A 115343-nucleotide genomic window follows, 5' to 3' on the forward strand; every position below is an offset into this window, starting at 1 on the left:
AATTTCGGGAACAGAGATATCCTGATGGGAACCAGTGTTATTCAGAGTCAAGAATCAAGAGCCAAGAATCAAGATGTCACAAAAGGAATTTTACTCGGTGGCTATACCCAGGCAGAAGGAAAAATACAGACTGATGACGAAACCTTCTGGATGCTGTATCTGGATCAGGATGGAAATGAAAAATGGAGAAAACATGTGAAAGGCGAATCCAGAAAAAGGGAAGAAAGATTATCTGATATAAAGCTGAATAGAGACGGATCCATCATTCTTGCAGGAACCAGTGCAGAAGAATTGGGAAAAGAGAACTGGAAGATTATAAAGCTGGGAGATAAGCAGCTTGATCAGTTAATTGAAAAGCAGGATATAAAAATCTATCCAAACCCGGTTTCAGATTATGCTTATGTGGAAATAGGCTTTGATTTCAAGGAATCTGATATTATGCTGTATGATATGGGAGGAAGACAGCTTCAAAGCTTGAAGACCAAAAACAAAGTAACCAAGATCAATACGCAGAATTTAATTCAGGGGGCTTATCTGGTGACGATAAAAACGGATAATAATAAAACGGCAAGTGCTAAACTGATCAAGAAATAACACAATGAGAAAAAATTTAACCTTAGCTGGGATCATATTTTCAGCTTTATTGTATAGTCAAAGCAATAATCAGGACTATACTAAAAATACAAATGATGCAGGGAAACATATTCCTAAGATTTTACCAACAACACCTCAGTCATTTAAATTCAGCCAATACGGAAATATTCCAATCGGAATGTTTACGGAGCACCTAATATGAACATTCCCATTACAGAATTAAGTGTGGATGGAACGAGTATTCCTATTTCCTTAAACTATTCTTCCAACGGAATTAATATTGATGAAATGAATGGCGCTGTCGGTTTAGGATGGACTTTTATCTCCGGTGGAGTAATCACGAGAACCATAAGGGATAAACCTGATGAGGAAAGCAGCTACAATAGTGGTGACGTACCACTATTGGAAAGCCCGGCTACACAAATGACAGAATATCTCAAATTTTGTGAAATAGACGATTTTGATTCCCAGCCAGATTTATATACTGCCAATTTTGTGGGTAATAATGTGAAATTTCTGATCAATAAAAGCGGAAACATTTTTATGCTCGACCAAAAAGATTACAAAATAAAAAGGAATGATAGTGGAAACTTATTTTCAATTATTCTGGATAATGGAGTAAGATATAATTTTAATGCTGTAGAAAATGTGCTAAATAGAACCCTGAATGTCGGCGGGCATCAAATTCCTTCACAATATCCGCAGTCATGGTATCTTACCTCTGTAGTCTCAGCAAACGGCCAAACACTTACGTTAGAATATCAGGATGTAAGCTATACCAATACTTTGTCACAATCTCAAAGTATGACCTATACAACATCTGGACAACAGAAATATGGAGATGTAGGATCAGGCCCAAATGGTGGAAACTACTGTGATGTGGTAGATTTCATTTTACCATCAGATAATATCGGCCTTATTGCAGATTCCGAACAGGAAGTATCAGGCAAACAGATAAAAAAAATATATGATTCAAACAATAGCTCTATTGAATTTACCTATTCAAATCAAAACGGAGATTATTCAAAGCTGACGAATATAAAGAAATACAATAATGGCAGAGTTGTAGATGATTTAAGTTTAAATTATTTAACGACTGCTTCTTCAAGATTATTCTTAACTGAGATCCGCAATAATAAAAGCAATTCTTCTCATAAGTTTGCCTACTATAATCCCGAAGAGCTTCCGGCAAGGCTCAGCTTTTCCAGAGATATGTGGGGATATTATAACGGGATAAGTAATAGTACGCTTGTACCCCAAATATTTAGAAGTGATGACCCGCAAAGACCTGACTATGATGGGGCTAATCAGGCAGTCATTCCACAGGTTGGATATTATGGCTTATTAAAAACAGTTACCTATCCTACAGGAGGAAATACCCTATTAAACTATGAAAACCATATCAAGAAAGATAACGTATTTGTACCGGCACCAAGAGTCAATGTTGGAATTTCAACCCATACTTTAAATACCTACTCAACAACAAATGAAATTATCATAACTCCTCAAAAAACAGGGCCAGTAGAAATCAGGGTGGCCAATTATCTTTATCCGTATGGCGTATGCCAGGGAAGCCCTAATCTTGAAACAGAGAGACAAAAGGGTAGCATAGAAGTTTTTGATATGGCAGGAAACCTTATTGGAGACTCCGAATCATCTTTAGGGAACAGCAGTACGATTTTTGTAAATGTTCAAAAAAATCAATCTATCAAAGTTGTTTTAACAGCTATGTTTGCCTGCTGTGATGCATACGCACAGATCTATTATTACAATGAAGATGATCAATATGTTTTACAGGATGTTTTATTAGGCGGATACCGAATTAAATCAACTGTTGATACCCCAACCGATGGTCTTCCCATTACCAGAAAGTATAATTATATCAGAGACAACGGAGATCATTCTACCTATGTAACGCGAGAACCTTTATTTAAAGAAGAAAGAAGGGTAGGTTCTGTATGCTTAGGGGGTGGTACTTCGGGAACAATGCCTATATTTTCAAGCTACATCGCCATTACTTCCTCTAATATCGGAAGACTGTTTTCTTTTAATCCCAATATATTTTACGATACGGTTGAAGAAGTAATTGAAGGAAATGGAAAAATTGTTCATCATTTCAATTCTAATAAAGATTACTGGGGGAATCCAATTAAAGGGAACTCAATTATATCAGCTCCCTGGACTAATTCCGGGTGGGATAACGGAAAAGAAATTCTGACTGTTTATAAAGATAATGCCAATACCATTTTAAAAGAAATCGAATATAATTTTACAGAAGATACTTCGAGAACTTCCTATATGGGAGCAATTGACCGACGTAAAACATTTGAGCCTATTTTAAATGACGGGACATGGAATGGCTTTGAAAATCTGGATGCAGTATACTATAAGAATATAAGCCGTTTTACCTATTTAAAGAACCAGAAAACAACTGATTATCGTAACGGACAGCCTGTAAAAACCGAAACGGAATATTTCTATACAAATCCTTCACATTATCAGCTTAAGAAACAAAAAACAACTTTGCCGGATGGAATTATCAACGAAACAAGCTATGATTATGCCCTGGAAAAGAACAACCAGTTGATGATCGCTAAAAACATGGTGGGGATTCCCCTGGAAACATCCGTTACACAAACTCAGGGAACCACCACCACAATGCTTTCAAAAGAAGAAACCGTTTATCCGCTATCTCTTCCGAATGCCGACACTAGCAATCTGGTAGTTCCAGTATTGGAAAAATCTTACGATGTACTTGATAGCACATCCGCAACCGATCTTACCTATGAAAAATATGATAGTAAAGGCAACCTGTTACAGTACAGGACAAAAGATGGTGTTCCTGTGAGCATTATATGGGGATACAATCAGACACAGCCTATTGCAAAAGTAGAGGGCATAGCCTATAGTGCTATTGAAAACACAGTACCTTGGATGTCCGCTGCCTCAGATCTAGACGCAGCAGATCCTAACCAGGAATCCAATCTGCTTGATACTTATGAGAGATTCAGAACAATGCCGATACTGGCAGACAGGCTGGTAACTACTTTCACATATGATCCTTTAATTGGCGTGACCAGTATTACACCACCTTCCGGGATCAGGGAGATTTATGTTTATGATACTGCCAATAGGCTTAAGGAAGTTAAAATCAGGGAGAAAGACAGTGGCGGGAACTACGTCTATAGAATTGTGAAACAGTTTAGCTACAACTACAAACTATAAAAACACCACTTATGAAAAAACAATTCATTTTAAATATATTCTCTGTTCTCATCCTGCTCCTGACAGCAGTAGTCAAAGCACAGAGTTTAACAGAAAATTATGTACAAGCCAGGACCTGTTTAAACGGGGATTGCAGTAAGAAATCCGAAGCCATTACTTATTTTGATGGATTGGGAAGACCTAAACAGATCATTAGTGTAAAAGCTTCGCCTGCAGGAAATGACCTGGTTACTCCCGTTATTTATGATGTATATGGAAGACAGCCGAAAGATATTCTTCCGGTTCCGGCATCCACTTTAAATTCGGCATATCATTCGGGAATAACCAATGAAAATACGGCCAACAACTATTATGGTTCATCCAATGCCTTTGCTGAAAAGGAAATTGAGAAGTCTCCTCTGGATAGAGTAATTCAGCAGGGACAGGCCGGAGAAGCATGGAAACTGGCAGCCGGACACGTCAAAAAATATAAATATGAAGCCAATGCTGCAAACGAGGTCAAAAAGTTTGTGGTAACGACTTCCATTATTACCGCTAATAATGTTTCAGGTACCGGCTCTTCACTGAAAGTATCTTCTGAAAATTCAGGGTATTATCCAGCAGGTGTCCTGTATAAAAATACAGTGTCAGATGAAGATGGTACCCCTGTAGTTCAGTTCGAGAACGGTCAAGGACAGGTTGTTCTTGTAAGACGTACTGATGGAACTCAAAATATTGATACCTATTATGCTTACAACGAGTATAACCAGATAGCCTATGTAATTCCACCTAAAGCGGTACAGCAGATTGAGCAGGGAGGTAATATAGTAACTACGCTTATCCTTCAAGATTTATGTTATCAATACAATTATGACGGGCAAAACAGACAAGTTGAGAAAAAGCTGCCTGGAAAAGATTGGGAGTTTACAGTCTATGACAAACAGGACAGACCTGTTCTGACCCAGGACGGTATCTTAAGAACAACAACCAATCATTTTGGAAGCAGAGGCTGGATCTTTACCAAGTATGATGAATTTGGCAGAGTGGTTTATACAGGCTTTTTTTCCAATACAGCAACCAGACGGGCCATGCAGTATGCACTCAACAGCATGGCTGCCAATCCCTACAATAATGAAAAAAGAAGTGCAAGCCCATTTAACCTACAGGGAATCGATGTCTATTATAGCAAACAGGCATTTCCTACAGGAAGTATGACGCTTCTTTCGGTAAATTATTATGACACTTACCCGCCTGAAGCGCCGGCTGTACCACAAACCGTTCAGGGACAATACACATTGCCACAGGCATTGGGAGCTGGTAATGATGCTTCTACAAAAAGCCTGTTAACCGCTTCTTACTTAAAAAATATAGAAGATAACAACTGGACAAAAACCTATAATTATTACGATTCCAAAGCAAGGCTGGTAAGTACAAAAACTGTCAATCATCTTGGCGGTTATACCAACAAGGAGTTGAAACTTGATTTTACCGGACAGACAGGAGAAAGCTATATTTCCCACAAAAGAAGTGCTGCTGATACTGAAGTGAAAGTAAAAGAAAGATTTATCTATGATGATCAGAAAAGACTGGTAAAGCATTATCATCAGGTAGACACCAATGCTGAAGAATTACTGGCTGAAAATACTTACAATGAGATTGGCCAGCTTACCAATAAAAAGACTGGAAATACTTCTGGAACACCGCTACAGTCCATAGACTACGCTTACAATATCCGGGGCTGGGTAACGAAAGTTAATAATCCTGCGAATCTTGGAGAAAAACTGTTTGCCTACGAACTTAAATATGAAAACCCTGTTGATGGTTCTGCTGCTCCTGCAAAATACAACGGTAATATTTCGGAATTCGATTGGAGAACTGGTAACGGAAATTTCCTGAGACGATACGCTTATAAGTATGATAAATTAGAAAGGCTTTTGGATGCTTCCTATCGTGAGCCAAGTGCTACAGCCCCCGTTAATGATGGCTATACCGAAAAGCTTACCTATGACCTTAATGGAAATATCCAGACTTTGAAAAGATACCAGGCTTATGGTAATGTTCCACTGCTGATTGATGATCTGAAGTATCAGGTGTACGAAGGCAACAGGCTGAAAAAGGTAATTGATGAAAATACCAATCCATCAGGCTATCCTACAGGTGGAAATACGATCAATTATGATATGAATGGTAATATGACCGATCATTTGGATAAGGACATCACCGGTATTTCATATAATTTTCTAAATTTGCCTAAGGAGGTAAAGTTTACAGATACTAATACGAAACTGCAATTTTTGTACCGGGCTGATGGGGTTAAACTGAAGAAGAATTTTAGTTATCTTAACCCTAGAAGTGGTATAGTCCTTACAGAAACTACTGAGTACCTTGATGGCTTTCAGTATCTGGAAAAAGGAGGTCTTAACAGTCTGCAATTTTTTCCGACAGCCGAGGGATATTATGATTTTCAGAAAAAGCGTTACGTTTATAACTATGAAGATCATTTGGGTAATGTTAGGCTAGCCTATTACCAGAGTACCAGCGTTGATGCAGTTGTTATAGATAGAGAAACCAATTACTATCAGCTGGGAATGGAATATGAAGGTTTTCAAGGGGTAAATACTCAGTTAGCCAGTTATACTTATGGTTTCCAGGGACAGGAAAAGCAAACGGAAACAGGATGGAGCTCTTTTAAATGGAGAAACAGTATTCCGGAATTGGGTAGATTTTTTAATGTAGATCCTTTAAGTGAAAAATATGCTTATCAGTCGCATTATAATTTCTCGGAGAACAGAGTTGTTGATGGTAGAGAACTGGAAGGTTTGGAAGTTGTATTAACTAAAGATATTACTATAAATAAAGTAGCACATAATGGGACATATGCCGACAATCCTAATACCAAAACAATCCACGTTTTTGCTCATGGTAACCCAACAGAATTTTACAATGAAAATGTTTCAGCAAAAGAAAAAAAAGCGGGTTTAGGAACAATAAAGACAGGAGCTAGCCTGAATAATATTTTGAATGAATCCAGCGAATTATGGAAAAATTCAGAAAGTAAGGAAGATTTTACAATTGTATTGCATTCTTGTAGAACGGGAAGATATACACTTGATAATGATGGCAATGTTAAAGATCCTGTTGCTTCTGAAATATCTAAGTCTCAGGAAATGAAAGGAGTGACTATAATTGGACCAGACGAAAGAGACGGCTTTTCTTTAAATGGCAAAGAAATTGGCCCACAGGTAACTAAGTTTACAGATAATAATGGTGAATATTTGCCAAACACTCCAAGAGATCAACATGGAAAGCAGACAAAACAATTTGGATATTGGAATAGTTTTAAAAATGGAGAGCGGACAAATAAACAACCAGGTAATACAAAGCCTGCAGGGAGAGAAAAGGAAAAGGGAAATTTTTTTAAAAATTTATTTAATTAATTATAATATGAAAAGTTTAATAATATTGATGGTTTCTTTATTAATAGTTTCATGTAAAGAAAAAGTAAATACATTGGAACCTCCAATGAATCAAGACAATGTAACTACAATGAGTTCTATTTCAAATTATGACAGCATAGTTAATCTCGTCAAAACCAAAGGAGATACATTGGCCTATAGTGAACTTTTTTACTTTTTAAAAGACTCTAATAAAAGGGATAGAACAGACACATTAATGTATTATTCAAAAATAATGGCTGAGAAATTTAATAACGAAAGTGCGTATTTAGATTATTTTGAAGCTCTTTGTGAAAAATATGATATTAAAGTTGATTTTAGTAATTATTCTTCAATAGATATTTCATCAATGGATAAAACTTCGAAACAAAAGGCTGAAAACTGGCTGAATGATATGCTAGAAAAGAGAATTATATCTAAAGAACAATTTGATTCAATTAAAAAATAAGGTTATGAAATTTAGCGTATTGCTTCGATACGCTAATTTTTTATTTAAATAAGAACAGATGGAGTTCTTAAGAAATAACTAGAAATAAAATCAATCTATATCACCATTTGACCAAGACTAAATATGAAAAAAGTTATTTTATTTTTAATCGTTTCATTTTTTTGCCAATGTCAACAAAGACATAATTATACTTTAAGCAAAGAAAATGGAAAACCTAATTTGACAGAATTACAAAAAAAGATAGATATAAAAGGAAATTTTATCAATATCTTTTTTGAAAATAATTTTGATAATGAAAAAGTTTCTCTGCAATGTGATTCTAAGGAAGTGTTTAATAAGAGTATAACAACAGATCATACAATAAATTTAGCCGATTATTACTTACAAAAATCGAACTGTGAAAAGTTGATTGTTAACATTGAAAAGCAGAAAATTGTTCTGAAGAAAAAGGATATTGAAAATTATAAATATATTTATGTTAGTAAAAAGAATACCACTGTTGATCTGTTTTTATCGAACACTCCACGTACTTATTACTAATAAATAGTATAGTTGTATCTATTGAACTAATTTTTAAATAAGATACATTTCAAAAATGTTGATTTTCTTACTTATGAATAAGTAGTAATCTTCTAGAATAGAGTGGTCGTTTGATCACTCTATTGTTTTAATAGAAAATTAGAATGCTTATGCAAGTAGAAATTTACTTATGTGCCAGATGGAATCAAACTAAGAAAAGAAAGCACAAAAACAATGATAGGAGTTGCCGGAGCAACCTGGACAAAAGAAATTACCGATTATCTTGACGGGTTCCAGTATCTGAATATAACATCTTCAGGTGGCGGGGCATCCGAAGACCTATTCTCTATGGCTCCGATGGATACACAACGGGCATTAGAAGTGCAGGCATTTACAATTGGTCCTCCTGTTGATATTGATCCCACCCCAATAGATCCGATTGTTCAGAATCCTCATAATCCTGAGTTACAATTCTTTCCAACAGCAGAAGGGTTTTACGATTATCAGAGAAAAATGTATATTTACCAGTATAAAGATCATTTAGGAAATGTGAGGGTAAGCTATGGAAAGAATAATACCACAGGATCTCTTGAAATAACAGATGCTAACGACTATTATCCATTTGGAATGAATCACCTAAAGACAGGTAATGCATATTTTGGAGCAGGTAGTTATAAAAATTACAAGTACAATGGCAAGGAGTTGCAGGAAACAGGAATGTATGATTACGGTGCGAGAATGTATATGCCGGATATCGTACGTTGGGCTGTTGTGGATCCACTGGCGGAAAAATCTAGAAGATGGAGTACTTACAATTATGCTTACAACAATCCTGTTAGGTTTATTGATCCGGATGGAAGGCAGAATGAAGATATAATTAAAGTTAATGCACAGGGCTATGTTCAATCTATTACCCCTCAGGAAGGACCACACATTGTAGTCGATGAACAGGGAAATCAGTTAAATATGGGTGATTCTGCTGCTGATCAAGAACAGCTACAGGCACTTGTTGATTATGCCGGAACAATGACAGACTATGAAGTACAGGATGCAGAAGTCAGTTTATATATGCCATATCCAGCTCAAGATATGGCGGACAGTTTCAATAAATTAGGAATAGGAGGTATAAAAGATACCGCACAATACCTTCAGGCTTTTGGAGAGCAATCGTTTATGATGTTCCCTTGGATGACTTATATGGGATGGCTTGGACACGGAGCATTTGATTTTGCAGGAGATATGTCTGCTTTAGTTCAAAAAAGAGATAATGCATATAATCCTATACAGGGAGGTGGTGCAACACCACCAGACGGAGCAGGAGGCTTTATAAGATTTGAAGGATCTAATACATTATATAATGTCTATGATGCTGGAAACTTTATGACAGGAAAAGCATTCCAAATGATTGGTGCTCCTTTGGATGTTTTGAAAAATGGAGCAAACACAAGTAGTATTTTAACTGGAAAAGGAAAAGATACAGTAGCAGACCAAAGAGCAATAACTAATGGATATAATTATAACAGAGTAGGATGGAAAAAATAAGAGTATCAAAAATAGCTTTTATCCCATTATTAATATTTATTATAAATTTTGGAATTTACTTATTGATAGAAGTTTTTGGGATAGTTTATACATACAGTAGTACAGCTAAGAGAACATATATCTTTTTCTGTTTTCCGATGAATGTACTAGGGTTTATAGCATCTGTTTATCTTTTTATAAAATTCATTGTTGAAAAGAAAAATTTTTGGAATATTATATTTTGCTTGCCTTTGTTAGCATTTATATTCTATTTTTATTTTGTACCATTAATGAAAGATAACTAAATACCAAAGCCACTCAAACGAGTGGCTTTGGTATTTTATAAAATGCTTTGCAATTTAGTTTGTTTAAGGAATGCATCAAGGAGAGCGAAGACATGTTGTCTGTCGTTCTCTTTTAGCTTTTGTATATCTAAAATTTCAGAGACAATATTTTTATCCAATAAAATATACCCTCGCTGCCGCACGATTACATCGTGTGGTGAAGTTATAATAAACCATTGCTATTTAGCAGTGGTTTTATATTGATCCCACCCCAATAGATCCGATTGTTCAGAATCCTCATAATCCTGAATTGCAATTCTTTCCAACAGCAGAAGGGTTTTACGATTATCAGAGAAAAATGTATATTTACCAGTATAAAGATCATTTAGGAAATGTGAGGGTAAGCTATGGAAAGAATAATACCACAGGATCTCTTGAAATAACAGGTGCTAACGACTATTATCCTTTTGGCATGAATCATTTGAAGACTGGCAATGCATATTTTGGGGCTGGTAGTTATAAAAATTATAAGTACAACGGAAAGGAGCTACAAGAGACAGGAATGTATGATTATGGAGCTAGGTTTTATATGCCTGATGTAGCAAGGTGGGGAACACATGACCCTTTAAGCGATGCTACTTTTCAACCATATAGTTATGCAAACAATAATCCTATATCTTTTAATGACCCAACAGGAATGATAGCCCAACAACCTGAAATGCATGCAAGTATTGGAGTTACAAAAAATAAGAAAGGAGAATATGAAATTGTAAGTGCAAAAAATGATGGAGATTTTGGGATTTATTTGGTTGATGCAAATGGAAACTATGACATTAAGAAAAGTCAAAGAGTTGGAACTTTAAATAATTCTTTTGATTTTCTTTTTACAAATGACGCAACAGGAAAATTTGATGGAGTTGCGAAGAATAATGATAACTCTAATATAACTCTTAATACGTCTACAACCCTAGGGGCATTAATATATAAATACAATTATAATACGAATAATGATATAGATAATTTTTATCTTGATTTAATGAATCTCGCCTATTCTTCAAGAAATGGAGGGTCTTTAGATTTAAAAGTATCTCTCGGATTAGATTTATATTCTCCAGTAAAAGCAGGTAAAAATATTACATCTTTAAGAGCTGCTTCAAATATTCTTTTTGGATATAATATGAGGAAGATTTATGATAAATATAAAAACAATGCAAGTTTCAAAGAGAAATTTGCAAATGCAGATGATTTTTATAGATATGCAATGCAAGCTGTAGGAGGGTACAATCAATTTCAAAATAATAGAAGTGGTTTCTTTAATGGAAATGGATACAATGAAGGATTCCCTTTTTATGGAGAACATACTTATTCAGGTACGAATATTTATAGAGGCTACTTTCATCAATTTACTAATCAAAAACTAAAAAAAGACTAATGCAATTACTTCGCTATTTTACATTTTTTTCCTTCTTTTTATTGATATTCAGTTGTAAGGATGAAAAAAAAATTTATAAAAGAATCGAGACTAAAAGTTATTTTTTAGAGGGATATACATATTCAAATTATTCTGATAAGATTTTTCCTAATGAACTTATATTAATTGATAAAACTTCAAAAGATACTATTTATCATTGTACAAATTGTTATAAGGACTTTCATTTAATCCTAGAAGACACTTTATTAATCTATGGAGGAAATAAACTTGACAGTACCATAGCTCATGGAATTATTTTAAAGAAAGTACCAGTTCCACAAGGATACAAAAATAATATTCCATTTAGCACCAAATAGTTCCAATTAGCTCTTTTTAGGAAACTTCAATAAAATATGATACAAAAAAACTTCCTTCCCTTCTCTTAGGTGGGAAGTTTTTATTATCCTGCAGTTGGTGTATTTAGTTTCAATATCTTTGCTTTCTCCTGTTTTGGGATAATGGAAAATATGAATAACATAAATGTAAAGCATAAATTTTTCATAGATAAAATTGAAAAATTAGATTTTTGTGGAAAAGAGATATATTCACTAAAAGGTGGTAGATATACGCAACCTTATGATATTATTAAATTAGAATATGAGGGGCCCCCTCGCTGCCGCACGATTACATCGTGTGGTGAAGTTATAATAAACCATTGAGCAGTAGTTTTATATTGATCCCACTCCAATAGATCCTATTGTTCAAAACCCTAATAATCCTGAGCTATAGTTATTTCCGACAGCAGAAGGGTTTTATGATTATCAAAGAAAAATGTATATTTACCAGTATAAGGATCATTTAGGCAATGTAAGGGTAAGTTACACAAGAAATAATAGTACAGGCAGTATTGAAATAACAGATGCTAACGACTATTATCCTTTTGGAATGAATCATCTGAAAACTGGGAATGCTTATTTTGGGGCGGGTAGTTATAAAAATTATAAGTACAATGGCAAGGAATTGCAGGAGACTGGGATGTATGATTATGGCGCAAGAATGTATATGCCGGATATTGGACGGTGGGGAACTGTTGATCCACTGGCGGAACAATACCGAAGATGGTCACCATACAACTATGCTGTTAATAACCCAATAAGATTTATTGATCCTGATGGACATGGCGTGACAAGTACTGGAGTAAAGGATAATAAAGATGGGACATACACTGTCGTAAATGCCAAAGATGATGGAAATAATGGAATTTATTTAGCAGATGACAAAGGGGATTATGATATTAATACATCTCAGCATATCGCGAACTCTCTGACTCCACGTTCTTTATGGGAGACGATAATAAAGCTGTTGAAGGGGCTGTGATAAGTCCTGGTGATTTGAGCAGTAACGATTTTCTTAATGACTTGATGGGCCCTAATGAACCTAATATTATTAAATATATGGCGAACGGTAAAGGTAATGAACAATATGATTTTAAAACCAATGGTCCTAATGGAGAAGCTGGAGGAACTGATCAAAGACCTGAAGGAATGACCGTGCAACAATATAGCTATCGTGGTGTTTTGTTTTCAGTAGATACTGGAGATAAGACAGATAACGTTTCTGTTATCGCTTCTGCTAGAGATATTGGAAACTTTGGAGCAGGCTATATTGCCGGAAATAATGGTTTAACCTGGGGAACCGCAAGATTAGGATTTGATGCTCTCCAAAGCAAGCAGCAAGGTACTTTTGCTACTGAAGGACAAACCACTCAAATGGCTCAAAAAGTAGGTCATACTCTCGGGCATAAAAATTATGATAGTAGGCGTGCCGCAGTTTATAAGTCTCAATCCTCAAATCCATTACGTGGACCCAAATAATTTAATTATGAAAAGAATACTGAAAGTCTTCGTTATATTGATTGCAGTTTTAGGAGCTTTATTTGTTTGGTATGATCAAAGTCGTTCTTTTTTCAAAGCAACCAATGGACAATATATTACGATGTGGAAAAGATATGGAGGAACTTGTTATCTGATTCCGGGTAAATATTATGGGATTACAAAACCAAAAGATGGTTATATAGAGACTTCAAACCTTGGCTATCTTACGATATATTATAGTGATAAATTACCACATCTTATTTTATTGAGTAAAGAATCCAACTACGATTATAAATCTTCTAACCCTATAAATAAAAAGTATTTGTTTGAGGATTACATATCAAATAAAGAAAAGTATAAACCTATAATTTATAAAGAAAATGCTGAAAAATTTTCCGATATAAATAATGATGCTTCTTTTTTAAGTATAAATATCTTAGAAGGTTATGCTACTGATGGGACAGGGAGAACTCAGAGATAAATACCAAAGCCACTCGATTGAGTGGCTTTGTTGTTTTATAAAATACTTTGCAGTTTAGTTTGTTTAAGATTAGAGTTGCAAAAAAAAGAACAAAAACCTGGAACTCATAAGCAAAGATAAACTGGAAAAATGGATTTTACCCCTCGCTGCCGCACGATTACATCGTGTGGTGAAGTTATAATAAACCATTGAGCAGTAGTTTTATATTGATCCCAATCCAATATCAAAACCCTAATAATCCTGAGCTATAATTATTTCCAACAGCAGAAGGGTTTTATGATTACCAGAGAAAAATGTATAGGAAATATTGAATAACAAGATGATAATGATTGAATTACAACTCTTTCCAACGAAATCCAATTTAAACTATAAATTTATACAATAAAAAAGAGTTGCAAAAAATGCAACTCTTTGATCAAGTGGAGAATACGGGGATCGAACCCGTCACCTTTAGACTGCCAGTCTAACGCTCTAGCCAGATGAGCTAATTCCCCCTTACTTTCTAAAGCGGTACAAAAGTAAGTATTTAAATTACATTTCCAAATATTTTATCTTATTTTTTTAATTAATAATAGCAGAGTATCATTGGGTTTTCCATGTTAAAATTGGTAAGTATTTCAAATACAAAATAATAGACGGTGATCTTTTGAGGACATAAATTCTAAAAATTATTTATTATCCTAATTCCCCAGCTCCAACTGATTTCTCACCAGGTTAAAATATTCATTTTTTGTATCCACCAGTTTATAGTGATTTCCTATTTCTGCAATTTTTCCATGTTTCAGAACGATGATCTGGTCGGCATTTTTTACGGTTGACAAACGGTGGGCAATCACAACAACTGTTCTGCCTTCAAAGAAAGACTGGAGGTTATTATAGATCTGCTTTTCATTTTCCGCATCCAGTGCTGAAGTTGCTTCATCCAGGAATAGGAATTCAGGATCCTTATAGACAGCTCTGGCTATTAAAATACGCTGTTTTTGTCCGCCACTTAACTGAATGCCAATATTACCAACTTTGGTATTATAACCCATTGGAAGGGACTCAATAAAAGAATCGATACATGCAATTCTTGCAGCTTCCATTAGTTTATCATGATCAATTTTGCCTTCGGTAAACGCAATATTCTCGGCAAGTGTACCACTGAAAATATGGCCGTCCTGGAGTACAATACCGCATTTTTTGCGCCATTGATCTGCGTATACATCGTTTAGGTCCATACCATTAAGTAATATTTTCCCGGAAGTGACAGGGTAGTAGGCCAATAATATTTTAAGAAGAGTGGTTTTGCCGCTTCCGCTGGAACCTACTATGGCCGTTACTTTATTGGGAAGGATTTTGAAGTTGATATCGTTTAAAACAAAAGGATTGAAATTCCCGGGATATTTAAAGGAAATATGATTAATGGAAAGGGTATTAACCTGCGATGTCAGATTTATCGTTCTCGTCAGGTTTTCCTCTTGCTCATTGTAAATTTCACCAATTCTTTTTGAGGCAATTTCAGCGTCCTGGGTATCTTTTACCAGACTGACCAACCTGTTGATGGGAGAAGAAAGCTGCCCGATAACGTAGGAAATACTCATCAGAACCCCTAAACTCATTTTCCCGTCCATGATTAAAATAGCACAGATACCAATAGCTGTGATTTCTTTAAGTTTTGATAAAAAATTCACACCAACCAGCTGGTACATATTCAGAAATAGAGAGTTCAGTTCAATTGAATTGAGTTTCTTCTGGATAGCCAGTATTTTGTTGATGGAAAATGTTTGGGCATTATTTACTTTTATTTCAGGCATATTCATGATGAATTCATAAATATGGTTACTGTTTTCCGACTGTCTCAGAAATAATGCATATTCAAGAACAGCACGTTTTTTAAGAAACAAAAAGATCCATGCAACGCTCATCACCGAGAGAACGAGGTAAACAATAAAAACCCATTGGCTGAAATAAAATAAAATGCTTCCGAATAACAGAATATTCAGGATACTGATTAAAAAATCAACCCCTTTCCATGTGACATAATTCTGAATTTTCTGCTGATCATTGATTCTTTGGAGGGTTTCTGTATTTAACCTTGTATCAAAGTAATGGATCGGCAGGTTCATCAGTTTTTTAAGAAGGTTGCTCTTCAGTGAAATACTTAAATTAAAGTTGATTTTGGTCAGTAATAAATTGCTGAAAAAATCACTGATGAAGCTGGAAATAAACAATACGAGCTGTGAGGCAAGCAAAAAAAGGATAAGATTGGAGTTTTTCTGCAATATCCCTTCATCAATTATATTTTTAAAGACAAAGGGAATGCTGCTGTTGATCAGCAACCCGATAATAATTAAGAAAATGGCTAAAAGATAGCTTCCTTTACGGCTTTTAATATAGTTGACAGCTTCCCCGAAAAATTCGGATTTTGAAAAACTCTCGGGTTTGTCAGTGGGTAGTTTTGTGGCTTCCCATTCAGGATCTTTTTCAGAATAAATAAGTATACCTTTATCTCCTGTTCCACGCCATTCATTAGAGAAACCGTCTTCATCCAGTTTAATTCTTCCGTAGGCGGGATCAGCTAAAAAATAAGTATTCTGATTGTTTTTTTCTTCAATATTTTCCAGGACTACAAAGTGATCCTGCTTCCAGAATAAGATGACCGGCAGCGGAATTTCTTTTAAATCGGAAATGGTGATCTGTACCGGAGTAGATTTCAGTCCGGCTTTCGTTGATGCTGCTACAACATCATCTACGGAAACCCCAACCCGGGTAAATTCAAATAAAGATTTTACAAAAGTAAAGGAATACTTTTTTTTGCCATGATAGCTGAGAATCATAGCGAGACAGGCTGCAGCACAATCTGTACTTTGCAGCTGGTGGTAAAATGTAAATTTATTTCTAGGCCAACGCATTCACTATTTCTTCTATTTTGCTGAGTACTACTTTATCTTTTTCATGATCATCGCCGTTATAGATACAATATTCATCACCAAGTTCAATATGCTCTACTGCATGCTGGCTGCATCCGCCATTACATAAGGGTAATAATCTGCATTGCAGGCAAGGTTTGTTTTTAAATTTTGCTTCCATACGGCGTTCGAGATGATTGTTTTCCCAAACCAAATCTCCGTCCTGGGTAAGATATCCGACTCTGTTTTTAGGAAGAAAATCTCTGGCTGTGCATTTATATAAATCGCCATTATAATTAATGGTTGCGCTATTTCTTTTATCAGCATAACAAGGATCCTGAACATTGTTGATAGAATACATCACTTTTGTATTGAACCCTTTGGTTTTCATTTTTTCGGCATTCTCGTCGGCTACTATATTGGTTCCGTCCGGTTCATCGTCCTGCCATACCCTGTGAAAGTCAAAGAGCAGTTTTTTCTTTTTCTCTTCTTCACTTAAATAAGAAAATTCATCAACGATTTTAAAACAGTTATGAATGTTTTCGTGGGTGTAATTAATTCTTGCGCGAACAAAAAAGTTATCATGCTTCAGCAGATTCTTTATGTTGCTTACAATTTCATTATAGCTTCCTCTTGTCTTATTGACAAAACGTACCTTATCGTGCTCTTCTCCATATCCGTCGAAGGTAATCTGAAGACCTGCTTCAAGATTTCTGTCGACAAAATAATTAATGAATTCATCATTCAGTAAGTACCCGTTGGTTGTGAAGGCAATATTAAATTCCGTATCGTATTTTTTGCATTCCTCAACAAGGTGATCGATCATTGGAGTTACATTTCTGTTAAAATACAGCAACGGTTCACCTCCAAAAAATGATAATATGAAGCTTTTTATAGATTTTTGAGAAACGGTTTTCGTGATAAATTTATTAACGGAATCCAGCACGGTTTCTTCTAACCTTGATTTCTTAATATGGGTTTCATAACAGTACCAACATTTGAAGTTGCAATTCATCGTAGGATTGACAATCAAAAAGAACATATTGGGATTGTTATCTATTTTTTTTGATATTTCTTTTACCTTCTGAACCTCATTAACGTTTTCGTCTACAAGAAAATATTCTTCTTTCAGATAATCATAGAACTCGGGATGAATTTCAGAAAGTTCATCAATACCATCTCTTTTTCCTGCTTCTAAAAGTTCCTTTAGCTCAGGCTCCAGCATAATCACTTTCTTTTCAAAGGAATTAAACAGAGCATACTGATTATTGAAAGGCACAATTGAGTTGAATTGGCTGTATTTCATAGTTAGTTTGTTTTTGGTTAAAGACTAAGGGGCAGAAATTGCCCCTTAGTTACAGGAAAGTATTACTTACTGTATAGATGTAGACGTAGTTGGCTGAGTGGGTTGGGTTGGCTGAGTAGTACCACCGCAACCTGCTACGCAGTTTCCACTGTTTGTAGTAGGGCAGTTTCCAATGTTTGAGCCAGCTGCGCCAGCAAAGCCCGCACTAGTTCCTCCTAATGCCTTTGAAAAACCTCCTTTTACAGTGTCATTTTCTTGAGTAAATTTTGAGATGTCGAATTTGTTTTCGTTTGTTGATTTCATGATAATAAAGATTTGTAATTAGTATTCGGTAAATATTTAAAGTCATTAACCGTTTTTTGGACTTTGCTTGCAAGCATATCTATAATCCATTAAGTGTACTGGCCAATACACCAATGAATAACAAATCAGTTGGTTCTGTTTCTTTCTTCCTGATTCCGGTAAGTTCTTTGATTAACGTTAATCTGTCCTCCAAAAGAATAGTTTAATGTTAGCCTTACATATCTGGAATCATAATATCCGTTGGTATACGTCCTGTTGCCGCTCCGTTCGGATACTGAATTAAATTGGTATTCCTTAAGTATATTATTAACTGATAATACAAGTCCCAGCTTGTTCCAAAGCTTAGCTTTAAAATAAAAATCTAAAAGGGTATTGGTTTTATTCTCAACCATATCTATAGATTTATTAGGGAATCTGTGCAATACATTAAACCCCGTGCTCATCGTACTATTGATTAAGAAGTTCCCGGAGAGGGCAATCATACTGAAAAAACCTTCAATTTCCTTCGGTGTTAAAGGATAAATCTCTGATGTTGACTTCTGATAACCAATATATCCTGTTATATAGCTTTCCAGCCATTTCTTTTTTTTATAAACATACGTCTGCCGGAAGCCATACGTTTGTCCTTGTGCATAATTAAGCTGGGTTACCCTTTGCGTCACATTATCATTGTTCAGTAAAACAATCCCTCCAAACATATCATCAATCTTTTCCCAGTATAAAACACTTTGAAGGAAATCTTTATAGATATAGTTCAGTTCAATATTATGAGTGTAGGACGGCGTTAATGACGGATTACCCTCCCAATAGCTAAACGGACTGCTGTAGATGCGGAAAGGATTCAGATTCGTGAATGACGGTCTGGAGATCCTTTTGCCATAATCCAGCGAAATGGTATTGTTTTCAGTAGGTTTATACTGAAGATATGCCGTAGGAAAGAACTTCAGATAATGGGTATTATTTTTATTCCCCATGAAAACATTCTCAGATTCCAGTTGAGTATTTTCAATCCTTAGTCCTAATTTGGCCGACCATTCCTTTTTTTTCCCAATTTCCCTTTCACCAGAGAAAAAAAGAGCCTGTGTATTTTCTCTGTATGTGAAAAGATCCTGCTGCAAAAAACCAACCTGCCGTATATCCGAATAAAGATCATTGTTCGTCTTCGAAAAGGACACTCTGGCTCCGTAATTTAATTTGACCGTCTTCGTAGGATGTTCCATATCCAGATTTACAGAGTAATTATTTATATTCTGTACTGCATTATTCTGATTCCGGCTCTCAAAAGTGGCAGCATTATTTAGAAATACATCAAAATTTCTGTCACTTTTATCTCTGTAGGTGAAAAAATCAAAATCAAGATTAAGCTGTTTCCCTAAACTGTCTATTTTATAAATCGTATGAACATTGACGGTGTGCAGCTGTCTTTTTCTTTCAGTTCTGCCAACTGTATGATATTGGTTGGCATAGGATGGATTCTTTTCCAGAGATAAATCATCATCTTCTGTGATGGGTTTGCTTAAGCTTCCATTATACATTGCTCCGATCTGAAATTTTCCGGATAGGTCATAATCCACTGCAATCCGTCCGGATAATGTATTTATTTTATATTGATACTCTTTATCGGAATGCCAGTAGGTTTCCGGATACTTAATCTCCAGCTCTTCCATCCCGTAATACTTGCCGTAGCTGTAATTCAGGTTAGAAAATAAAGACAGCTTTTTCTTTTTATAACTTAAATTGGCAGAAGAGGACTGCTGTGCATATTTCCCTTGCTGGTAACTGGTCATTACGGTGGACGACCAATTATCTGCCCGTGATTTTTTTAAAACAATATTGACCAGTCCGCTATTTCCCTCCGCACTGTACTTGGATGGGGGATTGGTGATGACCTCAATGCTTTTGATGTCGTTGCTCGGAATGCTTTTTAAATAACTGATGAGAGCATCCCCGCTGATGTTCATGATTCTTCCGTCCACCATAAATCCCATTCCGCTTTTTCCAAGCATTGTTATGGTTTCATTGCTTACCAGAAGTCCCGGTGTTACCGTAATGGCATCCAGTCCGTTTCCACCGGCAGCAAATGCCGATTTTTCAACATTGAATATCAAACGGTCTGTTTTTCTTTCAATGAGCTGTTTCTGCCCGTTGATAACCACACCTTCCAGTAAAATATTGTTACTGATGGTAATCGTTCCTAAATCAACATCTCCGTTTAGCTCAATTGATTTTTCGTAATATTTCTTTCCCAATTGAGTAATCAGAAGTGTATACGCTCCCTTACTTAAAAGTATTTTGAACTTACCCGAGGGATCTGTTTGAGCATTTACAATAAGCTGGCTCTGTTTATTTTTAACCTGCAGATTGGTATCCCGGAGATCACCATTCAGACCATTGACAACACTTCCGCTAAGTGTATATTGTTGAGCAGCTGCCATGTTGGATAACATACCAAAGGCAAGTGCCGTAAGCAGAAGTTTTGAGTTGGTCATTTCTAGTTTTTTCTCCGACTAAGGAAATAATATTTTTTAAATATTCAAAAAAAAAATAATATTTATTTAGGGTTAATAGTATAAGTATTTAATAAACAATTAGTTATAAATGTGTAAATATTTATACTTTTTTGGGTTATAAGTTATTAATATCACTTTTAGGTGATATTATAATAAAAAATAATTGACAATTCCTGTTATTGTGAAAAAAATAAGGAGAAATATTGAGAAAATCTTAAATAGTCTTTGTGGTGCTTATCCAATTGTAGACAGAAAAAATTAATTAAATCCATGGCCATGTTTTGTTTTAGGTACCACAAATAAAAACTTAATTGATTTTATTTCAAAATATATTGGATTTTAACATATTTTTAATATATATTAGTCGCCATGAAGTGATTTAATACATAAAACTAAACCTAACTATGAAAACAAACCATTATGAATGTCAAACTCCTTTCTCTGATTGAGCGAAGAGTCAATAAGGCAATACAATTATTATCTGAATTTTTATCCAATAGTAAAAACCATGATGACTTGCTTGAAAAACAGGTGAGTGGCTATACCGATGTGGTTATAGAAACCCATATTGCCCTATTCAAGGCTCTTGATATTGTACCGCATGATTTTTTATATTCTGTACGGGAAATACAGATACATTATCACCCTGATAGTGGATTAAGCAGCAATATTCAGCTAAATAAAAAAGTTATTTCTTACCTGACTGAAGTAATAGAGGCTAAGCTTGATAAAAGTTCAGGTTCCGGATATAGTTTTATCCCGTTACATCTGAATTTCTACAGCAGTTTTTCAGATCTTTCTACAGTCTTCGGGCTTTGTTTAATTGATCATTCAGCCAAAACAGCACTAAGCTTCTTACATGAATTTACACTAAATACAAGGCAGATTAATTTCAATACCTACAATTTAAATTATCTGGATAACGTTCTTTTAAAGTTCAAATTGGATCCGTCTGTCAATATAAGGAATCTGAGTAAGATTAATAATTTAAGCTATCAGCAGTTTCAAAAGGATTGCCGGCAGTATTTTGGGACCACTTTCTATGATTTTACCATTAAGCTAAAAATGATGGATGTAGTGGAGGACCTTATATTTTCAAAGCTGATGATAAAAGAAATTGTATATAAGCACAGGTTTGCTGAATATAGCAATATGTATAAATTTTTTCACCGAACCTATCACTTTCCCTTTAAAAATATCACCAGATTGTATTTAGATAAAGTATGATTTTAAAATAATTAGCCACATTCATTGGATAGGGCTAATTTTTTTAGTTACTCTTTGAACGCGAGATTGACAAAAGATAGACAAGATGGGCAAACATGCTTCTCTTCACAGATTCCACTTTAATATCACCGGTTGCCTGGTTGATGGTTGTTGCCAGATCCGCGTTACACTGTCCGGAAAAAGATCCGCTGCCTAAATAATTGGCTGTATTGGCAGAAGGATAGGAGATTCTCGGATAATCCGGAGCAACCTGTTCAGCAGCTGTTGTTCCTCCCACATAGCCTTTATTATCAATGAAACGGGCAGACCAGGTTCCTAAAAACTGTCCGTTCACCGTATTGATGGTTTGGCCTACCACAATCTTGGTATCTACAGCCCTGGTGAAACCTGCACAGGAGCTATAATGGTTAACGTTTACTGTACAGGAAGAAGCATTATCAGCAGGCTGAAAACATTTTCCTTCATAAACGGTGAGTCTTTGTTCAGCGGCTGATGTGGAAGTATTCAGCAATGCTTTGGGAGAAAAGACTTCTTCAGGTGAAATTAAGATTAAAACTCCCTGCTCATCGGCTGCAACAATTTTCCTTTCGGTATTGGCCAATGCTCTTACTCTGGCAGGCCCGTTCACATCTAAAGTATGAGATGGAGTAGAAGTATTAATCCCTACCTGAGAATTTGTACTACTGAATAAAATAACTGTAAGGAAAATAAATAGTCTTGTTTTCATGGTATTAATTAAGGTTTTAGTAAAATTATATATTTTTCACTAAAGTAAGAAATATTTATAAATGCGAAAATAATTTATATTTAATTAAAATTTAAATGATTGAGTAATATAAATTTAAATTAACAAAGAAAAATAAACACGGTGAATCAATACAATATATAAACGACAGTGTTTTGTGAAATTTTTTTACTGAAATAGGGTATAATTGTTTGTTTCTCTTTAGTAAATAATTGTATTTTAGCCAAAATAAGGCACTAATTCATAAAAATATAAACGCCTGATTAAAATTCAGATAATCTGAATGAAAAAAATTAGTAGATTTGCACGGAACAAGGCAAAAAAAATAAATAATTCAGTCTTCTATTTTTTTAGTAGAAATGAATAAACAACAATAAAATTTGATTAGCTTATAAACTATTAGAACCTATGAAGAAACTTTTTTTACTTCTTTTAACAGCTTTTTTATTTATCGGATGCAGCTCTGATGACGATACTATTTATGATTATATAGGAACATGGTCAGGAAAGTATACAGGAAGCGATGACGGAACCTGGAATCTTGTGGTAGCCAGCGACGGTAAAGTAACCGGTACCATGCACTCTACAGTCAATGATGAAAATTATAATATTTCCGGGAATTTAACCGAAACCGGAGATCTTACCGCTGTAGTCGGTTTGCCTGATGATGGAGAATTCAAAGGCACGCTTTCAAGAGATAAAAAAGGAAACGGAAACTGGTCAAACGCTGTTCCTACCCCCGCAAGATACGGGACCTGGACAGGAGACAAAAAATAAAAAAAGAAAGCCTGCAGATTAACTGCAGGCTTTTTTATTTTTAAATAAATCCCATATGGGAAATTTTTTCCTTATTCTTAAACACTAAAAAGTAGAGAAGAGGTTTATTTTCCTGGAAATGCTTTTTAAAAAGGATTTCCCTGTCTTCGCTTACGGGTATCTTTTCTTCAAAAAATTCTGCAGTGTAAGTTTCCAGATCTACATGTACAGTAACCATAATTATTTCACCCGCTGAAAGACGGCCATCCAGATTCAGAATAATGTCTTCCTTTTCTTCGGAAATATAAGTTCCTGCACTGAAATTCTTCTTTTCTCCAAATTTGAATTCTTTAAGAAGGTGCATCCCTTCCTCAGTAATAAGTCCGTTTTGTACAGTTCTTTTGCCCTTCTCTGAAACAGTGTCACAATCCTTGACTGCGGTCATCAGCTTTGCAAACCTTTGATAGAGCAAAGGCTCGCCAGCTTCCCGGATATACTTTTCAATACAGCCTCGTATCGTTTTTCCTGCTTTTGAACAATGTCCAAACTCAGAACTGTTCTGCCTTACCTTTTCATAGGAAGGGCTTTTTTTGAAAGCCGTTTTATTGAATCCGCTCTTTTTACGAACCACGTTCTTTCCGTTCAGACTGTAAAAAACCAGATCGCCTACACTGCCTTTGATCTTTATTAAACTTTCATACGTTGCCATATCACCAAATTGGATTCCAAATATACTAATAAATATAAGAACTCATAATTTTAACATATATTTATCATATAGTTGTAGTATAGTTTTATTATAATTAAAATATAAAATGTATATTTGTCACATAATTAGTTACTTCATTTAAAATCAGATGACTATGATACCGGGATTATTTGAAAAAAACTTAAGGATAAAGCAGCTTTCCGTTCTGATGATGGCCTCTGTTATTACAGTTTCCTGCGGATCATCAAAAAATGTATCTTCCAAAAAAAAGACAGCAACCAAAACCGTTGCAAAAGCTGAAAACATCAGAAAACTGGATTCTAGATTTGACGGAAGTATCTCCAGATCTGTCAGTGATATTCTTAAAGATGCTGAGAAATATCTCGGAACACCTTATAAATTCGGGGGAAACAGCACATCAGGTTTTGACTGTTCCGGTTTTACCGTAAAAGTTTTTGAAGAAAATGACTTCTCACTTCCGCGCAGATCTGCGGATCAGGCCGATGCCGGTAAAAAAATTGATATTAAAGAAGTAAAACCCGGTGATCTCCTCTTTTTCGCCACAGCCGGAGGAAGCAGAGTTTCTCATGTAGGAATTGTTCATGATATCGGAGCAGATGGAGAAGTGAAATTCATTCATGCTTCCACTTCAAAAGGAGTTATTATTTCTTCATTAAACGAAAAATACTGGAACAAAGCCTACCTTCATGCCCAGAGAGTGTTGTAAACTATTGTAAAAATTTTCTATTCTCTTCATCCGGAAATTTGTTGTAAAAATTTTCTTTAGTTCTGCTATCCTTAAACATATAGACATCCCCACAACATTAAAAGCATACATGATCAAACTGTTTTGCTGAACTTTTTTGTATCTTTGGCGCGAATAATTTTCAAATTAATTTAAACAAGAAACATGTCGTTACAACAAACAATTGAAAACATTTGGGATAATAGAGATTTATTACAGAATGAAGACAGCCAGAAGGCGATAAGAGAGGTTATTTCTTTATTGGATTCCGGAGAACTTCGTGTTGCTGAGCCTAAGGAAAACGGATGGCAGGTGAATGAGTGGGTGAAGAAAGCTGTAGTAATGTATTTCCCGATCCAGAAAATGGAAACTATTGAAGTAGGTCCGTTTGAATTTCATGACAAAATTCCTTTGAAGAGAAACTATGCTGAAAAAGGAGTAAGAGTTGTACCGCATGCTATCGCAAGAGAAGGATCTTTTGTGGCTTCAGGAGTGATTATGATGCCGTCTTATGTGAATATCGGGGCTTATGTGGATTCAGGAACCATGGTGGATACCTGGGCTACAGTAGGAAGCTGTGCACAGATCGGTAAAAATGTTCACCTGAGTGGTGGTGTAGGTATCGGTGGTGTACTGGAACCATTACAGGCGGCCCCTGTGATCATTGAAGATGATTGTTTCATTGGTTCAAGATGTATCGTGGTAGAAGGCGTTCATGTAGAAAAAGAAGCTGTTTTAGGGGCTAATGTGGTATTGACTGCTTCTACAAAAATTATCGACGTTACAGGAGATCAGCCGGTTGAGATTAAAGGAAGAGTACCTGCCCGTTCAGTAGTAATTCCGGGAAGTTATACGAAACAGTATCCTGCAGGAGAATACCAGGTTCCATGTGCATTGATTATTGGCCAGAGAAAAGAATCTACAGATAAAAAAACATCTCTTAATGATGCTTTGAGAGAGAATAATGTAGCCGTATAAGCTATGTTTCCTCTAAATTTTAAAGTTTCATTTTAAAATTTATACAATAAACCCTGAATACTCATTTAGGGTTTATTTTATTTATACCTTTAAACCATTAAGCTTATTAAAAACTCTGATATGAAAATTGCCTTCGATGCAAAACGTTTTTTTCACAATACATCCGGCTTGGGCAATTATTCCAGGGATCTTATCAGGATACTTTCTCAGTATTATCCTGAAAACGAATACCTGCTGCTGAATAAAAACAGTTCAGAAAGAGGCAGAGAAATTCTGGAAAAAACCAATGTAAAATTTGTGCCAACCTCTAAAGGAAACCTTTCCCGACAGCTTAAAATGGGAAAAGATGCCCAGAAAGCAGGCGCAAATGTATTTCATGGTCTTTCCGGTGAGCTTCCTCTAAAATGGGGGAAAGAGCCTATCAAAAAAATTGTGACCATTCATGATCTGATCTTCATGAGGTATCCGCAGTATTATTCTTTTTTTGACCGGAAAATTCACTTGTGGAAATTCAAAAAAGCAGCTATTACTGCTGATAAAATCATTGCCATTTCGGAACAGACCAAAAGAGATATTATTACTTATCTGAAAGTTCCCGAAAGTAAAATAGAAGTTATTTACCAGGGCTGTCACAAAGCATTTAAAGAACAGCAGCCTGATGATGTGATCCAGGCTGTAAAAGAGAAATTCAGCCTTCCGAAACGTTATATTTTAAACGTCGGAACCATTGAAGAAAGAAAAAACCTTTTAAATATAGTTAGAGGGATCAGCGAAACTGAAATTCCTTTGGTGGTAGTGGGAAGAAAGACAAACTATTACAAAAAAGTAGAAGCTTTTATCAAAAAAAATAAAATGGAAAAACAGGTGCTTTTCCTTGAAGGAGTTTCCATGGAAGAGTTGGCTGTCATCTACAAACTGGCAGATGTTTTTGTGTATCCGAGCTTTTTTGAAGGTTTTGGAATTCCGGTAATAGAAGCACTTTTCTCAAAAACAGCAACCATTACCAGCAATACGAGCTGTCTGCCGGAAGCGGGTGGAAAAGACTCTGTTTATATTGATCCCGGCAATTACGTTGATATCGGAGCTAAAATCAAATTCCTCTGGGAAAACGAATCTGAAAGGAAACGTCGTGCAGAAAAGAGTTTTGAGTTTGTTCAGAAATTTAATGACGAACCTATTGCAGCACAATTAATGGAGCTCTACAAAAAAAATCTGTAAAAAAACTTTGCAATTTAAAAATAAGTCCTACATTTGTACCACAATTCAAAACAATGAAACCTAATTTTTTAACACTTCATCATTACTATCATCATCTCTGCTAAGACGGAATTGATTGATATAAACATGTGTTAAAATCAAAATAATTAAAAACCGTCTGAGTAAATAGACGGTTTTTTTGTTTCCCGAATTCTTCCTGGAAATCTTCAACAGATCAGTTTTTATTTGCTCAGATTTATCTTAAAATAATACAATGAGTAAATTAAAAATTGCGATTCAGAAAAGCGGCAGGCTTTACGAAGACTCCTTACAGCTCCTCAAAGACTGCGGTATTTTCGTCAACAACGGTAAAGACCAGCTCAAGGTTTCCGTAGATAATTTCCCGATGGAGATCATGTACCTTAGAAACTCAGATATTCCGCAGTATCTCGAAGATGGTGTAGTGGATATTGCTATCGTAGGAGAAAATCTTTTAGAAGAAAAAAAGAAAAATATCCGGATTGTCGAAAAGCTCGGATTTTCAAAATGCCGTGTTTCCTTAGCCGTTCCCAAAGAAGTCGACACTGACGATCTTTCTTACTTTCAGGGTAAAAAGATTGCCACTTCCTATCCCAACACCCTTAGAAATTTCCTTGATAAAAAAGGTATCGTTTCCGATATCCACATTATTTCCGGATCTGTTGAAATTGCTCCGAATATCGGCCTTGCAGACGGAATCTGTGATATTGTAAGCTCTGGAAGCACTTTATTTAAAAACGGGCTGAGAGAAACGGTTACCATTCTTAAATCAGAAGCAGTCCTGGCAAAAACATTTGTGCTCGATGCTCAGAAGGAAGCTATTCTGGATAAATTTCTGTTCAGAATCAAGTCTGTTCTGAAAGCAAAAAACTCAAAATATATCCTGATGAATGTTCCTGATGAAAAGATCAGCGCGATTGCTTCAGTGCTCCCGGTACTGAAAAGCCCTACGGTTATTCCTTTGGCCGAAAAAGGGTGGAGCAGCATTCATTCCGTAATTGATGAAGTAAGATTTTGGGACGTCATTGATGAACTGAAAGAAAACGGGGCGCAGGATATACTCATTATTCCAATCGATAAAATGGTGATTTAATTATGAAAATATACAGATATCCAGAACAGAATGCATGGCCGGATCTAGTAAAACGCCCTGTAATTGAGCAGGAAGAAATATCCGGACTGATCAGGAAAATATTTGATGCTGTTGAAGAACAGGGAGACAGTGCTCTTATTGAGTTCAATAAAAAATTTGATAAAGCACTAACACCACAAATTGCAGTTACAGAGCAAGAATTGGAGAATGCGGTAGATAAAATTTCTGAAGATTTAAAAAAAGCCATTAAACAGGCCAAAGAAAATATTGCAAAATTTCACAGTGCACAACTAGCAGAAACAGAAAAAATAGAAACTGTAAAAGGAGTAATCTGCTGGAGAGAAAACCGGGCCATTGAAAAAGTGGGGATCTACATTCCGGGTGGGACTGCCCCTTTATTTTCGACAGTGCTGATGCTCGCTGTACCTGCAAATTTGGCGGGATGTCAGGAGATTATCCTTTGCACGCCACCGGACAGCAGCGGTAATATTAATCCTGCCATCCTGTTTACGGCGAAGCTTTGCGGGATCACAAAAGTTTTTAAAACCGGAGGTGCACAGGCCGTCGCAGCCATGAGTATTGGAACAGAAAGCATTCCAAAGGTGTATAAAATTTTTGGACCCGGTAATCAGTATGTTGTTGCAGCCAAAGAATATGCACAGCGTTATGGCGTTGCGATTGATATGCCTGCAGGTCCCAGTGAAGTTCTCGTTATTGCAGACAGCCAGGCCGTTCCTGAATTCTGTGCAGCAGATCTTCTCTCACAGGCAGAGCACGGAAGCGACAGCCAGGTGGTTTTTATTACCACAGATTTCAAAATTTTCAGTGAAACCATTGAAGCTGTTGAAAAACAGGTGAAAAAGCTGCCAAGAAATGAAATAGCCTGCAAGGCTTTGGATCACAGTGTTTTTGTTTTGATGAATTCTGTAGAAGAAGCTTTGGAATTCAGCAATTTATATGCTCCGGAACATCTTATTCTCGCATTGGAAGATTTTGAACGGTATATTCCAATGATACAAAACGCAGGGTCGGTTTTCTTAGGTAATTATTCCTGCGAAAGTGCCGGAGATTACGCCAGCGGAACCAATCATACTTTGCCTACCAATGCTTATGCAAGGAATTACAGCGGCGTTTCTCTCGACAGCTTTGTTAAGAAAATTACCTTCCAGCACCTTTCCAGAGAAGGTTTGAAAAAAATAGGAAAAACAATAGAAGTAATGGCAGAGGCAGAAGGTCTTATTGCCCATAAAAATGCAGTGTCTATCAGATTAAAATAATATAATGAAAGAATTTAACCTCAATAATTTAGTTAGAAAAAATATCCTCAACTTACAGCCTTATATCAGTTTCAGAGATAACAATGAATTTAATGCCCCGGTTCTTCTGGATGCCAATGAATGTCCGTTCGGGGAATTCAACAGATATCCGGATTCAACCCAGAAAAAGCTTAAAAATAAATTATCAGGGCTTAAAAAGGTAACTTCCTCACAGATTGCTTTGGGAAATGGCAGCGATGAATTGATTGATCTGATTATAAAAATCTTTTGTGAGCCTAAAAAAGACACCATTCTGATGATGAATCCTTCATTTGCCATGTACGCTTTTTACGCAGCAGTGAATGAAAATGAAGTTGTAAAATTAAATCTAGATGAAAACTTTGAAATAATAAAAGATGACTTTTTAAAGATATCCCAGGAACGCGACATTAAAGTTTTTTTCCTTTGTTCTCCCAATAATCCGACAGGAAACAGCGTAAAAGATATTGAGTTTTTTGTTCAGAATTTTAACGGAATTGTTGTTATAGATGAAGCTTACATTGAATTTTCAGGAAACGGATCGGCAATTGAACTTCTGGATAAGTATCCTAACCTGATTGTACTGCAGACTTTTTCTAAAGCCTGGGGAACGGCAGGAGCCAGGGTAGGTGCTGCTTATGCTTCTGAAGAAATCATCCGTTTTATCAATACGGTGAAGGCTCCTTATAACGTTAATTCTTTAAGCCAGGAGCATATTCTAAACCTTTTGGATGATAAAGATAAGCTTAAAGGAAATGTTGACAGTATTTTGCAGGAAAGAGCCTGGCTGGAAGAAGAATTTAAAAATATGAAATGCATCATCAAAGTATTCCCGACCGATGCCAATTTCTTCCTGATCAAAGTCAATAATGCCCAGACTGTCTATCAGAAAATGCTGGAAAAGGAAATTCTGACCAGCCAAAGATCGCCTGCAATTCAGGATTGCATAAGGATCAATGTAGGAAGCCGTGAAGAAAACGAAAAATTAATCAATGTTTTAAAAGCAATTGCATCATGAAAAAAGTACTCTTTATAGACCGTGACGGAACCCTTATTATAGAACCGCCCGAAGATTTTCAGATAGATTCGCTGGAAAAACTTGAGTTTTATCCGGGAGTTTTCCAAAACCTTTCCCAAATTGCCAGAGAAATGGATTACGAGCTGGTAATGGTCACCAATCAGGATGGTTTAGGGACGGATAGTTTTCCTTTTGAAGATTTTATAAAACCCCAGGAGAAAATGCTGAAAACCTTTGAAAACGAAGGAATCATTTTCAGTGATATCCTGATTGACAAAAGTTTTGAGCATGAAAACCTTCCTACCAGAAAACCGGGAATCGGGATGCTTTCAAAATACATCTACGGAAATTATGATCTTGAAAATTCCTATGTAATCGGTGATCGAAATACAGATGTTCAACTTGCTGAAAATTTGGGGACTAAAGCTATTTTTATCAATGAAAGCTTTAATGAAAAAGCAGCTCTTAGTACAACAGACTGGTCTGAAATCTACCTTTTTTTAAAACAGGAATCCAGAAAGGCAAAGGTCTACAGAAAAACCAACGAGACAGAAATAGACATTGAAATAGACCTGAAAGGAAAAGGAGCTGCAGAAATTTCTACCGGCCTTCATTTTTTCGATCACATGCTGGACCAGATTGCAAGACACGGAAATTTAGATCTTAAAATCAAAGTGAACGGAGATCTCAACGTAGATGAGCACCACACGATTGAAGATACCGGAATTGCTTTAGGGGAGGCCTTTTCAAAAGCTTTGGGAAATAAAAAAGGAATTGAAAGATATGGATTTCTGCTTCCGATGGACGACTGTCTGGCTCAGGCTGCCATTGATTTCGGAGGCAGACCCTGGATCGTTTGGGATGTTGATTTCAAAAGAGAAAAAATCGGGGATGTTCCTACAGAAATGTTTTTTCACTTTTTCAAATCATTTACAGATTCATCAAAATCCAATCTGAACATCAAAGCGGAAGGTACTAACGAGCATCACAAGATTGAGTCTGTCTTCAAAGCATTTGCAAAAGCTGTTAAAATGGCGGTTAATCAGTCGGACAGCAGTTTTAATTTACCATCAACCAAAGGAAGCCTATAATATGATCGCATTGATAAAATACAACGGAGGAAATGTAAGTTCGGTCCAGAATGCTTTGGCAAGACTTAATATTGATTCCATCATTACGGATGATCCCGAGCTGATTATAAAAGCTGATAAAGTAATATTTCCGGGGGTGGGAGAAGCTTCATCAACGATGAAAGTACTTGAAGAAAAGGGGCTTAATACGCTAATTCCCAGTCTGAAGCAACCGGTTTTAGGAATTTGCCTCGGAATGCAGCTGATGTGTGGCAATAATGAAGAAGGGAATACAAAAGGAATGGGAATTTTTGATGTAGATGTCAAGCAGTTTCCACCGGAAGACCTTGTTCCGCATATGGGATGGAATACCGTTTCAGCCCTTAAATCACCTCTTTTTTCAGGGATTAAGGAGAATAGTGATGTTTATTTTGTCCACAGCTATTATTGCGGATTGTCGAAGTCTACGGTATCAGTATGCGATTATATTCTTCCGTTCAGTGCTTCGCTTCAGAAAGATAATTTCTTTGCAGTACAGTTTCACCCTGAAAAATCGGGACTGACAGGCAGCAAAATATTAGAAAACTTTATAAAACTATAAGTGATGAAGATTATTCCAGCGATTGATATCATTGACGGAAAATGTGTCCGTCTGTCAAAAGGTGATTATTCTACCCAAAAAATATACAGCGAAAATCCCGTGGAGATCGCTAAAGAATTCGAAAGTTTCGGAATCCGGTTTCTTCATCTTGTAGACCTGGACGGTGCTAAGTCTAAACATATTGTGAATCAAAAAGTTCTTGAAAGTATAGCCAGGGAAACTTCGCTTCATATTGATTTTGGAGGTGGATTAAAAGCAAGGAATGATATAGATACAGCCTTTAATTCGGGAGCAAAACAGATCACGTTGGGAAGCATTGCGGTACAGGACCCGGAATTCTGTTTAAAAATGGTTCAAAAATATGGCAATGACAGGATTATTTTAGGGGCAGACTGTGAAAACAGGAAGATCAAAACATCCGGATGGCTGGAAGAAAGCAACCTGGATATTATAGATTTTATTCTTCAGTATCAGGAAAAAGGCATCAGCCAGACCATATGCACAGATATTTCCAAAGATGGAATGCTGAAAGGGCCATCCACAGATCTGTATAAAGAAATACTGGATAAAACTTCTGTAAAGCTTACGGCAAGCGGCGGTATTTCATGCATTGAAGACGTATACAGGATGAAAGAAATCGGATGTTCAGGAACTATCATCGGAAAAGCCATTTATGAGGGAAAAATAAGTTTACAACAACTTCAGAAATTTATTGAAAATGCTTAAAAAAAGAATCATTCCATGTCTGGATATTAAAGACGGGACTACAGTAAAAGGAATCAATTTCGAAGGATTGCGAAATGCCGGAGATCCTGTAGAGCTGGCGGTAAAATACGAGCAGGAAGGTGCTGACGAACTGGTTTTTCTGGATATTACAGCAACTTTGGAAAACAGGAAGACCTTTGCAGATCTTGTAAAAGAAATAGCCCGGCAGCTCAGCATCCCGTTTACCGTTGGCGGTGGAATTTCCTCTGTGGAAGATGTCAGAAAACTTCTGGAAGCCGGGGCAGATAAGATCAGTATCAATTCTTCTGCGGTTAAAAATCCACAGTTAATTCATGACCTTGCCAACGAATTTGGAAGCCAGTGTGTGGTTGTTGCTATTGACACCCGTTTTACAGACGGTTCTGATCTTGTCTATGTAAGAGGAGGAAAGCTTGCCACAAACCTGAATACAGTAGATTGGGCAAAAGAAGCATCATCGCTGGGAGCCGGAGAGATCCTGCTTACCTCAATGGATGGTGACGGAACAAAAAACGGATTTGATCTCCGCATTACGAAGTTGGTTTCGGAAGCCGTTTCTATTCCTGTGATTGCTTCAGGAGGAGCAGGAAGCGCAGATGATTTTATTAAAGTATTCAGTGAAACAAAAGCCACAGGAGCTTTGGCAGCCAGTATTTTCCATTTTAATGAAGTGCCTGTTCAAGAATTGAAACAACAATTAAAAATTCAAAAAATACCCGTACGATGAAAATAGATTTTAATAAAGGCAACGGCCTTATCCCGGTAATTATTCAGGACAGCAGAACGCAGCAGGTACTCATGCTTGGGTATATGAACGAAGAGGCTTTTGAAAAGACAGAAAAGGATGGTATAGTCACCTTTTTCAGCCGTTCCAAAAACAGGCTTTGGACAAAAGGGGAAGAATCAGGTAATTTCCTGGCTGTAAAGAATATAAGTATAGATTGTGATCAGGACACCATTTTGATACAGGCTGTTCCTACAAATACAGTCTGCCACACCGGAAGTTTCAGCTGCTTTGGTGAAAAGGAAAGCAAAGGTTTTCTCTATGAATTGGAAGCAAAAATTTCCGAAAGAATTGATAAGAAAGCGGAAGATTCATATACCTATTCCCTTTACCAGAGAGGAATCAATAAAATGGCTCAGAAAGTGGGAGAGGAAGCTGTAGAACTCGTAATTGAAGCTAAAGACAGCAATGATAATCTTTTTAAGAATGAAGCCGCAGATTTACTTTATCACTTTCTGATTCTGCTTAAAGCAAAAGGATTTACTATGGAAGATATTGAGGAAGTTCTTCTTAGCAGAGATAAATAAGTATTATAAATTAAAGTGATTAAAAAAGCAGGAAGTAATTCTTCCTGCTTTATTTATTTTGTAAATATTCAAATTATCTTTCGATCAGGATTTTTCGTACAGCTTTCTGACCATCAGCTTGTATAATACCAATATAGGCCCCTTCAGCCAGCTTTGAAATATTAACAGCCTTCTCATTAGACGTTTTAAGAAGAGATTTCCCTGAAAGATCTGTAATCTCAAAGCTGAAATCTTTTTTTGTACTGGCCGGAAGCTCAATATTGATAGTGTCTTTGGAAGGATTAGGATAAATGGATACCGCCTCAAGAGACTGGGTGGAAGCAGTTTCTTTTGCTCCCAGTACAATAGAACTCGTAGAAGTGGCCACTGCAAAATGCTGCAAAGCTCCCACTGTTGCTTTACCTATTTTATAAATATAAACCGGATCTGTGTTTGCAAAAGTATCATCAGAAGAGTGTGGATAGGTACTTCTTATTCTTTCAAAAAAGCCTGTAATCACTTCACCTTTTCTTTCAAACGGTATATAATCTGTATCCTCTGCGGGATCTACAGCCGTCTGAAGAGGAGAGTACAGGGCAGTACAGTTTCTCAGCTGCTGAGTTACCGCTGCTGAAGCTGCATTATTGCTTGTAGGCCCTGCCTGATCCTGATCACAGTAAACCGTATTGTTGTTATTGCCCATAACACCGCCTACCTGATCCAGATTAAATACCAGTTTGATATCCAAAACCCTTGTTCCGTTCTGATAAGCCACATTATTGACGTAATGGGTACTTCCTCTCAATCCCTGCTCCTCACCGGAGAAATGGATAAACTTAATGGAATACTCCGTAGGCACATTTCTTAAAATTCTTGCAGCCTCTAAAATAATAGAAGTCCCGCTTCCGTTATCATTGACTCCCGGACCGTAAATACTGTCAAAATGCCCGCAGATAATTACATATTTATTAGGATAAACAGTTCCCGTTTTGGTAATCACCAGGTTTTTGGAACTTGTACTTCCAAATGTAAAAGGATCCTCCACAATCTGGCTGGCAGAATAGCCGTAAGAAATATACTTATTTTTGATCCATGCCAATGCGTCGGCATTCTTTACGGAACCGGTTGTTTTAATACCAAGATTGGAAAACTGCTGTAAGTTCGTTGTGATATTAGTCTGGGAAACCAGATTGGCCCTGTCATGATAAGCCTGGATAAAAGTCTGGGCTTTACCGCTGAATGCTGCAAAACAGACAGCCAGCATTACGATTGTTTTTTTCATTTTAATTATTTTATGATGGTGGTGTGATTGAAGAGTGTTATTTACCTTAATTAATTATTTAAATTACTTTTCAATAATTATTTTCCGGGTAATACTTGCGCTTTCTGTTTTTACAGTGCATAAATAAATTCCATTTTTCAGTTGTGAAACATTGATCTGTGCCTGATTTTCTTCTTTTAATACGGAAAGTCCCTTTAAATTGGTGATCTCAACAGTAAAGTTCTTTATGGTCGGATCCGGCAGCTCAACGGTTAATATGTCTTTTGCAGGGTTCGGATAGACTTTTACAGATTCCGGTGTTGTTGCAGAGGTTTCTTTTGAAGCAGAAATAGCTGTAACATTCGTAGATGCCGTGGCAAAATGTTGCATGGCTCCTACGGCGGCTTTACCTACTTTAAACACATAAAGAGGATCTACATTGGCAAAAGTGTCATTGACCGTATGCTCAGTATAACTTCTGGTATATTCATAAAAGCCTGTGATCACGTATCCTTTCTGCTCAAAAGGCATGTAGTCTGAGGAATATGCGTTGGAAATACTGGTTTGGAGAGGAGAGTACAATGCAGTACAAGTGGCCAATTGCTGTGTAATGGTATTGGATGATGCATTATTCCCTGACTGTCCGCCAGTATCTCTTTCACAAATGATCTTTGTATTGGTGTTGCCTAATTTGCCGCCAACCTGGTCAAGATTAAAAACCAATTTGATGTTCAGTTTCTTTACACCGCTTTGGTAGGCTACATTGTTTGCATAATGAGAACTTCCGTACAGGCCTTGTTCCTCTCCGGAGAAATGAATAAACTTAATGGAGTATTCCGTAGGAACATCTTTTAGAATACGGGCTACTTCCAGAATAACTGATGTTCCGCTGCCATTATCATTGGTACCGGGACCGGTAATAGTATCATAATGTCCGCAGATAATTACGTACTTGTCAGGATAAAGGGTTCCCGTCTTTGTAATTACAAGGTTTTTGGAACTTGTACTTCCGAAAGTGAAAGGGTCTTCCACGATCTGGCTGGCAGAATATCCGTAAGAAGTGTACTTGTTTTTAAGCCAGGCTAAAGTATTGGCATTATTCACAGATCCCGTGGTTTTTATTCCTAAATTGGAAAACTCCTGGAGATTGGTGGTAATGTTGGCTTGTGAAACCAGATCCGCCCTGTTCTTATAAGCCTGAACGAGGGTTTGGGCACTGACGGTTCCTACCGCTAATGCAGTGCATAAAAAGGTGGTGAATTTTTTCATATTAAATATTTTGGTTGGGTGTGTGGCTATTTTTCAATAATGATCTTTCTGCTGATACTGTTGGTGTCAGATTTTACAGTGACCATATATGTCCCGCTTGTCAGGCCGGAGGTATTTATTTTCTTTTCGTTGTCTGTATTTAAAATCAACCGGCCGTTCATGTCGCTGATCTCTACTTTAAAGTTTTTATGATCCTTCGGCAGTTCAATGTGAAGAACATCACGTGCTGGGTTAGGGTAGATTTTAACCGTTTCTAATGAATTTTCATCCTGTACATCATCCGTGGCCAAAGTAACAGCTGAAGCTACCGCAAAATGCTGTAAGGCTCCTAAAGCTGCTTTTCCAACATTAAACACATATACAGGATCTACATTGGCAAAAGTATCATTTACCGTATGTTCATTATAACTTCTGACCGTTTCATAAAATCCTGTAATAATGTCTCCTTTATTTTCAAAAGGCATATAATCCGAATTATAGGCATTTGACATTGTTGTCTGAAGCGGTGAATATAATGTGGTACAGGTAGCTAATTGCTGGGTCATCGCCAATGAAGCTGCATTATTTCCGGTTTGTCCGCTCTGGTCGCTTTCACACTTGATATTATTGTTTACATTCCCCAGTTTTCCTCCTACCTGGTCAATATTGAAAACAACCTTGAGATTAAGCTGGCGTATGTTATTCTGGAAAACAACATTATTAACATAATGGGTACTTCCCAAAAGATTCTGCTCTTCACCTGAAAAATGAATGAACTTCACAGAATATTCCGTAGGAACGTCTTTTAAAATTCTGGCTGCTTCCAGCAAAATAGAGGTTCCGCTGCCATTGTCACTGACTCCGGGGCCCACTATCGTATCGTAATGCCCGCATATGATCACATATGTATCGGGGTATACAGTTCCTGTTTTGGTTACGATTAAATTTTTGGCAGTATTGCCTCCATAGGTAAAGGTATCTTCTGTAATCTGGCTTGCATTGTAGCCGTAAGACTGATATTTGGCTTTAAGCCATTCCAGAGCGTTGGTATTTTGTATAGTGCCTGTAGTTTTTACTCCTAGATTTGCGAAGTCCTGAAGATTGGTTGTAATATTAGCCTGGGATATTTTATTCACCCGGGTTTGGTAGGCCTGTATAAAATTCTGACCGTAAAGACTGTATGCTGATAAAGAAAGGAGTAAAATAGTTGATATTTTTTTCACTTTTAACTAAATTTTTATAGATTTAATAATGCAGCAAATGTAGATAATAAAAATCAATTTTATTTTATGCAAAATAGAAAAAATCTTTAGTGAAGCTTCATTTTTTCTAATCGGCTTAAATGTGAGAAAATAAATCTATCATTTGTGATTTTTAAAGAAAAAAATATATTCCAGAAACAACAAAAATCCCGGGCAAAGCCCGGGATTATATTGATAACAAAAAATTCTACATTATTTTACTTGATCTACAACTGCTTTGAAAGCTTCAGGGTGATTCATTGCTAAATCTGCTAAAACTTTTCTGTTAAGCTCTACGTTGTTCTTTTTAAGAGCTCCCATAAACTGAGAGTAAGACATTCCGTGTTCTCTGGCACCTGCATTGATACGAGTGATCCAAAGTGATCTGAAATTTCTCTTTTTCTCTTTTCTTCCACGGTAAGCATATTGCATTGCTTTTTCTACCGCGTTTTTAGCTACAGTCCAAACGTTCTTTCTTCTACCGAAAAAACCTTTAGCTTGCTTCATAATTTTCTTTCTGCGAGCTCTTGAAGCTACTGCATTTACTGATCTTGGCATAATTTAAATTGTTTTTTTGAAAAGGGCGGCAGTTGACCTGCTCTTAGTGGCACCATTTCAGGGTTAAATTGTTGAATTTGTTTGAATTCTTATAAACCGAATATAGATTTATAAAAACTACTTAATGGCTAATTGACGTAAAACACTTTTCTCATCCACAGAAGCTACGTAAGAAGTCTGCGTAAGATTTCTCTTCTGCTTAGTTTCTTTCTTAGTTAAGATGTGGCTTTTGAAAGCATTTTTTCTTTTAATCTTACCAGTTCCGGTAAGTTTAAAACGCTTTTTAGCACCTGATTTCGTTTTTAATTTTGGCATTGTTCTGCTTTTTTATTGTTTTGTTATCAATATCTTGTCCTTGATTCCTGCAATACAGAGGAATTACAGTTTGCAAAGATACAAAAAAAATTCAATCCAAACTTTCATTGTCTTTGATTTTGTCGGATATCCATATAAAAAGCCGTCTCTGCATGAGACGGCTATGATTAAAAGTTTTTATTATAAGAAGTCTTCCACGATGATGTCGTTTCTTTCTTCGTTATTTCCACCTAAAATAACTTTAATTCTGAATCCTGAAGGAATAGCAGCCCCGGTTCTTGAATAAAGCTGAAGCTTAACGTGCGGATTGGCTACATAATAATTAACTGCAGTATTCGAACTCCAAAGAGCATTTCCGTCTCTGTAAATCACCATATTCCCATCATTCTGTACAATAAGCCTTGGAGTACCTGTGCTTCTGTAGGTATTGGAATGCCAGATTACATTAGTTTGTCCCGGCCTTTCTCTGTAAAGAACAAGATTGTTGTCCGTCTGCATGATAAATTTGTAAGTGCTCCCACCGTACTCCATAGTGATAGATTGTCCGGCTTCCAATATCTGCGGATGGTTGGTACTTTCCTTTAAAAGGGTATAGCGTGTAAGATCCAAAATACGGGATTCACTGTTTTTACCTGCAATGCTGTGCTTTTCATTTTGCACATTCGTATTCACATTGTCAAGAACATCATCCTGAGCGCAAGATGCAAGAAGCATCGGAAGACTTAATAAAGTCAGTAATTTAAATTTCATGGTATATTTATATTTGACGCTGCAAATATAATAATTAATGCCATTAATTCACTATTTAAGGATTAAATAAGTATTAATAATCCTTTATTAATGGTTTATTTCAATTAATTTTAAGACACTTTTTAGTGATCAAATAGGTAATAACCAATGACTTTCTTAAGGATAATTTGGAAATATTCTTTAGAAAGTTAATTAATGACTTAAAAAAAACAGAAGACTACTGATTAATTGTTCCTTTCTCTGTAACAGACGTACGGAGAAAGCAGGGAAGGGAAGGTTTATATGAAATTGATATGAGATACCTGAGAATTTAAATACTTCAGTTATACTGATATTTCTGTAAAATGGTAAAAGCGATCAGCCACGATAGCCAGCTCTTTTAGTTCGGATTTCATAATGATCGCAGCCATATATTTCCTGTACGCAGCAAATTTTTTCAGTGGGCAGTTCCATATATTCACTTTTATTAGTGACTTTTATATATTTTTCTTTCTGAGAAACAAAACAGAGCATTGTCCCGAAGCCGCTTTGTCCAAAAACACTGTAGTCACCAAACATGCATCCGTAGCAGTTTTTGAATTGGTATTTATCTTCAAACTGATCACGGATTTGGTCAAATGCAGATTCGATCAGATCACTTGTTCCGATATAGGTTTTTTCGTCTATGGTTATAGAAAGTTTTATTTCCTCAAATTCGAGTCCGCCTTTTGGTTTTGGCCTGGCATTTCCCAAGGAATATTCAACTTTTAAGTCGGAATAAAATTCAGAATAATCTGTTTTGTCTATGATCAGTTGGGGAATAGAAATTTCAAAAACACAATTGCAAAGGGCTTTTTCAACTATATCTGTATTGTAAATCGGTGTTTCAAAAAAAGTAAATCTTTTTAGCTGCTCACTTGTGTATTTAGTTTTGTCAAAAACAATTAAGTCGGCAAATTCAGAACCTGAAAATTTGACACCATCAATTTCTGTGAATAAATTTTTAAAATCATTCTCAATGATTATTGCTGTCTTTCCAAAATTGTCTTTATAGGTTCCGTTATATTTTGCCTGCTTTTTCATATTTAATTTTCAATAGCCTCATAATCAATATCTAAGGCTTTGTACCAGAGAACAGGGAGTATTTAAAATTATTAGTATTTTCCGGATTAGTCTACCAATCAAAATAAAGAAAAAACACCCAAAATCAGTTGTCTGTATTCTTACAAATATAAATAAAAGTGTGAACAGATTGACTAATAGTTTTATGCTATAGTAAACAAATAATTGAAAACAAAAAAACCTCAAAATACTTTGAGGTTGATATGATCGGAAACAGACATTGCGTCTGTTAAAACTATTTAGCTGGTTTTTTAGGACTCATCATCATGATCATTCTTTTTCCTTCAAGCTTTGGAAGCTGATCTACTTTTCCAACGTGCTCCAGTTCCTGGGCAAGTTTCAGAAGTAATATTTCTCCCTGATCTTTAAAGATAATTGAACGTCCTTTAAAAAATACGTAGGTTTTCAATTTTGAACCTTCTTCAAGAAACTTTTCAGCATGCTTCTTCTTAAATTCATAATCGTGATCATCAGTCTGAGGCCCGAAACGGATCTCTTTTACAACCACTTTTACCTGCTTGGCTTTTAGTTCCTTTTGCTTTTTCTTTTGCTCGTATAAAAACTTCTTATAGTCTAATATTCTTGCAATGAAAGGCTCAGCCTTATCGGAGATTACGACCAGATCAAGCTCCTGCTCTGTGGCAAGCTGTCTTGCTTTGTCAATCGGATAAACTCCTGGCTCTACGTTATCGCCCACCAAACGAAGCTCTCTCACACGAATTTTATCGTTGATCAAGTGTAAGTCCTCCTGTACCGGACGTCTCTGTGGGCCCCTGTTGTTAAATCTTTGTGCTATTGTATTATAATTTTATTGGTTAATTACTATTTTATCTTAAATTAAAAGATTGAGGAATTAAGAGATTGAAAAATTACTAAGCGTAAATCAATCTTTTAATCATTAAATTTTTTAATCTTTTAATTAAATTTTATATCGCTGCTTCTTTCTTAAAGTAAGCAACAAAATCTTCCATGCTCATGACGCCAAGGTCGCCTTCACCACGTCTCCTTACGGAAATCGTACCTTCATTTTCCTCATTTTCACCTACAACCAGCATGAATGGGATTTTCTTTAATTCCGCATCACGGATCTTTTTCCCTGTTTTCTCATTCCTGTCGTCAATTAGACCGCTAATATCGTGATTTTCCAAAAATTGTGAAACTTTTTTTGAATAATCTACATATTTTTCACTGATCGGTAAAATAATGAACTGATCCGGGCTCAGCCATAGTGGGAAATCTCCTGCTGTGTTTTCTAACAGGATCGCAATAAAACGCTCCATAGAACCGAATGGTGCTCTGTGAATCATTACCGGTCTGTGCTTCTCATTATCGCTTCCGATATAGTGAAGGTCAAATCTTTCCGGTAAGTTGTAATCCACCTGGATAGTTCCAAGCTGCCATTTTCTTCCTAAAGCATCTTTTACCATGAAATCCAGTTTTGGACCGTAGAATGCAGCTTCACCATATTCTACAATCGTTTTCAAACCTTTTTTCTCTGCTGCATTGATGATTGCGTTTTCGGCTTTTTCCCAATTTTCATCAGAACCGATATATTTTTCTCTGTTATCAGGATCTCTTAAAGACACCTGAGTTACAAAATCTTCAAAACCTAATGATTTGAACACATAAAGTGTTAAATCAATTACCTTCTCAAATTCTTCTGAAAGCTGATCCGGAGTACAGAAAAGGTGGGCATCATCCTGAGTAAATCCACGAACTCTTGTCAGTCCGTGAAGCTCTCCGCTCTGCTCATATCTGTACACTGTTCCGAATTCTGCATATCTCTTTGGAAGATCCCTGTAGCTCCATTGTGAAGTTTTGTAGATCTCACAGTGGTGAGGGCAGTTCATAGGCTTCAGCATGAATTCTTCTCCTTCATTGGGAGTTTTGATCGGCTGGAAGCTGTCTGCTCCATATTTATCCCAGTGCCCGGAAGTTACATACAGTTCTTTTGACCCGATGTGCGGCGACATGACGAACTCATAACCTCCTCTTTTCTGAGCATCAGAAAGGAAATTTTCCAGTTTTCTTCTTAAAGCAGTTCCTTTCGGAAGCCATAACGGAAGACCGGCACCCACTTTTTCAGAGAATGCAAAAATGCCCAGTTCTTTACCCAGCTTTCTGTGGTCTCTTCTTTTAGCTTCTTCCAGTTTTTCAAGATATTCAGTAAGTTCTTTCTGTTTAGGGAAAGAAATACCGTAAACTCTTGTCAGCTGAGGATTTTTTTCATTTCCTCTCCAGTAAGCTCCGGCTGCATTCAGAATCTTAACAGCTTTTACAATACTTGTATTCGGAATGTGACCTCCACGGCATAAATCTGTGAAATTATCATGAGTTACAAAAGTGATTTCTCCATCATTAAGATTGGAAATAAGCTCTACTTTGTAAGGGTTATCGGCATATGTTTTTAATGCTTCTTCTTTGGAAACAGGGTAAAGAGAGAATGTTGAGCCTTTTTTGGCATTTTCCAAAACTTTCTTTTCAATCTTCTCAAAATCTTTTTCGGATAAACTCTCGTTCCCAAAATCTACATCATAATAGAATCCGCTTTCAATGGCAGGTCCGATCGTTAATTTAGCATCAGGATAAAATTCAAGGATAGCCTGCGCCAACAAGTGGGCAGAAGAATGCCAGAACGCTTTCTTACCAAGATCATCATTCCATGTTAACAACTGTACCGTTGAATCCGTGGTTATAGGTGTGGTCGTTTCTACTTGTTTGCCGTTTACAACTGCGGAAATGGTATTTCTAGCCAATCCCTCGCTTATAGATTTTGCCACATCTAAAGGAGTAACTGCTCCTTCGAATTCTTTGACACTATTGTCTGGAAGTGTAATTTTTATCATTGTTTACTAAAAAATTTTAAGATGCAAAAATACGCATTTTTTAGATAAAATACTATATTAGCCAGTATTTAGAATAAGAATTAACATCAAATATGAAAAAGATTGCTGCAGTTTTGGGTTTCTTTATTTTTGCATGATGTATTTTACGGAGAAATGCATCAAGATTTACCATTTCTTACAATCTGAATATTGATTACAAAAAACCTTCCTGCAGGCTATAGAAAGAATAATGATAATTTTGAGTATAGCTGGAAAGAAGTATAAAATCTTTGGAGACTTTGTTCCCGGTAGTACGTTAAATTTATCAATAATGCATTAGAAAAAACAACAAATATAATTACCAAATTAATCATATGAATTTTAATATCGATCTACACTGCGACTTATTGTGCTATTTACTTGAAGAAGGTTCGGCAATTGATGACAGGGAATTGGGCTGCTCACTTCCTTTTTTAAAACAGGGAAACGTAAAGCTTCAGGTAATGGCTATATATTCCGGTACAGGGGGAAACAGTTCTGTAAACGGGATAAAGCAGAGCCAAATATTTTCCGAGCTGATAAAAAGCGAAAACTTTTTCTTATTCGAAGGTGAGAACTATAAAAACATTGAAAACACTGATAAAGTAGGCGTTATAGCTTCCATTGAAAATGCCTCAGGATTTTGTAGCGAAGATGACACCCTGGAATCGGGCTTTAAAAACCTGGAAACGATTATTGGGAATACGAAGAAAATTCTTTACTTAGGAATCACTCACCATACAGAAAACCGTTTCGGAGGCGGAAATAATTCCGAAGCCGGACTGAAAGATGACGGAAAAGTATTGATCGATTATATTGCAGACAGGAAAATTGCCATAGATCTTGCCCATACAAGCGATCAGCTGGCTTACGGTATTCTGAATTATATAGATCAGAAAAATTACAGCATTCCTGTTCTGGCAAGCCATTCCAATTACCGGAGCATTCAGAACCAGAAAAGAAACCTTCCGGACGAACTTGCCCAAGAAGTTATTAAAAGAAAAGGATTAATAGGCCTCAACCTTATAAAAGACTGGCTGGATGATGAGAGCCCGGAAAGATTATACGAACATATTCAGCATGGGCTTGATCTTGGCGGAAAAGACGCTATTGCGTATGGTTTAGATTTTTTCCATGATAAAGCCCATCCGGACCAATCCCGTTATCCTTTTTTCTTTGAAGGATATGATAATGCTTCAGCATTTAATACTATCAACAGCAGGCTTGAAAAGGATTTCTCACCCGAATTGATGGAGAAGATCAGTCATGCGAATGCTTTGAAATTTCTGGAAAGAATTTCGGTTTAAAATCTGGTGGCTTGGGGAGTCTCAGCCACCAGATGTTGTACTTACTGATTAATATACTAAAATATTAAACCGGTTGATAGCTGAAGCTCTCGAAGCTATCAATCGGTTTATTTTTTCCTTTTATATCGTACTTTCTGCTTGATAATTTCAATGACATCCACATTTTTAATCTTGGATTTTACCCAGCCGTGAATATCAATATACAGCAAAGATCTTCGGTAATATTCATTTTTTGAAAACTCTTCCAATACTTTATCAAATGCTTTAAATGATTCCTGCTGTCGGCTTAAAACCAGATTGTTAATATTTTTAAAGAATTGAATACTCTCAAAATGAAAAGCTTCCGGCTTTTTCATCTTACGGGCAAATTTCAACGTCGAGTTGATGAATTCATCATAATCTTCATCATTACCGGACTCATATTTTGCCATTAAAATCAGCATACGGGTGTGAAAAAGCAGGTCTTCCTGAACATTTCCTTTGCATTCAACCACTTTCATAGAGTATTCAATGGATTTCCCAAACATTTTGCTTCCAAAAAACATGGCAGCCATTTTCAGATAAAGGATCATAAAGTGGTGTTCATCAATTCTTTCCCTGAGTTTTTCCATCTTCATTTCAATTTCAGGAATAAGTTTTGTGCCCGTAAAAAATTCACCTTTCACAAAGTGGATGTTCATCAAAGTATTGTAATGGGTAAGGAAAATCAAAGCCTGCAAATTTTCATTCTGGGCAAAATTCTGGGAATTCACCATGGTGTTGAAATTCTCAAAATGCTCTTCCAGAATATCAATATTCCCATACAGGAACAAGATTTTCAGCAGGTAAGTATTCCCCTTGATATACCATACCGGATGGCTGATGATCATTTCGGGTTTTTTATGAAAAAGATCAACCCATTGATAGGCATATTTCAAGGTATACTTATAATCTTGAAGCAACTGGTTTTTCCAGACATGAGCTTTAAAGTACCATAGTTTTTCAGTGAAATTAAGCTTTTCCAGCTTTATTTTTTTTATCTGATCATTGAAAAGCTCCAAAACTTTTTCCCGGTCCGCATCATTTTTCACATAACCATGGATCAGCATTTCACTGTACAGTTTCAGAGATAGGTTGGAAAGTTCTGTAGCATAATGATTCTGCTTGCTGATTTCCGTAGACTGCAGGATCAGTTCATCAGCCCTTCCTTTAATACTTCGTGTAATGAATTGGGATTCAATTACTTTTTCAAGGTCTATAATTTCGGAAGCTATACTTTTCTCGTCCAGTTCCAATGCAGACTGTTTCGTTTTATCCAGTATTTTTAAAGCCTGTTTATAAAGCCCTTTCTGGTATAGAATGTTGGCAAAATCAAGCTGTTCACGGAGCTGTATTCTGTAATTCTGATGGCTCGGATTCATGCGGAGGCTCACCAGGATCTGTTTATAAAGGTGGGCCTTCAGGTTGGAAAGCTGTTGTTTGGTTGAAATTTTTTTCTCAATGATGGTATACTCATCATATTCTTTCATTTTGTCAAGCTCCGAAAAAAGGAGCAGGAATTTAGCGTCCACATTAATTCCCAGTCGATTGACGTACAGCTTAAACTGACGTTTTTCAGAAGTGGTTAATGACTTGATCAGTACAAACAAAAAATCTTTCTGCAATTCTGCCATTGTAAATTTATAAAATGTAATATTTTGATTATGAGATAAATAAAATTAATTTCCCGGTTGTTGAATATTGTAATTTTCAGCAAAAATGAAAATGCAAAAATATTGTAAGCGGTAGTTTTGATCAAAATTAAGTAAAAAAGTTCATTATGAATTCCGAAAAAATTGAAATTTTTGATACTACGCTGAGGGATGGGGAACAGGTTCCCGGATGTAAACTGAATACAAAACAAAAACTGATTATCGCTGAAAAGCTCGATAGTCTAGGGATTGATGTAATTGAAGCAGGTTTTCCAATTTCAAGTCCGGGAGATTTTGAATCCGTTTCGGAGATTTCCAAATTGGTGAAGAATGCCAGAGTATGCGGATTAACAAGAGCGAATAAAAAAGATATTGATACGGCTGCAGAAGCACTTAAATATGCAAAAAGACCACGTATCCATACAGGAATAGGAACTTCCGATTCCCATATCCGGTATAAATTCAATTCAACAAGGGAAGATATTATTGAACGCGCAGCAGAAGCTGTAAGGTATGCGAAAAGTTATGTGGAAGATGTGGAGTTTTATGCTGAAGATGCAGGAAGGACAGATAATGCCTACCTGGCAAAAGTCTGTGAAGAAGTCATTAAGGCTGGAGCTACAGTTTTGAATATCCCTGATACAACAGGGTATTGCCTGCCTGAAGAGTACGGCCAGAAAATAAAATATCTGAAAGAAAATGTAAAAGGCATTGAAAAAGCAGTTCTTTCATGTCATTGCCACAACGATCTCGGACTGGCTACAGCCAATTCAATTGCCGGAGCCATCAACGGTGCCCGCCAGATCGAATGCACGATCAACGGATTGGGAGAGAGAGCCGGAAATACCGCTTTGGAGGAAGTTGTAATGATCTTAAAGCAACACAAGCATTTGAATTTTCACACAGATGTCAATTCAAAGATGCTCAATGAAATTAGTCTTATGGTTTCAGATCTGATGGGAATGCCTGTACAGCCCAATAAGGCTATTGTGGGAGCTAATGCCTTTGCGCACAGCTCAGGAATTCATCAGGATGGGGTGATCAAAAATAGGGAAACTTACGAAATTATCGACCCTGAAGAAGTTGGTGTTAATGCTTCTTCCATCGTTCTTACGGCAAGAAGCGGACGTTCGGCTTTGGCTTACAGGTTCAAACATATCGGTTATGATATTACTAAGAATGAGCTTGACTTCCTGTATCAGGAGTTTTTAAAGATTGCCGACCGAAAGAAAGAAGTTAAAAATGATGATCTCTATATGATCATGGAAACATGCAGCCGGAAAATAGGATAGTATTTAAAATCAGGAAAATTGAATATGGACAACATAAAAAAGACCCTTTTTGACAAAGTCTGGGATTCCCACGTAATAGAAACTGTCCCGGACGGACCTCAAATCATTTATATAGACAAACATCTGATCCACGAGGTAACCAGTCCTCAGGCTTTTGCCGAGCTTGAAGCAAGGAATCTTGAAGTTTTCAGGCCCAACCAGATCGTAGCCACCGCAGATCACAATGTCCCGACGCTTGATCAGGAAAAACCAATCCGCGACGAACTTTCAAGAAACCAGGTTGAACAGCTTACAGTGAACTGCAGAAAAAATAATATTGAATTATTCGGACTGGGTCATCCGTATCAGGGAATTGTACATATTATCGCTCCTGAGCTGGGAATTACCCAGCCGGGAATGAGTATTGTATGCGGAGACAGTCATACCTCTACGCACGGTGCTTTCGGGGCTATTGCTTTTGGAATTGGAACAAGTCAGGTGGCGCAGGTTTTTGCAAGCCAGTGTCTTTTGCTGGATAAACCTAAATCTATGAGGATAACAGTCAACGGAAAACTGAATGAAAATGTTCAGCCGAAAGATGTGATCCTGTATATCATTTCCAAAATAGGAACCGATGGCGGAACAGGTTATTTCTGCGAATATTCCGGAAATGTTTTTGAAGAAATGTCTATGGAAGGAAGAATGACCGTCTGCAATATGAGTATCGAAATGGGAGCCAGAGGCGGAATGATTGCGCCTGACCAAACTACTTTTGACTATGTAAAAGGCAGAACATTTGCCCCTAAAGGTGAAGAATGGGCAGAAAAACAGGCCTATTGGGAAACCCTTAAAACAGATGAAGGAGCTGTTTTTGATAAAGAACTGACATTTGATGCCTCACAGATTTTCCCCATGATTACCTATGGAACCAACCCCGGAATGGGAATTTCAATCAATGAAGTGATTCCTGTTCCGCAAAATGAATCTGAAGAAAAAGCCCTTCAGTATATGGGGCTTAAAGCCGGGCAGGAGGTTTCAGGAATTGATGTGCATCATGTTTTCATTGGAAGCTGCACCAACGCAAGGATAGAAGATTTCCGTTCTGCGGCACAATATATTAAAGGAAAAAATAAATCGGAGAAAGTAAAAGCCTTAATTGTTCCGGGTTCTCAGCAGGTTGTAAAACAGATCTATGAAGAAGGTTTGGATAAAATATTCAGCGATGCCGGATTCCAGATCCGTCAGCCTGGATGTTCAGCCTGCCTGGCAATGAATGACGATAAAATTCCTGAAGGAGAATACTGTGTTTCCACATCCAACAGAAATTTTGAAGGAAGACAGGGACAAGGGGCCAGAACCATTCTTGCCAGCCCGCTTACTGCAGCAAAAGCAGCGATAGAAGGTAAGATTTCTGCTTTCGAAAGTTTAAACTAAATCCATTAAAAAGTACATGCAAAAATTAGTTGTTTTAAAATCCCGAGCAGTACCGCTGCCGGCAGAAAATATAGATACAGACCAGATTATTCCGGCAAGATTTCTTAAAAGCATTGACAGAAAAGGTTTTGGAGAAAATCTGTTCAGGGACTGGAGATTCAATATTCATACAGGAGAACCGAATCCGGATTTTGTTTTAAACAATCCTAAATTCAGTGGTGAAATCCTTGTTGCAGGAAACAATTTTGGCTGTGGAAGTAGCCGTGAACATGCAGCCTGGGCTTTGACAGATTATGGCTTCAAAGTGATCATATCAAGCTATTTTGCTGATATTTTCAAAGGAAATGCCTTAAATAACGGACTTCTGCCTGTGAAAGTATCAGAAGAGTTTTTAAAAGAAATTCTGGAAGGAATTCATGAAAATCCTGATAATGAAATCGCGATTGATGTGGAATTACAATCTGTAAGCTTTAAAGATACAACCGAAACTTTTGAGCTTGATTCCTATAAAAAAATATGCCTGCTGAATGGCTATGACGATATTGATTATTTAATCAGCAAAAAACAGGTGATACAACAATTTGAACAAAAAACACAAAAGTATGAGCAACAGTTATTTTAAAATAGCAGTTCTTCCCGGAGACGGGATCGGGCCGGAAGTGGTCAGTGAAAGTATCAAAATTTTGGATGCTGTAGCAGAAGTTTTTCAATGCCAGTTCCAGTTTTCCTATGGATTAATGGGCGCTGAAGCCATTTTTAAAACAGGAGATCCTCTTCCTGAGGAAACATTGAGGATCTGTAAAGATTCGGATGCTGTCCTTTTTGGAGCGATTGGAGATCCTGTTTTCGACAACAATCCTGAGGCAAAGGTGAGACCTGAACAGGGATTGCTGAAACTCAGAAAAGAATTGGGGCTGTATGCCAATATCCGGCCTCTGAAAACTTATGCTTCACTTATTGATAAAAGTCCGCTGAAAAGAGAAATCATTGAAGGAACGGATATTCAGATCTTCAGGGAGCTGGTAAGCGGTATTTATTTTGGTGAAAAATTTACAGACCCGGATGGTAAATATGCCTATGATGTCTGCAAATACAGTACAGAAGAGATTATTCCCATTGCCCACATGGCTTTCAAGGAAGCACAGAAAAGAAGAAAGAAGCTTACTTTAATTGATAAAGCCAATGTTCTGGATACTTCAAGACTCTGGAGAAAGACCTGTCAGAAAATTGCTCCGCAATACCCTGATGTGCATCTGGATTATATATTTGTAGACAATGCAGCCATGCAGCTGGTTCTGAATCCAAAACAATTTGATGTGATCCTTACCGAAAATATGTTCGGGGATATTATTTCTGATGAAGCAAGTGTTATTGGAGGTTCCATCGGACTTTTACCATCGGCATCGATAGGCGAGGAGAATGCTTTATTTGAACCGATCCACGGATCTTATCCGCAGGCTAAAGGAAAAGGTATTGCGAATCCGGTTGCATCCATTCTAAGTACGGCCATGATGCTTGATTATCTTGAACTTCCGGAAGCTGCAGATAAATTAAGAAGGGCAGTGGAACACGCTATTGAGAACAGGTATGTTACGGTGGATCTTAATGCTGAGCAGCACTATTCTACGAGTGAGGTAGGAAGCTTTATTGCAGATTACATTAAGTATTCCGAGAAGTCTTATTACAATTTTGAAAATATCAAGATTGGAAAATCTACCATCGTATAGTTTTTAAACAAAAGTTCACATAAATAATAGATTAGTTAGAAAGGTTCTGTCCCATTGGGGCGGAATCTTTCGATTTTATTCTGCTAACAAAAAGATTCTTTTTAAACCACAAAAGTCACAAAAGTTTTTTATTTAAACACTTTAGAGCACTTTAGTTTTAATAGTTTTATCCTGAAAATATTAAACATACATAAATTCTCATATCACTTAAGTGTACTTCTCATCCGCAATATATTAACCTTAAAAATAACTAAAGTGTTCAATAAACTTTTGTGACTTTTGTGGTTTAAGATTTTTAATAAAAAAATTCTGCCTCGTGTGAGACAGAACCTTTCTATTTTTTGGTATTATCCGTTTTTCCTGATTTGTTTTTTGAAGATTTCTGAACATCTTCCTTATCAATATCAGGGGGATTGCTTTTTTCTGATGAAGCAGGAATATTCTGAAAATCCTGGTTCTGCTTTTTTGTTTCTGCACTATTGGCAGATTCTTTCTTTTTGTTGTCTTTTGAATCCATAGCGTAATATTTTTTAGAGTCCTAAAACACCGAGCTTGCCGGTTTCATCTTCTATGGTATAATCCAAAGCTTTTGCCAAAACGAAAATATTATTGAGATTTTCCAGTAATTGTTTGCGACCTTCTGTTCTCAGCTGATTCTGGTTAACGGACTGTATCGCAGTTTCCTTAGCTTTCTGCGTTACATTTTTAATATCTTTTTCAGAAATCCTGTTAAAGAAGGAGTCGTCCAGTGACTGGATCTCAACGCTGGGAGTAATTCTTATTTCTGCATCAGGCAGTTCGGTGATCACTAATTTTTTGTTGATGGAATCTACCTCTATCTTCATTTTATTAAGATCGTAAGAAACCTGGGCATTGGTTTTGGTATAGGTAATAATGCTGTTGTTTGAAACTTCTTTTCCAAATACCTCATAACCCATTTTGGTTTTCTGCATGCTGGAAATATCCTGCTCCATAACGACCATTTTATTCATTTTGGAGATCTGGTTGGTCAGAATATAATAATCTGACTTTTCCGTCTTTCTGCTAAGATTTAAACATGATTTAAGCCCGAAGAACAGAATAAGCATAACGAGAATTCCCGCTGCAAATGATATGATTACTTTATAATTTCTCAATTTTATTTGTTAAAAATTTCTTTGATGACAGAACTGTTGTCTTTTTTCATGATTTCAACCAGATCCCTTTCAATATATCCGCTGGTAGGCATTTCTATAATCCTTCCGATCTCTTTACCATATTTTTCAACGATAATAGTAGGGACTTTCTGGATGTTATAGCGTACCTCATCTCCTGTAGGGGATTCTTTCTTGCGATTGACGGCAATGATCGTTAATTTATTATCAGGAAATTTCAGTTCTTCCAGAATTTTCATCAGCCTCGGGAAATCCCTATGACTGTCTTCACACCATGTTCCCATAAAAACGACCAGAGAATAGGTATTGAATTTGGCTTTTTTCAGTTCGCCGATGGCTTTCTGGTCAATGGCATATTCATCATGTTCTTTCACGTACCAGTCTGCATACGGGGCTTTTAAGAACTGTTCCTTGAATTGGTTTCCTAAAAGCATTTTACCGTCACTCTGAGTTTCCACCTCGCGGTTCATCACTACTTTTTGGGCGTTGAGCTGCTGGGAAGCCAGGACAATGCTTGAAATGGCAACAATATTGGTAATAAATTTCTTCATATTATTTTTCGATAATTGTTTTTAAATCTGCAGGAGAATAGTATTTGTTTTTAAGGACTTTATGGTCTGCTTTTCTGTAGACGTTAAATTTCTCTCCTGACTTTTCATAAAAAGATTCTACTTCCTTTTCTTTATAAAATGCTACAGTTTCCTCTGCCTGCTCTGCATTATCGCACGCTTTGGACATATTGGAACGCTGTACTTCGTTAAATAGCTCTACAAATTTATTGCCAAGTCCGAATTCCAGCACGGCTCCGCTTAAAACGTACTGAAGATCACACAGGGCATCAGCAATTTCTACAATATCATTATCGGCAATAGCCTGCTTCAATTCGTTTAATTCTTCCTGTAAAAGTTCAACTCTCAGGTTGCATCTTTCCGCGGAAGGGATTTGTGGGGTCTCTAAAATAGGGGCTTTAAAAGTGGTGTGGAATTCTGCTACCTGGTTCAGACTATCAATTTTATCCATGAATTTTTATTATTTACAGCAAAGATAGAAAACGATTTTGAAAATTTTGTCATGCACTTCCATATCTATCCCGATAAAAATTAAATAATGCTTCGTAGAAAAAACTTTCTATGAAAAATCCACAGTTCAGGCTGTGGATTTTATTTTAAAATTGTGAAATGTTTTAATGAGAATTTTTAATTTTAAACCATTAAGGATTATTAAGTTTTTAAGGATATTAAGATGAGCTTTGCCGCTTTAAAGACGTATTTAAAAAATCATTTTGATTTTTCTTAACTAACCTTAATTCCTTCAGTTCTCTTTATGGTTTAAAACATCTAAGCAGATTATTCCAACTCTTCATATTTCCAGACACCGGAAATGTTTAAAAGTGTCAGTCCCGGCTGCCATTCCCCGTAACTGAATACGCAGAAGTATTTTGAATGGCAATTCTGACAGTCTGTTCCAAAATATAACGTCGGTAAATCATTTACCGTCAACTCTCCAAGATATGATATTCTACGGGAGGTTTCGGTAACGATTTTGTTTTCCAATAATTCATTTCTGGATAAAACTTTATCTTCATTGTAAATCTGAAAAATCGGGAATCCGGATTGATAAGGAAAAATTTCAATGGAATTCTCCTGACCGCAATCAGAACATGTGAATTGGGTTACAGCTGCCGAGATTATTTCATCATTGCTGAAATGATTTTTGGCAAGGGCTGCCTGCCTGATGAGTTTTATTTTTTTTGATATTGAATACATCTGAATTTATTTATTGCTGAATCACTGTGCCTACCTGATTATTGTATTTTCCGCTCGGACTCTTTTTGATGGTAATTTTTACATATCCTTCCTGTGCAAGTTTATTCCATGTTTTCTGGTAACCTGTTGTTACATCAATCGGGATTTTCCACATCGTCTGTTTTCCTCCGCCAACCTGGTTAAACCAGGGAATTACATCTGCTGTTTGAGATTTGAAAGGTAGTAAATTATTCAAAACATCTATTTCGTAATAGAAATCATATTTGTTCTCAGGCTGGTTCAATGCTCTTTGGGAGAAAGTATATACATAACCATTGATGATCGGGCTTGTAAAGCTTCCTCCTAAGGTAGGAACACCCGTTCCGTCATAGCTGCCAACAGCTCCGCTATATCTGTCGAACTTTTGTCCTGCCTGAAACGGAACATCATCAACGATATTGTATCCGCCATTTGCAGGAGGCCAGCCGCCATTGAGATTATTGGTGTTGAAAAGTGCTTCGAGTTCGCTCCATTTTCCCTGTTTGTATAAATCAAACGCCTGATTCCTGATAGCCTGGCTTACAGTTCCGGCCGGATCATAAGTTAATGCGAATTCATCTGCATTTTTATAGAACACATGGGTAACGACCCCGGTGGGGTTTTCAGTGTCTTCATTGTCTGAACTACAGGCAACTGAAAAAAATACGGTTGTCAGTAAAAAGAGATACTTAAATAAATGTTTCATGGTAAAAGTTTTTATGGTTATTTTTTTTAAGCTGTTCTTTGGTTTAGATAATTGGTTTTATGAAATAAGCTACCTCAACAATTATCACTGCAGAATTATTTTTAGAAATAAAAATTGAGGAGAGATGCTTATATGGTGAGTTGAAGTATCAGAACGCATCAAGCCTGATCGCATAACGGTACAAAGAAATTTGAATGATAAATTTAAATTAAAAATTTTAAATTTTGATTAGTTTATTTAAATAAATATTTATAGATAAATTTTAAACATTAATATATTATTTTTAAAGATTAATTTACATTATTAATACTACGCAATCTTAAAATTATTTGACATAAAAAAGACTGCCCGAAGGCAGTCTTCCAAAGTGTTTACTGAATGGTTATTAATTTTTAATGAATCTCTTGGCAGTTTCTCCAACCTGGATCATATAAGCGCCTTTGATAAGTCCGCTTACATTAACGCTGCCTCTTTCCAGTTTTCCTGAATTAATTAGTTTTCCACCCATATCGAAGATTTTATAATCTTCTGATGTCGTGTTTGAAATATGTAATATATCTTTTGCCGGGTTTGGATATACTTTGATATCAGTGATCAGATCCTTGGTATCCGTAAGTTCTCCTCTTCCTGAAGAAACAATATTCAGGGTATAATCCTCAACCTGTCCATAAGTATAGGCTTCACATGAAGAAGTAGGAACAGAGCTGTACTTCATCATTACTCTCATTCTTGTAGAGCCGACAGTAGCTGTTGCAGGAATAGTGATACTTCCTGTTACAGGTGTAGTTGTGGAACCGGCTTTAGACCATGCCAGTTCTCCGCTGTCTGTAAAGTCACCGTCACCGTTATAATCAATATACACTGCATAGGCTTCGCTGTAAACCGTTGAAGTCCACATTGGAGTTATTGAGATCGTGTAAGCGCTTCCTTTGGTAACGTTAGTTGAAACCGAAGTAAAGTTCTCATAACCTGCTGTTCCTGTTGAAGTATTATTGATGGTTCCGAATTTCACATTTCCGATTCTTTCATCTGCTGTATTGCTTGCAGAAGAAGAACAGTAAGTTACTGTACCTCCTGAAAGGGTAGTAACGCTTACTGTATTGCTTGAAGGCGACACATTTCCTGCTGCATCTTTAGATTTAACAGTGAAGCTGTATGTTGTGGAAGGTGTTAAACTTGTTACCGTATATGTTGTAGATGCTGTAGAACCAATTAATGAAGCTCCTTGGTAAACATCATAACCTGTAACCGCTACATTATCAGTAGCCCCGCTCCAGGAAAGGTTGGTGGTAGTGGCTGTAGTTCCGGAAGCTGCAAGGGTAGGAGCTGTAGGTGCTACAGTATCTGTACCTCCGCTGCCTGCATTCACTGTGATATTGGCATTGTTCACATCAAAGAAGATGTGGTTTGAGCCTTTTACCATAATTCTTCCCGTTGTTGTAGATAAATTTGGGATAGTTACAGCCTGTGTTCCATCGTTTGGAGTTCCTGCAAGAAGGGTAGTCCATGTATTTCCGCTGTCTGTTGACCATAAAATATCTACATTGGCAGCATTCACACCATTGGCGGTTGTTCCGGCCACATTCCATGTTACGGTTTGTGAACTTCCTCCCGAATAGGTAGTTGCAGAGTTTTGTGAAGAAACACTAAAAGGTCCTGCTGTTCCGTTTACTGTAATTAAAGCATCGTCGGAATTATTTCCTGAACCTCCGGCTCTGTTGTCACGGACTGTAAATCTGAAATTCAATGATCTGGCTACGTTGGAAAGTGCTTCAACTGTGATCTCTGATCCTGCTGTAGTGGTAGCTCCTGCCAAGATGGATGACATTCTCGGGAAATACCTTGTAGGAGAAGTGGTAGGAGTCCATGATCTGAAAGTTGGACCTGATGCTTTAGTGGCACTGGCTGCAGAGCTTGCTCCGGTTTGGGATGATGAAGCGTTGTCCATCTGTTCCCAGACATAAGTTAATGAATCTCCGTTAGCGTCAGTTCCTGTTCCTGTAAGCATAAAAGGTGTACCTTTAGGAATGGTATAATCAAGACCGGCATTCGCTGTAGGAATGGCATTTCCTGTGGAAGTGCTTACCGGACATGTTTTAGCTTTAATATTATTGGTAATCTGCTGGATGCTTATTGCATGGAAAAATGCATCGGAATGAGGCTGGATGTCCTGAGCAGTAATCCCTGCATACCCCATGATGGTTGATCCTGAGCCCGGTTCCATATTAGCTCCGGTTCCTTCATTATTCATGGAGAATGTATGGTTTCCTCCAAATTGATGTCCCATTTCGTGGGCAACATAGTCGATATCGAAATTATCTCCTGAAGGAATAGCATCTGCCGGTGAAGTATATCCGCTTCCTTTTGAACCGTTCGTACAGATACAGCCGATACATCCGGCATTTCCTCCTCCTCCGGAAGCCCCGAACAAGTGTCCGATGTCATAATTGGCTTCTCCTATTACGGAAGTAAGGGTACTTTGAAGCTGTGAATTCCAGTTGCTCATTCCTGAAGCTGCGGAATATGGATCTGTAGAAGCGTTGGTATAAATTACAGCATCATTATTGGCAATAAGAACCATTCTTGCTGCAAAATCTTTTTCAAAAACACCATTTACACGGGTCATTGTATTGTTGATGGCAGCAAGAGCATTTGCTTTAGTCCCTCCAAAATATGTTGTATATTCTCCGGTAGTTGAAAGAGCCAGTCTGAATGTTCTCAGTTTGGCATCATCTGCATTGGGCCTGGCAGCAAGGGTATTGTTGGATACTCCTTTTTGGGCTACGTCGATAACGGTACATTCAAATTTGCTAAGATCGTCTTTCTTGTCGGACTTTCTGTATACTACATACGAAGAAAGATCTTTGGTATAAGGCTCAATAAAAACTGCAGATTTATCTCCATAGATTTCCATAGAGGAAAGGCCGAGTGAAGAGGTGCTGAAATAGACAGTTGAATTAGAATCGGTAAGGCCTTCGCCTACGTAAGATTTGATATCCGGATACTTCGCGGCAAGCTGAGGGTCAAAGTTTGAATTTTCTCTTACTTTAAAGTTTTCCATCTTTCCTTCAGAATTAGGAAAAGAAATGATGATTTCTGATTTTTCTCCCGGAGCAAGTCTTTTTGGAGCCTTGGCGAGAGCGTTTTTCAGTCCTTCAAAATCTAAGCTGTAGATTTTCGGATTGTTGATTTGGGTTTTGTTTTCAAAAACGTTTGAAGGTGCTTTTTTTGAACCTTCACTCCAGAGACGGTCAGTCTGCGCGAAAGAGATGCCTGTAATAAGAAGCATCCCAATCATGGATAATTGTTTCTTCATATGAAATTTTATTTTTGATTGTGGAATATCAAAGCTAATAAAAAATTTATTATGAAAAACAAAATTATTTAAGAAATTTTTAGAACATACGTTCAGTTTATTATATAATGCATTGCATATAATTTAAAAATGTATTATCTCAAAAAAAGAAAATAGCATACGCAAAATACGTATGCTATTCACTTATCTGAATATAAGTCTAAAAATTACATCTGGTCGTCAGCAGTAGGTCCGTATAAACCGGGTACGGTATTTCCTGTTGCTCTCAGGTAAACAATCAGCTCACCTCTGTGGTGGTATAAATGATTGTATAAAAAAGAACGGATCACCTGAATCTTAGGCATGGGAGGGAAAATTGGATTTCCACCCATTTCCATTTTCCATTCGTTGAAATAGTGGTCTTCATTTGAATTCTCTAAAACCTTCTGCGCCTTAGCTACATTTTCTTCAAATTTTGCTACAATATTTTCAGCTTTGGAAATATCTCCTTTATCATACTGGTACGTTCCCATATCGAAAACATCTTGGTTGAATGTCGGTTCATACCAGTTATACACTTCTGCAATGTGAGAAGCTAATTGTCCGGTAGTCCAGTTTTTTTCAGAGGGTTTCCAGTTTAAAGCACTATCCGGGATTGCTTTTAAAAGTTTTCTGGTGCTTTCTGCTTCATACAGAAATTCACCTAAGAGGGCTTGTTTAATCATTTGTGAATGTATTTATAATTATTTTGTAATGTCTCTTCCTATTACCAGTCTCTGGATCTCTGAAGTTCCTTCACCGATAGTACATAATTTGGAATCTCTGTAGAATTTCTCAGCAGGGAAGTCCTTGGTATATCCGTAACCACCGAAAATCTGAACGGCATTGTTGGAAATTCTTACACATGCTTCAGAAGCGTATAATTTTGCCATTGCACCTTCTTTAGTCATTTTTTGCTTGGCGTTCTTCAGGGTTGAAGCTCTTTGGATCAGAAGTTCAGCGGCATCAATTTCAGTGGCCATATCAGCAAGCATAAAGTTGATCGCCTGGAATTCAGCGATTGCTTTTCCGAATTGGTGTCTTTCCTTAGCATATTTTAAAGCAGCCTTGTAAGCTCCTCTTGCAGTACCTAAACTTAAAGCTGCGATAGAAATCCTTCCACCATCCAGAATTTTCATGGCCTGCTTGAAACCTTCTCCCACTTCTCCTAAACGGTGTGAATCCGGTACACGAACATTATCGAAAATAAGCTCAGCTGTTTCGGAAGCACGCATTCCCAGTTTGTTTTCTTTTTTTCCGGAAGTGAAACCAGGCATTCCTTTTTCTAAAACGAAAGCGGTTGAATTATTTTTGGCTCCTATTTCACCTGTTCTTGTCATTACTACGGCAATATCTCCGGAAATAGCATGAGTGATGAAGTTTTTAGCTCCATTAATGATCCATTCGTCACCGTCTTTAACGGCAGTGGTAGACATACCTCCTGAATCGGAACCCGTATTGTGCTCCGTAAGCCCCCATGCTCCGATTACTTTTCCTGAAGCAAGCTGCGGAAGCCATTTATTTCTCTGATCTTCATTTCCAAACTCGTAAATATGGTTGGTGCACAGTGAGTTGTGTGCAGCTACAGAAAGACCAATAGACGGATCTACCTGAGATATTTCGTCCAAAATAGTAACATATTCATGATAACCTAAACCGGAACCTCCGTATTGCTCAGGAACTACAATTCCCATAAACCCCATTTCTCCTAACTGGTGAAAAAGGTCTTTTGGAAACGTCTGGCTTTCGTCCCACTCCATAATGTTCGGTCTGATGTTTTTTTCAGCAAATTCTCTTGCTGTTTCCGCTATCATTTTAATGTTGTCAATAGTCTCTGTGTTCATATAGATAAAATAGTTAGTTCCCAAAGATAATTAAATTGACGGAATGCCGAAAATAATTATTCAGCATATAGTACCAGATACGCAATATTTTAATAATCAATTTTTTATATTTTTATAATTAATAATTTTTTAATAAAATTTTCGGAACTTTAAGTGTTTTTATTTACTATTTTAGCCTCCCAATTTTTACAGTATGAAAAAACTTCTATTTCCTATTATTTTAATCTCGTCATTGATTTCCGCACAGGTCCCCGCCGGATACTATGATGGAACTACCGGACTTTCTGGCTATGCTCTCAAGACTAAACTGCACGATATTATTTCTGAAAAGAATGTGAACTGGAATTATGGTGACCTACCCAATCTTTATAGCCAGACAGATTTAGATAAATATTATGATCACGGACCGGATAATACAACGATCCTCCTTGATGTTTATTCGGAAATTCCTACCGGGGCTGATGTTTATGAATATACATCGGCTAATTTAATAAGTACTTCGGGGGCTGAAGGGCTAGGGTACAACAGGGAGCATGCTGTTCCTCAGAGTACTTTTAACAGTGATTATCCAATGTATTCTGATCTGCATTTTGTAATTCCTACGGATGCAAGAATCAATCAGCTTAGGAATAATTATCCTTACGGTGTCGGGAACTCTACGGTTCATTATACTTTTACAAATTCATCTAAAATTGCCAATAGCGCTATTCCCAATTATGTTTATAACAACAGGGTTTATGAGCCTATTAATGAATTCAAGGGAGATATTGCGAGGATGCTTCTTTATTTTGCAGTAAGATATGAAGACAAACTGCCTTCATTCAATTACTCCACCAATATTAATCCTGCGATAGACCGGTCTCCTTTGGACGGGACTGCAGAAAGGGCTTTTGATCCTGCTTATATTTCGATGCTTTTGCAATGGCACGCTCAGGATCCTGTATCTCAAAGGGAAATAGACAGGAATAATGCCATATATACCACTCAGAAAAACAGAAATCCTTTTATTGATAACCCTCAATGGGTGAATGCTATCTGGGTACAGACACCCGACTCCATTGTACCTCAGGCTCCTTTAAATTTAAATTCTACCCAGACAGGAGCTTATTATACCAATCTGGTATGGTCACCAAGCACAAGTTCTGATGTTATCGGGTATAATATTTATCAGAATGGAACTCTTGTAACCACAACAAAATCCACATCTGCAGTTATTGATCATTTACTTCCTTCCACTTCTTATTCGTTTACAGTAAAAGCCTATGATCAGGGTTATCTGCAATCGGCCGACAGTAATACCGTTACAGTGACCACGTTAGCTACAGATACAAACTCTAAGGATCTTTTTGTCATTAAGTATATTGAAGGGACAGGAAATAACAAAGCTTTGGAAATTATAAACAGGACAGGGCATGAGGTGGATCTGAACAATTACAGCGTAAGAGTGCAGTATTACAACAGTTCAAGCAATTCCTATTATTATGGAAACAGTTTTGAGCTTGAAGGAAAAATACCAAACAACGAAAATTTTGTTGTTCTAAATCCTAAAGCAGCCTTATCATGTTACACCAATAATGATGCACGATTCCTTACAGCAGGTGATGCTATGACTTTTTCAGGAACCCAATATGTAGAGCTGGCCTATAAATCGGCGACAGTGGATGCTATAGGAAGCAAGTTTGTAAGCAATTCATACGGGGATGTTTCTCTTTACAGAAAAAATACCGTTACACAGCCTAATGCAACATTTACTATTGGTGAATGGGATTCGTATGGAGTTAATTACTGTCAGAATTTAGGAACTCTTTCTGCTTCAGATGTTATTTTAGCAGGAAATGATATTAAAATTTACCCTAATCCGGCTTATGACAACATTTTTGTAAGCGGTAAGGCTGAAAATGTGAAATCGGCTCAAATTTTAGACTTTTCAGGAAAATTGATGTATTCGGAGCAGAATCCTTTTAAAAATAAGAAGAACATTTCGGTGCAAGACCTTTCAGCGGGGGTATATCTTTTGAAACTTGACGATAAAGCATACCAGTTTATCAAGAAATAAATAAAACTAACCTGTCTTTGCTGCGCAGCGCTCGCAATGACGTAAGATGATGAAGCCGTTTTGCTATTTTGCCTGAAAGAAGCATCATTGATATAAGCAGATTCACTAATAATCAATATCTATAAGTGTTTCTGCTTATATTTTTTATTTATAAGTAATTATGCTTATATTTGCACAATGATAGCGGTCATCACCGGTGATATTATAAATTCACAGCATGCAGACACAGAAGTTTGGATCACCAGACTCAAGAATCTCCTGGAAAACTGGGGAAGTTCACCGCTCGCATGGGAAATCTACAGAGGGGACGAGTTTCAGCTCAAATGCAGTATAGATGAAGTATTCTGGCGTTTCCTAGCCATTAAGTCCCTTATAAGAAGTCAGGAAAATTTAGATGTAAGAATTGCCATAGGCATTGGGGAAGAAAATTTTTCATCTGAAAAAATTACCGAATCCAACGGAACAGCTTACGTGCATTCCGGAAGACTATTGAATGACTTAAAAAGTGACGGCCACACCGTTTCGATAAAAACCTCAAATGAAGCTGTAGACCGGGATTTAAATATCCTTCTGAAATGGTCATCAAAGGATTTTGACAGCTGGACGGTAGCTACGGCAGAAATTATCCATGAAATGATCATGAATCAGGATATCACACAGGAAGATCTTGCTAAGAAATTTGCTATTTCACAGTCCTCGGTAAGCCAGAGACTGAAACGCGCCAACTACGACCTTATCGTAGAAACCAACCAGTATTTTAAAAAGAAAATCTCAGAACTGTAAGCATGATCTTTATTAAACTCATATTGGCACATTTACTCGGAGATTTTATTCTTCAGCCAAATTCCTGGGTTGCAGATAAGGAACGCCGTAAACTGAAAAGCCCGTATTTGTATCTTCATGTTCTGATTCATACTGTTTTAAGCTTTATTTTTCTTTGGAACACAGATCTGTGGTGGGTTGCACTGCTTGTTGGAGGCACCCATCTTATTATTGATGCTTCAAAACTGATCTTCCAGACCGTAAAAAATAAAAAAAGATGGTTTTTTATTGATCAGCTGTTGCATATCCTTGTGATTGCCGGAATTTCATTCTATTATAAGGAATTCAGTTTGGAATTTCTGCAAAACCAGGAAGTTTTAAAAATAGTAATGGCTGCATTATTCCTTACGACGCCGGCTTCAATTTTCATCAAAATATTATTGTCTTCATGGACTCCCGTTCCGGAGACTCAAAGCAGTTTACAGACCGAATCTCTATCGAGTGCCGGAAAATATATCGGGATTTTGGAACGCCTTCTTGTTTTCACTTTTATTATGGTGAATCACTGGGAAGGGGTTGGTTTTATGGTGGCTGCCAAATCGGTTTTCAGATTCAGCGATCTGGCACAGGCCAAACAGCGCAAACTGACGGAATACGTACTGATCGGTACGCTCCTGAGTTTCGGATTGGCTGTTTTAACGGGAATTTTAATTAAGTAATTATAAAATAAATCTAACTAATACGAATTTAGAAATGGAAAAGAAAGAAATGTTGTACGAAGGTAAGGCAAAACAGGTATTTGCTACTGATAATCCTAATGAAGTGGTGGTACGTTTTAAAGACGACGCTACAGCATTTAATGCTCAGAAAAGAGGATCTGTTGATTTGAAAGGTGAAATGAACAACGCCATCACCACTCTTATTTTTGAATATTTAAATGAAAAAGGGATTAAAACTCATTTCATTAAACAATTGAACGAAAGAGAGCAATTGGTAAAAAAAGTATCTATCATTCCATTGGAAATGGTTGTGAGAAACTATTCTGCGGGAAGTATGGCTCAAAGATTGGGAGTGGAAGAAGGAATTAAATCTCCGGTTACCATTTTCGATATCTGCTACAAAAAAGACGAATTGGGAGATCCGCTTATCAATGATCACCATGCTGTTTTCTTAGGAGCAGCGACTTATGAGGAGCTTGATGAAATGTATGAACTTACCTCTGATATCAACGAAATTCTTATCGATCTTTTTGATAAAATGAATATCATCCTTGTTGATTTCAAAATTGAATTAGGAAAAACTTCTGACGGTGAAATTATCCTTGCCGACGAAATTTCTCCGGATACTTGCAGACTTTGGGACAAAGATACCATGAAAAAGCTGGATAAAGACAGATTCAGAAGAGACCTAGGAGAAGTTACTGAAGCGTATGTGGAAATCTACAATCGTCTTAAAACGCTTCTTCATAAATAAGATTTTAGATAAAAATTAGATGTTAAGTTTTTATATTTAACATAATATTTAATTTTTCATCTAATTTATACATCTATCAAAATAAAATCTAGATTAGAAAAAATAGAAATGAAAAGTTTAGACATTCATAAAAGTGAATATTTAAAACAATTTGAAACTCAAACCTACGGAAGAAATCTTTTCAGAACACAGGAAGAAGAGAGGCTGGACGCTCCCAATGAAGAGTGCGGTATCTTCGGAATGTACTCTGATGATGATCTGGATACGTTTTCTCTTTCACAGTTCGGGCTTTTTGCATTACAGCACAGAGGCCAGGAAGCATGTGGTATTTCTGTTTTAAAGGACGGGAAAATCACCAATATGAAAGATGAAGGTTTGGTTTTGGATGTTTATAAAGAGATTCAGGATCCTGAAGCTTTTATGGGAAATTCTGCAATCGGGCATACCCGTTATACCACTGCAGGAGACAAAAAGAAGTATAATTTTCAGCCATTTTTCGCGAAAAACGAATATGACCAGATTATTCTTTCTATAGCGCATAACGGTAACCTTACCAATGCAAAAGAATTAAAAGCTGAACTGGAAGCTGAAGGCGTTGTTTTCAGAGCAACTTCCGATTCTGAGGTTATTTTAAGATTAATTCAAAAAAATCTTGATTTGGGACTTCGCGGGGCCATTAAGGCAACCATGGAGAAAATAGAAGGTGCTTATTCCGTAGTGGGAATGACGAGAAATAAATTCTTTGCATTCAGAGATTTCAACGGAATCAGACCTTTGGTTTTAGGAGCAATCAACGAAAATTCTTACGTGGTGGCTTCTGAATCTGTTGCCCTTGATGCTGTAGGAGCTCAATACGTTCGCGATATTCTTCCGGGAGAGATCATTTACACCAACGAAAATGAACCTGGAAAACTTCATTCCTATATGGTAAATGAAGAAAAAGGAAAGCAGAGAATCTGCTCTTTCGAATACATCTATTTTGCAAGACCGGATTCAACCTTAGAAAACATCAATGTATACGAGATCAGGGAGAAATCCGGTGAAAAAATCTGGGAACAGGCTCCTGTAGATGCCGATGTGGTCATTGGTGTTCCTGATTCGGGAGTTCCGGCTGCCATAGGCTTCTCTAAGGCTTCAGGAATACCTTTCCGACCGGTTCTGATCAAAAACAGGTATATTGGAAGAAGCTTCATTGTTCCTACACAGGAAATGAGAGAAAGAGTAGTGAACCTTAAGCTTAACCCGATTATTTCCGAGATCAAAGACAAAAGAGTAGTGATCATCGACGATTCTATCGTAAGAGGAACCACTTCCAAAAGACTGGTAAAAATCCTGAAAGATGCGGGAGTAAAAGAAATCCATTTCAGAAGTGTTTCTCCACCTATTATTGCGCCATGCTACTTAGGTATTGATACACCTTCCAAGGATGACCTTATTTCGGCAAATATGACGACGGAACAGCTTAGAGATTACCTAGGGGTAGATTCACTGGAATTTTTAAGCACAGACAACCTGAAAGAAATTTTAGGATCTTCCAACCACTGCTTCGGATGTTTTACAGAAGAATATCCTGTAGAAAAAGGAGAGGAGATAGAATTGTTCAATTAATTCCATCAATTTGAAATAAATGAAGAGCCGGACATATGATCCGGCTCTTTTGTTTTATAAAGTTGGACTTAAACGAGAAAGGAAGCCTGAAGTTTGAAGAGGGAAGTTATTGAGGCCTTAAATTTCAAGATAATCTTATCCATGAAAGCTGATTCATAAGTAACTAACCGTCCAATAGCATCTTCTATCCTCCCTCTTCCAGCTTCACACTTATCATAAATATATCAAAAGCTTAACATTCCTGTATCACACAATAGAAGAGCAAATTTTAATTTTGCCACAATATAATTTCAGGATATGAAAAAAGTTTTTTTAACAGGTATTTTTCTGGCGCTTGCCCAATTATATTTCTCCCAGTCTTTTGATAAGCAGGCGCACCGCGGAGGAAAATCTTTATACCCGGAAAATACGGTTCCGGCCATGAAGAATGCTTTAAAAATGAATGTTACAACACTGGAAATGGATCTGGCAATCACAAAGGACAAAAAAGTGATTCTTTCTCATGATGCTTTTCTTTCTCCTGAACTGGTAACAAAGCCGGATGGAACTTATATTCCGAAAGATTCAGGATTCTATTATAAGATTTATGACATGCCTTATGCCAAGATCCGGACATTTGACGTAGGTTTAAAGAAGCTTAATAATTATCCTGACCAAAAGAAGATGAAGGTACAGAAACCTCTCTTCTCAGAAGTAATAGATGCATGTGAAGCTTATGCCCGTGAGTTAAAAAGACCTTTGCCTTTTTATAATATAGAAACAAAAACACGTCCGTTTTCAGATCATATATTTCATCCGGAACCAAAAGAGTTTGTAGATCTGATGATGAAAATTATTATTGAAAAAGGAATTCAGGACCGCGTAATTATCCAGTCGTTTGATCCCAGAACATTGGAAATTGTTCATAAAGAGTATCCACAGATAATGACTGCTTTACTGGTAGAAAAGGTGGATGATAAAAAGCTTGCCCAGCAGCGGAACCATTTCGAAAATATACCTGCAGAGAAATTCAGGCAATACCCTGATCATCTGAATGGTGTTGCAGGAGATTTAAAGTTCCTGGGCTTTACCCCGACTATTTACAGCCCGGACCATATATTGGTTACTCCGGAACTTGTAAAAGAATGTCATGCATTGGGAATGAAAGTTATACCATGGACAGTCAATACCAAAGAAGAATTAAAAGAATTAAAGAATATAGGGATAGATGGTGTCATCAGTGATGATCCGCGAATATTTGAATAATACTATCCTTGGTAAATATAAATAGCCGGAAGATATTCTTCCGGCTATTTTATACCTTGCAGTAATCTGCATTTCGGTTAAAAAATTGGTAGGTATTTATTAGAATTTATAATTCAGGCCTAATTGAAACGTTCTGTGGTTAAGAGGATTAGTACCTTCAGGCTTATGATTTCTCATATCAGTAAGACTGTTGATATATCTTGCGTTGATACCGATGTTATCAGTGATATCATATCCAAGACCTAAACCAAGACCTAAATTAAACTTGTTAATATCGTCCTTATTGATGTCCTCAGAATTAGTTACAGACTGAGTGGTTGTAACTCCTCCTGTCGTTGTAGAAATAGTGCTGTTTCCTGAGTTTTTCCCGTTAATGAAATAACTGAATTCAGGTCCTGCTTCTACATAAAATCTTTCTGTAGGTCTCATCTGCACCATTAAAGGAACAGAAATATAGTTCATGGTTGTTTTGTAATCGCTTTTAGTCTTAATGTTCGTATCACCAGTGGTTACATCCGTAGAGGAAATTACATTTCTTGCCCCTAATTGGTTATATAAAACCTCTGGTTGTAAGCTGAATTTCTGAGAAAGTGGAATATTAACTAAAACCCCTGCATGAAATCCGATTTTCTGGTTATTAAGGCTTAATTTCTGCTCACTGAAATAAGAAGAGTTTCCTCCTGCCTTAATACCAAATCTGATAGGTTGTTTTTCTTTTTTAACGGGTTCCGGGTTTACTGTTTTTGTTTCTTGTGTTTCCTGAGCAAATGTCATCATGCCAGCAGCAACTGCTAACCCTAGAAATAACTTCTTCATAATTTTATTTTTTAATTTTACTATTTTTACTTCTCATCCGATTTTTCAATCAGACTTGATTTATTTTGCAAAATGCTTGCCAAACTCTGAAAACCCTTACTACAAGGGGTTTTATGGTGTTTTTTAGTATTGTCTTAATAGTACTTTTAACTGTTTTTTATGAAAAATTATATTATGAAAATCTGATTTTTAACTATGATTTTTAACTAAATTGATTTTATGTTGACAATTTAATAGAGGTGAAATCAGATGGAAAAGAAGATAAATAATTTGAAATTTGAAAGAGTATGTTCTTATTTGTCAGGAAACAGTTACTGTAATTTCAGATTCCTTACTGCGAATTATTTCTTTTATTAAGTCACCCATTAGCTCTAAAAATATACTACATCCAGCAATGAAAAAGACTTCTATTCTTAGGTTAATAATTGGCTAACCGGAGATATAAAAATGCCGGACTCCTGAGAGCCCGGCATCGTTTTGAAAATATATATTTTATTATTTGAATTTATAAGCTAAACCAATCTGGAATACATTATTTCTGATGGCATCTCCAGGGTTGTCTTTGATGATATCTGTAATACCTGCTGTAAACCTAGCTGTTGCAGCCAGATTTTGAGTGAAATAATATCCTGCTCCAATACCAATTCCAAAATTAAACTTGTTATAAAGCCCCATTGGGATCTTATTGGAATAGGTCTGAGTGCCTGTTGTAGTAGTATTTCCGGAAGTTTCTGTGTAAGTAGACTCTCCCTTGGATTTTCCACCCAGTAAAATCCCGAATTCCGGCCCTGCTTCTACATAAAGCTGAGGAAGAATATTATACTGTACCATTACTGGAAGAGCAATATAATTTAAAGTCAATTTGTAATCGTATTCTTGGGTAAATATCTGATAGCTTGAATAGAATTTATATTTATCTTCTCCTTTTGAACCTATCTGGTTAAAAAGAAGTTCAGGCTGAATGCTGAATTTTTCTGCAACTGGAATATTAGCAAATACACCCGCATTAAATCCTGCCTTTAATTTTGTGTCATTGTCGTATTCCCCGGACGATTTAGTAAGGGTAGAGCCATTAAACCCTGCTTTAACCCCAAAAGTAACAGGTAAAGAAGATTTGGTTTTTTCCTGTGCATTTACCAAAAGGCTCCCTGTTAATGCTAAGCCTAAAATTAGTTTTTTCATGATTATTTAATTTTAATTGATCTTCTCACACTATCAAAATTCCCGCCAAAGGGATTAAAATGACAAAAGTCATATTAAAGGCGAAAAAGTCAGGCTTAAATAAATAAACCTGACTTTTTCTATTGAAATCAATTTATATATGAAGAAATTTTATGCTGTACAACCAGATAAAATCCGGTTTTTCAGCTTACTTCATTACAGGCAAACTCCTTGCCAAAAAGCTGAGATTAATAATAAATACCACAAAAAAACCGAATTAATAAATAATCCGGTTTTCTTATTGAATATAAAAATTTGTTTTCTGAATGTAAAAGCTTATTATTTGAATTTATAAGCTAATCCTACCTGGAATGTATTGTTTCTGATAGCATCACCAGAATTATCTTTGAAAATATCAGTTACCCCAGCTACATATCTTGCAGTAATTCCTAAGTTAGGAGTAAAGTAATATCCTGCACCAAGACCGATACCAAAGTTGAATGTTTGTAATTGATCTTTGTAATTATCAGAAGTGGTAGAATTTCCGTTACTTTCGTTTTTTAATTTGTTTTTAGCACTTACCAAAAACCCGAACTCTGGTCCAGCTTCTACATAAAGGTTTGGAATTAAGTTATACTGGAACATTACCGGTACAGCAATATAATCTAGTTTAGTAGATGTAGAATACTTAGTTCCAAAAATAGTCTGATCTGCTTTTGATCCATACTGAGAGTATAAAACCTCCGGCTGAACACTGAAAGATTCAGCGATTGGAATGTTAGCAAATACACCTGCGTTGAAACCGATTTTAGATTTCTGATCATCTAAACCTTCGTCTTTAGAAAGAGAAGATACGTTCATTCCACCTTTCACACCGAATGTTACCGGGTTAGAAGAAGATGATGGAGTCTGTTGAGCGAAAGCTAGTGAACTTGCAGTTACTGCTAATCCAAAAATTAACTTTTTCATAACTTTAATTTTTTTAATATTTTACTATTTTCTAATTTTAAATTTTACTACTGTCAAACCTTACTACTGAGTTTGACGGAGAGTATCTTTCAAATTGCTTGCCAAAAACAGGAAACATGACAAATGTCAGTAATGAATCAAGTTGATTTTAGAATTAAAATATATTTAAATCATTGACATTCAGTAATTTAAATATTTAATCAAACAATTGTTTAGAAAAAGTCTAAATTATGCACTCCATTAAAATTATACAGAAAAGCTGCGGTTTTAAATAACAATTTACGCATTATTGATATTTCTGTAAAAATCCAGAGACTTTAAAATGTTTTCCTGACTGCATTGGTAATCATAAGTACATGAGCCTATTCCCGTAAGAAGAGAGAAATTAATTTTACTGTCCGTATTTTTTTTGTCATTCAGTAAAAGGGCAGTAATGCTTTCATCTGTAAAATCACTTATATCAAGATAGGGATAGTATCTTTGGATATGATCAATGATACTTGCTGCATCTTCTTTTAGAATAAGGCCTTCAAGATAGGCCAGATGTGCTTCACAGATCATTCCCATGGCTACTGCTTCACCATGAAGAATAGGATTTCCCTGGCTCAGGCACAGGCTTTCTACAGAATGTCCGATAGTATGCCCGAAATTTAAGGTTTTTCTTATATTTTTTTCATGGAAATCTTTTTCCACAACATCCTGCTTGATATCCATTGAAGTCTGAATATGAGGAACTACTGAACTCACATCAAGCTTATGAATCTGAATAAGGCTTTCCCAGTGGGCTTTGTCTGCTATAAGGCCATGTTTCAGCATTTCTGCAAAACCGCTTCGTAATTCTTTAAATGGAAGGGTTTCCAGGAATTTCGGGTAGATAAAGATCTGTTCAGGGAAGGCAAAGGTTCCCACCATATTTTTATAATGCATAAGGTCTATCCCTGTTTTCCCCCCGATGGAAGCGTCACACATGGATAAAAGGGTAGTAGGAATATTGATAAACTGGACTCCTCTTTTATAGGTAGAAGCCACAAATCCGCCCATATCCGTAATAACACCACCACCAAGATTGATCACAAGCGCTTTTCTGTCCGCCTGCATTTCGGTAAGAATCTCCCAAAGCTGGTTGGCAGTCTGGATGTTTTTCATTTCTTCACCAGCCTCAATTTCCAGAATTTCAAAGCCTAAATCTGTTTCCATGTTGCCTAAAAGAACCGGGAGACAATATTCATGGGTGTTTTCATCAACCAAAATAAAGATCTTGCTGAAAGTTTTTTCATGAAGGAAGTTATTTAATTGAGAAAAATCATCGTTTAATATTGTTATCATTATTGGAGTTTCTTTAAATTTAAAATAAAACTATTCTGCAAAGTTATGATTCTTAATTTTTAACTCGTAACTAAATTACTATCTTTGCAGAAATTTTTAGAATGAGCAGAGATAACAATAATTCAGAACGACCAAAAAGACCAAGAACTTCAACAAGAAACAATTCTGATGATTCTCGTGCTTCCAGATCTGGAAATTCTTCAGGATCAAAACCTTTTAAGAAGTCTTTCCCAAAAGCGGGTGAAAGAAATTCTGACCATAAAGGAAGCAATTCCAGGTTTGAACCTAAACCTTTCAAAAAAAGCACAAACGCTGCTGCCGGCAGAGATGAAGAGGCTGCAAAAACTGAAAGCAGGGCATATATCACCAATTCAAGTGAAGGGCGTGAGAGAAAAACCTTTGGGAAACCTGCTCCAAAAAGAGGCGGGAAAAGTTTTGATACCAGAGACAAGTATGAAAGAGGCAGCCTGAAATATGGAAGAAAGCCATCCAGCGGAGATGACAGAAATGATGACAAGGCAAGATCTTTTGTACAGAAAAGAAGATTAAACAAAATTGACAAGGATGTTCATAAAGATACCATCCGTCTTAATAAGTATATTGCCAATTCAGGAATTTGCAGCAGAAGAGAAGCTGACGAGCTGATTACACAAGGATTGGTAGAGGTAAATGGTCAGGTGGTAACCGAAATGGGATACCAGGTTCAGAAAACAGATAAAGTGGTATTTGACGGGCAGGGTATTACTCCGGAAAAACCGGTATATGTCCTTTTGAATAAACCTAAAGGATATATTTCTACCACAAAGGATGATAAAGCAAGAAAAACCGTAATGGACCTGGTGGCCAATGCATCACCATACCGTTTGTTTCCTGTAGGAAGACTCGACCGTTCCACCACAGGGGTTATTCTTTTAACGAATGATGGTCATATGACGAAAAAACTTACCCATCCTTCTTTTGATGCCAAAAAAATCTATCACGTAACATTGGATAAAAAACTTACGCATGAAGACATGAAACTGATTGTGGAAGGGATTCGTCTTGATGAAGGGGTAGCCGTAGTAGACCAGATTTCTTTCATCGAAGGAAAACCGAAAAATGAAATCGGGATCGAAATTCATATCGGATGGAACCGTGTGATCAGAAGAATTTTCCAAAGACTTGGATACGAAGTGGAAGCGCTGGACAGAGTAATGTTTGCAGGTCTTACCAAGAAGAATATCAAGCGTGGACACTGGAGAATCCTTACGGAACTGGAAGTGAATAATCTTAAGATGCTTTAATAAATTTAATTTTTTAATCGCTTAAGAAAGTATAATATAAAAGGCGCAGAAATTTATTTCTGCGCCTTTTTATTTTGAGTATCATTTTCAAATTAAAAATTTCATCAAACACTTTTATAGTTTATCCAAGAACGGTAACTCCTTTCTGGATCAGTTCATAAATAGCGTCTCTGCCATTATCAGGCTTTACATTCACTGCTTTTGTTCCGTTGAAATGAAGACAAGTGATATAACCATTGGCTACAGCATCCTGACATGTGAATTTCACACAGTAATCTAAAGCAAGACCTACTACTTCAACAAGCTGGATGTCGTGATATTTCAAAAAATCATCCAGTCCTGTTTTCATAAAGTGGTTGTTATCCTGAAATCCGCTGTAGCTGTCGATCTCTGTATTTTTCCCTTTCTGAATGATGTGGGTTACCTTATCCCTGTTCAGGTCTTTATGGAACTCTGCCCCGAAAGTTCCCTGGACACAATGATCCGGCCACATAAACTGTGGAACCCCGTTCAGGATGATGCTTTCGCCTACTTTTCTGTTATTATTGCTGGCAAAGCTTTTATGGTCGGCAGGGTGCCAGTCCTGAGTGAGAACGATCTGATCGTATTCATTTTCTTCCATCAGAAGATTAATGTAAGGAATAACCTCATTGGCTTCCGGAACTGCTAATGCGCCGCCTTCACAGAAATCATTCTGTACATCTACGATTATTAACGCTTTTTTCATATTTAGATTTCTCGAATTTTGATAAAATTACTCAAAAAACTCTCCAAAACTGAATTATCGGACAAATCGGCAATAATTTTTTTGACAGAATATAAGATTGAAATCATTAAAACCCGTTTACAGCAATTAGTGTAAGGCTTTACCAGATACAATAGCTTATCTTTGCAGAAAATAAATATTTTTATGTCATTTGAGTCTTTAGGATTATCACACAATATTATTCATTCTGTCAACAAATTAGGCTATCTGAAGCCTTTTCCCATCCAGGAGCAGGCAGTTCCTGTCATTCTGCAGGGAAAAGATCTGATGGGAATTGCTCAGACGGGTTCCGGGAAAACAGCCTGTTTTGTGATGCCTATTTTGGAAAAACTACAGAATTCGGAAGTTAAAAAGGATAGGAATGTTCAGGTTTTAATATTGGTTCCTACCCGTGAATTAGCCATTCAGATTGATGAAGTTTTCAGAGCTTTTACAGAAAATTTAAAACGTGAGATCCGTACAATGGCGGTTTATGGCGGTGTTTCCATCAATCCACAGATGAAAGGAATGTTTGGGGTAGAAGTTCTTATTGCAACGCCCGGCCGTTTATTGGATTTAATTGATCATAATGCATTAAGTATTTCAGGAATTCAGCATTTGGTCATTGACGAGGCAGATAAGATGTTTCAATTAGGCTTTGGTGAAGAAATGAATAAACTTTTCGCTCTAATGCCTGTTGTAAAGCAAACCACTCTGTTTTCAGCGACTTTAAATGATAAGGTGTCCGAAATGAAGGAGCGGTTAGCCATTAATCCTGTAATCATTGAAATTAAAAAAGAAGAAGTTGAGATTGATAATATCGAACAGCTGGCCTACCATGTTTCTCCTGAAAATAAAGGTCCTTTTCTGCGTTATCTGATTAAGGAAAAGAAAGTGGAAAAAGCCCTGATATTTGTTTCATCTACAAGATCAGCAGATAATCTGGTAGAAAAGCTTAAAAAAAATAAAATAAAAGCAGTAGCCATTCACAGCCAGAAGTCGCAGGGTGCCCGAAGAAATAATTTAGAAGAATTTAAAGTAAACGGCGCTCAGATTTTAGTGGCAACGGACTTAATTGGCCGTGGAATTCACATTGAATCTTTACCCTGTGTCATCAATTACGAACTTCCGCGATCACCTTTGGACTATATTCACCGTATCGGAAGAACGGGCCGTGCCAACGAAAAAGGAACGGCTATCAGTATTCTGACGGATGATGAACTGCAGCATTTCAGGGTAATCCAGAAGAAAATGGGTAAAAAGGTAACGCTTCAGAGAACGGAAGACATTAACTTACATGGCTATTAATCAATAAAAAAAGTAATAAGAGCTTCAATTTCAGAATTGAAGCTTTTTCAATTCAATTTCCCGTCTGTAAAACTCTACAATTAATGCTTTCTTCATTTTAAATTCTTGAATTTTTGATAAATTTACAATCCTGATATTTAAAAAACTGTCCAAAAATTAAACCTATTCAAATGAGCGACTTAGAAAAGAAAAAATTTCCTATCGGGGAATACCAACAACCTGATAATATTTGCGATATCAAACTTGATGAATATATTAAAGTCATCAAGAACTTTCCGGAAAAGCTTAAAAACCTGATAGAAGACTTCTCTGATGATCAGCTGGACACCCCTTACAGAGAGGGAGGATGGACGGTGCGGCAACTTGTGAATCATATTGCAGACAGCCATATCAACAGTTTTATTCGTCTTAAACTGGCATTAACGGAGGAAAATCCTACCATAAGACCTTATGACGAAGCCAAATGGGCAGAACTTCAGGACAGTGTCAATATGCCCATAAAACCGGCCATGAGAATGATAAAAGGAACTCATCAAAGATGGGCTGCACTCCTTAAAACACTTACCAATAAACAATTCGAAAGAACTTTTTATCATCCTGAACAAAACCGGAATTACGACCTGAGAAGCTATCTCGCCATGTATGTATGGCATTGTAATCATCATTTTGCTCATATTGAAAATCTGAAGAAAGAAAAGGGGTGGTAAGGAAAAGCCTGCATAATTCAATTTATTTTGAGGAAATTGTTCAAAGAATTTCTCTGCTGACTGAAAGTACTCCTCCAAGATGGGGAAAAATGACGGCTTCACAGATGCTTAAACATTGTGATCTTGTGTTACAGGTGGCTTTAAGACAAGTTGAACTTCCGGAAATAAATATCATTTTCAGGACAATAGGAGTAGTAACTAAAGTGGAAATGCAGATCTTTAATAACGGAATTCCCCCAAACATGCCCACTTTTCAAAAACTAATCGTTAATTTTGAATGTGATTTTGATGAATCAAAAACCAATCTGCTGAATACACTGAATTCTTTCCGGACAGCATCTGAGAATCGTAATCTTCCGGATCGCCACAGGTTATTCGGGAAAATGACTGAAAAAGACTGGGGATTTTTAGAGTACAAACATCTGGATCACCATTTAAAACAATTTAATTTATGAGTTTTTTTGACAAAATATTCGGAGCAAAAGAAAACCCTGAGCGTAAATCTTTCTGGAAAGAACTGGAAACTGAGGAAGATCTGACCAAAGCGATTGAAAGCTCCTATCACCATAAAATTGCTATTTTCAAACATTCAACACGATGCTTCATCAGCAAAACTGTATTGAAAAATTTTGAAAAAGAAATAGATAATTTAGATCATAATGTGGAATTATATTACTTAGATTTGCTTCAACACAGGCTGATTTCAATTAAAATATCTGACAACCTCGGAATCAGGCATGAGAGCCCTCAGCTGATTGTCATAGAAAACGGAAAAGTCATCAACAGCGCTTCGCATGAAGATATATCCACAAGCCAGATTGTATAATGAAGAATATAAACACTTATTTAGCTAAAGTATTGAATGTTCCTATAGAAAAAGTGAACATGTGCAGCTTACACTATGAAGTAAAGAAAATTCCTAAAAATCAGTTTCTTTTACAGTATGGTGAAATCTGCAGGTATATATTCTTTGTAGAAAAAGGACTGCTGAAAATGTATTCCATTGATAAGAACGGAAAAGAACACATCATACAATTTGCGCCGGAAAGCTGGCTTATTTCTGACAGAAGCAGCCTTTATTTTAACGAAAAATCTATTTACTATATAGAAGCGGTGGAAGATACGGAAGTCCTGTTTCTTCATCCCGACTTCTTCAACAAACTGGTAGAACAGTTTCCTAACAGTATTGAAAGAAGTGATTTCCTTTTACAGAAGCACATCAGAAGCCTTCAAAACAGGATCAATTCCTTATTGGGTGAAACGGCAGAAGAAAGGTATATGAAGTTCATCAAGATGTATCCTGATCTTCTTCTGAGAGTCCCGCAATGGATGATTGCCTCTTATCTTGGAATCACTCCGGAAAGCCTGAGCAGGGTAAGAAAAGAACTGGCCCGCAAAAACTTTGTTCCGGACAGATAAGATCAGATCTTTTTGGCGAGATTTCCGACCTGCTGCAGACATAATTTTGTTTCTTCAGTCCAGGGAAGGCCTATGCATAAACGCATACAGTTCTCAAACTGATTCTGGAGGGTAAACATCCTTCCGGGCGCTATACTGATATTCTGTTTGATGGCCAGATCGTAAAGCTCAGTAGTACGGATACCCTTATCAAATTCTATCCAGAGGGAAAGACCTCCCTGCGGGCGGCTTGTTTTTGTGCCTTCAGGAAAATAATCCGCAATAGTCTGTACATAATTTTGATAATTATTCTGCAATGCCCTGCGCATTTGCTGAAGATGCTTTTCATACCTTCCGGATTTTAGGAAATTTGCAACAGCTTCATTAACGATAGAAATGGATGAAGTGGAATGCAGCAGCTTAAGTTTCATGATTTTATCCGTATATTTTCCCGGAGCAATCCATCCTACACGGTATCCCGGGGCCAGAGTTTTCGAAATTGAGCTGCAATACAGTACATTTCCGTCCTTATCAAAAGATTTGCAGCATTTCGGACGGCTGGATCCGAAATAAAGATCTCCATATACATCATCTTCTATCAGGGGAATGTTATTTTCAGAAAGAATTTTCACAATTTCTTTTTTATTCTCATCCGGCATACAGCTTCCCAATGGTGAGTTGAAATTAGGAATCAGCAGGCAAAGATTAATTTGAGGAATTACTTTTCTTAAAGCATCAATTTCAATTCCTGTAGTTGGGTGGGTAGGAAGCTCAAGCACATTCAGCCCCAATCCATGGGCAAGCTGCAGGATACCTGGATAGCATGGGCTTTCAATAGCAATAGTGTCACCCGGTTTTCCTAAAGCCATAAGACAGAAAGAGAGCGCATTCATGCCGCCGTTTGTGGTAACCAAATCATTTTCACTGAGATTACCTCCCCATTGTAATGATCTTACAGCAATCATTCTTCTCAGTTTTAAGTTGCCTTGCAATTCCTCATATTCAGTTCCGCCTTCTTTTAATTCACGGGTGGCATTGATGATCTCTTTTTTTAGTTTGGCCTGTGGCAGAAGATCTCCTGAAGGAATTCCTATAGAGAAAAACGTAATTCCTTTTTTACCCATATTTTCATACACTTTGCTGATCAGTTCATCCGGTTCATCATTATTGGCAATCAGCGAAGGGCGGCTTATTTCGGGAAGAGGAAGTTTCAAAGACATCAGCCTGCTGACAAAATATCCTGACTGGGGTTTGGATTCAATTAAAGATTGAGATTCAAGCTCCAGAAAAACCCGTTTTGCCGTATTCATGCTTACCTGATGTTCCTGACACATCCTTCTTACGGAAGGAAGCCTGTCGCCAGCCTTTAATACACCGTTTCTGATCTGGGAAGCAATACCGGCAGCAATTTCTGTATATATAAATTCTTTACTCATTTTTTTGAACTGTGCTCATGCAAATATACAAAACTGGGACTGTGTTTATTTATTTCTGCTTTCTAATTTTGAATAATTAAAAAATATAAAAATGCTGACTGAAAAAATTTCCAAAGATGAGAATATAAGTGGCTGGATCAACGGCTTTATTGGCGTAGTATTATTTAGTGGTGGATTACCTGCCACCAAATTAGCCGTAATGGAGATGAGCCCGATCTTTGTCACCATAGTGCGTGCTGCTGTTGCAGGAATACTTGCTTTCGTAGTCCTATGGATAGGTAAAGAAAAACGGCCTGCAAAACAGCAGCTCATCCCTTTAATTCTGGTTTCTTTAGGCTGTGTAGTTGGGTTTCCGCTTCTTTCTGCACTGGCACTTCAGTATTTAACTTCGGCCCATTCCATTGTATTCCTGGGAATGCTTCCTCTGGCAACTGCAGTATTCGGAGTCTTTCGGGGTGGAGAAAGGCCTCATCCTATATTTTGGTTCTTTTCGGTAGCAGGAAGTCTTTTAGTGATTGGCTATGCTGTGTCACAGGGTATATCTGCTTCGCCGATCGGCGATATTCTGATGCTGCTTGCAGTGATTTTATGTGGTATGGGATATGCGGAAGGAGCGAAACTGTCTAAAACGCTGGGCGGCTGGCAGGTTATTTCCTGGGCTTTGGTTTTGGCGTTGCCTGTTATGATCCCCTTGTTTTTTATTTACTTTCCGGATCATATTGAAACCGTAAGTTTCCAGGGATGGTTTGGAATGGCTTATATTTCCCTTTTCAGTATGTTCATCGGTTTTATATTCTGGTATAAAGGCCTTGCGCAGGGTGGTATTGCTACTGTAGGGCAGCTACAGCTGTTGCAGCCTTTTTTCGGCCTTGCCCTTGCTGCCTATTTTCTTCATGAGCAGGTAAGCATAGGAATGCTGGTTGTTACTGTTGGAGTTATACTATGCGTTGCGGGAACTAAAAAATTTGCGAAATAATCAAAAATAATAGATTATGATTCAAATCATAATTTTCACAAATTGGAATGGATTATCTTTGGGCCACACCAAAAAATAAAATTATGAAATTTACCCTATTATTAATGCTTTTAGGCTTAACCGTATTAAGCTGTAAAAAGGAAACCAAAGTAGATAATACAACGATAGCCGACAGTACCGTTATTGATACCGTCCCTTCAGACACCATGACTGCTCCGGCCAATCCTATGCCTGCAGACACCATGCGAACCGGAGATGCAGCAAGTGTTAAGAAAATGGATTCCGCGAAAACAACTAAAAAATAAGTTTTACCGCCATAGATTTAAACCCGTTTTCAGGAGCGGGTTTTTTATGTCCTTCAGGTTTCTGGTAGGACCGATAAGCTGTGCACTTACTTTGTTTGCGTTATTCGTTAAATATTACTTACTATAAAACGAATATCATATTAATAATTAAATAATTAGTAATTATTGTTTGGGATTTTTAGTTTTTTTAACCTTATTTATAATAAAAAGGCTCGGTTTTTGCATGGCAATATGCAATCGTCCCAATATATTTTTATTAAGATAGGTTTAACAGAAGATTAAAAACAATAAAAAACTATGGTTATTGACGAAAACATTCTGTATTCAGCGGGGGCGGAAATCAGACATTATAAACCCTCGGAATATCTATTCAATGAGGGAGACCCTCCAATATATTATTACCAGATCATCCAGGGAGAGGTGAAGCTTAACAATTATAATGAGGAAGGGAAAGAGTTTATCCAGAATATACTATCAGAAGGCCAGAGTTGCGGAGAGTCTATTCTTTTTATCAATAAACCTTACCCTATGAATGCTCAGACACTCACCAAGTGTACTATTTTAAGACTTCATAAGTCTGCTTTTTTTAACTTATTAAGCTCATCTGCGGAATTGTGTATGGAGATAAGTGCTTTTTTATCACAAAGACTCTATTACAAATTTGTCATGATGCAGAATATCTCCTCCCAAAGCCCCATGGTAAGACTTAAGGGATTATTGGATTATCTTAAAAGTTTTCATGAAGATGAAAGTCCGTATTCATTCAGGGTGCCGCTTACAAGACAGCAGCTGGCCAGCCTTACAGGATTACGGGTGGAAACAACGATAAGAACCATCAAGCATATGGAAAAGAATAAAATTGTTCAAATTAAGAATCGAAAAATTTTATATTAAAAAGTCGTTTTCAATAATTAATTTCACTATTTTTTATTGAACATTTTAAAAGAGGTACTTATGAGAACAATAAGCTGCATGAATATAGACGAAGAGGTGCTATATTCATACGGAGGAGAAATCAAGCAATATAAAAAAGGTGAACTAATATACAGGGAAGGAGACCATGCCCTTTATTATTTTCAGATCAGGGAAGGAAAAATAAAACTTAATAATTATGATGATGAAGGGAAAGAATTTATCCATAATATTTTTGCAGTAAAACAGAGCTTTGGGGATTCATTGCTCTTTTTGGATAAATTTTATCCTACGAATGCTGTCTGCATTAACCCTTCAGAAATTATAAGAGTTCCAAAAGACCAATTTCTGAAATTAATAAAAACGGATCCCCAACTTTCTTTGGAGATGAACGCGTGTCTTTCTCAAAGGCTTTATTTCAAAGCAATCATGCTGCAGAGTATGGCATCCCTGAATCCTATAGCAAGGCTTACCGGGCTTCTGGATTATCTTAAAAGTTATCATGATGACGACTGCAGCAACTGTTTTCATGTAGAGCTTACAAGACAGCAGATAGCCAATCTGGTAGGACTTAGGGTAGAAACTGTGATCAGGGTTTTAAAAAAGATGGAAAAAGAGGGTAGGATTACCTTAGAAAACAGGAGAATTATCTATTAGCCAATTTATATGATTAAGGTCATAAAAAAGTGAATTATTTGGGCGTATATTTGAGATAGCAAGTTTCAACACAATTCTTAAGACCCCAGTAAGGGCAGTTAAAGGCTTTTGGCTTTTAGATAAAATTACTCTATTCCAAATTTTGCTGTATAATATTGAACAGCAGAATATGCTATTCATGTAAATTTATAAAATTCAGTTACTGAAAAATAACAGCAGTTCATAGAAATTGATGTTGAAATAAAATAATAAAACTTCTTCCGAAGGATTTTTATATAAACCACAAGCACTCAAGGATATGGATTGTCAAAAGATCATAAAGGACCTGAAACATAAAGACTTTATTAAGGTTTCCAATAAAGGAGACTGGTTTGAGAATGGGGCCGCTGTTTATGCCAAAGAAATAAAAGATAACATTTTTTTATTATTTGTTATCCTGAAAGATATTGAGATTGAAAATATCCAGGCATTGATCGCACATTTCGACTGCTTTGGCAGTATTGGGCTGAAAGAACCGAAACAGATCATGTTTTATCTTTCCATAAAAAACAAGGAAGACCTTCATTATTTTGAGAAATATTTAAAAATTTCTGATAACTAATAACCGTTGCGAATATGATTTTTGAAAACGACACTTTAAAATATTCCGGATTGAATGATAAAAACAATATGATAGAGAATGAATCCCTGTTTCCAAGTGTTATCAATTCTTACGGAGTTACTGCTTTTCTGATCAAATCATTGGAAAAGATAAAACATAATGCCAAGTGCGATATCCTGAAAAATGTAATCGACACTTACATTAGTGAATATATTCTGAATATCCGTGAATATCATAGCGAAAAAACGATCTCACCCGAAAACAGAGATACAGAAATAAGCATTGAAAATTCTTCCTTTACCCTATATGCCAAAACAGCCTATTATAAAGTATTAAAAGAAGAAGAATATCTCAATAAGCTGCTAAGTACCCTGGAAAAAAACAGGGCAGGAGTGGAATAATCTGCAAAAGATTTAGTTTGACTTTTTAACCTTCACACCACACACTAAAAGATAAAGCGATATGAAAAACGACACTCAAAACAACAAAAAGTTGGGGCAGCTGGATGCGTACAGTACTTCTAATGAAAACGAAAAACTGACAACCAACCAGGGGATAAGAATCAATAATAACCAGGATTCATTAAAGGCCGGCGACAGAGGGCCCACGCTGCTGGAAGACTTTATTTTAAGGGAGAAAATCACCCATTTCGATCACGAAAGAATTCCTGAAAGAGTCGTTCATGCACGAGGTTCGGGGGCACATGGTGTTTTTAAATTAAACAAAAGTCTTAGCGCTTATACCAAAGCAAAGTTCCTGTCAAAAGTTGGGACGGAAACTCCGGTTTTTGTAAGATTTTCAACCGTTGCAGGAAGTAAAGGAAGCACCGATCTTGCAAGAGATGTAAGAGGTTTTGCCATTAAGTTTTATACGGAAGAAGGTAATTATGACCTTGTAGCGAACAACATGCCTGTTTTTTTCATCCAGGATGCTATTAAATTTCCGGACCTTGTTCATGCCGTAAAACCGGAACCCGACAATGAAATTCCACAGGCAGCTTCTGCACACGACACATTCTGGGACTTCATCTCCCTGATGCCGGAAAGTTCGCACATGATTATGTGGCTGATGAGCGATAGGGCCATCCCGCGAAGCCTGAGAATGATGGAAGGATTCGGTGTACATTCCTTTAAATTCATCAATGAAGAAGGAAAAGTTCATTTCGTTAAATTCCATTTTAAGCCTAAGTTGGGAGTACATTCAGTAGCCTGGGATGAAGCCCAGAGAATTTCAGGGGTAGATCCCGATTTTCATAAAAGAGATCTATGGGAGGCCATTGAAAGCGGTGCTTTTCCGGAATGGGACTTCGGTGTACAGCTGATCCCTGAAGAAGACGAACACAAGTTTGATTTTGATCTTCTTGACCCTACCAAAATTATTCCCGAAGAAGAAGTTCCTGTGCAGCTTGTCGGAACTTTAACCCTTAACAGAAATCCTGAAAATTTCTTTGCTGAAACAGAGCAGGTAGCTTTTCATCCCGGACATGTTGTTCCAGGCATCGATTTTACAAATGATCCACTTCTTCAGGGAAGATTGTTTTCCTATACCGATACCCAGCTTTCAAGATTAGGATCACCCAATTTTCATGAAATCCCTATCAACAGATCATTGAATACGGTTCACAACAATCAGCGTGATGGTCATATGAGACAGCAGATTGCCAAAGGAAAGGTAAGCTATGAACCCAATTCTATCGGCGGAGGATGTCCGTTCCAGGCCATGATGTCGGAAGGCGGGTTTACTTCCCAGGAAGAAAGAGTTTCAGGTGAAAAAGTAAGAAAAAGAAGTCAGAGCTTTGTAGACCACTATTCCCAAGCGAAACTGTTTTACAACAGTCAGTCGGGTCCGGAACAAGTTCATCTTCAGAATGCCCTTGTTTTTGAGCTTTCAAAAGTAACCATTCCTGAGATCAGGGAAAGAATGGTTGGTCAGCTGGCCTTCATCGATGATACCTTGGCTAATAAAGTAGCCGAAAAATTAGGAGTAAAAGTCAAAAAGCTGAAACAGCCTAACCAAAGCATTCCTGCAGATGCTGATCCTGCTGAACTTCAGAGTGAAGAAAGAGAGCCTAAAACCAAAGTATCCAAAGCATTGAGCATGGAAAATACCGTGAAGGATACTATTAAAAGCAGGAAAATAGGCTTTATTGCAGCCAATGGTGCAGATGGTTCTCTCCTGAATGCCTTAAAAACAAAACTGGAAGCGGAAGGTGCCAAAGTAGAGCTTATAGCGCCAAGCTTAGCACTTATCAAAACCACAGATGGATCATTAGTTCCGAAACATTCCCTTACAAGTACAGCCAGCGTATGTTTTGATGCCTTATATATCAGCGCCGGGGAGAAATCTGCACAGGAGCTTATGGGCTCTGAAAATAAACATCTTTCCCTGCGATTTATTAATGAAGCTTATAAACACTGCAAAGCTATTTACTTTGGAGCAGGTACAGACATTCTTTATGACAACAGCAATATTGCCATGAAACAGCATGAAGATCCCGCTGTAGTTATGGAAAAAGATGGCGGTTCCGATGAGCAGTTTATCAAAGCCGTTGCCGCACACAGAGTTTGGGAACTGGAACAGGAAAGAAACAGATAGATCATCAAACACACCTTCACACCACTAAATATTTAAAATTATGGAATTTCAAAAAAGTCTTTTAGAATATATAAGTCATTCTCTGATGACAGCGGATGAAACCATTTCTATTGCAGAAAGTGTTACTTCCGGGTGTCTGCAGCTCGCTTTTTCTCAAATGCCGAATGCCTCCCTGTTTTACAACGGAGGCCTTACGGCTTATACACTTCCTCAGAAAGTAAAACTGCTGAATGTAGAAAGGGAAGAAGCAGAAGAATGTGACTGCGTATCAGAAAATATCGCAAGAACCATGGCCCTTAACGTTGCAAAAATGTTTAATTCGGACTGGTCTATTGCCACCACAGGGTATTCTACACCCATCAGAAATTCATCTTATAAGATCTTTGCTTATTTTGCTTTTTCTTATAAAGGAGAGATTATCCTTACCAAAAAGCTTGAGCTCCACCCTAAAACACAGGCTTTGAATGCTCAGCTTTATTATACCGAATTTATTCTTGGGTGCTTTAAAAGTGAAATTAACCAGCTTTTAATCTTAAAATAATTTCAGATGAATGATTTAAAAGACAAATCAGTTCTTATTACAGGAGCAGACAGCGGAATAGGTAAGGCAACAGCATTACTTTTTGCACAGGAAGGAGCTGATATTGCCATTATCTATCATACAGACGATGATGATGCGGAAAAAGTAAAAAAAGAAATTGAAGAACTGGGAAGAAGATGCATCATTTTTAAAGGAGATATCAATGATTATGATTTCTGCGAAGAAACTGTAAAACAGATTGTTTCAGTATTTGGAGGCATTGATATTCTGATCAATAATGCAGGGGTGCAGTTTCCTGCAGAAAATATAAGAGAACTGGAAGAAAAAAATATCAGAAAAACTTTTGACTCCAATATCATAGGAATGATCCTGCTTACAAAAGTGGTTTTTCCTTATCTGAAAGAGGGTAGCTCCGTTATCAATACGACTTCTGCTACTGCTTATCAGGGACACCCTGAGCTGCTGGATTATGCTGCAACCAAGGGTGCCATTGTATCCTTTACCCGCTCCCTGGCATTGCAGGCAAAACCGAAAGGAATACGCATTAATGCGGTTGCCCCTGGACCTGTTGCAACACCACTTACCAAAGAAACTTTCGGGGAAGAGAACGAAAACCCCGACAAACCGCCTTTCGAAAGAAATGCTACCCCCGAAGAAGTTGCTGCCAGCTTTTTATTTCTTGCAGGAAGCGGAGCCGCCCAGATTACCGGACAGGTTATACATCCAAACGGCGGTCTGGTGGTTAACGGGTAGATTTCATAACAAGCCGTTCAAGCACGGGATTAAGAGTTTTAAGTCTTACGTTTTAAACTTGTGGGTATGTCTAAAAAAAGCTTCTTTTACCGTAATAGTTTAAGTATTGTTTTAATTGTATTAATGCTTTCCTGCCTTATGGGACAGTTCTTTACCGGCTGGACCACCTTGAATAAGGAACTGGCGGAAGAGGGAAGTCCGCCACTTAGTTTGGGGACCTATATTCACAGCGGACATTTTATACAGGCTACCTTTGAAAACTGGGAAAGTGAATTTCTGCAGATGATGCTCTATATTCTACTAACAGTTTCCCTGAGGCAAAAAGGTTCGAGTGAATCCAAATCTCTTGAAGGGGAAGAAGATGTGGATAAGGAACCGAAGGCTCATGCAAGGGCACCGTGGCCGGTAAAAAAAGGAGGAATATGGCTTAGCCTTTATAAGCATTCTTTGTCAATTGCTTTTGCCATCCTGTTTTTGGTAAGTTTCGGAATGCATTTTTATGGCAGTATGAAAGAATTCAATGAAGAACAGAAGGTAAAAAATGAGCCACCGATAACTGCGGTAGAGTATATTTCGGAATCCAGGTTCTGGTTTGAATCTTTTCAAAACTGGCAGAGTGAATTTTTAGCAGTAGCTTCAATAGTTATCCTGTCTATCTGGCTCCGTGAAAAAGGTTCACCGGAATCCAAACCTGTGGATATGGCCCATGATGAAACACCTTAGTCTATTTTTTAACCCTGGGCTTGTTTTTCATAATTGAATAATAAGAAGATGTAAAAGCTGAGAGGCTCTGGTATCCGACCTTATAGGCAATCTGGCTTAAAGTGTACTGACCTGCATCCATCAGCTCGATACTTTTTAATATTCTTACAAGCTGAAGGTATTTCTGAAGGGTAATTCCGGTTTCACTTTTAAAAATTCTCTGTAAGCTTCTTACAGACATTTGTGCTCTTTCTGCCAGATCAGCAGTATTCAGGCTGTATTTGAAATTGGAATTGATATAGGTGCAAACAGGGATAAGCCTTGGATCGGACGGGACGGGGATTTCAAGATAGCTGCTTTCTCTGCAGAAGTTGGGAAGGCTTTTTAAAATGGCTTTAAAAAATAAATCCTGTTCCTCATCTTCTTCAATCAGCTGATTCCATTTGGAAGCATACAGAAGCATTTCCTTTAAAACCGGAGGAGCTGCAAAAACGTGAACATGCCGATAGAAATCATCACCAAAAACATTTTTAAACAAAAAGACCGTTAAATTTACTGTTTTTGCCTCTGAAGTAATTTTGTGCGCTTTACCGGAAGGAATCCACATCACATGGTGCTGCGGGACAATATAGATCTTCTGATCGATATGGAAATACTGATAACCTTCTTCCACAAAAGTAAGCTGTGCACGTTGGTGGGCATGCTCATGATCGTCATGTTTCCAGCCTGTTTCGCACCATACGTAAGCTTCCTTTTCAATGGTATCTACAAATCTGCTGTCATTCTGTTCCGTTAATCCGCACTTTACAGTGTCGTTCTGCATAAAGTTTTTGGCAAATTTAATAAAAACGACAATACTAATTTTGTATTGTAATTATTTATCCAGTTAAAATGAAAAAACTAAGCACCTTTTTTGTATTCATCTTATTACTAAAAATCACAACAGCTATGGCACAGGAAAACAAAGCCAGAATCCTGGTTCTCATCCATTCAGACAATGGCGGAACCTATGAACTGGCCAAAGAGATAGCATCCGGCATAGAGAGCGGGAAAAACGCAACAGCCGTCATTAAGCAGGTTAAAGATACCCAAAACCCAAAAATGAAGAATATTCCAGTAGCTTCAGTGGATGAACTGCCTTCCTACGATGGAATCGCTTTTGGATCTCCTGTCTATTTTGGAAATATCAGTACCGGAATGAGCGAGTTTTTGTCCAGAACTGTTAATTTATGGACCAATCATGCCTTAGAAGGTATGCCTGCAACGGTTTTTATGTCTGCCGGTAGCGGGGCAGGAAAGGAGCTTGCACTGAATGCTTTCTGGAACAGTCTTGCCGTTCACGGAATGGTTCTTGTATCCAATGGAATCAGGGGAAATGAGGCGATTAATAAAACCATTCCCCAAGGAAATACCGTGTTAGGAGTAACGAGCATGGCCTCTCTGAAAGATGTTGAAAGACCAACAAAAGATGAACGTAGCCTGGCAGAACTTCAGGGCAGGAATTTTGCGAAGACTGCCTTGGCCCTGAAAGGGACGTTTTCTAAGAAACAGGAAATAATATCGGCTTCAGAAAAATCTCAGGATATCAACGACCTGTTGAAGCAGAAAAATATTATCCTGCCACAGGTTCCGCAGCCTGCCGGTAATTATAAACCGTTTGTACGCTCCGGGAATCTGGTATTTATTAACCAGGTTGCTTTGAAAGACGGCAAGATCTTAAATCCAGGAAAATTAGGGGTTAATGTTAATGAAGATCATGTAAAAGAAGCTACAAAAGTTACCATGCTTAACGTTATAGCTGTTTTAAAAGAAGCTGTAGGCGGTGATCTGAATAAAGTAAGGCAATGTGTGCAGCTTACAGGGATTTTCAATACAAAAGACGATTATACAAAGCATGCGGATCTGATGAATGTTGCTTCAGACCTTACTGTGGAAATTTTCGGAGAAAAGGGAAAACATGCGAGAGCCACTCTGGGGGCTTCATCTATTCCGGTGAATTCTTCTGTGGAAATTCAGGCTATATTTGAAGTGGAATAGAATCGGACGGACATATTTTGCATGTCGTTTTTGAGCAATCAAAATTGGGAAGAAATAAAAAACACTGGTGGCCGAAATTTCAGCCACCAGTGTTTTTATACTGTAATAGACGATACTTTATTTATACAAATGCATTTCCTTCCACGCCATCAGAATTATTGGTTTTTATTCCTGTCACTGCGGAAGCTACGAAACTTAATAAACTCACCAGCTTTCCTGCTTTGGTATCCCAGTAATAAGTTTCTTTAGGCTCAACGCGGATAATAGTAACATCCGGATCATCTTTTCCGTCAAACCAGGCTTTAGCCATAGGCGACCATTTTTCTTCAATCGTGGCTTTATCTTTATAAACGGATGCTTCGCCATATACAGAAAGATATTGCGAATCACTGTTGTTCATAAAGAACAGCTGTACTCTCCGGTCTTCCTTTATTTCAAAGTTTTTATTACTTGTTCCGCTACTGATGAACCATAGATTTCCGCTGTCATCCGTTTCCTGCAGGGTCATAGGGCGGGAGTTGACAGGTATGGTTTCAAGTTCAGTGCAGAACATGCATATTCTTGCCTTTTCGGACAGTTCTTTGATCTTTTTGATGGCCTCAAGATGAGTTAAGTTTTGTGTTGACATAATAATATATTTTTAGTGGTTGGTATTGAAAACTGAGTAAAACTGATATTCCGGGAATCGAGATATCAATTATTTTTATTCCATTAAATATTCAAATACCTGACCAAACACCATTTTAATGTGGTATTGTTGATTAATTTTTTTCTTTTAAATCATTAAAAACAGATATATTATTCTGCGTAACTTTACAGGATGCAAATCAAACCGCCTAAGTATTTGTCTTCCTATATCCGTCATTACATCTTTCTGGAGCATCCGGAATATGAGGATAAAAACTTAAGACTATTTACAGATGGGAGTACCGGATTGATTTTATCCAGCAGCCGGAATTTTTATGCATCAGATTCAAATGTTAAGGTTCCTTCTTCCTTTTTTTACGGCCAGCCTGCGGGATATAAAGATTTTACAGCAACAGGGTCATTTTCTATGATGGCAGTCGTTTTTCAGCCTTATTTCTTTAATGTTCTTCTTAATCTTTCTGCCAAAGAGGTGAAAAACCAGATCATTTCAGCTGAAGATGTTTTAAAAAATGAACTGTTGTCTTTTCAGGAAGATCTTCTGGCTGGGACAGATCCCGGGTTGATCATTGCTAGGCTTAATCATTTCTTTAGCAGATTCATTTCCGGAAAGATTCATTCCGATCATGAACTGATCAGGGCTATACAACAGTTCATGCTTAAAAACAAAGGCTTGGTAACTTCAAAAGAACTGGAGCTGTTCACAGGGTATTCTGAACGTCATCTTGAAAGGAAATTTGAAGATTACATCGGCATTACTCCTAAGAAATACGGGAATATTATCCGGCTTCATCATTTCATCAATCTTATGAGGGAAAATGCAGAAAGTGAAAGTACGGCAGGTCTTTCTTACGACTCCGGTTATAGCGACCAGTCTCATCTGATTAAAGATTTTAAAAGCAATACAGGGCTTACTCCCAATCAATATTTAAAAACCGAGAAACTGGCAGTCAATTTTATCCAGCTACGTTGAAATGTCGGTTTTTTACAATCTTCAGATGATCCTGAATGATAGTTTTGCAGAAAAAAAAGATGGACAATCTCAAAATTTCTACTGCACAGTTTGAAAATAAAAGCGGTGACAAAGCATATAATCTTTCAGTAATAGAAAAACTATCGGCAGAGGCGGCAGCTAAGGGCTCACAAGTCATTGCCTTTCATGAATGTTCGATTACCGGATACACTTTTGCCAGAAATCTTTCCAAAGAACAGCTTCTGGATATTGCTGAATTTATACCTGAGGGCGAAAGCATAAAAAAATTACAGCAAATCGCTGGGGAACATAAGATTACGATATTGGCCGGGCTCTTTGAAAAAGATGAAAATGATCATATCTTCAAAGCCTATGTTTGTGTAGATGAAACCGGACTCAAAGCCAGATACAGAAAGCTGCACCCTTTTATTAATCCCCATCTGACTCCCGGAAACCAATACTGCGTTTTTGAAATTCACGGTTGGAAATGTGGTATCCTTATCTGCTACGACAATAATATCATCGAAAATGTAAGAGCTACAAAACTGCTGGGAGCAGACCTTATCTTCATGCCGCATGTTACCATGTGTACGCCTTCTACCAGGCCGGGAGCTGGTTTTGTAGATACTGAACTATGGAAGAACAGGGAATCTGATCCTACTTCTCTCCGTCTTGAATTTGAGGGAATGAAAGGAAGGGACTGGCTGATGAAATGGCTGCCTGCAAGAGCTTATGACAATGGAATTTATGTAGTTTTTTCAAATCCTGTCGGCATGGATGATGATCAGCTGAAAAACGGCTGTTCGATGGTCATTGACCCTTTTGGGGATATTATTGCGGAATGCCGTTCGTTTGATGACAGTTCTGAAACGGTTACTATTTTTCCTGAAAAGCTGCATCAGGCCGGTGGAAGCAGATATATCAAGGCGAGAAGACCTGAATTGTACAGAGACATCATTGGAATGTCCCATCATCCCGAGCAGAAAGTAGTATGGATGAAGGATGATAAAAAGTAAAGCAGTTTAAAACTTTCCGCAGATTACACCGGAAAACATTACAGAGCTAATTTGTTCAATGAAAATCTGCGGGAAGTTTTACAAAACTATTTATTGATAATTTCCTGAAGGTCACTCCAGGCACCACCGTTATGCACATGCTTAAAACCTCTTTCCTTTAAGATCTTTTCCGCTTTTACACTCCGTAAGCCATGAGAACAGACCGTGATATAAGTTTTATTCCGGTCAAGTTCCGTATACCTTTCCCTGATAGTTCCCAAAGAAATATTAACAGCACCTTCAATATGCCCCGTTTTAAATTCTTTTTCGGTTCTTACATCCAGAATAATTGCTCCTTTCCGGATTAATGTATCAAGGCCTTGATCTAACGTCTGGTATTTGTAAACCCTGTAAATAATATAAACCATAAGAATAATTCCGCCAAAAATCAGCACATTTTTCATAATTTACTTAGGATTTTATAGTCAATATAAAAGGTTCCGAAAGGGATGAAACAGGCCAGAATAACTTTCCAGGTCGTCTCCCTGAATTTCCAATGCTGTTCGACACCAACACTTAAAGTATTAAACAGGAAAAGCAGAAACAGGCTTCCGTGAACCGGTCCCATTAGTTTCACAAAAGAAGGGTTTCCGAGCCAGTATTTTACAGGAACAGCAATGAATACGAGGATCAATAGGGATATTCCTTCCAGAATGGCAAGAATTCTCAGGCGTCCGGTTTTTGTTTTTAATAATTGTATCATAATTATCTGAAATAAGGTCTGTTGGCTAAAGGAGAGAACGGCCACGGTATAGCTATAAAAATAACGGCTAAAGCAAGGATATACCAGGTCAGCATTGTCCTGAATTTTTCCCGGTCCGTTTCTTTTCTTTTTGCTAAGGCGGAGCCTACAGTGATGATCACAATGGCAGTGACCATAAGAGAAATATGGATGATACCGAAGAAAAGAATATCCAGAGAACCTTTGGCCTCACTGAAATTTTTCCAGAAATACTTTACAACCGGGCTTTTCGAGTAGAGTATAATTCCTAAAACCAATTGGATATGGGCAATAGTTGCTGTCCAGTGGCGGACCAGATCATCTTTTCCTGAAAATACCTTATGAAAATAATAGCCCCTCAAAGCAATCCATACAGAATAAATAAGACTTAATAAAACTACCCATCGGAACAAGGAATGCAGGAATGTAAGCGTCTGGTACATGATATATTTTTAGAACATTTCAAAGATATAACAAAACATACTAATTAGTATGTTTTTTGATAAAAAAATTATTGAAAGCTTTTGAAATAAGTCTTAAGTCCTTTTAAATAAATAAGATACACGGATTTTGAATTTTCCAGTTTTCCCAGATTTCTTACTCCCCAATAGCCGGACACCACAAAAACAGCAATTTCCTTTGCATCGGTATCTGCTTTTACAGTTCCATTTTTTTTACCGGCTTCTATACATTCTACAATTGCATTTTCCCACTGAGAAGCAAGGACATTCAATGCTTTTGTAAATTCGATATTCCATGGAGCCATTTCCTGAGTGAAATTAGATGCCGGGCAGCCGTATTCAACCTTTAAGAAATCATTTTCCATTAAAATTCCGTACATGAGTTTGTAAATGCTTTCTAACGGATCATCACTGTTTTTCAGAGGTTCAATGAAAGTGCTTTTGAAGTTGCTGATTAGAAGTTCATTGATAATAGCCAGTCCCATTTCATCTTTTGTTTTGAAATGGTAATAAAAAGCCCCTTTTGTCACTTGGGTAGTGGCAATGATCTCGTCCACGCTTGTGGTCTGATACCCTTTTACATAGATCAATTCAAAGGCTTTCTGAAGAATATTCAATCGGGTGGCTTGTGACTTTTTCATTGGGATAAGCTGGCTTTACTGCAAAGGAACGGAAATTTTAAAAAACACAACTATTATTATTCTGATACTAAACTAGAATTTAAGTAATTTTTATAATACAATTATTCACCGGAAATTTGCATAGTCAATTCAACAAAAATTACAATTCAATGAATCATCAAAAAGAAATACAGATGAATATAAATTCTACTGTAAAGAGCAAAGGACTTCCGGCAGCATTATGGGCATTAACCATCAGTGCATTTGGGATAGGAACTACAGAATTTGTGATTGTAGGACTTCTTCCTACGGTGGCCGGAGATCTGGGCATCAGCATCCCTTCAGCCGGGCTCCTGGTAAGCCTGTATGCCATCGGGGTAGCTATAGGAGCCCCAATATTGACGGCACTGACCGGAAAAATACCCCGCAAAACGCTATTGATTTCAATCATGATCCTGTTTGTCATTGGAAATGGGCTGGCGTCTATCGCCCCGGGATTTATTACCCTGATCATGGCCAGGATTTTAACCGGGTTTGCGCATGGTGTTTACTTTTCCATTGGCTCTACTATTGCAGCATCGCTGGTTCCTGAAGAAAAAAGGGCAACGGCTATCTCCATTATGTTTGCAGGCCTTACTCTTGCCATTGTAACGGGCGTGCCTCTTGGAACATTTATAGGTCAGCATTTCGGTTGGAGGGCTACTTTTATCGGTGTTTCTCTCCTTGGGATCATAGGGTTACTGGCAAGTATGCTTCTGGTTCCCTCAAACCTTAAAAGTGATCAGACCGCTTCTTTAAAAAGTCTTCCCAAAGTGTTTGGAAACAGGCGTATGATCTTTGCTTTTTTAATGACGGCAATGGGTTATGGAGGTACGTTTGTCGTTTTTACTTACCTGTCGCCAATATTGCAGCAGATCACAGGATTTCAGGAGTCTACAGTGACATTTATTCTGCTTATTTATGGAATCGCCATTGCTTTAGGAAATCTTCTGGGTGGAAAAACAGCCAATAAAAACCCTCTGAAAGCACTTCTGTGGATGTTTGCAGCGCAAGGAGTGGTATTGTTTGCCTTTTATTTCACATCAGGTAATCAGGTGTTAAGCATTATTACCTTATTTCTTCTGGGAGGTCTCTCTTTTGCCACTGTGCCGGGACTTCAGCTTTTGGTGGTACAGATTGCCGAAAAAGAACTTCCGGGAACTGAAGATGTAGCATCAGGAATTAATATTGCTGCGTTCAATATAGGAATTGCTGTAGGATCTTATACAGGTGGAATTGTAGTAACATCTTCATTAGGCCTGGCAAGTACACCGTGGATTGGAGCTTTGTTTCTGTTGGCGACCGTACTGATCACACTTTACAGTATCCGATTAAGTAAAAAATAATAGAGTTCACCTGATTTTTATAAGATGAAAATCGGGTGAAACTATAACATTACTCAGGGGAGACAATAATAATTTTTAAATATTATTTATTGTTCCAAAATTTTATTGAAAATTGTACATTTGAAATAGGCAATAGTCTTTTGACAGATTTAAGAATATATATCAATAGTTTAAATCCAATTTCGGAGATTGGCTGGGAAGCATTATATCCAATATTTTCTGAAAAAACACTTTTAAAAGGTGAATATTTTATAAAGGAAAATCAGGTGGCTACCCAAATCGGTTTTTTGCAGGAAGGCATTATCAGAGCCTTTTACAGAAGCAGAGAAGGGGTAGATTATAATAAACACTTCTTTGTTTCACCGTGTTTCATTGGCGGATATGCTTCTTTAATTACCGGAGCCCCCAACCAAATTAATCAGCAAGCCTTATCGGATTGCAAAATCTTAACGGCCAATTTCTCAAGCTTTACAGATCTTTATAGGGACCATCCGGATATTGAAAGGGTTGCAAGAAAATTAGCAGAAATATTTTTTGTACAAAAAGAACAGCGAGAAATTGAAATTGTATTGCTGGATGCTGATAGACGTTATTCACTTTTTCAAAAACAATATCCCCAATTGGAACAGCAGATTCCACAATATCATATTGCTTCGTATTTAGGGATCACCCCAACACAGTTAAGCAGAATCAGAAGAAAACGTACAGGCAGGTAATTTCTTTACCTATGTAAATGGATTTCATTTTGGCAATACTGAAATTTGTATTTCAACAAACATCAAAATGAAAACATTATTATTTACATTATTAACGGTATTGGTAATTGGAACTACCAATGCACAAACAAAAAAAACGATGAGCAGTACAAAACCTTACACGATTCTGGTGTTGATGAATGCAACGTCAAAATGGCTTTCATTATCAAGAGAAGAAAGAAGTAATTTTTTTGAAAGTAGCATAACACCAATATTTCAAAAGGTTGGAAAGACTACGAAAGTAAATCTTTATGATTCTGAATATTTCCATTCAAAAACTTCTGACTTTATAATCATCAATACGACCAATTTTGAAGACTATAAGCTATTGCTGGAGCTTTTAAGAGACACTAAGATTTATGGAGAACCTTACTTTGATATCGTTGATATTATTGTAGGCCAGGAAAATCTGTTTGAAGATTTCAATGAAAAATTTAAAAAAGAAAAGTAATACGTAAATGAATTAACAGAACCCGTTTCGCAAAAGAGACGGGTTTTCTTATTTAAATAAAATATAACTGTTAAATCTCATGAATCTCGGAATCTGTAAAAACATAGAATTTCCCACTTTTAGGAATGTTTTTGGTATCCAGACCGGTAAATTCACTGAAGGCAGGAAGAAGAAGCTGGTTGTTGGTCTGAACAAAACACGGCAGCCTGATACTTTTTACCGCCGAGTTCAGGACAACACCGGGATGAATATGCCCGGTAATCTGAAATTCGGAAAGGTTTTTATCAAAATCATGAACAAAAGTAAAGCCTTCAATGGTAAGAGATTCAGATTTAAAATTCAAACACAATTTCTTTTCCAATGCTGCTGATAAACGATCATGGTTCCCTTTAATAAGAAAGAAGTGAAGGTCCGGATACTGATTTCTCCAGCTGCAGAACTCATCTACATCAGAGTTATCCCCGGCATGAAGCAGATCCCCAACCACGATAAATTTTTCCGGTTGAAAATATTCAATAAGAACGGAAAGCCTTTCCAGATCACTTTTCATGATATGATTGGCCAGAGCAATGCCGTTTTTCCGGAAATGGGCGGTTTTTCCTATATGAAGATCGGATAAAATCAAAGCTTTTTCTTTTTTCCAAAAGGCCGCACGCTGATTGGTTAAAGTAAAAATTTCGTTGTTGAGGGTGATATTTTTAGTGGCAATATTCAATTTATACAGTATAGTTTTTTTATTTTACTTATTTAACTACCCCGTCTTTTTGCTGTGCAAAAATCCACCCCTTCAGAGAAGGGGAATGGGGTCGAGACAGGTTGGGCGGAATATATATACTTCCAGTCCAGAAAGCAGAAACTAAAATGCTTAACCATTTTTCCTTGCCTGTTCTACCATTTTCCTGATTCTTGTATCCAGGCTTTCACTTGAAAGGGTTTGCCTTAAGCTGTCTACCTTGATCGGAAAGCTCAGAGGTGTAAAGGTATGGGAATATTTTAAAATGATTTTTGATTTTTCTATTCTTTTAAATGCTTCCACAAGACGCGGTTCCTGAAGCTGCATATTAAAAACTTCTGTATAGGCCTGTCTGACAAGAAAATGATTGGGATCATAATCTTCCAATACTTTAAAAATCAAGCCGGCAGAGCTTTGAAGTGATTTGTTGGAACGCTGCTTTCCTGCATAATTCTGGATCACCATTCCTGAAATTACGGCAATATCCCTGAATTTTCTCCGCGCCATTTCTGCAGAATTGATGCTGGCTATCACATCGTTCATCAGGTTTTCCCGGGTCAGAATTTTATCTAAATTGTCTTCATTTAAGGGAATTTCCTTATCACTGAACAGTTCAAAACCATAATCGTTCATGGCCATGGAAAAGGAAATCGGAGCCAGCTTTGAGACTCGATAAGCAATCAGTGCAGCCATTACTTCGTGGACCAGCCGGCCTTCAAACGGGTACATAAAAAGATGGTAGCCTTCACGGTTTTTGATCAGCTCTACAAGAAATTCATCATCTTTAGGGATATGGGATTTTTTTTCCTGACTGGCTAATAGAGGATGTAAGAATTTAAGCTCTTTTTCTGAAGCTTTCGGGTTTAAAGCATGGGAGAGTTTCTCTCTTAAAAAATGTCCTAAATTTGAACTTAACGGTAGCCTTCCGCCCAGATAGCTGGGAGCCATTGCTTTTCCTTTTGCTGCCCGGACATATACTGTCATATCTTTGATCATGGCTACTTCAAGCGTTCGTCCTGCCAGAATGAATTTTTCTTCTTTTTTTAGTTTTGAAATAAAATATTCTTCCACCATCCCGATATATCCGCCGGAGATAAATTTCACTTTCAGCATGGCATCGCTCACGATAACCCCCATATTCATACGGTGAAGCATGGCGATTTTCCTGGAGGTTACTTTATAAAGGCCGTCTTCCATAATGACGATTTTATGGAATTCCTCATAACTTTTTAATACGCTTCCGCCAATGGTGAGAAAATCAAGGATACTTTTCCATTCGTCACCGGTCATTTCCTGAAAAGCATATACTTTTTTAATCCTTTCAAAGGTTTCTTCAGGGTAAAATCCATCTCCCACAGCCAAAGTCATGAGAAACTGCACAAGAACATCAAAGCACAGAACCTGCGGTTCACGGGGTTCTATAACTTTCTGCTTTACGGCTTCCTTTAATGCCGCTACTTCTATCAGTTCAAGGGAATGGGTAGGGACGCAGTAGATTTTAGAGGTTTCAAAAGGGGAGTGACCACTTCGTCCTGCACGCTGAAGAAATCTGGCAACTCCTTTTGCTGAACCGATCTGAATAACGGTGTCTACAGGCTTAAAATCGATTCCGAGATCCAACGAGGAAGTCGATACTACGGCTTTGAGTTTTCCTGCACTTAAATTTTCTTCGATCCAGATCCTGAGATGGGCATCAATAGAACTGTGATGAATGGCAATCTGTCCCGCAAAATCAGGATAAGCATCCAATAGGAGCTGATACCACATTTCGCTCTGGCTTCGCGTATTGGTGAAAACAATGGTGGATTTGGAATCAAGGATGATCGGGACTATTTTATCGGCTAATTTGGCACCTAAATGTCCGGCCCAGGGAAGTATTTCCAGCTCATCCGGAATAACCGGAAGAATGTCTATTTTTTTATGCTCTCTGGCTGTTATTTTTGTTTTTTTGATGTCATAAGGAATTAAGACGTCCATTGCTTCGTCAAGGTTTCCAATGGTTGCTGTGATGCCCCATATTTTTATTTTCGGGACGTATTTCCTCAATTGTGAAATAGCCAGTTCAACCATTACCCCACGCTTTGAACCCAATAATTCATGCCATTCATCGACTGCGACGCATTTCAGATTCTGAAAGAAACGGTCATGATTTTTCTGTCCTAATAGCAAATGTAGACTTTCGGGGGTAACAACAAGGATTTCCGGCATATTCCGGACCTGCTGCTGTCTGACTTTCGGGTCTGTGTCACCGTTTCGTACACCAACAGTCCAGTCGAGCCCAATTTCATCCATGGCTTCCTGCATAGCTTTGGCTATGTCTTTGGATAAGGAGCGAAGGGGAGTGATCCAGATCATTTTTAACCCTTTTTTGTAGTTTTCAGGGTGATTCATGAAATCTGAAATCAAAGCCAGGAACACAGAATATGTTTTCCCGAATCCGGTTGGTGCAACGACCATTCCACTGTATCCGTTCCCGAATTTCTGCCATGTATCCACCTGGAATTTAAAAGGGGAAATGCCTTTATCAGCCATCCATTGCTGAATAACCCTGAACCCGTTTGTATTTTCAAATGCTTTCAAATTATTGGATCAGTTTTTTTATTTCTTCCAGTTCATCTATTTCATCTACGGTTTTGTCTTTCCGCCACCTTACAATTCTTGGAAACCTTAAGGCAACACCGCTTTTATGCCTGCTGCTGAATCCTATGCCTTCAAAGGCGATTTCAAAGACCAGCTCTGCTTTTACTGTACGCACTGGCCCGAATTTTTCAATGGCATTTTTATTGACAAACTTACTGACTTCCATGATTTCTTTATCGGTAAGTCCGGAATAGGCTTTTGCAATGGTGACAAGGGAATCCCCGTTTTTTACTGCAAATGTATAGTCTGTGTAATAGGCACTCCTTCTTCCGCTTCCTTTCTGGGCATAAATTAGAACAGCATCAATCGTCAGCGGATTTACTTTCCATTTCCACCAGTCGCCTTTTTTTCTGCCGGAATGGTAAATGGAGTTTTTCTGTTTCAGCATTAAACCTTCGCTGTTAATGTCCCTTGATGCTTCTCTTATTGTATTGAGATCATCCCATTTTTCAAAGTTAATGACCTGGGAAAGCTTAATATTCTGCGGAGCTTCATTCAGCAGTAATTCTTCGAGCATTGCCCGTCTGGCTGCCATTGATTTTTCACGGAGGTCGGTTCCTTCAAGTTCCAGTAAGTCATAAACAAAAACTTCGATAGGAATATCTGCCAGCATTTTTTTGGTTAAAGTTTTCCTGTTTAATCTTTTCTGTAATTCATTAAAATTTAAAACATTAGAATCCTTTACCGCAAGTATTTCTCCATCTAAAACAAAATTGCCCTTCATAGCCTGCACGGTCTCTTTTATTTCCGGAAACTGTTCTGTGATGAGTTCTTCACCCCTTGACCATATAAAGACTTCATCGTTTCTCCGGATGATCTCTCCACGGATTCCGTCCCATTTGTATTCTGTCTGCCAGTCACCAGGATCTCCCAGTTCGTCAAGCTCTTTTTCCAGCGGATAAGCCAGGCAGAAAGGATAGGGCTTTGAATTATCTGGATTAACGTTTTCTGCCGAAATCAGCTCCTGAAACGTAACTTCACCGGGCACCCATTTACCCATGAGGCTGTGCATAAGAGTGCTGGATTCCTGGGATGAAAACCTGGTCAACGCATTGATGAGTGTTTTATCGGAAACTCCTATGCGGAAGCTTCCTCCCAGTAGTTTATTGAATAACAGGCGTTCAGTATAATCCAGGCCATTCCACGATTTCAGGACAAATTCTTTTTTCTCGGTTTCTGATTTATCTTTTAAATTAACAATATCCTGCATCCATTGGGAAAGGGTGCGGTCAATTTTTTCTGAAGGAGGCGGAAGGATCAACGAAATAGTTTCCCCGAGATCCCCTACCGAAGAATAGCTTTCCTGAAACAGCCAGAATGGCAGCTGTGCAATTTCGAGCGCCCATTCTTTCATATAATTGGTATTCACATTCCTTTTAGGCCTTTTTCCGGTAAACAGGGCAATAAACCACACTTTATCTTCATCCGGAGCACGTTCCAGATAATCAATAATGGCTTCTATTTTAGCATTGGTTTTATTGGTAGTTTCCAAGGCATTGATCAAATCAGCAAAATGTTTCATGGTTCCGGGTTTTCAATGATTTCTTTTTCAGATTCTTCCTCGTCTTCTCCAAACTGGGTCTGCACTACATCAGCCTGAATGCCGATTTCATTTAAATATTTTGAAAAAATCTCGGTCTGGCCATGGGTAACATGTACCATTTCAGCTTCTGTAGCCTTTATAGCCTGCAACAGACCTTTCCAATCGGCATGATCGCTCATTGCAAATCCGGCATCAGCGCTCCGCCATCTTCTTGCCCCACGCACCTGCATCCAGCCGGAGCAGATTGCTGTTGCGGCATCCGGAATTTTCCTGATGATACTGCTGTCTAAAAGTGCCGGCGGAACGATGACGATTTCATGGCGGACTTCTTTGGGGTTCTCCCTGAAATCGGCAATTTTATAGTCCGGAAGATCAATTCCTACAGATTCAAAAGCTTCATTGAGTTTCCCGATAGAATAGTGAACGTAAATTTTCCCCAAGCCTTCCACCGCCTTCATAATACGCTGTGCTTTTCCTAAAGAATATCCTATGAATACAGACGTTTTTGCATTTTCCTGGTTTTTGAGCACCCAGGTTTGAAGCTTTTTATTCAGATCCGGAACCTCCAGCCAATTGTAAATGGGCAGTCCAAAAGTACTTTCTGTTACAAATTCATTGCATTTCACCAGTTCAAACGGAGTACTCAGACCGTCTTCCTGTACTTTATAATCGCCGGAAATAACGATAACATATCCTTTATATTCTAATCTGATCTGGGCTGAACCAATGATATGCCCGGCAGGATGCAGCGAAACTTTTACTCCGTTCATCATTATGGTTTCACCGTATTCAACACCCTGACATTCGATATCCGGGCCAATTCTCTGGTAAAGAATGGGTTTTGTATAATGATGACACAGGTATTTCTTCATTCCCCAGCGGGCATGGTCGGCATGGCCATGTGTGATGACTGCCAGGTCTACAGGCCTCCAGGGATCAATATAAAATTTACCCTGGGGACAATAAATGCCTTTATTTGTAAATGTTATCAGTTTCAATGGAAAATATTTTGATTTTCTATAAAACGTTCTGTATTTATAGAAGTTTGGTTATGTTTTAGCCTTCAAAAATCTAACCAATTCTGTATTTTGTATGAAAATATTAAAGAGTTTGAAATTATAACTTTAAAATCAATTTTATTTTGTATTTTTATCTACCTACTAGTAGATAGATAAAATGAATACGAAAGACAAAATTATTGAAACTGGAAACAAACTGCTCACTGAAAGAGGGTATAATGCTTTTAGCTATGCCGATATAGCGAAAAACATTAATATAAAAACATCTTCTATACATTACCATTTCCCCTCCAAAGCAGAGCTATGCCTGGCTATTATTGAGATGCACCGGCAACGGATCCTAAGTCTGAAAGATTCCCAGAACACATTCTCAGCAACGGAAAAACTGCAAAAACTTTTCAACTATTACCTTTTCCTTATTGATAAACAGCAGATCTGCCTGACCGGTACTTTAGCTTCTGATTATCATTCACTTGATGAAAACATCACAGAGAAACTAAAAGAATTTAACGAGACCATTCTGTCCCATACAACAGCAATTCTGGAATCAGGAATTGAAAAAAAAGAATTTCGGGTGATTAAGAACTGCCGGTTAAAGGCTTTGGAACTTTTATCCCTGTTAGTTGGATTGGCACAGGTAGGAAGGCTATATACAAAAGAAGAGATTCAACTTTTAATGGATGAAATTATTAATAATCTAAAACTTTAAAAATGACCTTTTACCAAAAGATAAGCAAATACGGAGCAAAGATTATCGGTCTGCCCACGCTCTTTAAATGGACGTTCAATATATCTCCTATGTACCGCAGAAGCACTGCCAGAATACAGTCTGTATCCGAAGATTTATCAAAGATCTGCATTAAACTTACTATAAGCTATAAGAACAAAAATTATATGGGAACCATTTTTGGCGGGAGTATGTTTTCCTCAGTAGATCCCATTCCAATGGTACAGCTCATATATCTTACAAATCATCGATACGTCATTTGGGACAAATCTGCAGAAATCTATTTCAAACGTCCTGCTAATACTGATCTTTATGCAGAGTTTATTTTTACAAAAGAGGAATTGAAGGAAATAGAGGAGCGGATAAAAACTGAAAATGAAATTGTCATTGTAAAAACAACACAACTTACAGATAGAAATAAAGAAACCCTTTACTGCGAAATAAAGAAAACCATCTACATTGCCGATAAAAACTTTTATAAACAAAAGCGGGAACTAAAAAAGCAGAAAGCTGAATAGCATCCTCGCCTTCGGATACCATTCAAAATTACCCATACATTAAGGTAAAAATTTCCTGCATTCCTTACTTCTCATTCCTTTTTAAGTGATTAAATATTACTGTTCAGTTTGAAGTGACCAGTTAATCTGTTTTTAGATAGAGCTTTCCAGCAATAAAACATTGAACTTTTCAGCAATAAATTTCCTTTCGAAATCTATGACCTTTGTTCTGTAACAATAAAGAAAACAAAATGAGCAAAACAATTTTAATTACAGGTGCAGCAAGCGGTTTCGGAAAAATAGCCGCATTTGATCTGGCTAAAAAAGGCCACAAAGTTATCGCAACAGCACAGGTGTATCCACAGATGAGCGATTTAATCAGGGAAGCAGGAGAACAGGGAATTGAACTTACGGCTGATAAACTGGATGTAACCAATCCACAGGACATCAATTATATCCTTAAAAAATATGATATTGATATTCTGATCAGCAACGCCGGTATTATGGAGGGTGGCCCTATTGCTGAGCAACCACTGGAGCTTATACGCTCGATGTTCGATGTGAATGTTTTTGGAGGATTACAACTTGCGCAAGGCTTTGTTAAAAAATTCATTGAACAAAAGAAACCGGGCAAGATTGTATTCACCACTTCAATGGGAGGATTATGGACCGTTCCGTATGTAGCAGCCTATTGTGCCTCAAAACATGCTATGGAAGCTATTGCAGAGGGCTTAAAAACTGAACTGGCTCCGTTCAATATCAAGATAGCAACCTGTAATCCGGGTGTTTTTGGAACAGGGTTTAATGACAGGGGTGTAGACTCCATTTTCCGATGGTATGATCCTGAAATGAACTTTACTCCGGAATCTGCTTTTGATGGGGCAGCTGATTCTCTTACCCACCAGCTGGATCCGCAGTCTATGGCAGAGGTTATTGTGAATGTGGCACTGGATGATAATTCCAATTTCAGGAATGTGCATCCTAAAGAAACGGAAGATTTTGTCAAGCAAATACAGGCCGATGCGTGGACTGCAAAAAGTTAAACAATGAGCATAACGTATAACCAGGCTACAAAAGTGCTTCAGGCAGCCACAGAAAAAGCAAAATCTATCAATATTCCCGTAACTATTGCCGTTGTAGATACAGGAGGGCATCTTGTTATCCTGGCAAGGCTGGACAGTGTTTACGGTGTTATCGATTTTGCCGTTAAAAAAGCAAAAACAGCAATAATGTTCGGTGTCGACAGTGATGTGATGGGAACGATCATTGCCGGAGCAGAAATTCACGGATATGGTATGCTGAATTCCAACGAGGGGCTTCTTACCATCGCGGGTGGAGTAGTGATCAAAGATGCTGAAGGCAAGATCATAGGTGCAATAGCGTCTTCCGGGGGATCTACTGAACAGGATAAGGAGATTGCAGAGGCAGGTGCTGCTGTTATCGCTTAAATTTCAGATATTTGCAGTATGGAGAAAACTTCGGAAATCATATTCGATAAACTGGTCTATTCCTGTTCTTTTGAAATGTACAGGGGACACGAAGAGTTTATTCCCGATCATTTTCTGGGCTATCAGCTGTCCGGTGAAACGCATGCTTTTCATGACAAAGGCAAAACTGTTATAAAGGAGAATACTGTAATGCTCGTCAGGAAAAATCAACTGATCCGAACGGTAAAGTATCCTTCAAAGAATAAAAAATACCAGTTTCTGTCTATAACTCTTGATCAGGAGACACTCCGGCAGTATGCAGCAGAACATAGAATAAACCCATCCGAAAGATTTTCCGATACTGAAAGACTCTTTTTTGAGCCTAATGAATTTTTCAGCGGGTATTTTGTTTCACTGCTTCCGTATATTGACAAAACAAAAACAGCAACTTCTAGGCTGGCTGTTTTAAAGGTTAAAGAGGCGATAGAGCTTATTCTGCAAAGTAATCCAGATTTTAAAAACCTGCTTTTTGATTTTTCAGAACCGCATAAGATTGATCTTAAGGAGTTTATGAATAAGAATTTCAAATTCAATGTGCCGGTGGAAACATTTGCAAGGCTCACAGGCCGCAGTCTTTCAGGGTTTAAGCGTGATTTCAGCAAAGCTTTCAACATGACACCTAAACAATGGCTTAAAGAAAAAAGACTGGAAGAAGCATATTATCAGATCCGGCATAAAAACAAAAAGCCATCCGATATTTATCTCGAACTGGGATTTGAAAATCTGTCGCATTTTTATTATTCTTTCAAACAGAAATTCGGTCTTACCACCACAGAAGTTTAAATTAAAAAAACACAACCAGGATAAGAAAGGAACAGTGAACAGCTGTTCCTTTTATTTATTAACATGTTTTAAACTTTAACCGGCAATTGCAAGTGTCCGGAAAAACAAAGTTTTAATATATTTGGGGTAACTATCTTAGATGATAAATCCGGATTATAACTTATAGAATAAAGTTCGTTTAACCCGGAAATTCATTTTATAGATTGTTTACGAATATTAAATTTAGAAATGAAAAATTCAAACCTGGCAATTTCAGCAACACTTTTAGCGATTATCTGTGTACAGGGAGGCGCTTCCATTGCCAAACAGCTCTTTCCTCTGATAGGCCCTATTGGGACTGTCAGTCTGAGAATCGGGCTTTCTGCTGTGTTGCTCATTTTGATTAACCGTCCGAAATTTTTGCAGTTCACCACACAAAAATGGAAGTACTGTGCAATGTATGGGATTGGTCTGGCAGCGATGAATCTCGTTTTCTACATGGCTATTCAAAGAATCCCGTTGGGCCTGGCGGTTACGGTAGAATTTGCAGGGCCTTTATTTTTGGCCATTGCTTTATCCCGGAAATTGCTGGATGTAGTATGGGCATTGCTGGCCTGTATCGGGATATTACTCATTGTTCCGTGGCAGAGCGATCATGTTGATCTGGTTGGACTTGGCTTGGCTTTTCTTGCAGGAATGTTTTGGGCGGTATACATCGTCATGGGTGGAAAAGTGGCTAAAATTATGGATGGAAAAGATGCGGTTACCACCGGAATGGTATTCGCAAGTCTGGCCATCATTCCTTTTACCATATGGGACGGTGCTGTATTCAATCTTACACCCTCTATTTTTGTGAAAGGTTTAGGAGTGGCTATTTTGTCTAGTGCGTTGCCATTTTCACTGGAAATAATGGCATTGAAAAGACTTCCCGCAAAGACCTTCAGTATTCTGATGAGCCTGGAACCTGCATTTGCAGCTCTTTCGGGTTGGGTATTTCTGGCAGAAGAATTGAGTTTTTTACAATGGATTTCAATCGGTTGCGTCATTGTGGCCAGTATAGGAACAACTGTTTTCAGTAAAGTGGCAGCTCAGAATGAAATTGTTCAAAGCAAAGAATAAGCTCCTGCATAAAAAAGGGGTATTATTTTTCAGGCTGATTCTTCAAATAATTAATAATCCCGATCACATCTTCCTTACCGAAACCTTCATCATGGGCAGACTGGTAGGTTTTGCTCAGAACCTCAGATAGAGGAAAATCAGCTCCGGCTTCTTTGGCGAGGAGAATATCTTTCAGCATCAGGTCCAAAGCAAAAGCAGGTTGATAATCTTCACGGATCAGCATAGGGGTTTTAACCTTTGTTGCACCGCTACCGCTGGCACTTTCATTAATGATTTCCAGCATTGCTGTACGGTTAATTCCTAATTGATCTGCAAAGAGGACGGTTTCTGCCAATCCCTGGTAAATCGCAGACAGTAAATAATTGATGGAAAGCTTCCCTGCGATTCCTTTTCCGTTTTCCCCTAAATGCTTTACTGCTTTTCCCAGTTTTTCAAGGTAAGGCATAGCCCGTAAAAGGTCTTTTTCTTCACCACCTGCCATAATGATCAGTGTTCCTTCTGCAGCAGGAACGGTACTTCCGGCTACCGGTGCATCAATGAAAGCTGCTTCTTTTATTTTAACGGCTCCGCTTAGCTCTGCAGTAGCCCGTGGAGAGATGGTGCTCATGTCTATAAAAAGTTTTCCTGCAATGTCCGATTTCAGGATATCTTCGTAAACTGCTTTGGTGGCATGATCATCAGTGAGCATGGTGAAAATGATGCTGCTGTTCTTCACCAGATCTGAAATCTGGGTATAAACAGTTGATTTTTCTTTAAAATTTTCAGCTTTTTCAGGTGATCTGTTGTAAACTGAAAGCGGAAATCCTGCCTTTTCAAGATTTTTGGCCATAGGGTGACCCATATTTCCTAGTCCGATGAATCCTATTCTCTCTTTTTCCATGCTATATTTTTAAGGTGATTAAACAATTGATTTTTAAGCTAAAATCATAATTATTGACACTATAAAATATGAATTTCATAATGCAAGCCTGCTCTATTTGCAGCAAAAAACTGACCAAAGGCAGGCTGTAATATTTTTTGTGGATTAACTTTTAAAACCCGGAAAACTTACGGAAATTTGCAGCAAATAAAAATCAATGAGGATCATAGACGTCGAGAAATGGAACAGGAAAGAGCATTTTGAATTTTTCTCAAAAATGGACAGTCCTTACTTCGGCTTTACCACCGAAGTAGATTGTACAAAAGCGTATGCTAATGCAAAGGAAAACGGACATTCTTTTTTTGCAACATATCTTCACCGGTCAATGGTAGCCGTCAATACCGTAGACGAGCTGAAACTTCGGATTGTAGATAATCAGGTGGTTTTATATGATGCTATTCATGCAGGAACTACGATAGGAAGGGCAGACGGGACTTTTGGTTTTGCATTTATCCCTTTTTCAGATGATTTTAATACATTCAATAAAATAATGCAGGAGGAAATAGAAGATGTACAGCGCACATCAGGAATCAGGATGAATAATGGCGAGCTTGGTAAAGATCTCATCAGGCATTCAACCATTCCATGGAATTCTTTCAGCGCATTGCTTCATCCTACCAGCTATAATAATTCTGAATCTGTTCCCAAAATTACATTCGGAAAGTTCAGCATCCGTGACGGTAAAAAATTTCTTCCGGTCTCTGTGGAAGCTCATCACGGGCTGGCAGATGGAATTCATATTGCGAGATATCTGGAAGAATTTCAGAGACAGCTTGATCAATAAGAAAGTTGACCAAGAAAGCCTGAAAATATTAAAGTCTACGATAGACATTAATCCTTCATCAATATTTTTAATAAAACTCTTCTGTCTTTGTATGATGGTATGCATACTTTGCCTTATTCCGAAAAATAATTTCCTGATTTTAATGATTTCATTCATTTAAAGTCCTTTTTATAACCGGAAACCTGGATATTTCTAATTTTAAAATTCTGTGTATTGAATAATATACTGCTCAAAATCTTCAAAAACATTGATTGAGATCATAAAAAGCGAAATCTACATCTGCTACATTTGCTTAAGAATAAATGAAGAATTAATTTCAAGGCATAGCATAAATAAGGCAAATACACTGGTATAGGATGGCGTGGTACATATGTGGTATTTTAATTCTGTAAAATTTTAATCATTTTTTCTTTCTTTGTTTTGTTTAAAATAACTGAAAGAATCACAGCCGGTGAAAATTTTTAAGGATAGAACTCCTGAGATATTCGCGGATAAAATATGAAATTGATGTATGTGACCTGAAACCTTCATTTAAAGCAGTTATTCATTTAGCTATTGAAGAAGAATTTGTACTGGTGCTCAAGTTTGTACAGTGCCAGAAATAAGTAGAGATGAGAAAAATATTATGAAAAACGAAAAACCACAATCTAATTTAGAAGATTTAAACCAAAAAAATGTAATGCAGGACGAAATTATAGCATTAGCTAAGGAAAATTCACCGCGCCTGCTGAATAAATTCAGATTAGTTTACCCTGATTTTTTTGATAAAATAGCTAAGGTATATGCCGGACTCAAAAATTCTGAACTGATTTTTTGCATTTACCTGAAACTCAACTTTACCACCAAGGAAATCGCAACTTACACTTTTGTAACCCCAAAAGCCATTCAGAACAGGAAAAACAGGATCAGGAAGAAGCTTAATATTCCTTCCGACCTGGATATTTACAAATGGTTTAATGACCTTTAAATTTTTGTATCAGATTATATTTGGATCACTGCTTTATCCAGATCATGATAAAGCAGTATTTTCCATTTTTCTTCAGCAGCTTTTTTTTGCCATTTCACTCTTAATTCCATTGCTTTTCTTCCGTCAAAATCACTTTTATACGCGAGGTGATATTTTAGATAAGATTCCTGCGGAAGATCATCTGCCCCGTAAAAAGCAGTTTCCCCGTTTTCTCTGATCCAGAATACCTGCATGAAAGGAGTATGCCCGCCTGCAACTTCAAAAGAGATTTCCTCACTGATGTTTCCCTGATCGTTATCCATCCATACAATATTCGGCAGGGTGATCAGTTTTTCCAGTACATTAAAATCAAAAGAAGGATTTCCTTTATTTTCCATTGCAAAACCCAGTTCCCGTTTTTGAATATAAATTTCTGCATTGGGAAATGTTGGTACAAAACTGTTGTCAATCTCTTGAATACTGCCGTCAATATGATCTTTGTGGAGATGAGAAAGGAGAAGTTTAGTGATCTGCTCAGGTTTGATATTTTCTTTTTCCAGTAATTCCAGAATCACGGTTTTTCCCTCAGCATTTTTCCATCCGATACCGGCATCTATAAGAATATAATCTTGCTCCGTAATGATCAGAAATGGTTGTACAGCCATTTTAATTCCTTTAACGGTATCAAAATTTTCATCGGTAAGCAGGGTAAAATCTTTCGTTTTGCTGGCAGAAAAATTGCCTTCTTTAAGCGGAATAATTTTCATCCTGCAAATTTCCCTAATATTTCTAAAATGTGAAAACCTTTTTTTCAATAGGATACATTGGAAAAAACAATCATATTTACCAGCTGCTCAGACCGTTTTCCATAGCTTTGGCATAATGTTCCTCGTCAAAAGAGTAGAGGTCAGGAGCTTTATGGGCGCCGCCACGTCTCTGTTCGTCAAGCTTTTTCAAAATTCCCAGGTTCTTTATTTTTCTGTAAAAATTCCCACGGTTCAGCTCTTTTCCCAAAACAGCTTCATATAATTTCTGCAGTTCCGGAAGGGTGAACTTTTCTGGCAGTAGGTTTTTTCCGATAGGCTTTGTAGATATTTTCTGTCTGAGAGTCAGAAGAGCTTTTTGAATAATCTCATAATGATCCATCCCGAATTCTATTTCAGGAAGTTTGCTTACAAAGACCCATTCGCAGGTCTCACTGAACTCATCCGGAATCAGACGAAACATGGATGGCCTGTATAACGCATAATATCCTACAGTAATGAAGCGCTGTTTCTGGAAAAGCGTTTCATCGAAATCCTCAAAATAAAACTCACTTCTGTTTTTCTTCCCGAATACTCCAAATTCTTCGAGGTAAATATCTGTAATTCCCGATCTTTCCTTAAGTATTCTCTTCACAGCATCGTCCAGATCCTCGTCTTTACCAACATAACCACCGGGAAGAAGCCATATTTTTCTGTAATTGGTTTTCAGGAGCAGAACTTTAAGCTCATTATGCTCAAATCCAAAAATAACGGGATCGGCTGAGATATGGGGCAGAAAAATTTCTTTTGCCTCAATTGACTGCTGTAAAAGCTGTTGTTTAGAATCCATGGAACTAATGTGAATGTGTCTTTCTACAAATTTGCTAAAAAAAAATGAATTCCTATTAAAAATCCTTTCAGATAAAGACATTTAAGATAAAACTGTTTAAATAATCAAGATAAAATAATATAATCACAAAATATTAACAGCCATTTTCCGTTAAAGTAAGCATATAACACAAGGCTGACATTCTGTAAGTCTATTACTGACGAAAAAAACTCCCTTCTTCCCGTTTATAATTTATTATTTTTTAGATTAAATGCCATAGTTGATTGAAAGAGGCCGTTTGCAATAGACGGCCTCTTTTTAATTCCTTATCTTTGCAATTCTTCAAAATGGTATGGTGATAGAATCTATCCATGGGATCATTCCTGATTACCAATGCAGGATACGTCCTGCTCATTAATTCTATTTTTACATTTGAAGTTAAAATTATCAATTAAACTATGCAGAAGAGCAATACGAACGGTATTTCGAGAACAGTGATCTGGCTTATGGCCGTTATTTCGGGCCTGGTGGTAGCCAATAATTATTACAACCAGCCTTTACTTGCCCTTATTGCTGACGATCTTCATATTTCCGAAAGTGCAGCAGGCAAAATTTCTGTGCTTACACAAATAGGATACGCTTTAGGATTATTATTAATTGTTCCTTTGGGAGATAAATTTTTCCGTAAGAAATTGATTCTGATCGATCTGTTTTTAGTTTTTGGCTCATTACTATGGATGACTTTCGCCACCCAGTTGTGGATGCTGTATGCTGCGAGTTTACTGATCGGGGTAACGTCAGTAATTCCTCAATTATTTATACCTATTGCCGCTGAATTATCCTCTGATCAAGAAAAATCTTCCAATATCGGAACAGTGATGTCAGGATTATTATTAGGGATTCTTTTATCCAGATTTATAGGTGGAATTGTGGGTGATGTGTGGGGCTGGAGAGCCATGTTTGGTATTGCTGCAGGCCTGATGGTTATTGTCTGGATGGCTGTATACAAAATGCTTCCGGAAATGCAGCCAAATTTTAAAGGAACCTATAAGGAATTAATGCAGTCTGTAGCCCATCTGGCAAAAACACAGCCTATATTGCAGCTGGCTTCATTCCGTGGAGCCATGGCTTTTGGATCGATGTGTGCTTTATTTACAACATTGGTCTTTCATATGGAGAAACCGCCGTTTAATGCAGGTTCATCGGTGGTGGGAAGCTTTGGACTGGCTGGAGCTGTAGGAGCATTGGCAGCCGCTAAAGTGGGGAAGCTTCAGAAATATCTGGATATTAACAAGATTATTCTGTATTCGCTTTTTATTGTCGTGGGAAGCTGGGCTTTTACCTATTTTGCAGGTGAAACTTACTGGGGGTTGATCGTCGGAGTGATCTTGGTTGATCTTGGCGTACAGTCCAGCCATATCATGAACCAGACTAATTATTTCTTAATTAAATCCAATGCCGTAAACCGTTTGAATACTGTTTACATGGTTTCATATTTCATTGGCGGATCACTTGGAACCTGGCTGGCATCTCTTGCCTGGCAGTATGCACAGTGGGAGGGAGTTTGCTTTGTAGGAGCATCTTTCGGACTGCTTGCCATTTTAGCTCATGTTGTATTCAGCAACAAAGTAAATGCACCCCAGCCTTAATTTTCAACCTCTGCTTTATTCATATTTTCCTGAACTAAGTTCCTGTGCTTGGTTCCCCACTTTTCCAGATCTTCCCAGATCGGGATCAGTTCTCTGGCAATATCCGTAAGCTCATAATCTACTCTTGGCGGAACTTCTGCGTGTACCGTTCTTTTTACCAGTCCTTCTTTTTCCAGTTCCCGGAGTTGAAGGGTGAGCATTCTTTCGGTAATTCCGCAGATCCGGTCGCGTACTTCACTGAAACGCAGTTTTCTGTCTTTTAATCTGTTTAAAATCAGAAGTTTCCATCTGCCTCCGATCTTACAGACGGCATAAGACAAATCACATTCCTGTATGTACTTTTTATTGATGTTATTCGTTGAGTTTTCCTTTATTTTTCCCATAGCTTACAAATTTGTTAGTACCGTACAATTAGCTGTATACAGTGCAAATGTAAGGTTTGAAAATTAATTTTACACTCAGAAACTGAAAATAACAGCAGTTCCGGAACAAGAGCGCTCAACGTTCCTAAATAGTATTCATACAAAAACAAGAGTAATGGAGTTAACAAAACCTATCAGTCAGATTTTAAATCACTTAGAAAAAATACATTCATTCAATGCACAAAATCCGTTAGAGGATACCCGTAAATACCTTGAAACCATGTCTTTTCAGCTTAGCAGAAAAAAAGAACCTGTTGCAATGATAGAGGAGCTGAATATTTCCCTGGAAAGTCATCAGGTTCCAGTCCGGATTTACCGTCCAAAAGGAAAGGATGTCCAAAATTCATCAGCAATCATTTATATTCATGGAGGATGGTTTATTGCCGGCGGTTTTGAAACCCACGATGCTATAGTTCGAAAACTGGCCAATAAAACCGGATCTGTTGTGTTCTTTGTGGATTACCGACTGGCTCCTGAGCATCCTTTTCCTGCAGGCTTAAACGACTGTATTGATTCTGTAAAATGGATTGCAGACCATGCAGTATCTTTAGGAATTAATGCCAATCAGATCGGTATTATCGGAGACAGTGCCGGAGGTGCGCTTGCAACAGGTGTTTCTACCCAGATAGGAGAACTGTTGAAGTTTCAGGTACTGATTTACCCTGCTGCAGATCATCAGTTCAATACAAAATCCTGGGAAACTTATGAAACAGGGCCTGTTCTTAACAAAGAAGGCGGGATCCAGGCCTGGAAATGGTATTATCCCGAAGGCAGAAACAACCCCGATCCCTTAGCCGTTCCGATACTGATAAAAGATTTCAAAAATACACCGCCTACACTGTTTTTTATTGCAGAACATGATCCTTTAAGAGATGAAGGAGAAGAGCTGGCAACCCATATGCAAGAGGCAGGAGTTCCTATACATACCATCTTTTATAAAGACATGGTTCATGGCTTTATGCATATGGATGAAGTGCTGAATGAAGCGGATCAGGCCGTACACGAAATGGCAGAATTTGCCCATCAACATCTGAAAACCGTTACAAAATAAGGATGAAAAAGTATGCATATATTGGATGCCTGGGATTTATTGCCGTAATTACCACGGAATTCGGAGTGATAGGAATTTTGCCACAGATCGCGCAGCATTACCAAATAGGGATTGACAAAGCAGGATGGCTTCTGAGTGCTTTTGCACTGATCATCGCCATAACAGGGCCATTCATGACTCTTTTAATGTCCGGATTTGACAGGAGGAAGGTGATGCTGGCGGCTATTTCTATTTTTTTGTTTACGGCTATGATTTCTGCCATGTCGCCTCCGTTCTGGCTTCTGATGCTGGTCCGGGTATTTCCAGCATTTTTACAACCGGTTTATATTGCAACGGCCTTGTCTGTTGCAGTATCCGGTTCAGAGAAGAAACAAGCTAACCAATTAATGGGAATTGTATTTATTGGGGTTGCGCTGGCTATGGTTACCACGGTTCCTTTTGCAACCTGGCTGGCCAGTGTTTGGATCTGGGAATCATCTTTTATTGTTCAGGCTGTAGTAAGCACAATAGCGCTCAGCGTTATTTTTTTTCTGCTTCCTGCTATGCCTGTTACAGAAAAAAAATCCTATAAAAGCCAGCTTAAAATTTTAACTCAACCCACCTTTATCATCAGTACTGCCATGAATTTTTTCATGATTACAGCGTGGTTCTCTACCTATAGTTTTTTTGCAGATTACCTGAATAAAGCAAAAGGAATGGACAGTACGATGGTAAGTTATATGCTTTTCCTATTCGGGATCATTGGGATATTTTCGAACTGGATAGCCGGAAAAATGCTGAGCTGGAATGTTTCGAAAACGACAGCCCTGTTTCTTTCCGGTACTGTCCTCATGCCTTTTCTGCTGTATTTCTCAGGAAGCAATATAGCTATGAATATCATCAGCATTGCTATTTGGGGATTTTTGTATTCTCCCAGCTTCCAGAATGCATCCACCTATATGATTTCTTCCGTTCCGGACTCACTGGAGTTTGCAAACAGTTTGGCAACATCTTTCGGAAATTTAGGCGTGACTTTGGGCACTACTTTAGGAGGATGGATGATTGTTACCCAAGGAGCATCATATAATCCGTGGATAGGTTTTGTTTTCGGTATTCTGGCTTTTATCATGATCATCCTGAGAAGTATTCTGGAGAAAAAGAATACAAAGAAAAAAATCATTATTCCGTGTTCTTAATTATAATGTAACAAAATTTGTTACATTAATAAGAATACACTATCTTTGATCTTTAAATAATTTCACCAAAAATTAAAAAAGAAAAATGAAAATAGAAATATGGTCTGATGTAATGTGCCCGTTTTGCTACATCGGAAAGAATAATTTTGAACAGGCCCTTGAAAAGCTTCCGTTTAAAAATGAAGTCGAAGTAGAGTGGAAGAGCTTCCAGTTAGATCCAACTTTAGACCCGGCTCAGCCTCAAAATACAATCGAATATTTTAAAGAGAAGAAGGGATTTCCGGCAGAACAGGCTGCCCAGATGATCGGCCAGGTAGCCCAGATGGGCAAAGGTGCCGGAATTGATTTTAACTTTGAAAAAGCTTTGATCATCAATACTTTTACAGCCCACAAATTACTTCATCTTGCCAAAAAATACGGTAAGGCGAATGAGATGGAAGAAGCCCTTTTTAAAGCGCACTTTATCGACGGAAAAAATGTAGGAGATATTGAAGTACTTGTTGCCCTCGCAGAAAATTTAAATATGGATAAAGATGAAGCAAGACAGGCTTTAGTTTCAGACCAGTTTAATTATGAAATCAATCAGGATATTCAGGAAGCCAAAAACAATGGTATATCCAGCGTTCCTTTCTTCGTATTGAATGGAAAGTATGCGGTATCCGGAGCACAGCCGGCAGAAGTTTTTGCAGAAGCTTTGCAGCAGACCTATAAGGAAACAGTAAGCCCGTTTAAAGATCTTTCCAAAGATGGCGGCGCATCTTGTGATGCAGATGGATGCAGTATTTAAATTTTAAAGTATATTTTTTAAACGCAAAGTTATTTTGATTGTAAGAAAACAGGAATTTGGTCTTGCCACTGATAAGCTAATATGACCTCCGCTTAATCAGATCAATCAAAGATTGATTTTCTCTTTGCTTTCTCCAACTATGCATTATTAAAATAAAACTTTGCGTTTAAAATCAGCTTATTAATAATAATTTTCA

General features: G+C 37.4%; 113 protein-coding genes and 1 tRNA gene. 68 read left to right on the forward strand and 46 right to left on the reverse strand.

Annotated features, from left to right (window positions below; translation table 11 throughout):
• The 10 genes from ACM40_RS17230 to ACM40_RS17290 all read left to right on the forward strand — a co-directional run.
• Positions 1-594, forward strand: a 594-nt coding sequence (locus tag ACM40_RS17230; RefSeq protein WP_048504043.1) for a T9SS type A sorting domain-containing protein, incomplete at its 5' end; no start/stop codon positions are given.
• 198 nt (positions 595-792) lie between these two features.
• A complete protein-coding gene (locus ACM40_RS17235) occupies positions 793-3819 on the forward strand; it encodes a hypothetical protein (protein WP_048504044.1) in 3027 nt (1008 codons plus the stop codon).
• Between the two features lie 11 nt (positions 3820-3830).
• Positions 3831-7235 carry a DUF6443 domain-containing protein gene (locus tag ACM40_RS17240; RefSeq protein ID WP_053077126.1) on the forward strand — a complete coding sequence of 1135 codons (3405 nt, stop codon included), beginning with the start codon at positions 3831-3833 and terminating at the stop codon, positions 7233-7235.
• A 7-nt stretch (positions 7236-7242) separates the two neighbouring features.
• Positions 7243-7701 carry a hypothetical protein gene (locus ACM40_RS17245; protein WP_048504045.1) on the forward strand — a complete coding sequence of 153 codons (459 nt, stop codon included), beginning with the start codon at positions 7243-7245 and terminating at the stop codon, positions 7699-7701.
• 123 nt (positions 7702-7824) lie between these two features.
• Complete coding sequence (locus tag ACM40_RS17250; RefSeq protein WP_048504046.1) at positions 7825-8241, forward strand: hypothetical protein; 417 nt, start codon at positions 7825-7827, stop codon at positions 8239-8241.
• A 171-nt stretch (positions 8242-8412) separates the two neighbouring features.
• Positions 8413-9762, forward strand: coding sequence for an RHS repeat domain-containing protein (locus tag ACM40_RS20875; protein WP_048504047.1), 1350 nt, complete (start codon positions 8413-8415; stop codon positions 9760-9762).
• 573 nt (positions 9763-10335) lie between these two features.
• Entirely contained in the window at positions 10336-11457 is a 1122-nt protein-coding gene (locus ACM40_RS17265) for an RHS repeat-associated core domain-containing protein (protein WP_228376208.1), read from the forward strand.
• 810 nt (positions 11458-12267) lie between these two features.
• Positions 12268-12813, forward strand: coding sequence for an RHS repeat-associated core domain-containing protein (locus ACM40_RS20880; protein ID WP_048504052.1), 546 nt, complete (start codon positions 12268-12270; stop codon positions 12811-12813).
• Positions 12777-13310, forward strand: a complete 534-nt coding sequence (locus tag ACM40_RS17285; protein ID WP_048504053.1) for a hypothetical protein — start codon at positions 12777-12779, stop codon at positions 13308-13310. The genes ACM40_RS20880 and ACM40_RS17285 overlap by 37 nt, the downstream gene beginning before the upstream one ends.
• A gap of 7 nt (positions 13311-13317) precedes the next feature.
• The gene (locus ACM40_RS17290) at positions 13318-13791 is read left to right on the forward strand and encodes a hypothetical protein (RefSeq protein ID WP_048504054.1); all 474 of its coding nucleotides are present in this window, start codon (positions 13318-13320) and stop codon (positions 13789-13791) included.
• Between the two features lie 420 nt (positions 13792-14211).
• On the opposite strand, the gene ACM40_RS17295 is transcribed toward ACM40_RS17290, so the two are convergent.
• From ACM40_RS17295 to ACM40_RS17315, 5 genes are all read right to left on the reverse strand, one after another.
• A tRNA-Ala gene (locus ACM40_RS17295) sits at positions 14212-14285 on the reverse strand.
• 186 nt (positions 14286-14471) lie between these two features.
• The gene (locus tag ACM40_RS17300) at positions 14472-16685 is read right to left on the reverse strand and encodes a peptidase domain-containing ABC transporter (RefSeq protein ID WP_083996896.1); all 2214 of its coding nucleotides are present in this window, start codon (positions 16683-16685) and stop codon (positions 14472-14474) included.
• Positions 16672-17988: a radical SAM/SPASM domain-containing protein gene (locus ACM40_RS17305; protein ID WP_048504056.1), complete on the reverse strand. Its 1317-nt coding sequence runs from the start codon at positions 17986-17988 to the stop codon at positions 16672-16674. The genes ACM40_RS17300 and ACM40_RS17305 overlap by 14 nt, the downstream gene beginning before the upstream one ends.
• Before the next feature lie 66 nt (positions 17989-18054).
• Entirely contained in the window at positions 18055-18291 is a 237-nt protein-coding gene (locus ACM40_RS17310) for a hypothetical protein (RefSeq protein ID WP_048504057.1), read from the reverse strand.
• 125 nt (positions 18292-18416) lie between these two features.
• Complete coding sequence (locus ACM40_RS17315; protein WP_048504058.1) at positions 18417-20780, reverse strand: TonB-dependent receptor; 2364 nt, start codon at positions 20778-20780, stop codon at positions 18417-18419.
• A 441-nt stretch (positions 20781-21221) separates the two neighbouring features.
• Between ACM40_RS17315 and ACM40_RS17320 the strand changes: the two genes are divergently transcribed.
• Positions 21222-22028, forward strand: coding sequence for an AraC family transcriptional regulator (locus tag ACM40_RS17320; protein ID WP_083996897.1), 807 nt, complete (start codon positions 21222-21224; stop codon positions 22026-22028).
• A 43-nt stretch (positions 22029-22071) separates the two neighbouring features.
• Here ACM40_RS17320 and ACM40_RS17325 read toward each other — a convergent pair whose 3' ends face one another.
• Positions 22072-22755 carry a hypothetical protein gene (locus tag ACM40_RS17325; RefSeq protein ID WP_048504060.1) on the reverse strand — a complete coding sequence of 228 codons (684 nt, stop codon included), beginning with the start codon at positions 22753-22755 and terminating at the stop codon, positions 22072-22074.
• Positions 22756-23181: 426 nt separating this feature from the next.
• Between ACM40_RS17325 and ACM40_RS17330 the strand changes: the two genes are divergently transcribed.
• Positions 23182-23550 carry a hypothetical protein gene (locus ACM40_RS17330; protein WP_048504061.1) on the forward strand — a complete coding sequence of 123 codons (369 nt, stop codon included), beginning with the start codon at positions 23182-23184 and terminating at the stop codon, positions 23548-23550.
• 40 nt (positions 23551-23590) lie between these two features.
• On the opposite strand, the gene ACM40_RS17335 is transcribed toward ACM40_RS17330, so the two are convergent.
• Positions 23591-24238, reverse strand: a complete 648-nt coding sequence (locus tag ACM40_RS17335; protein WP_048504062.1) for a hypothetical protein — start codon at positions 24236-24238, stop codon at positions 23591-23593.
• A gap of 154 nt (positions 24239-24392) precedes the next feature.
• On the opposite strand from ACM40_RS17335, the gene ACM40_RS17340 reads away from it, so the two are divergent.
• The 11 genes from ACM40_RS17340 (at position 24393) to hisIE (ending at position 34329) form a co-directional block, all read left to right on the forward strand.
• Positions 24393-24965: a C40 family peptidase gene (locus ACM40_RS17340; protein ID WP_117614896.1), complete on the forward strand. Its 573-nt coding sequence runs from the start codon at positions 24393-24395 to the stop codon at positions 24963-24965.
• Between the two features lie 183 nt (positions 24966-25148).
• A complete protein-coding gene (locus ACM40_RS17345; protein ID WP_048504063.1) occupies positions 25149-25961 on the forward strand; it encodes a 2,3,4,5-tetrahydropyridine-2,6-dicarboxylate N-succinyltransferase in 813 nt (270 codons plus the stop codon).
• Positions 25962-26081: 120 nt separating this feature from the next.
• Entirely contained in the window at positions 26082-27179 is a 1098-nt protein-coding gene (locus ACM40_RS17350; RefSeq protein WP_048504064.1) for a glycosyltransferase family 4 protein, read from the forward strand.
• A 253-nt stretch (positions 27180-27432) separates the two neighbouring features.
• On the forward strand, positions 27433-28290 hold the full coding sequence (gene hisG, locus ACM40_RS17355; RefSeq protein WP_048504065.1) for an ATP phosphoribosyltransferase: 858 nt from the start codon (positions 27433-27435) through the stop codon (positions 28288-28290).
• 2 nt (positions 28291-28292) lie between these two features.
• Entirely contained in the window at positions 28293-29567 is a 1275-nt protein-coding gene (hisD, locus tag ACM40_RS17360; RefSeq protein ID WP_048504066.1) for a histidinol dehydrogenase, read from the forward strand.
• Positions 29568-29571: 4 nt separating this feature from the next.
• On the forward strand, positions 29572-30603 hold the full coding sequence (hisC, locus tag ACM40_RS17365; RefSeq protein ID WP_048504067.1) for a histidinol-phosphate transaminase: 1032 nt from the start codon (positions 29572-29574) through the stop codon (positions 30601-30603).
• Positions 30600-31694 carry a bifunctional histidinol-phosphatase/imidazoleglycerol-phosphate dehydratase HisB gene (gene hisB / locus ACM40_RS17370; protein ID WP_048504068.1) on the forward strand — a complete coding sequence of 365 codons (1095 nt, stop codon included), beginning with the start codon at positions 30600-30602 and terminating at the stop codon, positions 31692-31694. Before hisC ends, hisB begins: the two co-directional genes overlap by 4 nt.
• 1 nt (position 31695) lies before the next feature.
• A complete protein-coding gene (gene hisH, locus ACM40_RS17375) occupies positions 31696-32274 on the forward strand; it encodes an imidazole glycerol phosphate synthase subunit HisH (protein WP_048504069.1) in 579 nt (192 codons plus the stop codon).
• A gap of 3 nt (positions 32275-32277) precedes the next feature.
• Positions 32278-33000 (forward strand): 1-(5-phosphoribosyl)-5-[(5-phosphoribosylamino)methylideneamino]imidazole-4-carboxamide isomerase, encoded by a 723-nt coding sequence (gene hisA / locus ACM40_RS17380; RefSeq protein WP_048504070.1) that lies wholly within the window; start codon positions 32278-32280, stop codon positions 32998-33000.
• A complete protein-coding gene (hisF, locus tag ACM40_RS17385; protein ID WP_048504071.1) occupies positions 32993-33745 on the forward strand; it encodes an imidazole glycerol phosphate synthase subunit HisF in 753 nt (250 codons plus the stop codon). Before hisA ends, hisF begins: the two co-directional genes overlap by 8 nt.
• Positions 33742-34329 carry a bifunctional phosphoribosyl-AMP cyclohydrolase/phosphoribosyl-ATP diphosphatase HisIE gene (gene hisIE / locus ACM40_RS17390; RefSeq protein WP_048504072.1) on the forward strand — a complete coding sequence of 196 codons (588 nt, stop codon included), beginning with the start codon at positions 33742-33744 and terminating at the stop codon, positions 34327-34329. Before hisF ends, hisIE begins: the two co-directional genes overlap by 4 nt.
• A 73-nt stretch (positions 34330-34402) precedes the next feature.
• Here hisIE and ACM40_RS17395 read toward each other — a convergent pair whose 3' ends face one another.
• The 9 genes from ACM40_RS17395 to thrS all read right to left on the reverse strand — a co-directional run bounded on the left by ACM40_RS17395 (position 34403) and on the right by thrS (position 43628).
• Positions 34403-35590 carry a M28 family peptidase gene (locus ACM40_RS17395; protein WP_048504073.1) on the reverse strand — a complete coding sequence of 396 codons (1188 nt, stop codon included), beginning with the start codon at positions 35588-35590 and terminating at the stop codon, positions 34403-34405.
• A gap of 63 nt (positions 35591-35653) precedes the next feature.
• Positions 35654-36838 carry a M28 family peptidase gene (locus tag ACM40_RS17400; protein WP_048504074.1) on the reverse strand — a complete coding sequence of 395 codons (1185 nt, stop codon included), beginning with the start codon at positions 36836-36838 and terminating at the stop codon, positions 35654-35656.
• A 26-nt stretch (positions 36839-36864) separates the two neighbouring features.
• Positions 36865-38040: a M28 family peptidase gene (locus tag ACM40_RS17405; protein ID WP_048504075.1), complete on the reverse strand. Its 1176-nt coding sequence runs from the start codon at positions 38038-38040 to the stop codon at positions 36865-36867.
• Between the two features lie 231 nt (positions 38041-38271).
• Complete coding sequence (gene rplT / locus ACM40_RS17410) at positions 38272-38616, reverse strand: 50S ribosomal protein L20 (protein WP_040995267.1); 345 nt, start codon at positions 38614-38616, stop codon at positions 38272-38274.
• Between the two features lie 117 nt (positions 38617-38733).
• Positions 38734-38931, reverse strand: coding sequence for a 50S ribosomal protein L35 (rpmI, locus tag ACM40_RS17415; protein WP_040995266.1), 198 nt, complete (start codon positions 38929-38931; stop codon positions 38734-38736).
• A 180-nt stretch (positions 38932-39111) separates the two neighbouring features.
• Entirely contained in the window at positions 39112-39681 is a 570-nt protein-coding gene (locus tag ACM40_RS17420; protein WP_048504076.1) for a hypothetical protein, read from the reverse strand.
• 357 nt (positions 39682-40038) lie between these two features.
• Positions 40039-40743 carry a DUF6304 family protein gene (locus tag ACM40_RS17425; RefSeq protein WP_048504077.1) on the reverse strand — a complete coding sequence of 235 codons (705 nt, stop codon included), beginning with the start codon at positions 40741-40743 and terminating at the stop codon, positions 40039-40041.
• A gap of 274 nt (positions 40744-41017) precedes the next feature.
• Positions 41018-41518: a translation initiation factor IF-3 gene (gene infC, locus ACM40_RS17430; RefSeq protein ID WP_172617123.1), complete on the reverse strand. Its 501-nt coding sequence runs from the start codon at positions 41516-41518 to the stop codon at positions 41018-41020.
• A 190-nt stretch (positions 41519-41708) separates the two neighbouring features.
• The gene (gene thrS / locus ACM40_RS17435; RefSeq protein ID WP_048504078.1) at positions 41709-43628 is read right to left on the reverse strand and encodes a threonine--tRNA ligase; all 1920 of its coding nucleotides are present in this window, start codon (positions 43626-43628) and stop codon (positions 41709-41711) included.
• Positions 43629-43981: 353 nt separating this feature from the next.
• Between thrS and ACM40_RS17440 the strand changes: the two genes are divergently transcribed.
• Entirely contained in the window at positions 43982-44953 is a 972-nt protein-coding gene (locus ACM40_RS17440) for a dipeptidase (RefSeq protein WP_048504079.1), read from the forward strand.
• Positions 44954-45060: 107 nt separating this feature from the next.
• Here ACM40_RS17440 and ACM40_RS17445 read toward each other — a convergent pair whose 3' ends face one another.
• On the reverse strand, positions 45061-46605 hold the full coding sequence (locus tag ACM40_RS17445; protein ID WP_048504080.1) for a hypothetical protein: 1545 nt from the start codon (positions 46603-46605) through the stop codon (positions 45061-45063).
• A gap of 146 nt (positions 46606-46751) precedes the next feature.
• Here ACM40_RS17445 and ACM40_RS17450 point away from each other — a divergent pair, with 146 nt between their 5' ends.
• The 4 genes from ACM40_RS17450 to leuB are packed head-to-tail and all read left to right on the forward strand — an operon-like array spanning position 46752 to position 51055.
• On the forward strand, positions 46752-47915 hold the full coding sequence (locus ACM40_RS17450; RefSeq protein WP_048504494.1) for a 2-isopropylmalate synthase: 1164 nt from the start codon (positions 46752-46754) through the stop codon (positions 47913-47915).
• 24 nt (positions 47916-47939) lie between these two features.
• A complete protein-coding gene (gene leuC / locus ACM40_RS17455) occupies positions 47940-49328 on the forward strand; it encodes a 3-isopropylmalate dehydratase large subunit (protein WP_048504081.1) in 1389 nt (462 codons plus the stop codon).
• 16 nt (positions 49329-49344) lie between these two features.
• Positions 49345-49950 carry a 3-isopropylmalate dehydratase small subunit gene (gene leuD / locus ACM40_RS17460; protein WP_048504082.1) on the forward strand — a complete coding sequence of 202 codons (606 nt, stop codon included), beginning with the start codon at positions 49345-49347 and terminating at the stop codon, positions 49948-49950.
• Positions 49931-51055: a 3-isopropylmalate dehydrogenase gene (leuB, locus tag ACM40_RS17465; RefSeq protein WP_048504083.1), complete on the forward strand. Its 1125-nt coding sequence runs from the start codon at positions 49931-49933 to the stop codon at positions 51053-51055. The genes leuD and leuB overlap by 20 nt, the downstream gene beginning before the upstream one ends.
• Positions 51056-51389: 334 nt before the next feature.
• On the opposite strand, the gene ACM40_RS17470 is transcribed toward leuB, so the two are convergent.
• The 9 genes from ACM40_RS17470 to ACM40_RS17510 all read right to left on the reverse strand — a co-directional run bounded on the left by ACM40_RS17470 (position 51390) and on the right by ACM40_RS17510 (position 59877).
• Complete coding sequence (locus ACM40_RS17470; protein WP_048504084.1) at positions 51390-51572, reverse strand: hypothetical protein; 183 nt, start codon at positions 51570-51572, stop codon at positions 51390-51392.
• Positions 51573-51585: 13 nt separating this feature from the next.
• Positions 51586-52191 carry a DUF4230 domain-containing protein gene (locus ACM40_RS17475; protein ID WP_048504085.1) on the reverse strand — a complete coding sequence of 202 codons (606 nt, stop codon included), beginning with the start codon at positions 52189-52191 and terminating at the stop codon, positions 51586-51588.
• A 2-nt stretch (positions 52192-52193) separates the two neighbouring features.
• The gene (locus ACM40_RS17480) at positions 52194-52760 is read right to left on the reverse strand and encodes a TlpA family protein disulfide reductase (RefSeq protein WP_048504086.1); all 567 of its coding nucleotides are present in this window, start codon (positions 52758-52760) and stop codon (positions 52194-52196) included.
• Position 52761: 1 nt separating this feature from the next.
• Positions 52762-53229: a nucleoside triphosphate pyrophosphohydrolase family protein gene (locus tag ACM40_RS17485; protein ID WP_048504087.1), complete on the reverse strand. Its 468-nt coding sequence runs from the start codon at positions 53227-53229 to the stop codon at positions 52762-52764.
• Positions 53230-53555: 326 nt separating this feature from the next.
• Positions 53556-53975, reverse strand: coding sequence for a hypothetical protein (locus tag ACM40_RS17490; RefSeq protein WP_048504088.1), 420 nt, complete (start codon positions 53973-53975; stop codon positions 53556-53558).
• Positions 53976-53985: 10 nt separating this feature from the next.
• Positions 53986-54699 (reverse strand): glycohydrolase toxin TNT-related protein, encoded by a 714-nt coding sequence (locus ACM40_RS17495; RefSeq protein WP_048504089.1) that lies wholly within the window; start codon positions 54697-54699, stop codon positions 53986-53988.
• A gap of 385 nt (positions 54700-55084) precedes the next feature.
• Complete coding sequence (locus ACM40_RS17500; RefSeq protein ID WP_048504090.1) at positions 55085-58015, reverse strand: reprolysin-like metallopeptidase; 2931 nt, start codon at positions 58013-58015, stop codon at positions 55085-55087.
• A 206-nt stretch (positions 58016-58221) separates the two neighbouring features.
• Entirely contained in the window at positions 58222-58719 is a 498-nt protein-coding gene (locus ACM40_RS17505) for a DinB family protein (protein WP_048504091.1), read from the reverse strand.
• Positions 58720-58737: 18 nt separating this feature from the next.
• Positions 58738-59877, reverse strand: coding sequence for an acyl-CoA dehydrogenase family protein (locus ACM40_RS17510; RefSeq protein WP_048504092.1), 1140 nt, complete (start codon positions 59875-59877; stop codon positions 58738-58740).
• 193 nt (positions 59878-60070) lie between these two features.
• Here ACM40_RS17510 and ACM40_RS17515 point away from each other — a divergent pair, with 193 nt between their 5' ends.
• The 6 genes from ACM40_RS17515 to ACM40_RS17540 all read left to right on the forward strand — a co-directional run bounded on the left by ACM40_RS17515 (position 60071) and on the right by ACM40_RS17540 (position 67021).
• Positions 60071-61933 carry an endonuclease gene (locus ACM40_RS17515; protein ID WP_048504093.1) on the forward strand — a complete coding sequence of 621 codons (1863 nt, stop codon included), beginning with the start codon at positions 60071-60073 and terminating at the stop codon, positions 61931-61933.
• Positions 61934-62110: 177 nt separating this feature from the next.
• The gene (locus ACM40_RS17520) at positions 62111-62716 is read left to right on the forward strand and encodes a SatD family protein (protein WP_048504094.1); all 606 of its coding nucleotides are present in this window, start codon (positions 62111-62113) and stop codon (positions 62714-62716) included.
• A gap of 2 nt (positions 62717-62718) precedes the next feature.
• Entirely contained in the window at positions 62719-63414 is a 696-nt protein-coding gene (locus ACM40_RS17525) for a DUF3307 domain-containing protein (protein WP_048504095.1), read from the forward strand.
• 34 nt (positions 63415-63448) lie between these two features.
• The gene (gene purC / locus ACM40_RS17530) at positions 63449-64168 is read left to right on the forward strand and encodes a phosphoribosylaminoimidazolesuccinocarboxamide synthase (protein ID WP_048504096.1); all 720 of its coding nucleotides are present in this window, start codon (positions 63449-63451) and stop codon (positions 64166-64168) included.
• Positions 64169-64276: 108 nt separating this feature from the next.
• Entirely contained in the window at positions 64277-65776 is a 1500-nt protein-coding gene (gene purF, locus ACM40_RS17535) for an amidophosphoribosyltransferase (protein ID WP_048504097.1), read from the forward strand.
• 297 nt (positions 65777-66073) lie between these two features.
• Positions 66074-67021 (forward strand): glycerophosphodiester phosphodiesterase family protein, encoded by a 948-nt coding sequence (locus ACM40_RS17540; RefSeq protein WP_048504098.1) that lies wholly within the window; start codon positions 66074-66076, stop codon positions 67019-67021.
• 99 nt (positions 67022-67120) lie between these two features.
• On the opposite strand, the gene ACM40_RS17545 is transcribed toward ACM40_RS17540, so the two are convergent.
• The 4 genes from ACM40_RS17545 to aroB form a co-directional block, all read right to left on the reverse strand.
• Complete coding sequence (locus ACM40_RS17545; protein WP_048504099.1) at positions 67121-67837, reverse strand: porin family protein; 717 nt, start codon at positions 67835-67837, stop codon at positions 67121-67123.
• A gap of 495 nt (positions 67838-68332) precedes the next feature.
• On the reverse strand, positions 68333-69019 hold the full coding sequence (locus tag ACM40_RS17550; protein WP_048504100.1) for a porin family protein: 687 nt from the start codon (positions 69017-69019) through the stop codon (positions 68333-68335).
• A 318-nt stretch (positions 69020-69337) separates the two neighbouring features.
• A complete protein-coding gene (locus ACM40_RS17560) occupies positions 69338-69967 on the reverse strand; it encodes a porin family protein (protein ID WP_048504102.1) in 630 nt (209 codons plus the stop codon).
• A gap of 279 nt (positions 69968-70246) precedes the next feature.
• Entirely contained in the window at positions 70247-71293 is a 1047-nt protein-coding gene (gene aroB, locus ACM40_RS17565) for a 3-dehydroquinate synthase (RefSeq protein ID WP_048504103.1), read from the reverse strand.
• A 101-nt stretch (positions 71294-71394) separates the two neighbouring features.
• Here aroB and ACM40_RS17570 point away from each other — a divergent pair, with 101 nt between their 5' ends.
• A complete protein-coding gene (locus tag ACM40_RS17570; RefSeq protein WP_228376209.1) occupies positions 71395-72576 on the forward strand; it encodes a pseudouridine synthase in 1182 nt (393 codons plus the stop codon).
• 121 nt (positions 72577-72697) lie between these two features.
• On the opposite strand, the gene pncA is transcribed toward ACM40_RS17570, so the two are convergent.
• A complete protein-coding gene (pncA, locus tag ACM40_RS17575; protein ID WP_048504104.1) occupies positions 72698-73303 on the reverse strand; it encodes a bifunctional nicotinamidase/pyrazinamidase in 606 nt (201 codons plus the stop codon).
• A gap of 183 nt (positions 73304-73486) precedes the next feature.
• On the opposite strand from pncA, the gene ACM40_RS17580 reads away from it, so the two are divergent.
• From ACM40_RS17580 to ACM40_RS17600, 5 genes are all read left to right on the forward strand, one after another.
• A complete protein-coding gene (locus tag ACM40_RS17580) occupies positions 73487-74629 on the forward strand; it encodes a DEAD/DEAH box helicase (protein WP_048504105.1) in 1143 nt (380 codons plus the stop codon).
• Between the two features lie 170 nt (positions 74630-74799).
• A complete protein-coding gene (locus ACM40_RS17585; RefSeq protein ID WP_048504106.1) occupies positions 74800-75336 on the forward strand; it encodes a YfiT family bacillithiol transferase in 537 nt (178 codons plus the stop codon).
• Positions 75330-75791 (forward strand): DUF1569 domain-containing protein, encoded by a 462-nt coding sequence (locus ACM40_RS17590; RefSeq protein ID WP_228376210.1) that lies wholly within the window; start codon positions 75330-75332, stop codon positions 75789-75791. Before ACM40_RS17585 ends, ACM40_RS17590 begins: the two co-directional genes overlap by 7 nt.
• A complete protein-coding gene (gene ytxJ / locus ACM40_RS17595) occupies positions 75788-76162 on the forward strand; it encodes a bacillithiol system redox-active protein YtxJ (protein WP_048504107.1) in 375 nt (124 codons plus the stop codon). The genes ACM40_RS17590 and ytxJ overlap by 4 nt, the downstream gene beginning before the upstream one ends.
• Positions 76162-76755, forward strand: a complete 594-nt coding sequence (locus ACM40_RS17600) for a Crp/Fnr family transcriptional regulator (RefSeq protein ID WP_048504108.1) — start codon at positions 76162-76164, stop codon at positions 76753-76755. The genes ytxJ and ACM40_RS17600 overlap by 1 nt, the downstream gene beginning before the upstream one ends.
• Before the next feature lie 2 nt (positions 76756-76757).
• Here ACM40_RS17600 and ACM40_RS17605 read toward each other — a convergent pair whose 3' ends face one another.
• Complete coding sequence (locus tag ACM40_RS17605; RefSeq protein ID WP_048504109.1) at positions 76758-78170, reverse strand: PLP-dependent aminotransferase family protein; 1413 nt, start codon at positions 78168-78170, stop codon at positions 76758-76760.
• A gap of 91 nt (positions 78171-78261) precedes the next feature.
• On the opposite strand from ACM40_RS17605, the gene ACM40_RS17610 reads away from it, so the two are divergent.
• The 10 genes from ACM40_RS17610 to ACM40_RS17655 all read left to right on the forward strand — a co-directional run bounded on the left by ACM40_RS17610 (position 78262) and on the right by ACM40_RS17655 (position 86233).
• Positions 78262-79146 (forward strand): DMT family transporter, encoded by an 885-nt coding sequence (locus tag ACM40_RS17610; RefSeq protein WP_048504110.1) that lies wholly within the window; start codon positions 78262-78264, stop codon positions 79144-79146.
• Between the two features lie 83 nt (positions 79147-79229).
• Entirely contained in the window at positions 79230-79451 is a 222-nt protein-coding gene (locus ACM40_RS17615) for a hypothetical protein (RefSeq protein WP_131705386.1), read from the forward strand.
• A gap of 297 nt (positions 79452-79748) precedes the next feature.
• On the forward strand, positions 79749-80345 hold the full coding sequence (locus ACM40_RS17620; protein WP_048504112.1) for a Crp/Fnr family transcriptional regulator: 597 nt from the start codon (positions 79749-79751) through the stop codon (positions 80343-80345).
• A gap of 60 nt (positions 80346-80405) precedes the next feature.
• Entirely contained in the window at positions 80406-81020 is a 615-nt protein-coding gene (locus ACM40_RS17625; RefSeq protein ID WP_228376211.1) for a Crp/Fnr family transcriptional regulator, read from the forward strand.
• 298 nt (positions 81021-81318) lie between these two features.
• On the forward strand, positions 81319-81621 hold the full coding sequence (locus tag ACM40_RS17630; protein WP_048504114.1) for a hypothetical protein: 303 nt from the start codon (positions 81319-81321) through the stop codon (positions 81619-81621).
• Positions 81622-81635: 14 nt separating this feature from the next.
• A complete protein-coding gene (locus ACM40_RS17635) occupies positions 81636-82022 on the forward strand; it encodes a hypothetical protein (protein ID WP_048504115.1) in 387 nt (128 codons plus the stop codon).
• A gap of 61 nt (positions 82023-82083) precedes the next feature.
• Complete coding sequence (locus ACM40_RS17640; protein ID WP_048504116.1) at positions 82084-84216, forward strand: catalase; 2133 nt, start codon at positions 82084-82086, stop codon at positions 84214-84216.
• A 40-nt stretch (positions 84217-84256) separates the two neighbouring features.
• Entirely contained in the window at positions 84257-84757 is a 501-nt protein-coding gene (locus tag ACM40_RS17645) for a CinA family protein (RefSeq protein WP_048504117.1), read from the forward strand.
• A 6-nt stretch (positions 84758-84763) separates the two neighbouring features.
• Positions 84764-85510: an SDR family oxidoreductase gene (locus ACM40_RS17650; RefSeq protein WP_048504118.1), complete on the forward strand. Its 747-nt coding sequence runs from the start codon at positions 84764-84766 to the stop codon at positions 85508-85510.
• Positions 85511-85576: 66 nt separating this feature from the next.
• Complete coding sequence (locus tag ACM40_RS17655; protein WP_048504119.1) at positions 85577-86233, forward strand: DUF6766 family protein; 657 nt, start codon at positions 85577-85579, stop codon at positions 86231-86233.
• 1 nt (position 86234) lies between these two features.
• Here ACM40_RS17655 and ACM40_RS17660 read toward each other — a convergent pair whose 3' ends face one another.
• Positions 86235-87035 (reverse strand): AraC family transcriptional regulator, encoded by an 801-nt coding sequence (locus ACM40_RS17660; protein WP_048504120.1) that lies wholly within the window; start codon positions 87033-87035, stop codon positions 86235-86237.
• Positions 87036-87103: 68 nt separating this feature from the next.
• Between ACM40_RS17660 and ACM40_RS17665 the strand changes: the two genes are divergently transcribed.
• Positions 87104-88249 (forward strand): NAD(P)H:quinone oxidoreductase, encoded by a 1146-nt coding sequence (locus ACM40_RS17665; protein ID WP_048504121.1) that lies wholly within the window; start codon positions 87104-87106, stop codon positions 88247-88249.
• A 121-nt stretch (positions 88250-88370) separates the two neighbouring features.
• Here ACM40_RS17665 and ACM40_RS17670 read toward each other — a convergent pair whose 3' ends face one another.
• Positions 88371-88877 carry a pyridoxamine 5'-phosphate oxidase family protein gene (locus ACM40_RS17670; protein ID WP_048504122.1) on the reverse strand — a complete coding sequence of 169 codons (507 nt, stop codon included), beginning with the start codon at positions 88875-88877 and terminating at the stop codon, positions 88371-88373.
• A 192-nt stretch (positions 88878-89069) separates the two neighbouring features.
• Between ACM40_RS17670 and ACM40_RS17675 the strand changes: the two genes are divergently transcribed.
• Positions 89070-89867 carry a helix-turn-helix domain-containing protein gene (locus ACM40_RS17675; protein WP_048504123.1) on the forward strand — a complete coding sequence of 266 codons (798 nt, stop codon included), beginning with the start codon at positions 89070-89072 and terminating at the stop codon, positions 89865-89867.
• Between the two features lie 59 nt (positions 89868-89926).
• Positions 89927-90883: a nitrilase family protein gene (locus ACM40_RS17680; RefSeq protein WP_048504497.1), complete on the forward strand. Its 957-nt coding sequence runs from the start codon at positions 89927-89929 to the stop codon at positions 90881-90883.
• Positions 90884-90969: 86 nt separating this feature from the next.
• Here ACM40_RS17680 and ACM40_RS17685 read toward each other — a convergent pair whose 3' ends face one another.
• The 4 genes from ACM40_RS17685 to ACM40_RS17700 all read right to left on the reverse strand — a co-directional run bounded on the left by ACM40_RS17685 (position 90970) and on the right by ACM40_RS17700 (position 92745).
• The gene (locus tag ACM40_RS17685; protein ID WP_048504124.1) at positions 90970-91326 is read right to left on the reverse strand and encodes a rhodanese-like domain-containing protein; all 357 of its coding nucleotides are present in this window, start codon (positions 91324-91326) and stop codon (positions 90970-90972) included.
• Entirely contained in the window at positions 91323-91625 is a 303-nt protein-coding gene (locus tag ACM40_RS17690; protein ID WP_048504125.1) for a DUF3817 domain-containing protein, read from the reverse strand. Before ACM40_RS17690 ends, ACM40_RS17685 begins: the two co-directional genes overlap by 4 nt.
• 2 nt (positions 91626-91627) lie before the next feature.
• Positions 91628-92086 carry a hypothetical protein gene (locus tag ACM40_RS17695; RefSeq protein WP_048504126.1) on the reverse strand — a complete coding sequence of 153 codons (459 nt, stop codon included), beginning with the start codon at positions 92084-92086 and terminating at the stop codon, positions 91628-91630.
• 68 nt (positions 92087-92154) lie between these two features.
• Positions 92155-92745: a TetR/AcrR family transcriptional regulator gene (locus tag ACM40_RS17700; RefSeq protein ID WP_048504127.1), complete on the reverse strand. Its 591-nt coding sequence runs from the start codon at positions 92743-92745 to the stop codon at positions 92155-92157.
• A 173-nt stretch (positions 92746-92918) separates the two neighbouring features.
• Between ACM40_RS17700 and ACM40_RS17705 the strand changes: the two genes are divergently transcribed.
• The 3 genes from ACM40_RS17705 to ACM40_RS17715 all read left to right on the forward strand — a co-directional run bounded on the left by ACM40_RS17705 (position 92919) and on the right by ACM40_RS17715 (position 95315).
• Complete coding sequence (locus ACM40_RS17705) at positions 92919-94109, forward strand: MFS transporter (RefSeq protein WP_228376228.1); 1191 nt, start codon at positions 92919-92921, stop codon at positions 94107-94109.
• Between the two features lie 140 nt (positions 94110-94249).
• Positions 94250-94825, forward strand: coding sequence for a Crp/Fnr family transcriptional regulator (locus tag ACM40_RS17710; protein ID WP_048504129.1), 576 nt, complete (start codon positions 94250-94252; stop codon positions 94823-94825).
• Positions 94826-94892: 67 nt separating this feature from the next.
• Positions 94893-95315: a darcynin family protein gene (locus ACM40_RS17715; protein ID WP_048504130.1), complete on the forward strand. Its 423-nt coding sequence runs from the start codon at positions 94893-94895 to the stop codon at positions 95313-95315.
• Between the two features lie 70 nt (positions 95316-95385).
• On the opposite strand, the gene pdeM is transcribed toward ACM40_RS17715, so the two are convergent.
• The 4 genes from pdeM to ACM40_RS17735 form a co-directional block, all read right to left on the reverse strand.
• Positions 95386-96030 (reverse strand): ligase-associated DNA damage response endonuclease PdeM, encoded by a 645-nt coding sequence (gene pdeM, locus ACM40_RS17720; RefSeq protein ID WP_048504131.1) that lies wholly within the window; start codon positions 96028-96030, stop codon positions 95386-95388.
• 150 nt (positions 96031-96180) lie between these two features.
• Positions 96181-98628 carry a ligase-associated DNA damage response DEXH box helicase gene (locus tag ACM40_RS17725; RefSeq protein ID WP_117614888.1) on the reverse strand — a complete coding sequence of 816 codons (2448 nt, stop codon included), beginning with the start codon at positions 98626-98628 and terminating at the stop codon, positions 96181-96183.
• A 1-nt stretch (position 98629) separates the two neighbouring features.
• On the reverse strand, positions 98630-100210 hold the full coding sequence (locus ACM40_RS17730) for an ATP-dependent DNA ligase (RefSeq protein WP_048504133.1): 1581 nt from the start codon (positions 100208-100210) through the stop codon (positions 98630-98632).
• Complete coding sequence (locus tag ACM40_RS17735; RefSeq protein ID WP_048504134.1) at positions 100207-101229, reverse strand: ligase-associated DNA damage response exonuclease; 1023 nt, start codon at positions 101227-101229, stop codon at positions 100207-100209. Before ACM40_RS17735 ends, ACM40_RS17730 begins: the two co-directional genes overlap by 4 nt.
• A 178-nt stretch (positions 101230-101407) precedes the next feature.
• Here ACM40_RS17735 and ACM40_RS17740 point away from each other — a divergent pair, with 178 nt between their 5' ends.
• The 6 genes from ACM40_RS17740 to ACM40_RS17765 all read left to right on the forward strand — a co-directional run bounded on the left by ACM40_RS17740 (position 101408) and on the right by ACM40_RS17765 (position 105842).
• Positions 101408-101959 carry a TetR/AcrR family transcriptional regulator gene (locus ACM40_RS17740; protein WP_048504135.1) on the forward strand — a complete coding sequence of 184 codons (552 nt, stop codon included), beginning with the start codon at positions 101408-101410 and terminating at the stop codon, positions 101957-101959.
• A gap of 2 nt (positions 101960-101961) precedes the next feature.
• On the forward strand, positions 101962-102495 hold the full coding sequence (locus ACM40_RS17745) for a DUF4442 domain-containing protein (RefSeq protein ID WP_048504136.1): 534 nt from the start codon (positions 101962-101964) through the stop codon (positions 102493-102495).
• Between the two features lie 230 nt (positions 102496-102725).
• On the forward strand, positions 102726-103517 hold the full coding sequence (locus ACM40_RS17750) for an SDR family oxidoreductase (RefSeq protein ID WP_048504137.1): 792 nt from the start codon (positions 102726-102728) through the stop codon (positions 103515-103517).
• A gap of 3 nt (positions 103518-103520) precedes the next feature.
• Positions 103521-103922, forward strand: a complete 402-nt coding sequence (locus tag ACM40_RS17755) for a GlcG/HbpS family heme-binding protein (RefSeq protein ID WP_048504138.1) — start codon at positions 103521-103523, stop codon at positions 103920-103922.
• Between the two features lie 18 nt (positions 103923-103940).
• Positions 103941-104744, forward strand: coding sequence for a helix-turn-helix domain-containing protein (locus ACM40_RS17760; protein WP_048504139.1), 804 nt, complete (start codon positions 103941-103943; stop codon positions 104742-104744).
• Between the two features lie 228 nt (positions 104745-104972).
• On the forward strand, positions 104973-105842 hold the full coding sequence (locus tag ACM40_RS17765; RefSeq protein ID WP_048504140.1) for an EamA family transporter: 870 nt from the start codon (positions 104973-104975) through the stop codon (positions 105840-105842).
• Positions 105843-105864: 22 nt separating this feature from the next.
• Here the strand turns inward: ACM40_RS17765 and ACM40_RS17770 are convergent, their stop codons facing one another.
• Positions 105865-106722 carry an NAD(P)-dependent oxidoreductase gene (locus ACM40_RS17770; RefSeq protein WP_048504141.1) on the reverse strand — a complete coding sequence of 286 codons (858 nt, stop codon included), beginning with the start codon at positions 106720-106722 and terminating at the stop codon, positions 105865-105867.
• A 196-nt stretch (positions 106723-106918) separates the two neighbouring features.
• Between ACM40_RS17770 and ACM40_RS17775 the strand changes: the two genes are divergently transcribed.
• Positions 106919-107545 (forward strand): chloramphenicol acetyltransferase, encoded by a 627-nt coding sequence (locus tag ACM40_RS17775; RefSeq protein ID WP_048504142.1) that lies wholly within the window; start codon positions 106919-106921, stop codon positions 107543-107545.
• A gap of 625 nt (positions 107546-108170) precedes the next feature.
• Entirely contained in the window at positions 108171-108512 is a 342-nt protein-coding gene (locus tag ACM40_RS17780; RefSeq protein ID WP_131705387.1) for a helix-turn-helix transcriptional regulator, read from the forward strand.
• A gap of 14 nt (positions 108513-108526) precedes the next feature.
• Here ACM40_RS17780 and ACM40_RS17785 read toward each other — a convergent pair whose 3' ends face one another.
• The gene (locus tag ACM40_RS17785) at positions 108527-109258 is read right to left on the reverse strand and encodes an MBL fold metallo-hydrolase (RefSeq protein ID WP_048504143.1); all 732 of its coding nucleotides are present in this window, start codon (positions 109256-109258) and stop codon (positions 108527-108529) included.
• Positions 109259-109334: 76 nt separating this feature from the next.
• The gene (locus ACM40_RS17790; protein ID WP_048504144.1) at positions 109335-110084 is read right to left on the reverse strand and encodes an NUDIX hydrolase; all 750 of its coding nucleotides are present in this window, start codon (positions 110082-110084) and stop codon (positions 109335-109337) included.
• Between the two features lie 437 nt (positions 110085-110521).
• Here ACM40_RS17790 and ACM40_RS17795 point away from each other — a divergent pair, with 437 nt between their 5' ends.
• Complete coding sequence (locus tag ACM40_RS17795) at positions 110522-111712, forward strand: MFS transporter (protein WP_048504145.1); 1191 nt, start codon at positions 110522-110524, stop codon at positions 111710-111712.
• Here ACM40_RS17795 and ACM40_RS17800 read toward each other — a convergent pair.
• Positions 111709-112095, reverse strand: coding sequence for a winged helix-turn-helix transcriptional regulator (locus ACM40_RS17800; protein ID WP_048504146.1), 387 nt, complete (start codon positions 112093-112095; stop codon positions 111709-111711). The genes ACM40_RS17795 and ACM40_RS17800 overlap by 4 nt on opposite strands.
• Positions 112096-112249: 154 nt before the next feature.
• Between ACM40_RS17800 and ACM40_RS17805 the strand changes: the two genes are divergently transcribed.
• The 3 genes from ACM40_RS17805 (at position 112250) to ACM40_RS17815 (ending at position 115147) form a co-directional block, all read left to right on the forward strand.
• Positions 112250-113185 carry an alpha/beta hydrolase gene (locus ACM40_RS17805; RefSeq protein ID WP_048504147.1) on the forward strand — a complete coding sequence of 312 codons (936 nt, stop codon included), beginning with the start codon at positions 112250-112252 and terminating at the stop codon, positions 113183-113185.
• A 2-nt stretch (positions 113186-113187) separates the two neighbouring features.
• Positions 113188-114360, forward strand: coding sequence for an MFS transporter (locus ACM40_RS17810; protein ID WP_048504148.1), 1173 nt, complete (start codon positions 113188-113190; stop codon positions 114358-114360).
• A gap of 85 nt (positions 114361-114445) precedes the next feature.
• A complete protein-coding gene (locus tag ACM40_RS17815) occupies positions 114446-115147 on the forward strand; it encodes a DsbA family protein (RefSeq protein WP_048504149.1) in 702 nt (233 codons plus the stop codon).
• Positions 115148-115343: the final 196 nt, after the last annotated feature.

The organism is Chryseobacterium sp. BLS98, from assembly GCF_001045445.1.
GTDB lineage: Bacteria > Bacteroidota > Bacteroidia > Flavobacteriales > Weeksellaceae > Chryseobacterium.

Coding starts and splice junctions, on each gene's coding strand:
- ACM40_RS17550 (WP_048504100.1), bottom strand. CDS start 69,019: ATGAAAAAACTAATTTTAGGCTTAGCATTAACAGGGAGCCTTTTGGTA.
- ACM40_RS17650 (WP_048504118.1), top strand. CDS start 84,764: ATGAATGATTTAAAAGACAAATCAGTTCTTATTACAGGAGCAGACAGC.
- purC (WP_048504096.1), top strand. CDS start 63,449: ATGGAAAAGAAAGAAATGTTGTACGAAGGTAAGGCAAAACAGGTATTT.
- pncA (WP_048504104.1), bottom strand. CDS start 73,303: ATGAAAAAAGCGTTAATAATCGTAGATGTACAGAATGATTTCTGTGAA.
- rpmI (WP_040995266.1), bottom strand. CDS start 38,931: ATGCCAAAATTAAAAACGAAATCAGGTGCTAAAAAGCGTTTTAAACTT.
- ACM40_RS17560 (WP_048504102.1), bottom strand. CDS start 69,967: ATGAAAAAGTTAATTTTTGGATTAGCAGTAACTGCAAGTTCACTAGCT.
- ACM40_RS17320 (WP_083996897.1), top strand. CDS start 21,222: ATGAATGTCAAACTCCTTTCTCTGATTGAGCGAAGAGTCAATAAGGCA.
- ACM40_RS17610 (WP_048504110.1), top strand. CDS start 78,262: ATGCTGACTGAAAAAATTTCCAAAGATGAGAATATAAGTGGCTGGATC.
- ACM40_RS17635 (WP_048504115.1), top strand. CDS start 81,636: ATGATTTTTGAAAACGACACTTTAAAATATTCCGGATTGAATGATAAA.
- ACM40_RS17395 (WP_048504073.1), bottom strand. CDS start 35,590: ATGAAAAAAACAATCGTAATGCTGGCTGTCTGTTTTGCAGCATTCAGC.
- ACM40_RS17485 (WP_048504087.1), bottom strand. CDS start 53,229: ATGGATAAAATTGATAGTCTGAACCAGGTAGCAGAATTCCACACCACT.
- ACM40_RS17245 (WP_048504045.1), top strand. CDS start 7,243: ATGAAAAGTTTAATAATATTGATGGTTTCTTTATTAATAGTTTCATGT.
- ACM40_RS17665 (WP_048504121.1), top strand. CDS start 87,104: ATGAAAAAACTAAGCACCTTTTTTGTATTCATCTTATTACTAAAAATC.
- hisH (WP_048504069.1), top strand. CDS start 31,696: ATGATCGCATTGATAAAATACAACGGAGGAAATGTAAGTTCGGTCCAG.
- ACM40_RS17640 (WP_048504116.1), top strand. CDS start 82,084: ATGAAAAACGACACTCAAAACAACAAAAAGTTGGGGCAGCTGGATGCG.
- ACM40_RS17330 (WP_048504061.1), top strand. CDS start 23,182: ATGAAGAAACTTTTTTTACTTCTTTTAACAGCTTTTTTATTTATCGGA.
- ACM40_RS17495 (WP_048504089.1), bottom strand. CDS start 54,699: ATGAAACATTTATTTAAGTATCTCTTTTTACTGACAACCGTATTTTTT.
- ACM40_RS17780 (WP_131705387.1), top strand. CDS start 108,171: ATGAAAAACGAAAAACCACAATCTAATTTAGAAGATTTAAACCAAAAA.
- ACM40_RS17770 (WP_048504141.1), bottom strand. CDS start 106,722: ATGGAAAAAGAGAGAATAGGATTCATCGGACTAGGAAATATGGGTCAC.
- ACM40_RS17800 (WP_048504146.1), bottom strand. CDS start 112,095: ATGGGAAAAATAAAGGAAAACTCAACGAATAACATCAATAAAAAGTAC.
- ACM40_RS17730 (WP_048504133.1), bottom strand. CDS start 100,210: ATGAAACATTTTGCTGATTTGATCAATGCCTTGGAAACTACCAATAAA.
- ACM40_RS17625 (WP_228376211.1), top strand. CDS start 80,406: ATGAGAACAATAAGCTGCATGAATATAGACGAAGAGGTGCTATATTCA.
- ACM40_RS17425 (WP_048504077.1), bottom strand. CDS start 40,743: ATGAAAAAGCAGGCAAAATATAACGGAACCTATAAAGACAATTTTGGA.
- ACM40_RS17545 (WP_048504099.1), bottom strand. CDS start 67,837: ATGAAGAAGTTATTTCTAGGGTTAGCAGTTGCTGCTGGCATGATGACA.
- ACM40_RS17705 (WP_228376228.1), top strand. CDS start 92,919: ATGAATATAAATTCTACTGTAAAGAGCAAAGGACTTCCGGCAGCATTA.
- ACM40_RS17630 (WP_048504114.1), top strand. CDS start 81,319: ATGGATTGTCAAAAGATCATAAAGGACCTGAAACATAAAGACTTTATT.
- ACM40_RS17505 (WP_048504091.1), bottom strand. CDS start 58,719: ATGATTAAACAAGCCCTCTTAGGTGAATTTCTGTATGAAGCAGAAAGC.
- ACM40_RS17500 (WP_048504090.1), bottom strand. CDS start 58,015: ATGAAGAAACAATTATCCATGATTGGGATGCTTCTTATTACAGGCATC.
- ACM40_RS17310 (WP_048504057.1), bottom strand. CDS start 18,291: ATGAAATCAACAAACGAAAACAAATTCGACATCTCAAAATTTACTCAA.
- ACM40_RS17440 (WP_048504079.1), top strand. CDS start 43,982: ATGAATTTTAATATCGATCTACACTGCGACTTATTGTGCTATTTACTT.
- ACM40_RS17335 (WP_048504062.1), bottom strand. CDS start 24,238: ATGGCAACGTATGAAAGTTTAATAAAGATCAAAGGCAGTGTAGGCGAT.
- ACM40_RS17315 (WP_048504058.1), bottom strand. CDS start 20,780: ATGACCAACTCAAAACTTCTGCTTACGGCACTTGCCTTTGGTATGTTA.
- hisA (WP_048504070.1), top strand. CDS start 32,278: ATGAAGATTATTCCAGCGATTGATATCATTGACGGAAAATGTGTCCGT.
- ACM40_RS17655 (WP_048504119.1), top strand. CDS start 85,577: ATGTCTAAAAAAAGCTTCTTTTACCGTAATAGTTTAAGTATTGTTTTA.
- ACM40_RS17585 (WP_048504106.1), top strand. CDS start 74,800: ATGAGCGACTTAGAAAAGAAAAAATTTCCTATCGGGGAATACCAACAA.
- ACM40_RS17795 (WP_048504145.1), top strand. CDS start 110,522: ATGCAGAAGAGCAATACGAACGGTATTTCGAGAACAGTGATCTGGCTT.
- ACM40_RS17600 (WP_048504108.1), top strand. CDS start 76,162: ATGAAGAATATAAACACTTATTTAGCTAAAGTATTGAATGTTCCTATA.
- thrS (WP_048504078.1), bottom strand. CDS start 43,628: ATGATAAAAATTACACTTCCAGACAATAGTGTCAAAGAATTCGAAGGA.
- ACM40_RS17675 (WP_048504123.1), top strand. CDS start 89,070: ATGCAAATCAAACCGCCTAAGTATTTGTCTTCCTATATCCGTCATTAC.
- ACM40_RS17715 (WP_048504130.1), top strand. CDS start 94,893: ATGAAAACATTATTATTTACATTATTAACGGTATTGGTAATTGGAACT.
- ACM40_RS17605 (WP_048504109.1), bottom strand. CDS start 78,170: ATGAGTAAAGAATTTATATATACAGAAATTGCTGCCGGTATTGCTTCC.
- ACM40_RS17775 (WP_048504142.1), top strand. CDS start 106,919: ATGAGGATCATAGACGTCGAGAAATGGAACAGGAAAGAGCATTTTGAA.
- ACM40_RS17740 (WP_048504135.1), top strand. CDS start 101,408: ATGAATACGAAAGACAAAATTATTGAAACTGGAAACAAACTGCTCACT.
- leuC (WP_048504081.1), top strand. CDS start 47,940: ATGGACAACATAAAAAAGACCCTTTTTGACAAAGTCTGGGATTCCCAC.
- ACM40_RS17745 (WP_048504136.1), top strand. CDS start 101,962: ATGACCTTTTACCAAAAGATAAGCAAATACGGAGCAAAGATTATCGGT.
- leuB (WP_048504083.1), top strand. CDS start 49,931: ATGAGCAACAGTTATTTTAAAATAGCAGTTCTTCCCGGAGACGGGATC.
- ACM40_RS17685 (WP_048504124.1), bottom strand. CDS start 91,326: ATGAAAAATGTGCTGATTTTTGGCGGAATTATTCTTATGGTTTATATT.
- ACM40_RS17250 (WP_048504046.1), top strand. CDS start 7,825: ATGAAAAAAGTTATTTTATTTTTAATCGTTTCATTTTTTTGCCAATGT.
- ACM40_RS17525 (WP_048504095.1), top strand. CDS start 62,719: ATGATCTTTATTAAACTCATATTGGCACATTTACTCGGAGATTTTATT.
- ACM40_RS17660 (WP_048504120.1), bottom strand. CDS start 87,035: ATGCAGAACGACACTGTAAAGTGCGGATTAACGGAACAGAATGACAGC.
- ACM40_RS17290 (WP_048504054.1), top strand. CDS start 13,318: ATGAAAAGAATACTGAAAGTCTTCGTTATATTGATTGCAGTTTTAGGA.
- hisG (WP_048504065.1), top strand. CDS start 27,433: ATGAGTAAATTAAAAATTGCGATTCAGAAAAGCGGCAGGCTTTACGAA.
- ACM40_RS20880 (WP_048504052.1), top strand. CDS start 12,268: ATGTATATTTACCAGTATAAGGATCATTTAGGCAATGTAAGGGTAAGT.
- ACM40_RS17680 (WP_048504497.1), top strand. CDS start 89,927: ATGGACAATCTCAAAATTTCTACTGCACAGTTTGAAAATAAAAGCGGT.
- ACM40_RS17750 (WP_048504137.1), top strand. CDS start 102,726: ATGAGCAAAACAATTTTAATTACAGGTGCAGCAAGCGGTTTCGGAAAA.
- ACM40_RS17450 (WP_048504494.1), top strand. CDS start 46,752: ATGAATTCCGAAAAAATTGAAATTTTTGATACTACGCTGAGGGATGGG.
- ACM40_RS17340 (WP_117614896.1), top strand. CDS start 24,393: ATGATACCGGGATTATTTGAAAAAAACTTAAGGATAAAGCAGCTTTCC.
- aroB (WP_048504103.1), bottom strand. CDS start 71,293: ATGATAACAATATTAAACGATGATTTTTCTCAATTAAATAACTTCCTT.
- ACM40_RS17490 (WP_048504088.1), bottom strand. CDS start 53,975: ATGTATTCAATATCAAAAAAAATAAAACTCATCAGGCAGGCAGCCCTT.
- hisC (WP_048504067.1), top strand. CDS start 29,572: ATGAAAGAATTTAACCTCAATAATTTAGTTAGAAAAAATATCCTCAAC.
- ACM40_RS17760 (WP_048504139.1), top strand. CDS start 103,941: ATGGAGAAAACTTCGGAAATCATATTCGATAAACTGGTCTATTCCTGT.
- rplT (WP_040995267.1), bottom strand. CDS start 38,616: ATGCCAAGATCAGTAAATGCAGTAGCTTCAAGAGCTCGCAGAAAGAAA.
- ACM40_RS17235 (WP_048504044.1), top strand. CDS start 793: ATGAACATTCCCATTACAGAATTAAGTGTGGATGGAACGAGTATTCCT.
- ACM40_RS17510 (WP_048504092.1), bottom strand. CDS start 59,877: ATGAACACAGAGACTATTGACAACATTAAAATGATAGCGGAAACAGCA.
- ACM40_RS17615 (WP_131705386.1), top strand. CDS start 79,230: ATGAAATTTACCCTATTATTAATGCTTTTAGGCTTAACCGTATTAAGC.
- ACM40_RS17645 (WP_048504117.1), top strand. CDS start 84,257: ATGGAATTTCAAAAAAGTCTTTTAGAATATATAAGTCATTCTCTGATG.
- hisF (WP_048504071.1), top strand. CDS start 32,993: ATGCTTAAAAAAAGAATCATTCCATGTCTGGATATTAAAGACGGGACT.
- ACM40_RS17300 (WP_083996896.1), bottom strand. CDS start 16,685: ATGCGTTGGCCTAGAAATAAATTTACATTTTACCACCAGCTGCAAAGT.
- ACM40_RS17695 (WP_048504126.1), bottom strand. CDS start 92,086: ATGTACCAGACGCTTACATTCCTGCATTCCTTGTTCCGATGGGTAGTT.
- ACM40_RS17815 (WP_048504149.1), top strand. CDS start 114,446: ATGAAAATAGAAATATGGTCTGATGTAATGTGCCCGTTTTGCTACATC.
- ytxJ (WP_048504107.1), top strand. CDS start 75,788: ATGAGTTTTTTTGACAAAATATTCGGAGCAAAAGAAAACCCTGAGCGT.
- ACM40_RS17305 (WP_048504056.1), bottom strand. CDS start 17,988: ATGAAATACAGCCAATTCAACTCAATTGTGCCTTTCAATAATCAGTAT.
- hisIE (WP_048504072.1), top strand. CDS start 33,742: ATGAAAATAGATTTTAATAAAGGCAACGGCCTTATCCCGGTAATTATT.
- ACM40_RS17520 (WP_048504094.1), top strand. CDS start 62,111: ATGATAGCGGTCATCACCGGTGATATTATAAATTCACAGCATGCAGAC.
- ACM40_RS17240 (WP_053077126.1), top strand. CDS start 3,831: ATGAAAAAACAATTCATTTTAAATATATTCTCTGTTCTCATCCTGCTC.
- ACM40_RS17470 (WP_048504084.1), bottom strand. CDS start 51,572: ATGGATTCAAAAGACAACAAAAAGAAAGAATCTGCCAATAGTGCAGAA.
- hisB (WP_048504068.1), top strand. CDS start 30,600: ATGAAAAAAGTACTCTTTATAGACCGTGACGGAACCCTTATTATAGAA.
- leuD (WP_048504082.1), top strand. CDS start 49,345: ATGCAAAAATTAGTTGTTTTAAAATCCCGAGCAGTACCGCTGCCGGCA.
- ACM40_RS17515 (WP_048504093.1), top strand. CDS start 60,071: ATGAAAAAACTTCTATTTCCTATTATTTTAATCTCGTCATTGATTTCC.
- ACM40_RS17805 (WP_048504147.1), top strand. CDS start 112,250: ATGGAGTTAACAAAACCTATCAGTCAGATTTTAAATCACTTAGAAAAA.
- ACM40_RS17285 (WP_048504053.1), top strand. CDS start 12,777: ATGGGAGACGATAATAAAGCTGTTGAAGGGGCTGTGATAAGTCCTGGT.
- ACM40_RS17580 (WP_048504105.1), top strand. CDS start 73,487: ATGTCATTTGAGTCTTTAGGATTATCACACAATATTATTCATTCTGTC.
- purF (WP_048504097.1), top strand. CDS start 64,277: ATGAAAAGTTTAGACATTCATAAAAGTGAATATTTAAAACAATTTGAA.
- ACM40_RS17765 (WP_048504140.1), top strand. CDS start 104,973: ATGAAAAATTCAAACCTGGCAATTTCAGCAACACTTTTAGCGATTATC.
- ACM40_RS17670 (WP_048504122.1), bottom strand. CDS start 88,877: ATGTCAACACAAAACTTAACTCATCTTGAGGCCATCAAAAAGATCAAA.
- ACM40_RS17325 (WP_048504060.1), bottom strand. CDS start 22,755: ATGAAAACAAGACTATTTATTTTCCTTACAGTTATTTTATTCAGTAGT.
- ACM40_RS17810 (WP_048504148.1), top strand. CDS start 113,188: ATGAAAAAGTATGCATATATTGGATGCCTGGGATTTATTGCCGTAATT.
- ACM40_RS17480 (WP_048504086.1), bottom strand. CDS start 52,760: ATGAAGAAATTTATTACCAATATTGTTGCCATTTCAAGCATTGTCCTG.
- ACM40_RS17350 (WP_048504064.1), top strand. CDS start 26,082: ATGAAAATTGCCTTCGATGCAAAACGTTTTTTTCACAATACATCCGGC.
- ACM40_RS17400 (WP_048504074.1), bottom strand. CDS start 36,838: ATGAAAAAATTCACCACCTTTTTATGCACTGCATTAGCGGTAGGAACC.
- ACM40_RS17540 (WP_048504098.1), top strand. CDS start 66,074: ATGAAAAAAGTTTTTTTAACAGGTATTTTTCTGGCGCTTGCCCAATTA.
- ACM40_RS17690 (WP_048504125.1), bottom strand. CDS start 91,625: ATGATACAATTATTAAAAACAAAAACCGGACGCCTGAGAATTCTTGCC.
- ACM40_RS17755 (WP_048504138.1), top strand. CDS start 103,521: ATGAGCATAACGTATAACCAGGCTACAAAAGTGCTTCAGGCAGCCACA.
- ACM40_RS17345 (WP_048504063.1), top strand. CDS start 25,149: ATGTCGTTACAACAAACAATTGAAAACATTTGGGATAATAGAGATTTA.
- ACM40_RS17620 (WP_048504112.1), top strand. CDS start 79,749: ATGGTTATTGACGAAAACATTCTGTATTCAGCGGGGGCGGAAATCAGA.
- ACM40_RS17570 (WP_228376209.1), top strand. CDS start 71,395: ATGAGCAGAGATAACAATAATTCAGAACGACCAAAAAGACCAAGAACT.
- ACM40_RS17420 (WP_048504076.1), bottom strand. CDS start 39,681: ATGAAATTTAAATTACTGACTTTATTAAGTCTTCCGATGCTTCTTGCA.
- hisD (WP_048504066.1), top strand. CDS start 28,293: ATGAAAATATACAGATATCCAGAACAGAATGCATGGCCGGATCTAGTA.
- ACM40_RS17785 (WP_048504143.1), bottom strand. CDS start 109,258: ATGAAAATTATTCCGCTTAAAGAAGGCAATTTTTCTGCCAGCAAAACG.
- ACM40_RS17790 (WP_048504144.1), bottom strand. CDS start 110,084: ATGGATTCTAAACAACAGCTTTTACAGCAGTCAATTGAGGCAAAAGAA.
- ACM40_RS17700 (WP_048504127.1), bottom strand. CDS start 92,745: ATGAAAAAGTCACAAGCCACCCGATTGAATATTCTTCAGAAAGCCTTT.
- ACM40_RS17445 (WP_048504080.1), bottom strand. CDS start 46,605: ATGGCAGAATTGCAGAAAGATTTTTTGTTTGTACTGATCAAGTCATTA.